The organism is Caballeronia zhejiangensis (genome assembly GCF_022879815.1).
Lineage (GTDB): Bacteria > Pseudomonadota > Gammaproteobacteria > Burkholderiales > Burkholderiaceae > Caballeronia > Caballeronia zhejiangensis.
The window spans coordinates 227,679-339,573 of the sequence record NZ_CP084285.1 but is presented as its reverse complement, the minus strand read 5'-3'; the positions used below and the strand labels follow the sequence as shown (position 1 = coordinate 339,573).

At 63.2% G+C, this 111,895-nt stretch carries 109 protein-coding genes (2 of these 109 only partly in view); 55 read left to right on the top strand and 54 right to left on the bottom strand.

The window, feature by feature from the left end:
• Positions 1–1,744 carry the 3' portion of a putative bifunctional diguanylate cyclase/phosphodiesterase gene (locus LDZ23_RS22640; protein WP_008348378.1) on the top strand. Its footprint begins 356 nt before the window's first position, so the window shows 1,744 of its 2,100 coding nt (coding positions 357–2,100); its start codon lies off the left edge, out of view; its stop codon occupies positions 1,742–1,744.
• Here LDZ23_RS22640 and LDZ23_RS22635 read toward each other — a convergent pair.
• The 7 genes from LDZ23_RS22635 to LDZ23_RS22605 form a co-directional block, all read right to left on the bottom strand.
• The gene (locus tag LDZ23_RS22635; protein WP_008348376.1) at positions 1,734–2,456 is read right to left on the bottom strand and encodes a PP2C family protein-serine/threonine phosphatase; all 723 of its coding nucleotides are present in this window, start codon (positions 2,454–2,456) and stop codon (positions 1,734–1,736) included. The genes LDZ23_RS22640 and LDZ23_RS22635 overlap by 11 nt on opposite strands.
• 108 nt (positions 2,457–2,564) lie before the next feature.
• Positions 2,565–3,167, bottom strand: coding sequence for a phosphatase PAP2 family protein (locus LDZ23_RS22630; protein ID WP_244808224.1), 603 nt, complete (start codon positions 3,165–3,167; stop codon positions 2,565–2,567).
• Positions 3,168–3,248: 81 nt separating this feature from the next.
• Entirely contained in the window at positions 3,249–4,694 is a 1,446-nt protein-coding gene (locus LDZ23_RS22625; RefSeq protein WP_033536283.1) for an efflux transporter outer membrane subunit, read from the bottom strand.
• Positions 4,695–4,708: 14 nt separating this feature from the next.
• A complete protein-coding gene (locus tag LDZ23_RS22620) occupies positions 4,709–5,662 on the bottom strand; it encodes an efflux RND transporter periplasmic adaptor subunit (protein ID WP_008348371.1) in 954 nt (317 codons plus the stop codon).
• Positions 5,659–5,868 carry a DUF1656 domain-containing protein gene (locus LDZ23_RS22615; protein ID WP_008348368.1) on the bottom strand — a complete coding sequence of 70 codons (210 nt, stop codon included), beginning with the start codon at positions 5,866–5,868 and terminating at the stop codon, positions 5,659–5,661. Before LDZ23_RS22615 ends, LDZ23_RS22620 begins: the two co-directional genes overlap by 4 nt.
• Before the next feature lie 34 nt (positions 5,869–5,902).
• Entirely contained in the window at positions 5,903–7,969 is a 2,067-nt protein-coding gene (locus LDZ23_RS22610; protein WP_008348367.1) for an FUSC family protein, read from the bottom strand.
• Between the two features lie 4 nt (positions 7,970–7,973).
• Positions 7,974–8,483: a MarR family winged helix-turn-helix transcriptional regulator gene (locus LDZ23_RS22605; protein ID WP_008348365.1), complete on the bottom strand. Its 510-nt coding sequence runs from the start codon at positions 8,481–8,483 to the stop codon at positions 7,974–7,976.
• Positions 8,484–8,624: 141 nt separating this feature from the next.
• Between LDZ23_RS22605 and LDZ23_RS22600 the strand changes: the two genes are divergently transcribed.
• Positions 8,625–9,386 (top strand): YoaK family protein, encoded by a 762-nt coding sequence (locus LDZ23_RS22600; RefSeq protein WP_008348363.1) that lies wholly within the window; start codon positions 8,625–8,627, stop codon positions 9,384–9,386.
• On the opposite strand, the gene LDZ23_RS22595 is transcribed toward LDZ23_RS22600, so the two are convergent.
• Positions 9,383–10,264, bottom strand: a complete 882-nt coding sequence (locus tag LDZ23_RS22595; RefSeq protein ID WP_008348361.1) for a LysR family transcriptional regulator — start codon at positions 10,262–10,264, stop codon at positions 9,383–9,385. The two genes, LDZ23_RS22600 and LDZ23_RS22595, sit on opposite strands and share 4 nt — an antisense overlap.
• Positions 10,265–10,372: 108 nt before the next feature.
• Between LDZ23_RS22595 and ampC the strand changes: the two genes are divergently transcribed.
• From ampC to LDZ23_RS22575, 4 genes are all read left to right on the top strand, one after another.
• Entirely contained in the window at positions 10,373–11,536 is a 1,164-nt protein-coding gene (gene ampC, locus LDZ23_RS22590; RefSeq protein WP_008348358.1) for a class C beta-lactamase, read from the top strand.
• 11 nt (positions 11,537–11,547) lie between these two features.
• Positions 11,548–12,438, top strand: coding sequence for a LysR family transcriptional regulator (locus LDZ23_RS22585; protein ID WP_244808223.1), 891 nt, complete (start codon positions 11,548–11,550; stop codon positions 12,436–12,438).
• 92 nt (positions 12,439–12,530) lie between these two features.
• Complete coding sequence (locus tag LDZ23_RS22580) at positions 12,531–14,492, top strand: aconitase family protein (protein WP_008348354.1); 1,962 nt, start codon at positions 12,531–12,533, stop codon at positions 14,490–14,492.
• Between the two features lie 60 nt (positions 14,493–14,552).
• Positions 14,553–15,995 (top strand): MFS transporter, encoded by a 1,443-nt coding sequence (locus tag LDZ23_RS22575; protein ID WP_008348352.1) that lies wholly within the window; start codon positions 14,553–14,555, stop codon positions 15,993–15,995.
• 7 nt (positions 15,996–16,002) lie between these two features.
• Here the strand turns inward: LDZ23_RS22575 and LDZ23_RS22570 are convergent, their stop codons facing one another.
• On the bottom strand, positions 16,003–16,908 hold the full coding sequence (locus LDZ23_RS22570) for a LysR family transcriptional regulator (RefSeq protein ID WP_008348350.1): 906 nt from the start codon (positions 16,906–16,908) through the stop codon (positions 16,003–16,005).
• Between the two features lie 106 nt (positions 16,909–17,014).
• Here LDZ23_RS22570 and LDZ23_RS22565 point away from each other — a divergent pair, with 106 nt between their 5' ends.
• From LDZ23_RS22565 to LDZ23_RS22550, 4 genes are all read left to right on the top strand, one after another.
• Positions 17,015–20,551: an indolepyruvate ferredoxin oxidoreductase family protein gene (locus LDZ23_RS22565; protein ID WP_033536224.1), complete on the top strand. Its 3,537-nt coding sequence runs from the start codon at positions 17,015–17,017 to the stop codon at positions 20,549–20,551.
• 129 nt (positions 20,552–20,680) lie between these two features.
• Positions 20,681–20,869, top strand: a complete 189-nt coding sequence (locus tag LDZ23_RS22560; RefSeq protein ID WP_144403681.1) for a hypothetical protein — start codon at positions 20,681–20,683, stop codon at positions 20,867–20,869.
• A gap of 138 nt (positions 20,870–21,007) precedes the next feature.
• Positions 21,008–21,322, top strand: a complete 315-nt coding sequence (locus LDZ23_RS22555; protein ID WP_144403680.1) for a hypothetical protein — start codon at positions 21,008–21,010, stop codon at positions 21,320–21,322.
• Positions 21,323–21,459: 137 nt separating this feature from the next.
• The gene (locus LDZ23_RS22550; RefSeq protein WP_008348343.1) at positions 21,460–22,398 is read left to right on the top strand and encodes a Gfo/Idh/MocA family protein; all 939 of its coding nucleotides are present in this window, start codon (positions 21,460–21,462) and stop codon (positions 22,396–22,398) included.
• A 10-nt stretch (positions 22,399–22,408) separates the two neighbouring features.
• On the opposite strand, the gene LDZ23_RS22545 is transcribed toward LDZ23_RS22550, so the two are convergent.
• The 5 genes from LDZ23_RS22545 to LDZ23_RS22525 form a co-directional block, all read right to left on the bottom strand.
• Positions 22,409–24,874 carry a glycosyl hydrolase 2 galactose-binding domain-containing protein gene (locus tag LDZ23_RS22545; protein WP_008348341.1) on the bottom strand — a complete coding sequence of 822 codons (2,466 nt, stop codon included), beginning with the start codon at positions 24,872–24,874 and terminating at the stop codon, positions 22,409–22,411.
• Between the two features lie 69 nt (positions 24,875–24,943).
• A complete protein-coding gene (locus tag LDZ23_RS22540) occupies positions 24,944–25,948 on the bottom strand; it encodes a DUF1839 family protein (protein ID WP_008348339.1) in 1,005 nt (334 codons plus the stop codon).
• Positions 25,945–27,012, bottom strand: a complete 1,068-nt coding sequence (locus tag LDZ23_RS22535) for an amino acid--[acyl-carrier-protein] ligase (RefSeq protein WP_033536223.1) — start codon at positions 27,010–27,012, stop codon at positions 25,945–25,947. Before LDZ23_RS22535 ends, LDZ23_RS22540 begins: the two co-directional genes overlap by 4 nt.
• 2 nt (positions 27,013–27,014) lie before the next feature.
• Positions 27,015–28,268 (bottom strand): acyl-CoA dehydrogenase family protein, encoded by a 1,254-nt coding sequence (locus tag LDZ23_RS22530; protein ID WP_008348336.1) that lies wholly within the window; start codon positions 28,266–28,268, stop codon positions 27,015–27,017.
• Positions 28,265–28,516 (bottom strand): acyl carrier protein, encoded by a 252-nt coding sequence (locus LDZ23_RS22525; protein ID WP_008348335.1) that lies wholly within the window; start codon positions 28,514–28,516, stop codon positions 28,265–28,267. The genes LDZ23_RS22530 and LDZ23_RS22525 overlap by 4 nt, the downstream gene beginning before the upstream one ends.
• 415 nt (positions 28,517–28,931) lie before the next feature.
• On the opposite strand from LDZ23_RS22525, the gene LDZ23_RS22520 reads away from it, so the two are divergent.
• Entirely contained in the window at positions 28,932–29,648 is a 717-nt protein-coding gene (locus tag LDZ23_RS22520; RefSeq protein ID WP_008348333.1) for a YdcF family protein, read from the top strand.
• A 59-nt stretch (positions 29,649–29,707) separates the two neighbouring features.
• A complete protein-coding gene (locus tag LDZ23_RS22515; RefSeq protein ID WP_008348331.1) occupies positions 29,708–30,247 on the top strand; it encodes an HD domain-containing protein in 540 nt (179 codons plus the stop codon).
• On the opposite strand, the gene LDZ23_RS22510 is transcribed toward LDZ23_RS22515, so the two are convergent.
• A complete protein-coding gene (locus LDZ23_RS22510) occupies positions 30,227–32,911 on the bottom strand; it encodes an excinuclease ABC subunit UvrA (protein ID WP_033536222.1) in 2,685 nt (894 codons plus the stop codon). The two genes, LDZ23_RS22515 and LDZ23_RS22510, sit on opposite strands and share 21 nt — an antisense overlap.
• Positions 32,912–33,057: 146 nt before the next feature.
• Between LDZ23_RS22510 and LDZ23_RS22505 the strand changes: the two genes are divergently transcribed.
• Positions 33,058–33,306 carry a hypothetical protein gene (locus LDZ23_RS22505; RefSeq protein ID WP_425306903.1) on the top strand — a complete coding sequence of 83 codons (249 nt, stop codon included), beginning with the start codon at positions 33,058–33,060 and terminating at the stop codon, positions 33,304–33,306.
• A gap of 30 nt (positions 33,307–33,336) precedes the next feature.
• On the opposite strand, the gene LDZ23_RS22500 is transcribed toward LDZ23_RS22505, so the two are convergent.
• Positions 33,337–33,759: a hypothetical protein gene (locus tag LDZ23_RS22500; protein WP_008348325.1), complete on the bottom strand. Its 423-nt coding sequence runs from the start codon at positions 33,757–33,759 to the stop codon at positions 33,337–33,339.
• A gap of 598 nt (positions 33,760–34,357) precedes the next feature.
• Between LDZ23_RS22500 and LDZ23_RS22495 the strand changes: the two genes are divergently transcribed.
• On the top strand, positions 34,358–35,104 hold the full coding sequence (locus LDZ23_RS22495) for a FadR/GntR family transcriptional regulator (protein ID WP_008348324.1): 747 nt from the start codon (positions 34,358–34,360) through the stop codon (positions 35,102–35,104).
• Between the two features lie 14 nt (positions 35,105–35,118).
• On the opposite strand, the gene LDZ23_RS22490 is transcribed toward LDZ23_RS22495, so the two are convergent.
• Entirely contained in the window at positions 35,119–35,529 is a 411-nt protein-coding gene (locus LDZ23_RS22490) for a hypothetical protein (protein ID WP_008348321.1), read from the bottom strand.
• A 543-nt stretch (positions 35,530–36,072) separates the two neighbouring features.
• On the opposite strand from LDZ23_RS22490, the gene LDZ23_RS22485 reads away from it, so the two are divergent.
• Together LDZ23_RS22485 and LDZ23_RS22480 are read left to right on the top strand one after the other, a co-directional pair.
• Entirely contained in the window at positions 36,073–37,158 is a 1,086-nt protein-coding gene (locus tag LDZ23_RS22485; RefSeq protein ID WP_033536220.1) for a glycosyltransferase, read from the top strand.
• On the top strand, positions 37,155–38,009 hold the full coding sequence (locus tag LDZ23_RS22480; RefSeq protein ID WP_008348319.1) for a polysaccharide deacetylase family protein: 855 nt from the start codon (positions 37,155–37,157) through the stop codon (positions 38,007–38,009). Before LDZ23_RS22485 ends, LDZ23_RS22480 begins: the two co-directional genes overlap by 4 nt.
• Position 38,010: 1 nt before the next feature.
• Here LDZ23_RS22480 and LDZ23_RS22475 read toward each other — a convergent pair whose 3' ends face one another.
• On the bottom strand, positions 38,011–38,838 hold the full coding sequence (locus LDZ23_RS22475; RefSeq protein ID WP_081851882.1) for an alpha/beta fold hydrolase: 828 nt from the start codon (positions 38,836–38,838) through the stop codon (positions 38,011–38,013).
• Positions 38,839–39,097: 259 nt separating this feature from the next.
• Between LDZ23_RS22475 and LDZ23_RS22470 the strand changes: the two genes are divergently transcribed.
• Positions 39,098–39,745 carry a carbonic anhydrase gene (locus LDZ23_RS22470; protein WP_033536219.1) on the top strand — a complete coding sequence of 216 codons (648 nt, stop codon included), beginning with the start codon at positions 39,098–39,100 and terminating at the stop codon, positions 39,743–39,745.
• Between the two features lie 82 nt (positions 39,746–39,827).
• Positions 39,828–41,405, top strand: coding sequence for a SulP family inorganic anion transporter (locus tag LDZ23_RS22465; RefSeq protein WP_033536218.1), 1,578 nt, complete (start codon positions 39,828–39,830; stop codon positions 41,403–41,405).
• Positions 41,406–41,454: 49 nt separating this feature from the next.
• Here LDZ23_RS22465 and LDZ23_RS22460 read toward each other — a convergent pair whose 3' ends face one another.
• The gene (locus tag LDZ23_RS22460; protein ID WP_008348315.1) at positions 41,455–42,120 is read right to left on the bottom strand and encodes an O-methyltransferase; all 666 of its coding nucleotides are present in this window, start codon (positions 42,118–42,120) and stop codon (positions 41,455–41,457) included.
• 118 nt (positions 42,121–42,238) lie between these two features.
• On the bottom strand, positions 42,239–43,522 hold the full coding sequence (locus tag LDZ23_RS22455; RefSeq protein WP_008348314.1) for a LysR family transcriptional regulator: 1,284 nt from the start codon (positions 43,520–43,522) through the stop codon (positions 42,239–42,241).
• A gap of 144 nt (positions 43,523–43,666) precedes the next feature.
• Here LDZ23_RS22455 and LDZ23_RS22450 point away from each other — a divergent pair, with 144 nt between their 5' ends.
• Both LDZ23_RS22450 and LDZ23_RS22445 read left to right on the top strand, forming a co-directional pair.
• The gene (locus tag LDZ23_RS22450) at positions 43,667–44,167 is read left to right on the top strand and encodes a universal stress protein (protein WP_008348313.1); all 501 of its coding nucleotides are present in this window, start codon (positions 43,667–43,669) and stop codon (positions 44,165–44,167) included.
• Positions 44,168–44,349: 182 nt separating this feature from the next.
• Positions 44,350–45,123 carry a L,D-transpeptidase gene (locus tag LDZ23_RS22445; protein WP_244808222.1) on the top strand — a complete coding sequence of 258 codons (774 nt, stop codon included), beginning with the start codon at positions 44,350–44,352 and terminating at the stop codon, positions 45,121–45,123.
• Positions 45,124–45,155: 32 nt separating this feature from the next.
• On the opposite strand, the gene LDZ23_RS22440 is transcribed toward LDZ23_RS22445, so the two are convergent.
• From LDZ23_RS22440 to LDZ23_RS22430, 3 genes are all read right to left on the bottom strand, one after another.
• Positions 45,156–46,913 carry an IlvD/Edd family dehydratase gene (locus LDZ23_RS22440; protein WP_008348311.1) on the bottom strand — a complete coding sequence of 586 codons (1,758 nt, stop codon included), beginning with the start codon at positions 46,911–46,913 and terminating at the stop codon, positions 45,156–45,158.
• A 77-nt stretch (positions 46,914–46,990) separates the two neighbouring features.
• Positions 46,991–47,821 carry a siderophore-interacting protein gene (locus LDZ23_RS22435; RefSeq protein ID WP_008348310.1) on the bottom strand — a complete coding sequence of 277 codons (831 nt, stop codon included), beginning with the start codon at positions 47,819–47,821 and terminating at the stop codon, positions 46,991–46,993.
• 13 nt (positions 47,822–47,834) lie between these two features.
• Positions 47,835–48,608, bottom strand: a complete 774-nt coding sequence (locus LDZ23_RS22430) for a PadR family transcriptional regulator (protein WP_404989957.1) — start codon at positions 48,606–48,608, stop codon at positions 47,835–47,837.
• Positions 48,609–48,729: 121 nt separating this feature from the next.
• Here LDZ23_RS22430 and LDZ23_RS22425 point away from each other — a divergent pair, with 121 nt between their 5' ends.
• The 3 genes from LDZ23_RS22425 (at position 48,730) to LDZ23_RS22415 (ending at position 50,819) form a co-directional block, all read left to right on the top strand.
• Positions 48,730–49,311, top strand: a complete 582-nt coding sequence (locus LDZ23_RS22425; RefSeq protein WP_008348308.1) for a flavin reductase family protein — start codon at positions 48,730–48,732, stop codon at positions 49,309–49,311.
• Positions 49,312–49,417: 106 nt separating this feature from the next.
• Entirely contained in the window at positions 49,418–50,017 is a 600-nt protein-coding gene (locus LDZ23_RS22420) for a LysE family translocator (protein WP_008348307.1), read from the top strand.
• A gap of 34 nt (positions 50,018–50,051) precedes the next feature.
• Positions 50,052–50,819, top strand: coding sequence for a class I SAM-dependent methyltransferase (locus LDZ23_RS22415; protein WP_008348306.1), 768 nt, complete (start codon positions 50,052–50,054; stop codon positions 50,817–50,819).
• On the opposite strand, the gene LDZ23_RS22410 is transcribed toward LDZ23_RS22415, so the two are convergent.
• The 5 genes from LDZ23_RS22410 to LDZ23_RS22390 form a co-directional block, all read right to left on the bottom strand.
• Complete coding sequence (locus tag LDZ23_RS22410) at positions 50,792–51,244, bottom strand: ApeP family dehydratase (RefSeq protein WP_008348304.1); 453 nt, start codon at positions 51,242–51,244, stop codon at positions 50,792–50,794. The two genes, LDZ23_RS22415 and LDZ23_RS22410, sit on opposite strands and share 28 nt — an antisense overlap.
• Positions 51,244–52,041, bottom strand: a complete 798-nt coding sequence (locus tag LDZ23_RS22405) for a beta-ketoacyl synthase chain length factor (RefSeq protein ID WP_008348302.1) — start codon at positions 52,039–52,041, stop codon at positions 51,244–51,246. Before LDZ23_RS22405 ends, LDZ23_RS22410 begins: the two co-directional genes overlap by 1 nt.
• Positions 52,038–53,243 (bottom strand): beta-ketoacyl-[acyl-carrier-protein] synthase family protein, encoded by a 1,206-nt coding sequence (locus LDZ23_RS22400; RefSeq protein ID WP_033536216.1) that lies wholly within the window; start codon positions 53,241–53,243, stop codon positions 52,038–52,040. Before LDZ23_RS22400 ends, LDZ23_RS22405 begins: the two co-directional genes overlap by 4 nt.
• Positions 53,244–53,323: 80 nt before the next feature.
• Entirely contained in the window at positions 53,324–54,046 is a 723-nt protein-coding gene (locus LDZ23_RS22395) for a class I SAM-dependent methyltransferase (RefSeq protein WP_008348298.1), read from the bottom strand.
• Between the two features lie 181 nt (positions 54,047–54,227).
• Positions 54,228–54,596 carry a hypothetical protein gene (locus tag LDZ23_RS22390; RefSeq protein ID WP_144403678.1) on the bottom strand — a complete coding sequence of 123 codons (369 nt, stop codon included), beginning with the start codon at positions 54,594–54,596 and terminating at the stop codon, positions 54,228–54,230.
• 353 nt (positions 54,597–54,949) lie between these two features.
• Between LDZ23_RS22390 and LDZ23_RS22385 the strand changes: the two genes are divergently transcribed.
• Entirely contained in the window at positions 54,950–56,221 is a 1,272-nt protein-coding gene (locus tag LDZ23_RS22385) for an MFS transporter (RefSeq protein WP_244808221.1), read from the top strand.
• 46 nt (positions 56,222–56,267) lie between these two features.
• The gene (locus tag LDZ23_RS22380; RefSeq protein WP_008348293.1) at positions 56,268–57,470 is read left to right on the top strand and encodes a mandelate racemase/muconate lactonizing enzyme family protein; all 1,203 of its coding nucleotides are present in this window, start codon (positions 56,268–56,270) and stop codon (positions 57,468–57,470) included.
• 19 nt (positions 57,471–57,489) lie between these two features.
• Here the strand turns inward: LDZ23_RS22380 and LDZ23_RS22375 are convergent, their stop codons facing one another.
• The 7 genes from LDZ23_RS22375 to LDZ23_RS22345 form a co-directional block, all read right to left on the bottom strand.
• On the bottom strand, positions 57,490–58,176 hold the full coding sequence (locus LDZ23_RS22375) for a GntR family transcriptional regulator (protein WP_160172879.1): 687 nt from the start codon (positions 58,174–58,176) through the stop codon (positions 57,490–57,492).
• A gap of 183 nt (positions 58,177–58,359) precedes the next feature.
• The gene (locus tag LDZ23_RS22370) at positions 58,360–59,172 is read right to left on the bottom strand and encodes a polysaccharide deacetylase family protein (protein ID WP_008348288.1); all 813 of its coding nucleotides are present in this window, start codon (positions 59,170–59,172) and stop codon (positions 58,360–58,362) included.
• Positions 59,169–61,541 carry an MMPL family transporter gene (locus tag LDZ23_RS22365; RefSeq protein WP_008348286.1) on the bottom strand — a complete coding sequence of 791 codons (2,373 nt, stop codon included), beginning with the start codon at positions 61,539–61,541 and terminating at the stop codon, positions 59,169–59,171. The genes LDZ23_RS22370 and LDZ23_RS22365 overlap by 4 nt, the downstream gene beginning before the upstream one ends.
• A gap of 7 nt (positions 61,542–61,548) precedes the next feature.
• Positions 61,549–62,133 carry an outer membrane lipoprotein carrier protein LolA gene (locus LDZ23_RS22360; RefSeq protein WP_008348284.1) on the bottom strand — a complete coding sequence of 195 codons (585 nt, stop codon included), beginning with the start codon at positions 62,131–62,133 and terminating at the stop codon, positions 61,549–61,551.
• Positions 62,134–62,137: 4 nt separating this feature from the next.
• Positions 62,138–63,040: a lysophospholipid acyltransferase family protein gene (locus tag LDZ23_RS22355; RefSeq protein ID WP_051079015.1), complete on the bottom strand. Its 903-nt coding sequence runs from the start codon at positions 63,038–63,040 to the stop codon at positions 62,138–62,140.
• A gap of 68 nt (positions 63,041–63,108) precedes the next feature.
• Positions 63,109–64,803 carry an ApeI family dehydratase gene (locus tag LDZ23_RS22350; RefSeq protein ID WP_244808266.1) on the bottom strand — a complete coding sequence of 565 codons (1,695 nt, stop codon included), beginning with the start codon at positions 64,801–64,803 and terminating at the stop codon, positions 63,109–63,111.
• Between the two features lie 20 nt (positions 64,804–64,823).
• Positions 64,824–65,477 carry a COG4648 family protein gene (locus tag LDZ23_RS22345; RefSeq protein ID WP_008348278.1) on the bottom strand — a complete coding sequence of 218 codons (654 nt, stop codon included), beginning with the start codon at positions 65,475–65,477 and terminating at the stop codon, positions 64,824–64,826.
• Positions 65,478–65,931: 454 nt separating this feature from the next.
• On the opposite strand from LDZ23_RS22345, the gene LDZ23_RS22340 reads away from it, so the two are divergent.
• From LDZ23_RS22340 to LDZ23_RS22320, 5 genes are read left to right on the top strand one after another with little or no spacing between them, the layout of a single operon-like run.
• Complete coding sequence (locus LDZ23_RS22340; protein WP_008348277.1) at positions 65,932–66,192, top strand: ApeE family acyl carrier protein; 261 nt, start codon at positions 65,932–65,934, stop codon at positions 66,190–66,192.
• A 4-nt stretch (positions 66,193–66,196) separates the two neighbouring features.
• On the top strand, positions 66,197–66,913 hold the full coding sequence (gene fabG, locus LDZ23_RS22335; RefSeq protein WP_008348275.1) for a 3-oxoacyl-ACP reductase FabG: 717 nt from the start codon (positions 66,197–66,199) through the stop codon (positions 66,911–66,913).
• 21 nt (positions 66,914–66,934) lie between these two features.
• Positions 66,935–68,263 carry an NAD(P)/FAD-dependent oxidoreductase gene (locus LDZ23_RS22330; RefSeq protein WP_008348274.1) on the top strand — a complete coding sequence of 443 codons (1,329 nt, stop codon included), beginning with the start codon at positions 66,935–66,937 and terminating at the stop codon, positions 68,261–68,263.
• A 22-nt stretch (positions 68,264–68,285) separates the two neighbouring features.
• On the top strand, positions 68,286–69,095 hold the full coding sequence (locus LDZ23_RS22325) for a lysophospholipid acyltransferase family protein (protein ID WP_008348272.1): 810 nt from the start codon (positions 68,286–68,288) through the stop codon (positions 69,093–69,095).
• Positions 69,096–69,153: 58 nt separating this feature from the next.
• Positions 69,154–69,924 (top strand): glycosyltransferase family 2 protein, encoded by a 771-nt coding sequence (locus LDZ23_RS22320; RefSeq protein WP_008348270.1) that lies wholly within the window; start codon positions 69,154–69,156, stop codon positions 69,922–69,924.
• Here the strand turns inward: LDZ23_RS22320 and LDZ23_RS22315 are convergent.
• The 4 genes from LDZ23_RS22315 to LDZ23_RS22300 form a co-directional block, all read right to left on the bottom strand.
• Entirely contained in the window at positions 69,908–71,902 is a 1,995-nt protein-coding gene (locus LDZ23_RS22315) for a glycoside hydrolase family 28 protein (RefSeq protein ID WP_008348269.1), read from the bottom strand. The genes LDZ23_RS22320 and LDZ23_RS22315 overlap by 17 nt on opposite strands.
• 147 nt (positions 71,903–72,049) lie before the next feature.
• Positions 72,050–73,381 (bottom strand): ATP-binding protein, encoded by a 1,332-nt coding sequence (locus tag LDZ23_RS22310; RefSeq protein WP_008348268.1) that lies wholly within the window; start codon positions 73,379–73,381, stop codon positions 72,050–72,052.
• A complete protein-coding gene (locus tag LDZ23_RS22305) occupies positions 73,378–74,121 on the bottom strand; it encodes a response regulator (protein WP_008348266.1) in 744 nt (247 codons plus the stop codon). Before LDZ23_RS22305 ends, LDZ23_RS22310 begins: the two co-directional genes overlap by 4 nt.
• Positions 74,108–74,251, bottom strand: a complete 144-nt coding sequence (locus tag LDZ23_RS22300; protein WP_167561844.1) for a hypothetical protein — start codon at positions 74,249–74,251, stop codon at positions 74,108–74,110. The genes LDZ23_RS22305 and LDZ23_RS22300 overlap by 14 nt, the downstream gene beginning before the upstream one ends.
• A gap of 250 nt (positions 74,252–74,501) precedes the next feature.
• Between LDZ23_RS22300 and LDZ23_RS22295 the strand changes: the two genes are divergently transcribed.
• From LDZ23_RS22295 to LDZ23_RS22280, 4 genes are all read left to right on the top strand, one after another.
• Positions 74,502–75,041, top strand: coding sequence for a thioredoxin family protein (locus tag LDZ23_RS22295; RefSeq protein WP_008348264.1), 540 nt, complete (start codon positions 74,502–74,504; stop codon positions 75,039–75,041).
• 207 nt (positions 75,042–75,248) lie between these two features.
• Positions 75,249–75,467 (top strand): DUF4148 domain-containing protein, encoded by a 219-nt coding sequence (locus LDZ23_RS22290; RefSeq protein ID WP_008348262.1) that lies wholly within the window; start codon positions 75,249–75,251, stop codon positions 75,465–75,467.
• A 35-nt stretch (positions 75,468–75,502) separates the two neighbouring features.
• Positions 75,503–75,775 (top strand): hypothetical protein, encoded by a 273-nt coding sequence (locus tag LDZ23_RS22285; protein WP_008348260.1) that lies wholly within the window; start codon positions 75,503–75,505, stop codon positions 75,773–75,775.
• 36 nt (positions 75,776–75,811) lie between these two features.
• Positions 75,812–76,228 carry an organic hydroperoxide resistance protein gene (locus LDZ23_RS22280; protein WP_008348258.1) on the top strand — a complete coding sequence of 139 codons (417 nt, stop codon included), beginning with the start codon at positions 75,812–75,814 and terminating at the stop codon, positions 76,226–76,228.
• Between the two features lie 89 nt (positions 76,229–76,317).
• Here LDZ23_RS22280 and LDZ23_RS22275 read toward each other — a convergent pair whose 3' ends face one another.
• Positions 76,318–76,536: a hypothetical protein gene (locus LDZ23_RS22275; protein WP_008348256.1), complete on the bottom strand. Its 219-nt coding sequence runs from the start codon at positions 76,534–76,536 to the stop codon at positions 76,318–76,320.
• Between the two features lie 194 nt (positions 76,537–76,730).
• The gene (locus tag LDZ23_RS22270) at positions 76,731–76,934 is read right to left on the bottom strand and encodes a cold-shock protein (protein ID WP_008348254.1); all 204 of its coding nucleotides are present in this window, start codon (positions 76,932–76,934) and stop codon (positions 76,731–76,733) included.
• A 233-nt stretch (positions 76,935–77,167) separates the two neighbouring features.
• Between LDZ23_RS22270 and LDZ23_RS22265 the strand changes: the two genes are divergently transcribed.
• From LDZ23_RS22265 to LDZ23_RS22215, 11 genes are all read left to right on the top strand, one after another.
• Positions 77,168–78,460 (top strand): NRAMP family divalent metal transporter, encoded by a 1,293-nt coding sequence (locus LDZ23_RS22265; protein WP_051079014.1) that lies wholly within the window; start codon positions 77,168–77,170, stop codon positions 78,458–78,460.
• A 354-nt stretch (positions 78,461–78,814) separates the two neighbouring features.
• Positions 78,815–80,101, top strand: a complete 1,287-nt coding sequence (locus LDZ23_RS22260; protein WP_008348251.1) for a quaternary amine ABC transporter ATP-binding protein — start codon at positions 78,815–78,817, stop codon at positions 80,099–80,101.
• Entirely contained in the window at positions 80,098–80,985 is an 888-nt protein-coding gene (locus tag LDZ23_RS22255) for an ABC transporter permease (protein WP_008348250.1), read from the top strand. Before LDZ23_RS22260 ends, LDZ23_RS22255 begins: the two co-directional genes overlap by 4 nt.
• 55 nt (positions 80,986–81,040) lie before the next feature.
• Positions 81,041–81,922, top strand: a complete 882-nt coding sequence (locus LDZ23_RS22250; protein ID WP_008348248.1) for a glycine betaine ABC transporter substrate-binding protein — start codon at positions 81,041–81,043, stop codon at positions 81,920–81,922.
• 85 nt (positions 81,923–82,007) lie between these two features.
• The gene (locus LDZ23_RS22245; RefSeq protein ID WP_008348245.1) at positions 82,008–82,895 is read left to right on the top strand and encodes a dihydrodipicolinate synthase family protein; all 888 of its coding nucleotides are present in this window, start codon (positions 82,008–82,010) and stop codon (positions 82,893–82,895) included.
• Positions 82,896–82,907: 12 nt separating this feature from the next.
• Positions 82,908–84,239: an NAD(P)/FAD-dependent oxidoreductase gene (locus LDZ23_RS22240; RefSeq protein WP_008348243.1), complete on the top strand. Its 1,332-nt coding sequence runs from the start codon at positions 82,908–82,910 to the stop codon at positions 84,237–84,239.
• Between the two features lie 17 nt (positions 84,240–84,256).
• Complete coding sequence (locus tag LDZ23_RS22235) at positions 84,257–85,750, top strand: aldehyde dehydrogenase (protein ID WP_008348241.1); 1,494 nt, start codon at positions 84,257–84,259, stop codon at positions 85,748–85,750.
• Positions 85,751–85,767: 17 nt separating this feature from the next.
• The gene (locus LDZ23_RS22230) at positions 85,768–86,538 is read left to right on the top strand and encodes a pyrroline-5-carboxylate reductase (protein WP_244808220.1); all 771 of its coding nucleotides are present in this window, start codon (positions 85,768–85,770) and stop codon (positions 86,536–86,538) included.
• Positions 86,539–86,583: 45 nt separating this feature from the next.
• Positions 86,584–87,585, top strand: coding sequence for a LysR family transcriptional regulator (locus LDZ23_RS22225; RefSeq protein WP_244808219.1), 1,002 nt, complete (start codon positions 86,584–86,586; stop codon positions 87,583–87,585).
• 7 nt (positions 87,586–87,592) lie between these two features.
• The gene (locus LDZ23_RS22220; protein ID WP_008348236.1) at positions 87,593–88,519 is read left to right on the top strand and encodes a LysR substrate-binding domain-containing protein; all 927 of its coding nucleotides are present in this window, start codon (positions 87,593–87,595) and stop codon (positions 88,517–88,519) included.
• 117 nt (positions 88,520–88,636) lie between these two features.
• Positions 88,637–89,893 (top strand): aromatic ring-hydroxylating oxygenase subunit alpha, encoded by a 1,257-nt coding sequence (locus LDZ23_RS22215; RefSeq protein WP_008348234.1) that lies wholly within the window; start codon positions 88,637–88,639, stop codon positions 89,891–89,893.
• A 3-nt stretch (positions 89,894–89,896) separates the two neighbouring features.
• Here the strand turns inward: LDZ23_RS22215 and LDZ23_RS22210 are convergent, their stop codons facing one another.
• Positions 89,897–90,592, bottom strand: a complete 696-nt coding sequence (locus LDZ23_RS22210) for a GntR family transcriptional regulator (RefSeq protein ID WP_033536277.1) — start codon at positions 90,590–90,592, stop codon at positions 89,897–89,899.
• 155 nt (positions 90,593–90,747) lie between these two features.
• On the opposite strand from LDZ23_RS22210, the gene LDZ23_RS22205 reads away from it, so the two are divergent.
• The 4 genes from LDZ23_RS22205 (at position 90,748) to LDZ23_RS22190 (ending at position 97,094) form a co-directional block, all read left to right on the top strand.
• On the top strand, positions 90,748–92,022 hold the full coding sequence (locus tag LDZ23_RS22205) for a glucarate dehydratase family protein (protein WP_008348230.1): 1,275 nt from the start codon (positions 90,748–90,750) through the stop codon (positions 92,020–92,022).
• Positions 92,023–92,063: 41 nt separating this feature from the next.
• A complete protein-coding gene (locus LDZ23_RS22200; protein WP_008348228.1) occupies positions 92,064–93,380 on the top strand; it encodes an MFS transporter in 1,317 nt (438 codons plus the stop codon).
• Between the two features lie 55 nt (positions 93,381–93,435).
• Positions 93,436–94,668, top strand: coding sequence for a phosphatidylserine decarboxylase family protein (locus LDZ23_RS22195; protein ID WP_008348226.1), 1,233 nt, complete (start codon positions 93,436–93,438; stop codon positions 94,666–94,668).
• Positions 94,669–94,775: 107 nt separating this feature from the next.
• Complete coding sequence (locus tag LDZ23_RS22190; protein ID WP_008348224.1) at positions 94,776–97,094, top strand: FdhF/YdeP family oxidoreductase; 2,319 nt, start codon at positions 94,776–94,778, stop codon at positions 97,092–97,094.
• A 1-nt stretch (position 97,095) separates the two neighbouring features.
• Here LDZ23_RS22190 and LDZ23_RS22185 read toward each other — a convergent pair whose 3' ends face one another.
• Positions 97,096–97,680, bottom strand: a complete 585-nt coding sequence (locus LDZ23_RS22185; protein ID WP_033536212.1) for a hemerythrin domain-containing protein — start codon at positions 97,678–97,680, stop codon at positions 97,096–97,098.
• Between the two features lie 174 nt (positions 97,681–97,854).
• On the opposite strand from LDZ23_RS22185, the gene LDZ23_RS22180 reads away from it, so the two are divergent.
• From LDZ23_RS22180 to LDZ23_RS22165, 4 genes are all read left to right on the top strand, one after another.
• Positions 97,855–98,295 (top strand): DUF3597 domain-containing protein, encoded by a 441-nt coding sequence (locus tag LDZ23_RS22180; protein ID WP_034470889.1) that lies wholly within the window; start codon positions 97,855–97,857, stop codon positions 98,293–98,295.
• A 181-nt stretch (positions 98,296–98,476) separates the two neighbouring features.
• Positions 98,477–99,022 (top strand): low affinity iron permease family protein, encoded by a 546-nt coding sequence (locus LDZ23_RS22175; protein WP_008348216.1) that lies wholly within the window; start codon positions 98,477–98,479, stop codon positions 99,020–99,022.
• Between the two features lie 81 nt (positions 99,023–99,103).
• Entirely contained in the window at positions 99,104–99,478 is a 375-nt protein-coding gene (locus LDZ23_RS22170) for a phage holin family protein (protein WP_008348214.1), read from the top strand.
• Positions 99,475–99,780 carry a hypothetical protein gene (locus LDZ23_RS22165; RefSeq protein ID WP_008348212.1) on the top strand — a complete coding sequence of 102 codons (306 nt, stop codon included), beginning with the start codon at positions 99,475–99,477 and terminating at the stop codon, positions 99,778–99,780. Before LDZ23_RS22170 ends, LDZ23_RS22165 begins: the two co-directional genes overlap by 4 nt.
• Before the next feature lie 21 nt (positions 99,781–99,801).
• Here the strand turns inward: LDZ23_RS22165 and LDZ23_RS22160 are convergent, their stop codons facing one another.
• From LDZ23_RS22160 to LDZ23_RS22110, 11 genes are all read right to left on the bottom strand, one after another.
• Positions 99,802–99,981, bottom strand: a complete 180-nt coding sequence (locus LDZ23_RS22160) for a hypothetical protein (RefSeq protein ID WP_008348209.1) — start codon at positions 99,979–99,981, stop codon at positions 99,802–99,804.
• 29 nt (positions 99,982–100,010) lie between these two features.
• Positions 100,011–100,553 carry a hemerythrin domain-containing protein gene (locus LDZ23_RS22155; RefSeq protein ID WP_008348207.1) on the bottom strand — a complete coding sequence of 181 codons (543 nt, stop codon included), beginning with the start codon at positions 100,551–100,553 and terminating at the stop codon, positions 100,011–100,013.
• Between the two features lie 99 nt (positions 100,554–100,652).
• Entirely contained in the window at positions 100,653–101,669 is a 1,017-nt protein-coding gene (locus LDZ23_RS22150; protein WP_033536211.1) for a LacI family DNA-binding transcriptional regulator, read from the bottom strand.
• Positions 101,666–102,769, bottom strand: a complete 1,104-nt coding sequence (locus LDZ23_RS22145; protein ID WP_008348204.1) for a glycerol dehydrogenase — start codon at positions 102,767–102,769, stop codon at positions 101,666–101,668. The genes LDZ23_RS22150 and LDZ23_RS22145 overlap by 4 nt, the downstream gene beginning before the upstream one ends.
• Positions 102,766–103,527 (bottom strand): SDR family oxidoreductase, encoded by a 762-nt coding sequence (locus LDZ23_RS22140; protein WP_033536210.1) that lies wholly within the window; start codon positions 103,525–103,527, stop codon positions 102,766–102,768. The genes LDZ23_RS22145 and LDZ23_RS22140 overlap by 4 nt, the downstream gene beginning before the upstream one ends.
• A gap of 1 nt (position 103,528) precedes the next feature.
• Positions 103,529–104,548, bottom strand: a complete 1,020-nt coding sequence (locus tag LDZ23_RS22135; protein ID WP_008348200.1) for an NAD(P)H-quinone oxidoreductase — start codon at positions 104,546–104,548, stop codon at positions 103,529–103,531.
• Positions 104,545–105,081, bottom strand: a complete 537-nt coding sequence (locus LDZ23_RS22130; RefSeq protein ID WP_008348198.1) for a 2,4'-dihydroxyacetophenone dioxygenase family protein — start codon at positions 105,079–105,081, stop codon at positions 104,545–104,547. Before LDZ23_RS22130 ends, LDZ23_RS22135 begins: the two co-directional genes overlap by 4 nt.
• 48 nt (positions 105,082–105,129) lie before the next feature.
• Positions 105,130–105,834 (bottom strand): ABC transporter ATP-binding protein, encoded by a 705-nt coding sequence (locus tag LDZ23_RS22125; protein ID WP_008348196.1) that lies wholly within the window; start codon positions 105,832–105,834, stop codon positions 105,130–105,132.
• Positions 105,818–107,602 (bottom strand): branched-chain amino acid ABC transporter ATP-binding protein/permease, encoded by a 1,785-nt coding sequence (locus LDZ23_RS22120; protein WP_008348195.1) that lies wholly within the window; start codon positions 107,600–107,602, stop codon positions 105,818–105,820. The genes LDZ23_RS22125 and LDZ23_RS22120 overlap by 17 nt, the downstream gene beginning before the upstream one ends.
• An 18-nt stretch (positions 107,603–107,620) precedes the next feature.
• Positions 107,621–108,493 (bottom strand): branched-chain amino acid ABC transporter permease, encoded by an 873-nt coding sequence (locus LDZ23_RS22115; protein WP_034470891.1) that lies wholly within the window; start codon positions 108,491–108,493, stop codon positions 107,621–107,623.
• Positions 108,494–108,576: 83 nt separating this feature from the next.
• The gene (locus LDZ23_RS22110; protein WP_051996429.1) at positions 108,577–109,794 is read right to left on the bottom strand and encodes an ABC transporter substrate-binding protein; all 1,218 of its coding nucleotides are present in this window, start codon (positions 109,792–109,794) and stop codon (positions 108,577–108,579) included.
• Between the two features lie 290 nt (positions 109,795–110,084).
• Here LDZ23_RS22110 and deoC point away from each other — a divergent pair, with 290 nt between their 5' ends.
• Together deoC and LDZ23_RS22100 are read left to right on the top strand one after the other, a co-directional pair.
• The gene (gene deoC / locus LDZ23_RS22105) at positions 110,085–111,092 is read left to right on the top strand and encodes a deoxyribose-phosphate aldolase (RefSeq protein WP_008348189.1); all 1,008 of its coding nucleotides are present in this window, start codon (positions 110,085–110,087) and stop codon (positions 111,090–111,092) included.
• A gap of 26 nt (positions 111,093–111,118) precedes the next feature.
• A protein-coding gene (locus LDZ23_RS22100; RefSeq protein WP_008348187.1) for an aldehyde dehydrogenase family protein crosses the window boundary here: on the top strand, positions 111,119–111,895 show its 5' end (the start). Its footprint extends 1,614 nt past the window's final position; only the first 777 of its 2,391 coding nucleotides appear in the window; it begins with the start codon at positions 111,119–111,121; the stop codon falls past the right edge of the window.

Sequence of the window (111,895 nt, the reverse complement as noted above, 5' to 3'; positions counted from 1 at the left end):
GGCGATGCACTTCACCGGCATGCGCGCGATGGAGATGTCGCCGGGAATCGACTACACGGTCTGGAAAGTGGCGCTGTCGGTCGCGGTCGCGATCTTCGCGTCGATGGCCGCGCTCTGGCTCGCGTTCACGCTGCGCGCGTCGAACGTGGAGAACCGCGTCGTCAAGCGGCTCGGCGCGGCGATCATCATGGCGGTCGCCATCACCGGCATGCACTATCTGGGCATGGACGCGGCCAATTTCGCGCCGGGCAGCCTCTGCCTCGCCGATGCCAAACTCGACGCGAACTGGCTCGCGCTCGTCGTCACGGCGATGTCGTTCACCGTGCTCGTCGGCACGCTCGCGCTGTTCGCGCTCCACACGAGCAGCCTGTCGATCTCGCTGAAGCGCGCGAACCGGCAACTGCGCTATCTCGGCACGCACGACGCGCTCACGAGGTTGCCGAACCGCCAGCAACTCACGCTGCGCATCGCGCAGGCGATCGAAGACGGCGCGCGCCGCGCGTCGCCGTTCGCGGTGCTCTTCATCGATCTCGACGGCTTCAAGTCGATCAACGATTCGCTCGGTCATGGCGTCGGCGACGATCTGCTGCAGGTATGCGCCGAGCGTCTGCGCGAGGATTTGCGCCATACCGACATGGTCGCGCGGCTCGGCGGCGACGAATTCGTGATCGTGGTCGGGAACGCGGCGGACACCTCGGCGGCAATGACGGTCGCCAATGGCGTGCTGGGGCGTCTCTCGCAGGAGATCGTCGTCAACGGCTTGCCGCTGCGCGTGAGCGCGAGCATCGGCATTGCGTTTCATCCGCGCGACGGCGCGAACGCCGACGAACTGCTCCACAGCGCCGACGCCGCCATGTACGCCGCGAAGCAGAGCGGGCGCAATACGGTCCGTGTGTTCGAGCCGCAGATGAATCACACGGCGCTCAGGTCGCTGATCCTTCAACGTGACCTGCATCGCGCGTTGAGCGACGACCAGTTGAGCCTGTCGTTTCAGCCGAAGTTCAGCGTCGCGTCGCAATCGGTGACGGGCGTCGAGGCGCTGATTCGCTGGCGTCATCCGGAGCTCGGCGAAATCGCGCCGCTCGAATTCATTCCGATCGCCGAGCGCTCCGGCCTCATCGTCGAAATCGGCGACTGGGTGTTGCGCGAAGTGTGCCGCAACATCGCGCGATGGGACGCGGACGGCCTGCCGGCGATCTCGGTCTCGGTGAATCTGTCGCCGATCCAGTTCAACGTGCCCGATCTCGTCGCGCGCGTCGATGCGCTGATCGCCGCGTCCGGCGTCGATCCGTCGCGCCTCATGTTCGAGATCACCGAATCGACGGCGATGCAGAACATCGAACGGACGAGCCGCACGATCGAGGCGCTGCAAGCGCGCGGCTACGCCGTGGCCATCGACGATTTCGGCACCGGGTATTCGAGCCTCTGTTATCTGCAGCGCTTTCGTTTCGATCAGATCAAGATCGACGGCTCCTTCGTGCGCGATCTCGATTCGTCCGGGCAGCGCGGCAGCGCGTTGCTGTCGGCGGTCGTGACGCTCGCGCGCGCGTTGCAGATCGAGGTCGTCGCGGAAGGCGTCGAAACGCAGTCGCAATTCCGCACGCTCGGCGAACTCGAATGCGATCAGATGCAGGGTTTTCTGCTGAGCCGGCCGATGCCCGCGGCGGAACTTCCGGGCTTCTTGAGCAGCATGGCGGGACGGATCGTCGCGTCCGGCCGCGCCTGCGCCGCGCCTATCGGCTGACGCGCGGCGCGCCCGCCCACAACGCGATTGCGCTCAGATTGTCCGCGCCGGCGGGCGCGTTGCGGCGCGCACGAGCCGCGAGCGCGGCGAGCCAGCTTGCGGCGTCGCCGGCATCGTCGATCGAATCGATCATCGACGCTTCGTCGAGATGTTCCCAGAAGCCGTCGCTGCAGACGAGAAACGCGTCGCCATCCTCGATCGGAAAGGGCACGCGCGCGGCTTCGATCTTCAGTTCGTCGTCGGTGCCGAGCGCCGTGTGCATCACGCTGCGCAGCCGGTATGGCTGCGCGCTGCCCTGATCGAGCGTCTGCAGGACGATGCGTCCGTTCCTGAAACAGTAGATGTGCGTGTCGCCGCAATGCGCCCAGTTCGCGTGTGCGCCTTGCGGGTCGATCGTGAGGATCGCGGCGGTCGAGCGCATGCGTTCGCGCGTGCCGCCGGCCGATTGCGCATCGACGATCGCGCGGTTCGCGGCGAGCATCGCATCGGCGAGTTGTCCCGTTTCGACGCTCTCGCCGCGCGTCGCGCAATCGCGCAGCACGTCGCGCATGGTGTCGACGACGAGTTGCGCCGCGACGTCGCCGCCGCCGAGACCGCCCGCGCCATCGGCGACGATGCCCGCGATCAGCCGGCGATGCGCGACCAGCACGAGCCGGTCTTCGTTGCTGTTGCGACCGCCCGGATCGGTGAAGCTGGCGAGATCGAATCGCATGGGGCTACCTTGAAGGCTTGTCATGGTTGGCGAACGTCGATGAGCGATGCGCGGGCCTTCCGCGCGGGCTACGCGATCAAGACGAACGCGCGTCCGCACTTTTGAAACTCAAGGCGCGAGCCAGCCACGGCGAATCGGCCACGACGCGGCCTTGCGATAGAGCGCAATCAGCAAGCGCATCAGCGCTTCTCCGGCACGCGCCCAGAGCGGCGCGACGAGCGCATACGCGATGCACGCGACACCGATTGCGCCCGCCATATCGAGCGGAAAATGCACGCCGGTGCGGACCCGCGCCCACGCGACCGCGACGCCCGCGAGCGCGGCAAGCAGGCCGTCATGCCAGAGACGCGCAAGCAGCAATGTCAGCGCGACGCTGGCGAAGAGCGTCCCGTGATCGCTCGGAAACGACGAATCGGGCACATGCTCGATGAACGTATGGCCGAGGCCGATCATGAACGGCCGCGGATGCATCCACAGCATGCCGATCAACTGATTGAGCCCGAGCGCGAGAAACGTGACGCAGCACGCGCGCACGGCCGCGCCGCGTTGAAGGCGGCCGCCGAAGAGCCACATGAACGCGAGCAGCGCGGGAATGAGATAAACGAGATCTTCGGCGATGGCGATGGCAACGTCGATTTGCCATAGCGGCGTGGCGGCTCGCGCGTTGATCGCAAGGAACCACGCGTGGTTGAGCGCTTCGAGTGCATTCATGCGGCAGTTTCGCTGGTTACGATGATCCGGCCGATCGTATCCGGCGAAACTTATGCGACCCTTAGCCGTGGCTCGCGCGCGCTATTTGCCCTTTGAATTCTGCGCGATGGCTTCGTCGGTTTCCCAGCCGCCGCCGAGCGCGCGAAAGAGGTTGACCTGATCGATCGCGACCTGACCTTCGGCGGCCGCGACCTGCGCCGCGACGCCGGTGAGCGTGCGCGTCGCATCGAGATCGTTGAGGAAGGACTCGCGTCCCGCGCGATACAGGCGATTCGTCTCATCGGCGGATTCGATCGCCGATTTATACGCGGTGCGCAATGCATCGGCGCGCGTGGTGTCGGATGCGTAGGTCGCGAGGCTGCTTTGCGTTTCCTGCAGCGCCTTCAGCACGACGCCGTCGAAATGCGCGAGCGCGCCGCTCGCCGATGCTTCCGCCTGCGTCACGCGCGCGCGCTGACCGTTGATCGGAAAGCTCCAGCTGATGAGCGGCCCGAACGCCCAGCGGTTCGTGTTCGCGCCGAACAAGTCTTCCGCGATGCCGACGGAACCCACCGATGCGCCGAGACTCACCGACGGATACAGCGCCGCCGTCGCGACGCCGATGCGCGCCGTCGACGACGCGAGCTGCCGTTCGGCCTGACGCACATCGGGACGGCGCTTCAGCAGCGCAGCGCCATCGCCGACCGGAATCGGCGCGCGCAGCTTCGGCAGCTTCTTGCAGGCGAGCGCGGCTTTGGGCAAGTCGGACGGCGCGCGCGCGAGCAGCATCGCGAGCCGATACTGCGCGACGCGGCGGCGCGCGACGAAGCGCGGAATGTCGGCGGCGAGCGTATCGGCCTGAGTCTGTCCGCGCGTGACTTCCGACTGATTGCCGCGGCCCGCGTCGCGCAAACGCTGCGTGAGCTTCACGCGCTCTTTCTGCAGGTTGAACGACTTCTGCGCGATCTCCAGCTCTTCGCCCGCCGAGCACGATTCGACATACGCGCGCACGACATCCGCGACCACCGTGATGCGCGCGAGATCCTGCGCGGCCTCGACGGCTTCGTCGTCCGCGTTCGCTGCTTCGACACCGCGCTTCAGCTTGCCGAAGAGATCGATCTCGTAGGAAATGGACAGATCGAGCGCGCCTTCGTTGACGACCGGAAGCTTCTCCGACAACAGATATTGCTCGGCCGATTCCTGCGCGCGCTGAAACGCGGCCGAGGTCTTGCCGGAGAATCCGCCTTGCTTGTTCGCGAACTCGACTTCGGCGCGCGAACGCGCGAGATTCGCGGCGGCGACGCGCAAATCCGTATTCGATGCGAGCGCCTGCGTGACGAGCTGATCGACGACGGGATCGTCATAGAGACGCCACCATTTCGCGGGCACTTCGCCTTGCGTGACGGGCGCGCGATCCGCGCCGTCGATGGCCGCGTTCGCGTAGGGCGCCTTGATCGCGGCGTTATCGGGCAGCGTGTAGTTCGGTCCGAGGGTCGTGCAGCCGAAGAGCGCGAAGGCCGACGAAGCCGCGATGGCGATCGCTTTCATGATGCGCGTGCCGTTCATCGCGATGTGCCCGACGTGCTCGAAGTCGGCGCGGGCGCCGATGCGGGCGACGTCTCCGACGCCGCGCGCTTGCCGATCTTCGGCCCGATGCCCCGCACCGAAACCGTCGCCGTGCGTCCCGCGATCATGCGGAAGTCGGCGGGGATCTCATCGAGCGTGACGCGTACCGGAATGCGCTGCGCGAGACGTACCCAACTGAACGCGGGGTTCACGTTCGGCAGGAGACTCGGGCTTTGCTGACGGTCGCGGTCTTCGATCGCCGCGACGATGCTCTGCACATGACCGCGCAAAATGTTGGCTTCGCCCATGACCTTGATATCGACGGGCTGGCCGATATCGATGCCGCCGAGCTTCGTTTCTTCGAAGTAACCCTCGACGCGGAACGATTGCATGTCCACCACCGACAGCACCGCGCGTCCCGCCGACACGAATTCGCCGGTGCGCGGCGCGCGATCGTTGAGATAACCGTCGACGGGACTCACGATCTCCGTGCGCTGCAGATTCAGGCGCGCGGTATCGATGGCGACTTCGGCATCGGCGAGGGCGGCTGTCGCCTGCTCGACGCGCGAATGCGTTTCCTCGACGACTTCGCGCGCGACGAGATTGCCGAGCGCGCGATTGCGCGCATCTTCGCGACGCGCCTGATCGAGCGTGGCGCGGCGTTGCTGCGCGGTCGCCTGCGCATTGCGCAGCGCGAGCGTGTAGCGCGCCTGATCGATCACGAAGAGCACGTCGCCTTTCTTCACCTGCTGATTGTCGGCGACCTTCACGTCGGTGATGAGGCCGGACACGTCGGGCGCGACTTGAATGACATCGGCGCGCACGTGGCCGTCGCGCGTCCACGGCGCGAACATGTAGTAATCGACGAGCTTCCACAACACGACGCACGCAATCGCGACGACGATGAGCGTAAGCAGAATCTGTCCGAGAGAGAACCAGGTTTTTTTCACGAGATGAGCCGCTGCGAAACGATGACGACAACGCCCAGCACCAGAACATAGATGCCGAGATCGAAGATGGAACGGTGCCACACGAAACGATAAAAGCCGACGCGCGCGAGCACGTTGCGAATCGCCAGATTCAACAGATAGGCGATGAACATCAGCACGAGCACGGCCGGCACGAAGACGCCGAGAATGTCGATTTCGCCGATCATGTATGGCGTTCCGATGAAGAATGAGTGACGAAGATCATGCCGGCTCTTCCTGCGTCGCGGGCGGATGCAATGAGAGCCGCATGCCGACGAGCGCGTGCAGCGTGTCGCGCAGCCATCTTTCCGCGGCCGCATTCTGCGACTGCTCGAGCGCGCGCGACGTGACCTGAGCGCTCGTCGCATCGATGCTGCGAATCAGCTCGGGCGGCACCGGCTGTCGTGCGCGCCGCGCGATGCAGGATTCGAAGTAACGGCGCAGTGCGTCGAGCGTATCGTCGACGGATGTCTGTATGTCCAGCGGCAGCTTGCGGCGCGTGCGGCGCAGATCGAGTGCATTGAGCGCGACACGAAAATCGCGAAAGCTTTCGATCGACGGATGACGATGCGAGTCCGTCGCGGCATGACGCGGCAAGAGCTGCATCAGACGGTCGAGCATGCGTGCGTAGAGATTGCGCTGATCCGCGATCAGCACCGAAGGCGACGCGCTCAGCACGATATCGGCCCACGCCGAGCGCGTGAGACGCGCGGCCGCGAGTTCGGCGCCGAACGGACGCGTCATGCGCGTCCAGATGAATGCGAAGAGCAGGCCCGCGACGCCCGCGAGATTGCTGTTGGCGAACACGAAGAAGTCCGCTTCGTAGGCGCTCTGGATGCTGATGAAGGTTGCGGTGTTCACGGCCGTGAGCATCGTGACGAGCGTGAAGCGCGGGCGCGGAATCAGCGTGCCGATAATAAGGAACGGCACCGCGAAAATCACGACGAGCATCGGGAAATCGTGTACGTGCGGCAAGACGGCGAACACGTAGAGTCCGGCGAGCACGACGCTCAGACACGTCGCGAGAAAGAACGTGAACACTTGCGGCGCGGGCTCGTCGAGCGCGGCGAAGAAGCAGCACGCGACGGCGGCGAGCGTCACGGCGGCCGCGCCGTCGTTCCATCCCGATTCGATCCACAACCCGCATGCAACGATGATCGCGCTCACCGCGACGCCGGTCGAAAAGAGCATCATGCCGCGATCGAAAAAGCGCGCGGTGCCGCCCAAACGCCAGTGACGGAAGTGCGGACGCCATTCGCTCGTCTCGTTGAGAATGGCCGCACGCAACGCGCGAATGTCCTGCCATACGTCGATGACCTGACCGAGACGCCACAGCGCATTCGAGAGCAGCGCGCCGTCCGCGCTCGCGAGCGCTTCGACGGGCGGACGCATCGCATTGATGCGCTCGCGGAAGGCATCGGGCGCACGGTCGTTTGCGACATCCTCTTTGGCGCGCGGCGTGGGCGAGCCGACCCACGCGGCGACGTCCTTCAACAGCGCTTCGAGCCCTTCAGGATGCTCGCCGTGCTTCCCGATCAGTTCGATGAGCGGATCGGCCATCGATGAAATCAGCGGCAGAAAGATCTGCATGCGTCCCTGCAACGCGCGCGCACGCCGGATGATGTCGGGCCGCGTGTGATCGTAGGTCAATTGGCTCAGCAGGAATTCGAGTCCGTTGACGGTCGCCGCGAGCCGCTGCCGCGCCGCCGATATGGAGGCGCCCGCGATATGCCCCGAGAGCGTTTCGCTCGCGTAGAAGGCGGCGTCGCGGAACCATGCGTCCGTTCGTTCGATGAGCGTCGGCGCGAGGCGGCTCGGAAACACCACGCTGCCGACGACGCTCGCCACCACGATGCCGAGCAGGATCTCTTCGGTGCGCGTGATCGCGAGATCGAAGACGGCCGTCGGATTCGTGACGGCGGGCAGCGCGATCAGCGGCAGCGTGTAGCCCGCGAGCAGAAACACATAGCTGCGCGCGCTGCGGTCGAACATCGAGAGAAAGAGCAGCGTGCCCGTCCACAACGCGACGCTCACGCTGAAGAGATACGGCGATTCGACGAACGGCGGCACGATCAACACCGCGCCCGCCGCGCCGATCATGGTGCCGAGCGCGCGATACAGCGCCTTCGAGCGCGTCGCGCCGACGAACGGATTCGACACGATATAGACGGTCGCCATCGCCCAATAAGGACGCGGCAATTCGAGTCTGAGGCCGATGTAGAGCGCGATCATCGCGGCGGCGAAGGTCTTGGCGGAAAAGAGCCACTCGCGCGCGGATGGAAAGGACATGGCGCTATGCTCCGCGCTTTGCGGCGGACCGCGCCGGCTTTGCGGTTTGATCGCCGGCTTCGAGTGCCGCGAGCAGCTTCGCATCCGGCGACGCGCTGAACACGTTCAGCACGCGCAATGTCGTTTCCAGGTCTTCGCGGCTCACGCCCTTCAATAACCGCGCGCGCAGCGCGACGAGACGCTCTTCCATGCGCGCGGTGACGGCGCGGCCTTCGTCGGTAAGCGTGATGGTCTTGGCGCGCTTGTCTTCGGGATCTTCGTCACGGCGCACGAGTCCGGCCGCGCAAAGCTGATCGAGCAGCCGCACGAGCGATGGCCCTTCGATGCCGACATGCTCCGCGAGCGTCACCTGACGCACCGCCTCGCCGAGCCGGTTGGCCGTGAGCAGCGGCACGGCGCATGCTTCCGACACGCCGTACGAGGCGAGCACGCCGTGGCTCGTGCGGCGCCAGCGTCGCGCGGCAAGCACGAGCGTGCTGCTCACGGAGCGGCGCAGAAAGTCGAGATGAGTCATGCGGCGGGATTATAGCGAGAACTCTATTCGTTAGCATGCTATCGACTTATGTTTTTTCTTTCAGATTGCGTACGGTAGGCATGCCCGGAGAGGCAAATTGGCGTGCTATCTTTTCGGCTCGATCATCCTGCCCGAGCCGCCATGCCGATTGCCTATATCCGTGGCTTGACTTCGCCCAGCCGCACCGATTCCGCCAACCGGCGTCTGGGCTGCGCGCTCGCCTTCGTCGCGGGCGCCGCGAACGCGGGCGGCTTTCTCGCGGTCGGGCAATACACGTCGCATATGTCGGGGCTCGTTTCATCGATCGCCGATAACCTCGTGCTCGGCCAGATCGCCTTGGTCTTTTCCGCGATCGGCGCGGTCGGCGCGTTCCTCGGCGGCGCGGCGACTTCCGCGGTGCTCATCAACTGGGGACGGCAGCGGCGCGCGCATAGCGTGTTCGCAACGCCGCTTTTGCTCGAAGCGGCGCTTCTGCTCGTGTTCGGCATGCTCGGCGCCAATCTGGAGACGCATCGCGTATGGGATGTGCCGTTGACCGTCGCGCTGCTTTGCTTCGTGATGGGCCTGCAAAACGCGATGATCACGAAGATATCGAAGGCGGAGATCCGCACGACGCATGTGACGGGTCTCGTGACGGACATCGGCATCGAGATCGGCAAGAGCCTTTACTGGAACCGCGGCGTCGCGCGCGACGATGCCTCTTATGTGCGCGCGAATCACGCGCGTCTCGCGCTGCTGAGTTCGCTCTTCGCGATGTTCATGCTCGGCGGTTTCGCGGGCGCGATCGGCTTCGCGCATCTCGGCTTCGCGACGACCGTGCCGCTCGCCGCGTTGCTGCTGCTGTTCTCGTCCGTGCCGCTCGCGGACGATCTCGCGGCAGGCAGACGCCGCCTGCGCCGCTAAACGGCCTCGGCCGCCTCCCTGACGATCCAGTCGCGAAAGAGCTTCATGCCGTGCGAAAGACGCCGTGACTTGAGCCACGTGAGCCAGTAGCTGCCGGTTCTCACTTCGACATCGAACGGACGCACGAGCAGCCCGGCCTGCAACTCGCGCACGAACATGCGCGGCGGCGCGAGCGCGACGCCCGCGCCTTGCACGGCGGCTTCCACCATCAGGCGCGACGAATCGAAGACGGGACCGTTCATCGTCCATGCGTCGAGGCCCGCGGCGTCGAACCAGTCGCTCCAGTCGTCCGCGCGATAGGAGCGCAGCAGCACTTCATTGACGAGATCGGATGGCGTGTAAAGACGCCGCGCGATGTCGGGCGCGCACAGCGCGGCGAGCGGCGCATCGAGCAGCAGCGCGTTATGCGTCGCCGGCCAGACGCCCGCGCCGAAGCGGATGGCGAAGTCGAGCCCTTCGGACGCGGGATCGACGAGATTGTTATGCGTGAAGAGCCGCAACTCGACGAACGGATGCGTCTCGCGAAACGCCTTCATGCGCGGCATCAGCCAGCCGACCGCGAACGTGCCGACCACGCCCACCGTCAGCACTTCGTGAAAGTGGCCCCCTTCGAACTGCTTGAGCACGGCTTCGATGCGGCCGAACGCATCGCTCAACACGGGCAGTAACGCGCGCCCTTCGTCGGTGACGCTGAGGCCGCGCGGGAGGCGTCTGAAAAGCGGCGTGCCGAGCCGTTCCTCCAGCGCGCGCACTTGCTGGCTGACGGCCGCCTGCGTGACGTTCAATTCCTGTGCGGCGCGCGTGAAACTCAGATGCCGCGCCGACGCTTCGAACGCGCGCAACGCATTCAGGGGAAGATGAGGTCGCATGGCTCGCATAAGTTTTTCTATTGCCAGCGGCAAATTATCCTCGATTGTCGAAGTGCGAAAAAGAGCGGATATTTCGCTTCGTTCCAATCATGCAAACCAGAACGAAGGATCAAGACAATGAAGTTTCGCGCGCTGAGTCTTTTGGCAGCAGCCATTTTTTCTTTTGGCGCGATGTCCGGCGCCGCCTATGCCGACGATGCAGCGAGCGTCAAGTCGACCGTCGATCAGACCATCAAGCCGTTGATGGCGCTGCACGGCATTCACGGCATGGCCGTGGGCGTCGTCGTCGACGGCAAGCCTTATGTGTTCGAGTACGGCGTGGCGTCTAAGGCGACGAAGCAGCCCGTCACGCGCGATACGCTCTTCGAACTCGGCTCGATCAGCAAGACGTTCACCGCGACGCTCGCATCGTATGCGCAGATCGAAGGCGATCTTTCCTTGAACGATCCGGTGAGCAAGTATCTTCCATCGCTCGATGGGACGGAGTTCGGCAAGGTGACGTTGCTGAATCTCGGCACGCACACGCCGGGCGGCTTGCCGCTGCAAGTGCCCGACGAGATTCACGACAACGAGCAACTGATGCAGTACTTCAAAACATGGCGTCCGGCCCGGCCGCCCGGCACGATCCGCACGTATGCGAATCCCGGCATCGGCACGCTCGGTCTCATCACGGCGAAGAGCATGAAGCAGGACTTCGCAGCGCTGATGGTGACGCGTCTCTTTCCCGCGCTGGGACTGAAGCAGAGTTACATCAACGTGCCCGCTTCGAAGCAGCGCGATTACGCGCAAGGCTATACGAAAGACGACGCGCCGATACGCATGAAAGGTGGCGTGCTTTCGCCGGAGGCTTATGGCGTGAGATCGACGGCTGCGGACATGACGCGCTTCCTGCAGATCAACATGAACCTGGTGCGTATCGATCCGGCGTTTCAGCGCGCCGTCGATGCCACGCACACGGGCTATTTCCAGGCCGGCCCGATGACGCAGGATCTCATCTGGGAACAGTATCCGTATCCGGTCGCGTTACAGCCTTTGCTCGATGGAAACTCGTCGTCGATGATCCTGAACGCGACGCCCGTCACGCGCATCGATCCGCCGCAAGCGCCGCGCGACGACGTGTGGATCAACAAGACCGGCTCGACCAACGGCTTCGGCGCCTATATCGCGTTCGTGCCGAAAGCGCGCGTGGGCATCGTGATGCTCGCGAACAGGAACATCCCGAACGAAGAGCGTGTGAAGGCGGCGTATGCAATCATCACGTCGTTATCCGGCGGACGATAAACACGAGAGCCATGCGAATCGATCCCTACAGTCTCGAACCCTTCATCGCGGTCGTCGAGGAGGGATCGATTGCGCGCGCCGCGAGCCGCAGTCACATCGCGCCGTCGGCGTTGAGCAGGCGCATCGCCGATCTCGAAGCGGCCATCGGCGTCGCGCTGCTCATTCGCTCGCCCTCGGGCGTGCAACTGACCGAAGCGGGGCAGCATGCTTATGCGAGCGCGCGTTCCATTCATGGACAACTCGAGAGCATGGCGCGCGAAGTTCAGTCGATGAGCGGCCAGATCGCGGGCGTCGTGCGTCTCTATGCCAATGCGTCGGCGATCGTCGGCTTTCTGCCTGAACGTCTCACGTCGTTCAAGGCGCGCTATCCGCTCGTCGAGATCGCGTTGACGGAACAGATCAGCGATGAAGTGATTCGCGCGTGTCTCGACGATCGCGCGGATGTCGGGATATCGGCGAGCACGAAGGCGCATGCGGGTCTCGATACATGGCGCTTCGTCGACGATCCGCTGATGGTCGTCCTGCCGCCCGGTCACGAACTCGCGCAAGCAGACGCGCTGAGCTTCGCCGAAGTGACGCGCTTTCCGCTCGTCGCGTTGCAGGCAGGCGGCTCGCTCGATCAGACCTTGAAGGAACACGCCGATGCCGCGCGCGTGCCGCTCAACGTGACCGTCACCGTCAACAGCTTCGATGCGCAATGCCGCATGGTCGAAGCGGGACTCGGCATCGGCATCGTGCCGACGAGCGCGGCGTCGGCGTTCGCGGGTTCGCGCAATTTCGTGCGCGTGCCGTTGCGCGAAACGTGGGGCAGCGGCCGATGCCTGCGCGTTCATGCGCCGCGCAAGTCTTCGCGGCTGAAGGCGGTGCAGGCGCTGATCGATACGCTCATCGGCGAGGGTTAACACGGACATCGCGTCTCGCGATGGCCCCAGTGCCGAACGAACACTTCATGCACGCGCGCGGGTGCGTCTAGATTGGCGTCGAGGAGAATGCGATGGCCAATCTGAATGTAAGCGGACGAATCCTGTTTCTGAGCGCGGACGCCGCGAAGGTCGAGCAGCAACTCGCCGGCGAGGATCTCACGCTCGATGAAGCGGGCGCACTGCGCGACGATGTGTCCACCGACGAAATCACGCCGATCAGCGTGCTCACGCGTTTCGACGAGCGGCTCGGTCAATGCCCGTATGTCGGGTTTCATGCGGACGGGCGCAATCCGATCGGCCACGATGCCGTGCGCGCGGGCCGCTTTCAGGTGACGGTCGCGGGCAATCGCTATGGCAAAGGCTCGTCGCGCGAACATAGCCCGCTCGCCGAATATCACGCGGGCATACGGCTCGTGATCGCGCGGAGCTTCGAACGCATCTATCGGCAGAACGCGGACAATCTCGGGCTTTTCACGTCGACGGATTTCGGCCTGATCGAACGCATCCGGCGCGGCGAGGCTATCGATATCGATGAACTCGTTGCGGATCGCGATCCGTTGGCGGCGGCGATCCTTACGAGCGGCGGACTGTTGCGCTATGGAAAGTTGCATATGCAACGAGTCAGCATCGGCGAAGCATCGCACGATGAAGCGCCGCGCACGCTCGTAGAGAAAATTCTCGCGCGTCACACATTGACGACCGATGTGACCAACGCATCGCTCGAAGCGGGCAACGGCATCTTCGTGCGCGCGGACTGGCGCTTCATCCACGAGTACTACACGGGCATGGCCGCGCATATGCTGCACGCGGCATTCGGCCGCCCGCTGACGCTGCACGAACCGCGCAGCATGCTCGCGTTCGAGGATCATCTGTCGTATTCGCATCGCAGCGAACTGCATATCGGGAACGGGCTGCTGCCGAACGTGCGCGAGTTATCGGACGCGCATCGCACGTTCGCGCATGACTACGATGTGCGCAATCACGGCTATCTGAGCGAAGCGAACAGCGAGCTCGACGAAGGCTCCGAAGGCATCTCGCACGCGATGATGGCCGAGCGCTACGCGTTGCCCGGCCACGTGATCGTCGGAACCGATTCGCATACGCCGCATAGCGGCGCGCTCGGATGTGTCGCGTTCGGCGTCGGCACGACGGACATGGCGAACGCATTCGTCACCGGCGCGGTTCGCATGACGGTGCCGCAATCGTTGCTCATCGAACTATCGGGACCGATTCCCGCGGGCGTCACCGCGAAGGACATCGTGCTTCACTTGCTTGCCGATTCGCGCATACGCGCGGGCGCGGGCGTCGGCAAGGTGTTCGAGTTCGCGGGCACGGCCATCGCGAGCCTCTCGACCGATGAGCGCACGACGCTCACCAACATGACGGCCGAGTTAGGCGGCTTCACCGGCATCGTCGCTCCCGACGATGAAACCGTGCGCTTTCTGAAGGCGCGGCGCGGCATCGACTTCAAGATCGAGCCATGGATGCGGAGCGATGAAGGCGCGCGCTACGCCGATGTCATCGCCATCGATTGCTCGCGTCTCACGCCGATGCTCGCCGCGCCCGGCGATCCGGGCAACGGCATCGCGCTTGAAGCGCTCGATGAAAGGCCGGTCATCGATATCGCGTATGGCGGTTCGTGCACGGCAGGCAAGCGCGAGGACTTCGATCACTATCACGAAGTGCTTTCGTGGGCGGCGAAGCGCGGCTTGCGCGTGCCCGGCAATGTGACGCTCTATTTGCAATTCGGCACGCAGGACGTGCGCGACTATTGCATCGCGCAAGGCTATGTCGATGCGTTCGAGCGCGTCGGCGCGATTCTGCTGCAACCGTCGTGCGGTGCGTGCGCGAACTGCGGACCAGGTTCGTCGACACAGGCCGAACAAGTCACCATCAGCGCGATCAATCGCAATTTTCCGGGCCGCTCGGGTCCGGGGAAAGTATGGCTCGCAAGCCCGCCGACGGTAGTTGCAAGTGCAATTATCGGCCGCATCGCATCGTTCGCGGAGTTGCAAGAACGCTTCACGCAGTAAGCACGCAGCATGACAGAGCCGCCATCGATGCGGCTTCAAAATACATTCAGGAGACAAGCAATGGCCATCATGCAGGGCACTTCGCGTCTGCACGACGCCGCCGGCAGCGCGTTCACGGACGCGCCCGCCATCGCGGACACGGCGGGCATCTCGGCGCGCCTCGACCGGCTTCCCGCCACGCGCGCGGTGTGGAAACTCGTCTTTCTGCTGAGCCTCGGCTTCTTCTTCGAGCTATATGATCTGCTCTTCACCGGCTATATCGCGCCGGGTCTCGTGAAGAGCGGCATTCTCACATCGACGACCGCGGGTCTCTTCGGCACGACGGGCGTCGCGAGCTTCATCGCCGCGCTGTTCTGCGGCTTGTTCATCGGCACGATCGCGTGCGGCTTTCTCGCCGATCGCTACGGACGTCGCGCGATCTTCACGTATTCGCTGCTCTGGTACGTCGCGGCGAATACCGTGATGGCGTTTCAGGACACGGCACTGTGGCTCAACTTCTGGCGCTTCGTGTCGGGGCTCGGCATCGGTGTGGAACTCGTGACCATCGGTACTTATATGTCCGAGCTTGCGCCGAAACATCTGCGTGGAAGGGCGTTCGCCGTGTGTCAGGCGATCGGCTTTTCCGCCGTGCCGGTGGTCGCGTTCCTTTCGTATCTGCTCGTGCCGCGCGCGCCGTTCGGCTTCGATGGCTGGCGCTGGGTCGCATTGGCGGGGGGCGTGAGTGCGCTGTTCGTTTGGTACTTCCGGCGCAATCTGCCGGAAAGCCCGCGCTGGCTCGCGAGCAAAGGCCGCATCGACGAAGCCGACGAAGTGCTGCGCCGTCTCGAAGACACGGTCGCGCTTCAGTACGGCAAGCCGTTGCCCGCGCCGGGTCCTTCCGATCCCATTGCAAGAAAGGCCGGGTTCGCCGATATGTGGAAGCCGCCGTATCGCAAGCGCACGCTCATGCTGATCGTCTTTCATATCTGTCAGACGGTCGGTTTCTACGGCTTCGCGAACTGGGTGCCGACTCTGCTCGTCAAGCAGGGCGTGACAGTCACGTCGAGCCTGCTCTATACGACGGTGATCGGGCTTGCCGCGCCCATCGGTCCCTTGCTCGGCTACTGGATCGCCGATCGTTTCGAACGCAAGCATGTGATCGTGTTCATGGCGGCCGTGAATATCGTCGCGGGCCTGCTGTTCAGCCAGGCGTCGGCGGCGGTGATGATCGTCACGCTCGGCGTGTTGCTGACGCTCGCGGGCAACATCATTTCGTTCACGTATCACACGTATCAGCAAGAGCTTTATCCGACGACGATCCGCGCACGCGCTGTCGGCTTCGTGTATTCGTGGAGCCGGCTATCGGCGGTGTTCAGTTCGTTCGTGATCGCGTTCGTGCTGAAGGAAGCGGGCGTGACCGGCGTGTTCGGCTTCATCGCGGGCGCGATGCTGATCGTGATGATCTGCATCGGATCGATGGGACCGCGCACGCTCGGCCGATCGCTCGAAAGCATTTCGCATTGAGTTCGAACTAGGCACCACAGGCATGAATCAGGAACTGCTGCACGGCGGTCGACGGGGCGCTCAACGTCGCGCCCTTGCGCCAGATCATGCCTGCTTCCATATGAGGAATCGCGTCGTTGACGGGCCGCGCCTCGATGCGCTTGCCTTCGAGCGACCACGGCCGAAACACCATATCCGATAGCACCGTGACGCCGAAGCCATGCGCCACGAGTCCGCGCAGCGCTTCCATCGAACTCGTGCGAAACGCGATGTTCGGTTCGATGCGCTTCTTGTGCCAGTAGCGCATCGTCGATTGCTCGCCTTCATCGACGGTAATCAGAATGTAGGGATGCACGGCGATATCCTTCAGCGATACCGCGTGCTGCTGCGCGAGCGGATGCATCGGCGCGACCCACAGTTGCCGGCGCGAACGCATCAAGACCTGGCTGTCGAAACGATTCGGACGCTGCAGATTCGATAGCAGCACCACGCCGATATCGACATCGCCATTCGCGACTGCTTCTTCGATTTGCGGCCGCTCCATGTCACGCAGATCGAAATCGATGAACGGATACGTCGCACGAAAGCGCGCGAGCAGTTCCGGCAAAAAATACCCGAGCACCGTATAGGACGCCGCGATTCGCGCGACGCCGCGCATGTCGTGCGCGCGAAACGGCGGCATGTGCATCGCATCGCGCGCGGCGTCGAGCACGCGGCGCGCATGGTTATGAAAATCCTGACCGTCGGGCGTCAGCGCGACGCCTTGCGGCAGGCGCTCGAACAGCTTCGTGCCGAGCGCGCTTTCGAGCGCGAGCACCGCATTCGTGATCGCCGACTGCGATACGTGTTCGTTGGCCGCCGCCATCGAGAACTGGCCCGTTTGCGCGGCGGCGACGAAGTAGCGCAACTGCCTGAGCGTGAGATCGAACGCCATCTGATTTTCAGATACCGGAGTTGTGTATTCGTGATTTTACGATCGCAAATCGGCTTCCTATACTCGGCAAAAAAAACTAATTCCCGAATTCCGGAGACATGCCCTCATGAACGCACCCGATCGCGCCGCACTAGCCGCTGCAACCGTAACGCTCGACGATAAATACACGCTGGAGAAAGGCCGCGTCTATATCAGCGGCACGCAGGCGCTCGTGCGTCTGCCGATGTTGCAGAAAGCGCGCGACCGCAAGGCGGGGCTGAACACGGCGGGCTTCGTTTCGGGCTATCGCGGATCGCCGCTCGGTGCGCTCGATCAGTCGCTATGGAAGGCGAAGGCGCATCTGAAGAATAACGACATCGTGTTTCAGCCGGGCGTGAACGAGGATCTCGCGGCGACGTCGATCTGGGGCACGCAGCAGATCAATCTGTGGCCGGGCGCGACACGCGATGGCGTGTTCGGCATGTGGTACGGCAAGGGACCGGGCGTCGACCGCACCGGCGATGTTTTCAAGCACGCGAATTCCGCAGGCACCGACAAGCATGGCGGCGTGCTTGTCCTCGCTGGCGACGATCACGCGGCGAAGTCGTCCTCGGTCGCGCATCAGTCGGATCATGCGTTCATCGCGGCGGGCATTCCGGTGCTGTATCCGTCGAACGTGCAGGAGTATCTCGACTACGGTCTGCACGGATGGGCGATGAGCCGCTATTCGGGCCTGTGGGTCGCGATGAAATGCGTGACCGATGTGGTCGAATCGACGGCATCGATCGATCTCGATCCGGATCGCGTGGAGATCGTCACGCCGGACGACTACGCGATGCCCGAAGGCGGCCTCAACATTCGCTGGCCAGATTCGCCGCTCGCGCAGGAAGCGCGTCTGCTCGACGAGAAGTGGTACGCGGCGCTGGCCTACGTGCGTGCGAACAAGCTCAATCGCGTCGTCATCGATTCGGACAAGCCGCGCTTCGGCATCATCACGGCGGGCAAGGCGTATCTCGATGTGCGTCAGGCGCTCGTCGATCTCGGTCTCGATGATGACACCTGCGCGCAGATCGGCCTGCGCGTGCTGAAAGTGGGCTGCGTGTGGCCACTCGATGCGCAGGACGCACGCGCGTTCGCGACCGGTCTCGAAGAGATTCTCGTCGTGGAAGAGAAGCGGCAGATTCTCGAATACGCGCTGAAAGAAGAGCTTTATAACTGGCGTGAAGACGTGCGCCCGCGCATCTACGGCAAGTTCGACGAGCGCGACAACGAAGGCGGCGAATGGTCTGTGCCGCGCGGCGACTGGTTGCTGCCGGCGCATTACGAGCTATCGCCCGCGTTGATCGCGAAGGCTATCGCGCGTCGTCTCGCGCGCGCGGATCTTCCCGAAGACGTGCGTGCGCGCATGTTGTCGCGCGTCGAAACGATCGAAGCGAAAGAGCGCGAGGCGACCAAGCCGCGCGTCGATGTCGAGCGCAAGCCATGGTTCTGCTCGGGATGTCCGCATAACACATCGACGCGCGTGCCCGAAGGATCGCGCGCGCTCGCGGGCATCGGCTGCCATTACATGTCGATGTGGATGGACCGCAAGACCGAGACGTTCAGCCAGATGGGCGGCGAGGGCGTCGCGTGGATCGGCCAGATGCATTTCTCCGGCGATAAACACGTCTTCGTCAATCTCGGCGACGGCACATACTTCCATTCGGGCCTGCTCGCGGTGCGCGCGGCGATTGCGGCGAACGCGAACATCACGTACAAGATTCTCTATAACGATGCGGTTGCTATGACAGGCGGCCAGCCCGTCGACGGCGTATTGACGGTGCCGCAGATCGCGCATCAGGTCTATGCGGAAGGAGCGAAGCGCATCGTCATCGTGACCGACGAGCCGCAGAAATACGATGCGAACGTTGCGTTGCCCCAGGGCGTGAACGTGCATCATCGCGATGAGCTCGATCACATTCAGCGCGAGTTGCGCGATACGCAAGGTACGACCATTCTCATCTACGACCAGACTTGCGCGACGGAGAAGCGCCGTCGCCGCAAGCGTGGCACGTATCCCGATCCGGCGCGTCGCGCGTTCATCAACGATGCGGTTTGCGAAGGCTGCGGCGATTGCTCGGTGCAATCGAACTGCCTGTCGGTCGAGCCGATGGACACGCCGCTCGGCACGAAGCGCAAGATCAACCAGTCTTCGTGCAACAAGGATTTCTCGTGCGTGAAGGGCTTTTGCCCGAGTTTCGTCACCGCTGAAGGCGCGCAGGTTCGCAAGCCCAAGGCGGCCGCAGGCGTGAAGCCGGACTTCGATAATTTGCCGATCCCTTCGTTGCCTGCCTTGTCGAAGCCTTACGGCATTCTCGTGACGGGCGTCGGCGGCACGGGCGTGGTGACGATCGGCGGATTGATCGGCATGGCCGCGCATATCGAACGCAAGGGCGTGACCGTGCTCGATATGGCGGGTCTCGCGCAGAAGGGCGGCGCGGTGCTGAGTCACGTGCAGATCGCGCCGAAGCCGCAAGCGCTGCATGCGACACGCATCGCAACGGGCGAAGCGCGGCTCGTCATCGGTTGCGATGCGATCGTGTCAGCATCGAACGATGTGCTGTCGCGCACGCGTCACGGCATCACGCACGCGGCGATCAACAGCGGCGCGACGCCGACCGCCGAGTTCGTCACGAATGCGCAATGGACCTTTCCCGCTGCGCAGACGGAGCAGGCGTTGTCGGAGAGCATCGGCGCGGGATGCGAGTTCGTCGATGCCAATGCGCTCGCGTTGAAACTGCTCGGCGACACGATCTATTCGAATCCGCTGCTGCTTGGTTTCGCGTGGCAGAAGGGCTGGTTGCCGCTCGAACTCGCGAGCCTCACGCGCGCGATCGAACTGAACGGCGTGGCCGTCGACAAGAACGTGCTCGCGTTCAACTGGGGCCGCTTCGTTGCGCAGAACGGCGCCGGCGATCTGCTCAAGTCTACGCAGCACGCGGTCATCGTCAAGATGCCGGAGTCGCTGGAGAACGTGATCGCGACGCGCGAAGCGTTGCTCGCGGCGTATCAGAGCGAAGCGTATGCGCGTTCGTATCGCGATGTCGTCGAGCGCATTCGCGAGAAGGAAAAGCTGCTGAACGCGAAGTTACCCCTTACGCGCGCCGTCGCGGTGAATCTCGCGAAGCTGATGGCTTATAAGGACGAGTACGAAGTTGCGCGTCTCTATGCCGATCCCGCGTATCTCGACAAGCTGCGTGAGCAGTTCGAGGGCGAACCGGGCCGCGATTACAAGCTGATGTTCCATCTCGCGCCGCCGCTTTTCGCTAAACGCGACGAGCATGGCCATCTCGTGAAGCAGCGTTTTGGTGCGTGGATGCTGCCGGCGTTTCGCGTGCTCGCGAAGATGAAGGGTTTGCGCGGCACATCGTTCGATGTGTTCGGCAAGACGGAAGAGCGCCGCACCGAACGCCGGATGATCGCGGATTACATTGCGCTCGTCGATGAATTCGTTGCGACGCTCGATGCGCAACGATGCGATGCCGCGTTGAAGCTTGCGAAACTGCCTGATGAAATCCGCGGCTTCGGGCATGTGAAGGAGCGCGACATCGCGGCCGTCGCGAAGAAGCGCGAACGGTTGATCGAAAGTTATCGCGCGCCGGTGGAGGTGGCGGCGACTGCGTGAGCGGGCGATAGGGTATCGCGAGGTGACGAATCGGAAGCTGTATCGCGGATTCGTCACCGTAACTTCAGGTGGCGAATCAATTCGGATGGCAAAGTATTCCGTTGGCTCGCTATGTTCGAGAGTCAGAATATGCAATCGTCGTTGCCGTATAGCAGAGACGAGCCGTCGTTCGATTGGAAGCCTGCAAAGAAGCCGATTGAGGTTGGTCGCTTCGAAATCCGTCCACCGTCCGTGCCGTTCAATGCAAAGCCAATCCATGACGAGGAGCTGGATGCCGTCATTGGCTATCGCGAGGAAAACGCGGGCGTATCACGATAAGCGAGAGGCGTATAGAGTCGCCGCTTACCGTCGTTCGAGAGCGCGACTACACCATTCTTCACTTCGCTTACAGACACATCCTATGAAGCAGCCCACCGTTCATACCACGGCGCATATTGATTCCAGTGCGACAGTGCAATGGGACAGCGATTGCTTCACTGTGCGCTGCGCAATCGAGTATGCGGCTTCGTCCACTTCCGTCGAAAGACGGTCAACCTAAGCGAAGAGATCGACCGGCGCTGCGATATCCATCCGCCGATCTATGTCATTACTGCGGGAACGCTATCGATGGTGTTAGATTTGGATAAGCGTCTCAAGGGGTTCGACCTCTACACAAATCCCGAAAAGTGGGTTGCATGCTCGCTGCCTTTGCGCGGCGCGGTTCAGGAAACGCCGCATATCGAGACGTCGTTCGATGCAAACGGTCACGGGAACGGGCATCGGGGTCGATGAGAATCTGGCGCAGATTTGCGTAGAGGGTTTATTTCTGGAAATAACGAAGCCGAAGCATGAAACGCTTTGGGCCGCGCTGTTCGGCCGCGGTCACGCGGGAACGTGATTCGGTTCCACGGAAAGGAGGAGACATTCGCATGAAAGCCGTACACAAGCTCGCCGTCGTCGGCATCGGCAAGATCGCGCGGGATCAGCACTTGCCCGCGATAGCCGCGCAGCCGGGGTTCGAACTCGTCGCGTGCGCGAGCCGCAATGCAAGCGTCGAAGGCGTGCGCAACTATCCGGATATCGGCGCGCTGCTCGCCGCCGAGCCGTCGGTCGATGCAGTGTCGCTCTGCGCGCCGCCTCAAGTGCGTTATGCGCAAGCGCTCGCCGCACTCGACGCAGGCAAGCACGTCATGCTCGAAAAGCCGCCAGGCGCGAGCGTGAGCGAAGTCGAAGCATTGCGCGACGTTGCACGCGCGAACGGCTGCACGCTCTTCGCCTCGTGGCATTCGCGCGCGGCGAGCGCAGTCGAACCGGCGCGCGCCTGGCTCGCGTCGAAGGAACCGGGCGCGATTCGCTCGGTAGAAGTGCGATGGAAGGAAGACGTGCGGCGCTGGCATCCGGGGCAGCAATGGATCTGGGAGCCGGGCGGTCTCGGCGTATTCGATCCAGGCATCAACGCGCTATCGATCGTCACGCGCATCCTGCCGCATGAAGTCGCGCTGCGCGCCGCCACGCTCACGATGCCGGCCGATACATCCACGCCGATCGCCGCCGAACTCGATTGCGTCGCGATGAACGGCGCGCCGGTGCGCGCGGTGTTCGATTGGCGTCACGGTCCCGTCGAGGAATGGGACATCGACATCGAAACGGACGCGGGCCGCCTCTCGATGCGCGAAGGCGGCAAGCGTCTGTCGATCGCGGGCAAGGAGATCGATGTCGAAGCCGAGCGCGAATATCCCGCGCTGTACGAGCACTTTCACACGCTCATCGAAACGAAAACGAGCGATGTCGATGTGCGACCGCTGCGACTCGTCGCCGATGCATTCCTCACCGGACGGCGCATCGAAACGGAAGCATTCGGCCGCTGACGCGCGCGCATCACGAAGCGCGATACGTCGCGCTTCGAATCGCATTGATCGCGAATACATCGCCCTCGGGCGCGGCGCTCACGTTCCCGTGCCGCGCGACGAGCGGAATGCGACGCGTGCTTCCCGGCGCGAGATGAAACCAGTCGATGCGTGCGAAGTAGTTCGGATCGGCGATATGCACCCAGCGCGCGAGCTGCGCCGTTTCGACAATGAGACTGAAGCCCTCGTCGTCCTTCTCGACGGTGACGCTCAAGCCGATATCGCGCCGCTCGCCGATCGACGGATCGGGGAAGTGGAACGCTTCCGACAGCACTTCGTTCGTGTCCGCGTCGCGCAGAACGACATGCGTCGCATCGTGCGCGCGCGGGCCGAAGCGATACGCATATGCGATATCGAAGAATGCGCCGATCAGCGCATTCGACGACACACGTTGTACGCTGCGCGGTTGCAATACGACATCGCGCGAACCGCTCGCCACCTTGATCGCGCCTTCACGCAGGCACGCCAGTTCGACCCGTGCGCGAATCTCGCGCGCGGTATCGTTGACGAGATGAACGTCGAGTCCGTCGAGACCTTCATCGAGGATCAACGCCTGCACGGGTTGAAGCACGCGCGCGAGTCCATGCAGCGCGCTCTTCGGTGCGCCGAGAACGTCGATGATGCCCCAGCCCGCGCCCGGACGCACATCGAGCAGATTCCATACGATGCCCCCCGCACAACTCGATCCTTCGCGACGCCATTCCGAGAACACCGCGCCGATCACATCCGCGACGACCGCGCGCGACAGTTCCAGATAGCGCTCGGGATTTTCATAGCGCAAACGCGGCACGTCCATGCGATAGAGCGATCGCATGTAATGCTCGCGCACATCGTCGAAATCCCACGCCGAGCCGGGATCGCGCGGCACGCCTGCTTTCCAGCGCGGTTCGTGCGCGCGCGCATTCGGTATCGCGCGCAGGGCGACATCGTCGGGAACGTTGGCGAACGCGAGACATTCGGAGGCGAAGCGCACTTGCGCGCGACGCACATCGTCGAACGGGCGCTGATACGCCGGCACGCCGTAGTAATGCGTAATGCCGCCGCGCGTGCCGAAAGGCATCGACTCCTTGTCGCCGGGCGCCGCGCTCGGCGAGTTCACGACATACGCGACGTCGGGCCGCTGCGCTGCCATCGCATTCGGCAAGAGTTCGGTGAAGAGGCGCTGCTGATACGCGTCGAAGGGCAGGCCGAGCATCGCCGCCTGCTGATGCACTTCGCTTCCGCCACACAGCACCGCGAGCGATGCGAAGCGTCGCGTGCGTGAAAGGAACTGCTCGGCTTCGCGTTGCGCGCTCTCACGAAATGCTTCGTCGTCCGGATAATCGAAGTTCGCGAACGCGAAGTCCTGCCACACGAGCACGCCGTATTCGTCGGCGAGTTGGTAGAACGTGTCGGATTCATAGAGCGTGATGCCGCTCACGCGAATGATGTTCAGGCCCGCATCGCGAATCAGGCGGAAGACGTTCTCGAGTTTCTCGCGCGGCGCATCGAGCGCGACGATGTCGGCCGATGTCCAGCACGCGCCGCGCGCGAATACAGGCACGCCGTTCACGACGAGCTGAAAGCCTCGGCCGTCCACACCACGATCGACTTCTATCGTGCGAAAGCCGACTTCGCCGAGATCGATATCGCCGAGCTTCACGGCATAGCGCGATGGCTCGCCATGCGTGTGCGGATACCACAAGCGCACATCGGGCACGCGCACGCGGCCTTTGAGCGTGCGCGCGTCGTGCCATTCCAGCGTGGCGTGCGCGTCGCCACATTCGATGCGAACCGGCGCCTGTTCCTGTGCATGAAAGTAGCGCACGGTGACATCGAGCATGCCATCGTTGCCGTCGATGCTCGTGCGCAGATCCACGTTGTCGATGCACGCGCGCGTTTCGCCGATCAATTCGATGGGGCGCCACGGACCCGCCGGTTGAATCGTCGGACACCATCCGGACATATGCCCGAGCAGCGTCGTGCGAACGTTGCGCAACGTGGCGGGTTGCGCGAGCTTCGGACGCCAGCGCGCACGTCCGCGTTTGGCGGCAAGCGCGGGCGCGATCGAACGGAAGCACAGATGAAGCGTATGCTCGCCGTTGAGTTCGACGTCGAGATCGTGCGCGACGAACATCGAATCCGATTCGAGCAGCTTGCGATCGTCGAGCCATATTTCGGCGATGGTCGCGAGCCCATTGAAGCGCAAGCGCCGCATGCCGTCGCCCGCGAGCTTCACGCGATACCAATGATCGGAATGCGCGAACGGCTGCGCGAGCGCTTCATCGCTGACGCCTTGCGCGCGCAATGCGGATGCGATCGTGCCCGGCACGGGCGCGTCGATCCACTGCGTGACGGTGTCGAGCGATGCGGGCGTCGCGCATGAACCCGCTGGCGTGCTCACGCATTGCCAGCCTTCTGAAAGACGCCGCGCCGCGTGCGCGCACTGGTCGTGCATGAACCTACCTCGTCGATGGAATGCGAAGAACGACGCCAAAGCCGCGCGGCATGCGCGCGGCTTCGGCGTTCACAGAAAGCGCGCGGCGAGCGGCTCGATAACCTTGTCGTACGAAGCCTGCATCGAATCGAGGCAGTCTTCGCACAGGTCCGAGCGCGAGCGCATGCGGGCGCGCGCGAGTCGAAACTGCATGACCATCGCTTCGCTCGCGATCGCTTGAGCGCTCGTCTGAATATCGCTCGATACTTCCACGCCGTGCCGGTTCAGCCAGCCGAGATACTTCGACAGCAACTCGAAGTTCGAGCCGAGCTGACGCATCACGTTGAACGTGTAGAGGTGATAGTACGCGGGATCGCGTTCGAGCAACGCACGCAGATGCTCGGGAAATTCCGCGCGCCATTGCGCAACGGGATTCACCGCGGGACGTTCCGCGAGACGCAGCTTGAGCAACTCGACCGAGCGTTGCACCATCGCATCGCCTTCGAGCGGCGCACGCGCGCGCTTCACGAACTCGACGTACGGGAAGAGCGCGTGCACATCGCTTGCGAGGCCCGGCATCAGACGGAACACGCCATCGTAGTCCTCGCCCGCCAACGCGAAGTAACCCGCATTATGGAAGTACGTGATGCGCTTCGCTTCCGTGTCGATGGCGTCGATCGCGATGGTCGTCTTCGTATGCGTCTGCCGATACGCGGTCGCGCGTGTGTCGGGCAGATAGTACGAGTCCATCTCGACCACCACGATCTGCCCGCGGCGCGTCTGCTCGCGCACGTGCGCTTCCAGCGTGTCGTAGATCGCGAGCTCTTGCGCCTGCAGGCCATAGAGCCGCGCGATATCGTCGAGCGAAAACTTCGGGAACGTGAACTGATCGCCCTCGAATGCCTGCGTCACCGTGAAACCGAGCGCCGCATGCGGATCGCAGCCGTAGTGATGCAGCAACTCGATCCACAAGTCGACATAGCAGTTCGTCTCCAGCCAGACGCGCTCTTCGCGATGCAGCGCGTGCTGGATGTAGGCGGTGTCCGCAGGCATGGACGTGTCGGTCACGGCTTCTGCCGGCGAGCGTGCGTTCATGCCTTGTTTCCCAGGTTCGCGAGGCCTTCCTCGATGAGCGGCGCCTTGTCGCCCCAAAGCAACTGACGCACTTTCTCCGGCCACGCCTTGACATCGAGACCGTGGTGACGGAAGAGCGCGAGCGTCGTGCGCTCCATGCCGAAGCCGACACACGCGGTATGCGCGACCTGATCGTCGGCCTGACGGATGTGCCACAGCTCGCCGAAGTGGTCCTGGTGATAGTTGAACGACAGGCACGCGGTCGGACGGTCGGGCGTCGCGACGGGCACGAGCAGTTCGAACTTCAGTTGCTGCGCGCGCTGGCTATCGGCGACGATCATGCCGCCGCGACCGAAGAACGGATCGTTGGCGAGATCGATTTCGAAAGGCAGTTGCAGCAGATTGACGAGCAGCGAACCGCGGTCGATCCACTTCTGACGGAACGCCATCACTTGCTCGGGGCTGCCGACGCGGATGTATTCGCGCATCCGGAACATCTGCATGCGGCCCGGATCGATCGACGGCTCGTGGCGGAAGCAGTACGAGAACGCATCGAAGATCGCGCCGTCAGCCGCGAGATTGCCGCGCTTCGCGACGAGCGGATAGATCGGATAGCACGCGGCCGGCGTGAGCACGAGGCGCGTCGGCTTTTGCTGATCCATCCATTCGTCGGAGCGCTCTTCCTCTTCACCGATATGCACGATCTTGTCGAGCGCTTCGAGCAGGCGATGATGCCCGCGATCGTTGCCCTGGAACGAGTGGATCGTGCCCGCCAGATTCGGGAAGCTCTTCAGATACTCGCTGTCCTCGAAATCGCGGCGGCGCATCGCGGGCGGAAAGCGCAGCACTTCCGCGTGTTGATCCGCGCCGAGCATCGTGATGGCCTGATTGAGCCGTTCGACGACATCCTCGAATACTTCGCTGCGGCCATAGAGACCGTCTTCGCCGGTATCGAGCAGAATGCCCGCTTCGATCAGGCGATCGCGCAAGGTCAAGTCCGATTTGTCGTACGGTGCCTGTGTCTCTTGTGATTGTGCTTGTGCTTCGGCCTGCATCATGGCGGCCTGTTCCGTCGGCATGTTCATCGTCAAATGGTCCCCGTTGCGGCGCGCTGCGCAAGCAGCAGGTTCGCCGTGTTCAATTCGATGCGATCGTTGCTGATCATGAGCGGCGCCGAATGCAGATCGCGCAGATGGCGCCCCACGCTGAACGGCGTGTCGTTCTTGTAGCCCGCCATGCCGCAGATCATCAGCGTCTCTTGCACGACATGCAAAGCCGACTGCGAGATCGCCAGCTTGAGCATGTTCAGATCGGCGTTGATGCCGATCGACGCCGCGAGCGGTGCGTCGTCGTCATTGCTCTGGTTCGCCTTGCGCGCCGCGCGTTCGGCCTGCGCCGCTTCGACATTGGCGAGCGATTCGCGCAGCCGCGCCTGCATCATCTTGATGAGCGTGAGCACTTGCGAAAGGCGCGCGGCCGAAGGCGGCAACGCGGGCTTGCCGCGCGCCTGATTGCGGAAGAACTGATGCCCGCGATTCGCCGCGTCGCTCGCGATGCCGCACCATACCGACGACCACAAGGTATGGGATACGGGCAGCATGCTTTCGTCGGCGATCTTCGAGAACGGCGTCGGCAGAATCTGTTCCGCGATGCCGCTCGCGACCAGTCGATGTCCTTCGCTGCATGTCCCGCGCATACCGAGCGTGTCCCACGTCCCACGCTGCTCGAGCGTGAACGTTTCGCGCGGCGCGACGATCAGCACCTGATCGGAGGGCGGCGCGTCCGGATGACGGCGCGCCGTCACGAGAATGGCGTCGGAATACTTGCCGTACGAAATGGTCGGTGCGAGCTTCTCGATGCGAAACGCGTTGTCGACGAGATCGACCGCGCACGCGCTCGTACGCATGTTGCCGCCGATGTTCTCTTCCGACGTCGCCGATGCGAGCAGCAACTGTTCGCTGACCATGCGAGCAAGGAAAGCGCGCTGCCACGGCACGTTCACGCCATGATCGACGATGCAAACGACCTGGCTCTGATGCATCGCATAGATCATCGCGGACGAAGCGCAGCCTTGCGCCAGTGCCTCGCACAAGCGCGCGACGCCGGTGAGCGACAGACCGTCGCCGCCGTATTCCGTCGGGATCATCGCGGAGAAGAGACGCTCCTTGCGCATCGCTGCAACCGCTTCGGCGGGAAAGCGCGCTTCGCGATCGACCGCGTCGGCGTACTGGGCCGCGACGGCCGCGACGCGCTTCGCGGCTTCGATCAGTTCGCTTTCGCTACGCAAGATTGCGCTCTGCGCGAGCTCGGCGACTTCAAGCTCCTGAGCGGGCGCGTTCATGCTGCCGCCTGCGAACGACGCAGTTCGTCGACCGCCGATGCGAGCGAATCGACGCTCGAAAAGAGACGGCGCGTGAGCATGTGATCGGGAATTTCGATGCCGAACTCGTCTTCGATCGCCAGCATCACATGGACCGTGGCAAGCGAAGAGAGACCGGCGGCGTAGAGATCGTCGCCGTCGGCGAGCGTATCGATGGGCACGTCGAGACGAGCGGACTCGGCGAGGATGCGGCGCAATTCAGTTTTCATTGTCTATGTTTTCCCTTGTACCCGGCCATTGGTGCAACTAACCCGGGTCGCGACGATGAGTTCTTATCGAATGTCGCTGACCCCGGTGCGAATCGGCAGTGGTGTTGTTGTTGTCTCGCGAAGACGGTTCCACGAGAGCCCTCGCACGCACTGTTTTCTTATAGCTATTGTTTGATCGTATTTAACGAATTTGCGGGCCTATGCGTCCGTGCGATGGCGCACGGAGGGCTTCGTCGAGAAAGCATCGTTTTGTGCGATATCAAGCACGTCGCGATCGGATGCGATGATTCACACTCACGTCAGCGCTTCATATTCGATAAATAGGTAACTCCTTCGCATGGTCGAATGAGTGATAAGCAAAAACGATGCGTACACTGAAAGCATTTTGAAACGATAACTTTCCGGAGTGAATTGATTGGTTCTGATATCGCTGCTGCTTCTATTCATCGCGCTGTTCCTCGTTTGGAGAAAACGGCGCGGCATGATTCTGGTGATGACGGCTATCGTCTTCTGGGGGCTCGGAAGCTGGTTTCCGGGGCCGCTCGTGCAGCTCGCGAACGATCACTACGCGTCGATGAAGGATCCGACGTTCGGCCCGCGCACGGCGATCATCGTGCTGGGCGGGGGGACCTGGTACGACCATAACCGGCGTCTCGTGCCCAAGGGTGACGCGATGACGCGCATCGATCTGGCGGCGTCGCTCTATAAGCGTTGCGTCGAGATGGAGAAGGCGTGTTTTGTCATCATGAGCGGAGGCAACCCGCAGCATCACGAGCAAAGCGAAGCAGACTTATATGGAAGCCTGCTTCTCGACGCAGGCGTGAAGCGCCAAGATCTCATCCTCGAAAATCAGAGTCTCGACACTTATGAGAACGCGCGCAATACGGAGAAGATACTGCGGTCGCGGCCCTACGATACGTCGGTTTTGATAACGTCGTCGCTTCACATGCGTCGCGCGATGCTCGCGTTCGAAGCCTTCGGTTTGCATCCACAGCCGACCGTCGCTTATGTTCGTCCGCAGTTCATGTGGTGGCGTCCGCATCGAAGAGGATGGTTCGATTCGAACAGCGCGTTGCATGAGCTGGTTGGTATCGTGCGGTTTTATGTATGGAGGTGGGTCGGGTTGTATTGAGACTGGCGCGTCGGCGCAAGACCTATACTTCCGGTAAAGACGACACGGAAGGCCATCCAGTGAATCAACTCATCCACGCCGTCGCGTTCGCGGCCGACAAACATCGCAAGCAGCGCCGCAAGGATGCGGACGCGTCGCCGTACATCAATCATCCGATCGCGCTCGCTCATGTGCTCGCGAACGAAGGCGGGGTCGAAGACGAGCGCGTGCTGATCGCCGCCATATTGCACGACACGATCGAAGACACGGACACATCGCGCGATGAACTCGTGCGGCGGTTCGGCGCGGAGATCGGGCGCATCGTCGACGAAGTGACGGACGACAAGTCCTTGTCGAAGGCCGAAAGGAAGCGTTTGCAGGTCGAACACGCGGCGCATATCAGTCACGGCGCGAAGCTCGTGAAACTCGCCGATAAGATTTGCAATTTGCGCGATATTCTCGCCGCGCCGCCGTCCGGCTGGAGCGATGAGAGAAAGCGCGAATACTTCGATTGGGCGAAGCGTGTCGTCGATGAATTGCGTGGCACGCACCGGGAACTCGAAGCCGTGTTCGATGAGGTCTATCGCAAGGGCATCCCTTCAGGACACGTGGTCGCCTGAGGCCAGCGCGTCGCTCAAATAACGCGCCGTGCGGCTTGCAGCATGTTCGGCGATACGTTGCGGCGTGCCCGTCGCCACGATCCGGCCGCCATCTTCACCGGCGCCCGGGCCGATGTCGATGACCCAATCGGAAAGCGATGCGACGCGCATGTCGTGCTCCACGACGACGACCGTATTGCCCGCATCGACGAGCCCTTGCAGTTGCGCCATCAGGCGATCGACGTCGGCGGGATGAAGCCCCGTCGTCGGCTCGTCGAGAATGTAGAGCGTGTCGCCGCGATGCGCGCGCTGCAGTTCGGTTGCGAGCTTGATGCGCTGCGCTTCTCCGCCTGATAGCTCCGTCGCGGGCTGCCCGAGCCGCAGATAGCCGAGGCCGATGTCGCGCAACACGGCGAGCGCGCGCATGACGCTGGCTTCATCGGCGAAGAAGTCGCATGCGCTATCGACGGTCATGCCGAGCACATCCGCAATGTTCTTGCCATGCCATTCGATTTCCAGCGTCTGCGGGTTATAGCGCGATCCGTGGCATGTCGCGCACGACGTGTAGACGCTTGGCAGGAACAGCAACTCGACGCTGACGAAGCCTTCGCCTTCGCATGTCGGGCAGCGTCCTTGCGCGACGTTGAACGAGAAGCGTCCTGCGCCATAGCGGCGCTTTCGCGCGGCCGGCGTGTCGGCGAAGAGCTTGCGAACGTGATCGAAGAGGCCGGTGTAGGTCGCGAGATTCGAACGCGGCGTGCGGCCGATCGGCTTCTGGTCGACGCGCACGAGACGCCGGATCGTCCCCATGCCTTCGACGATGCGTCCGCCCGCCGAAGCGTCGGCTCGAGCGAAGAGCGGGTCCTGCTCGTCTTCTTCTGCATCGTCGAGCGCGCGTCCGAGCCGCTCCGCGACGAGTTCCGGCAACGCCTGACTCACGAGGCTCGACTTGCCCGAGCCCGAAATGCCGGTGACGGTCGTGAAGGCGCCGAGCGGAAACGCGGCATCGATGCCATGCAGGTTATTGCGCGTGATGCCTTCGAGCCGCAACCATCCGCGCGGTTCGCGTGCGACGCGTTCGATCGTTTGCTTCGGCGCGAACAGATGCCTGCGCGTCTGCGATTCCTCCACCGATGCGAGGCCTTCCGGCGGCCCGCTATACAGCACATGTCCGCCTCGTTCACCGGCGGCCGGACCGACATCGATCAGCCAGTCCGCGCGCCGCATGGTGTTCAGATCGTGCTCGATGACGAACAGCGAATTGCCTGCTGCCTTCAATCGCTGCAACGCGGCGAAGAGCGCTTCGCTGTCGGCCGGATGCAAGCCCGCGGATGGCTCGTCGAGCACATAGACGACGCCGAAGAGCTGCGACGCGAGTTGCGTCGCGAGCCGCAATCGTTGCAGTTCGCCGGATGAGAGCGTCGGCGTCGCGCGATCGAGCGAGAGATAGCCCAGGCCCAGATCGATGAGCGTGCCGAGCCGCTCCAGCAAATCCGCCGCGATGCGCTCGGCGGCGGCGCGTTTCTCGTCGGAAAGATTGGCCGTGCGGCGCACGTCCGGCGCGGCCTTGTGCGCCGAGCCGCCTGCCGCGACGCGCTTGGCCGTCGCCGCGATGCGGTCTTTCCTCGCGAGCGCGGGAGCCGGCGCTTCATCACTGGCGGGCCATTCTCCGCGTGCGATGGGCGCAAGTAGATCGGCGAGTCGGATGAGCGGCAGACGCGCGAATTCGGCGATGTCGAGCCCTGCGAACGTCACCGATAGCGCTTCCTTCTTGAGCCGCTTGCCGTGACATGCGGGACAATCGCTGCCGACCATGAAGCGCGACACGCGCTTTTTCATGAGCGCGCTTTGCGTGTGCGCGAAGGTATGCAGCACGTAGCGGCGCGCGCCGGTGAATGTGCCCTGATAGCTCGGTTCGGCGCCGCGTTTCAGCGCGGCTTGCGTCTCTTTCGGCGTGAGACCGGCGTACACCGGCACCGTCGGCTGCTCTTCGGTGAACAGAATCCAGTCGCGATCCTTCTTCGGCAAGTCGCGCCACGGCGTGTCGACGTCGTAGCCGAGCGTCACGAGTATGTCGCGCAGATTTTGTCCGTGCCACGCGGGCGGCCAGGCCGCGACGGCGCGCTCGCGGATCGTGAGCGAGTCGTCGGGCACCATCGACTTTTCGGTGACTTCGTAGACGCGGCCGAGGCCATGGCACACGGGACACGCGCCCTGAACCGTGTTCGGCGAAAAATCTTCCGCGTACAGCATGGGCTGCTTCGGCGGATAACTGCCGGTGCGCGAATAGAGCATACGCACGAGGCTGGAGAGCGTCGTCACGCTGCCCACCGACGAGCGTGCATTCGGTGCGCCACGCTGCTGCTGAAGCGCGACGGCGGGCGGCAAGCCTTCGATCGAATCGACCTGCGGCACGCCGACTTGTTCGATGAGCCGCCGCGCATACGGCGCGACCGATTCGAAATAGCGGCGCTGCGCCTCGGCGTAGAGCGTGCCGAATGCGAGCGAGGACTTCCCGGAACCGGATACGCCGGTGAAGACGACGAGGGCGTCGCGTGGCACGTCGACATCGACGTTTTTCAGGTTGTGCTCGCGCGCGCCGCGCACGCGCACGAAACCTGCTCTCGATGCAGGCGCGGCATCGTCGCGATAGGCGGATTCGCGTTGGGTTTTGCGGGCATCCATGAGTCGGGCGGGTTGTCTGGCCGGGCGCGGCGGCGGAAGTAATGAATTCGCTTGCAGCATGCCAGATACCAGATGGCATTTTGAATTACGCATCATGCATGCGATCGCATTCAGACCGGTGGTGAACCTGATCGACGAGGGAAAAAATGAGGACAATGCCGGTGCGGGTTCCGGTCGCGCTGACGGCAGGTGTGACGATAGGCGGGTCGGGCGTTGCGATGGCGCAGTCGGGCGGCAACGGCAATGGCGGATCGGGCAGGGGCAACGCTCACGGCGCGGCAAAGGCCGGGCCGACCGTCGGCGGCGACAACACGTCCACGCCCGGCAGTACGCGCCAGGGCAGCTTCCACTCCACGCACAAAAAGAAAGCGAAGCCCGCGACGACGACCCAGTGACGGGCCGATCGTAGCGGCGGGCGTTGCCGATCAGACAGCGACGCTTTCGATGTCGATATCGTCGGTGCCGAGGCGCGAGAAGATGTCGCAAACGGCCCGCATCTCCGCTTCGTCGCGAATGCTCACGATGACGCGTGTAATGCTGCATGCCACGTCAGCGTCGCCGCCGTCCGCGCCGAACGAGGGGAGGATGTCGTCGCTCGACATGTCGAGTCCGTAGGGATAGTCGTGCGTATCTACCACGCCCAGATGTTCCCCGTGCCCCGCGTATTCCGCCGCGATCCATTGTGTCTGCGCATTGTTGCTCTGCGTTTGCGAAGTATGGAAATCCGCGAAGCCGCTCATGCTCGCCACGCGCACGCGGTCGGCCGCGATTCCTTCTGCGCGCAGGTCTTCGAGTGCTTCATCCAGCTTACGGGAGCCGTAGAACGCTCCGCTTACTTCACGCATCATTTGCTCGTCTCCTTGCCTGCCAACCTCGATGCCGCGTCTCAGTATCGCCGTGAAAATTGCGAATGTGAATACGGATGTCCACCGGTTGAGCGCCTGTCCGATGAGTGACTTGCGCGAGAGGCGAAAGACGTGTGGTGCAACGCATAGACATGCGTGGCGATTAACCGGTGAACCGCTGTGATCGGGCTCGCGACTGCGCGAGTTGATGGCGAATCCAACGGATGCGGCATGGACTCGCGAGCCGGACGATGAAGCGAACCGCCAATGCGCGGACAAAAAGGATATTTGTCGACGTGCGGCTGATGCCGTCTGGCGGGCGCGTTTCACTTCATGCGGTACATGAACTTTACGCCGCAACGAACGGTTTATCAACGCTTTGCTTTGTCCCTATTCGGACGTTTTCGATAGGGATTTCCATCATGACCGGCACAGCGTCGAACAGAGCTCGCCGCGTCATGCGGCTCGCTCAATGAAGCGATTATTGGTTCTAGAAATTGCCTCGATGGAACGTCGAATTTCGCGCTGAAAACGATAGTCATCGTACAAGCTGTCCCGCGCCCTATAATTGCTCATCGAGCATACAAAGATCGGCCTTTCAATGTCCCAAGCACTCGCGTCCGGCGCGCTTCGCCGCTCCCGAAATCTCACCGAGGAAGTCGTCGCCGAGTTATCGGAGCGGATTCGCAGCGGCGCGCTTCAGCCCGGCGACAAGCTGCCGACCGAATCGGAAATCATGGCGCAACTCGGCGTGAGCCGGACTGTCGTGCGCGAATCCATTTCGCGATTGCAGGCTGCGCGCCTCGTTCAGACGCGGCACGGCATCGGTACATTCGTGCTCGAAGCGGGCGATCAGGAGCGGTTCCAGATCGAGGCCGCGGGCGATCTCACCGTGCGCGACGTGATGGCGATTCTCGAATTGCGCATCAGCCTCGAAGCCGAGGCGGCCGGTCTCGCGGCCATGCGCCGCACCGATGAAAACCTCGCGCAGATGCGCCGGGCGCTCGACGAATTCGAGCGGCTCATCGAAGCGGGCGAAGGCAGCGCGGTCGCGGCCGATGTGGCCTTTCATCTCGAGCTTGCGAAGGCTACCGGTAATCGTTACTTCCATAGCATCCTGAGCCAGCTCGGCAACACAATCATTCCGCGCACGCGCGTCAATTCGGCGGCGCTTGCGCATAACGATCCTTCTGGCTATCTCGATCGCGTGAATCGCGAGCATGAAGATATTTTCGATGCGATCGAACGCCGCGATCCCGAAGCAGCACGCGCGGCCATGCGGATGCATTTGTCGAACAGCCGGGAGCGGCTGCGGCGCGCGCATGAGGCCGCATCGAAGAATGACTGATCGCAGTGCGTTGTTTAATCTTCTTCAAGCATGATCGAAAGCGTGCCGGCTTCGCTTTGCACGCCGGCATCGAGATCGATCTCGTGCGGCGCCATCCTGGCAATCGCGCGCAGAAGACGCGGCGAGAAGCGCGCGCCGAAACGCGCGATCTCGGCTTCGCGTGTAGCGTCATCGGCATGTGAGAGCGCGCGCAACTCATTCAGCGGCAAGCCAACGAACAGATCGAGCGCGTAAGGCGGCGCATCCGAAGCGGCCGTCGTTCGCGACGAATCCGGCGCGCGTATGCGCAGGCCCGGTTGCAAATGCGATTCGAGCTCCATCGTCACTTCATAGTTCGCTTCCAACTCGAGTGCCGCGTGCGCTTCGTTTCGTAAAAACGGCGCGACGGATTGCAAGCGGGCCAGTTCATCGTCTGAGAGCAGCATGATTTTTTCCTCCGGATATCGGTTGAAGTTATCACGCTCGAATGATGCTTGCCGGCCGAGAAAAATCGACCGAAAGACGGCGTTGCGGTTCGTTCCAAACGCGCCTAATTACTGTTGCGATGGCTTGTCGAGCTATCGTCCAAAAGGCTTGCTTAAGCGCGTGCGCATCAAACGTTTGCGCAATCGGCCCAATTCTTATCGCATGCTTAAGCACCCGCATGTCCGACGGGTTAGTTCGGAATCCCCCAATTCCACGCTAGGATCCGAATAGCTAAGCTGACGAAATTGCCAGCTACGAGTCAACCGAACGCGTAAGTGAGCCGTTAGCCTTTCACGCACTCGGTTCACTTCGTCGAAGAATCGTTATCGACGGATCGCCACTTCGGCGCGCGTTCATCTGCTTGCATTCTTTCTTTCGATAAGCCTCGTTCGAGGCCATATCAAATTCCTTGCGTTTTTTTACGAATCGCCAAGGCCAGTAAGGTAATGTGAATATTACGAAATATTTCCGACAGGAATGTGTCGGACGTGGAGACCAGGCGTTTGAAGATCCTACATAGCGAGTCCTCGAAGGGATGGGGCGGTCAAGAAATACGGACGTTGAAGGAGATGGTCGCGTTGCGCGAAAGCGGCCATACCGTCGAGCTGATTTGCCCGAGCGATGCGCGGCTCGGGCAACGTTGCGCCGAACTTGGGTTCGCCGTTCACCACGCGCGCATGCGCAGTGGCGGCGACATGCGATCGATTCTGGCCATCAAAGCGCTTCTGCGTCGCCGCGCGTTCGACGTGCTCAACACGCATAGTGGCCACGACAGTCTCGTTGCCGGCGCCGCAGGGCGGCTGGCGCGCACGCCGCTCATCGTGCGTACGCGGCATCTGGCATTGCCCATCTCGTCGCTCGCAACTTATACATGGCTTCCGCATCGCGTGATCGCCGTGAGTCATTACGTGCGCCGCTATCTGATTTCGGCGGGTGTTGCGGAGAAGCGCGTGCAGACTATTTACGATGGCATTCCGAAACCTCAGCATGTCTCGCATTCGACGTTGCGCGCGGAACTCGGTCTCGGTGAGGACGCATTCGTTGCGTGCATGGTCGCGATCATGCGCGACAAGAAGGGACATGAAGATCTTATTGCGGCAGTGCGCCCGCTCGTCGACACGCATCCCAACCTGCATGTTGTGATGGCGGGCGATGGTCCTTTGTTCGAACGCATCAAGGGAATCGTCGATAGCTTCGGCCTCGCCGATCGCATTCACCTGCTGGGCTTTCGCACCGATATCCCCAATATCTTTCGCGGTTCCGATCTATTCGTTCTTCCCACGCATCAAGAAGCGCTGGGCCAGGCTTTCATCGAAGCGATGGCGGCGGGATTGCCGGTCATCGGCACGCATGTCGATGGCGTGCCGGAACTGATCGAAGACAACGTGAATGGACTGCTCGTGCCGCCGCACGATCCGGTTGCATTGCGTGCGGCGATTGTCCGCATGATCGACGATCCGGCGTTGCGCCAGCGTCTGCGCGACGAGAGCCTTCGCATCACCGAACGTGGCTTCACCGTAAGCGATATGGCGGACGAAACGGCCAGCTTCTATCAGCGCGCATTGCACGAACGAGGTCATCGCAGATGAGCGCGAAGTATGCACGCGCCGTTCCCGTGCTGATGTACCACCACGTCAGCACATCGCCCGGCATGATCACAGTGACGCCCGATAACTTCGCCGCGCAAATGGACTACCTTGCGCGCGCGGGTTATCGCACCATCGGCGCGGCGCAACTCGCAGGTTTTCTGAGCGGCGAGGACGTGCCCGCGAAATCGCTTGTCATCACTTTCGACGATGGTTATCTGGACAACTGGGTGCACGCGCATCCGGTATTGAAGCGCCATGATTTTACGGCGCTGTGCTTTCTTGTCAGCAGTTGGCCCGGCGAAGGCGGCGTTCGTCCGAATGCATCGGACAACTTGGCAACGATGCCGAGATTGCTCGATCATCGTGCGGGGGAGCGCGCAATCGAAAATGGATACGCCGATGATGTGATCCTGCGCTGGTCCGAAATCGAAGCGATGCGTGAAGCCGGCACGTTCGAATTTCATAGCCATACGCATTCTCATGTGCGCTGGGATCAGGTTGCGGGTTCGCGCGACAAGAAACGCAAGGCGTTGCAGAACGATCTGAGCGCCGCGCGTGGCGCACTGCGCACGCGCCTCGGCGAAGTATCCGATCATCTGTGTTGGCCGCAAGGTTACTACGACGACGACTATCGGGAAGTCGCGTTGAATGCGGGATTCAGGCACTTCTACACATGCCACACCGGAACGAACGTCGGCGCGAATCCGCTGGATCGCGCTGCATCCGACGATACCGAACGCACGATCAAGCGGCTCGAAGTGCGCGACCGGCCGGCTTCGTGGCTGGCATCGCGTTTATGGGTGCATACGCGGCCCGCGATAAGCCGAGCTTATCTGAAGATCAAACGCTGATTCACTGCTGATGCGTTCGCACGAAAGCGGCGATCGCATCGTTCACTGCATCGGTCGCATCGCGATGCGGCGAGTGGCGGCACTGCGGGAGCTTGACGAGCTGCGCGTGCCCGACAGCCGCCGCGATCTTGTCGAGTTGCAGCATCGACGCATATTCGTCGTCCTGGCCTTGAATGGCGAGCAATGGCCGTTTGATCGACGATATTTGTTCCGTGATGTCCCAATGCAAGAACGCGGGATTCAGCCACGCATCGTTCCATCCGTAAAAGGCTGAATCCACATCGTCGTGATAAGCCTCGAGCTTTTCTCGGAACGACGTCGTTTCATACATTTCACGCGCCTTTGTGATGCCTTCCACGGTCATCGGTTCCACGAACAAATGCGGAGCGAGGACGGCGAGACCGGCAAGCGATTCGGGAAATGCGCGGGCGTAGAGCAGGGCGATCGTGCCGCCATCGCTATGCCCGACGAGCCACATGCGCGCACGTTCCCGTGCGTCGATGTGGAGCGCATCGAGCAATGCGGGCAATACTTTTTGCGCTTGCAGATGCAGAAACTCGACCGGCCACTTTTCTTCGGCGCGCCGTGGCGTGGATCGGCCATAACCTGGCCGCGAATAGACGAGTCCCCTGCAGTTCAGGCGATCGCAAAGCATTTGCGGCCAGCCTTTCCATAGCGCGATCGAGCCCAGTCCTTCATGCAGGAACACTGCGATAGGCGCATCGGCGCGCTCCGGATTCAGCCACTGATATTCGATGCGCACCGAGGAAGCGGCGCCATTCAGTTCGACGAAGCGCGTCGTGTCGATGCTTGCTGCAGGGTCGGTCATCTGTTTGCGAATGCTGAGCGTGAAGTACAAAGATTATCAGACGGCGCGCCTGCAGCTTTGAACCCGACTGGCGAATACATCATTGGTCCTGCGCGATCTTTCAAAAATAAATTTATTTGTCTGTTTTTTTCTCTGGACAGCGCTGAACTTTTTCTGCGAAAGTTATTCGTAAGAATCTCGCTGCACTGCAACGCAGATGCGGCCCTTATTCGAATACTTGCGTGTGCAACTATGGCGCGCCCGTTCTGGAGAGATCTGCATGAATCGACCGAAACGAATGCTTCTGGAAAACATTGCCTGGGCACGCGAGACCGCGCACGCCGACGCGCAATTTTTTCCGCGTCTCGCCCAAGGACAGAGCCCTAAAGTGCTGTGGATAGGCTGCGCGGATAGCCGCGTGCCCGCCGAGACTGTGACGAACGCCAATCCTGGCGACCTCTTCGTACATCGCAACATCGCTAACCTTTTTTCTCCATCCGATGACAACACGTTGAGCGTGCTCGAATACGCGGTGCGCGTTTTGAAGGTCGATCACGTAATCGTTTGCGGCCATTACGGATGCGGTGGCGTGCGCGCCTCGCTCCTGCCGAAATCGAGCGACCTGCCGCATGTGAATCGCCGGATCGCGCCGCTGTGCGCGCTGGGCGAACGGCATCGGCACGAACTCGATTCATTCGGCGAGCTCGACGCGCGCGCAAATCGACTCGCCGAACTGAACGTGCTCGAACAAGTGCGGCTTTTGCGAGAACACGCCATCGTGCGAGAGCACGACGTGCCGCCACGCGTTCATGGCTGGATCTTCGGCCTGCACGACGGGCTCATCAAAGTGCTCGCTTCGGGCTACGCCGAAGAGAGCGAAAGTCGCGACATTGCGAGCGCGCAGGTCACATCGCTTCGGGCCGCCTAAGCCCGCTCATTTCTAACGATCGCTTATCGATGCGAGGTCGCTTTCGCGACATTCGCAGGACCCAACTCGTTCGAAAAAAATCATGAACTCGAATAACCGTCTAGCCACTTTTCCGCGAGACATGTTCGCGGGCACTGTCGTGTTTCTCGTCGCGATGCCCTTGTGTCTCGGCATCGCCAATGCATCCGGCGTGGAGCCGTTCGCCGGTCTGCTGTCGGGCATTATCGGCGGCCTCGTCGTCGCGTTGCTGAGTGGCTCGCAATTGAGCGTGAGCGGCCCTGCCGCGGGCTTGATCGTCATCGTCGTCGATGGCATCGCCGGGCTTGGCAGCTTCTCCGCGTTTCTGCTCGCGGTGCTGCTTTCAGGCGCGATTCAATTCGGCTTCGGCATGTTGAAAGCGGGGCGCTTCGCGGCCTATGTGCCTTCGTCGGTTATCAAAGGCATGCTCGCGGCTATTGGCCTATTGCTCGTCATCAAGCAGATTCCGCTTGCTGCGGGATTCGCGAACGCAGGCGCGCCTGCAGCGAACGGTCCGGGCATGCTCGACACGCCCTTCGGTCCGATATCCGCAGCGGCGTGCATTGTCGCCGTAGTCTCGCTTGCGATGCTCGCAGGCTGGGAAACACGCTCGATGCGTCGCTTTGCGCTCGTGCGCGCCGTGCCCGCGCCGCTCGCAGTGGTCGCGTTCGGCATCGGTGCGACTCTGCTGCTCGATCTGTTCGCGCCTGGCTTCGCACCGCCCGCGCAACATCGCGTCGCGCTGCCGTCGCTGGAGTCGTTCACCGCGTTCACGAATGCGCTCGAATTGCCGAACTTCTCGCAGTTCGCGAACCCCGATGTATGGCGGCTCGCATTCACGCTTGCTATCGTCGCAAGCCTCGAAACGCTGCTGAGCCTCGAAGCTGTCGAGCAACTCGATCCCAAGAAGCGCGCGGCGCATCCGGATCGCGAGCTGAAAGCGCAGGGCATCGGCAATATGATGGCAGGTGCGATTGGCGCGCTGCCGATAACTTCCGTCATCGTGCGCAGTTCGGCGAACGTGCATGCGGGCGCGCAGAGCCGATGGTCGTCGTTCATGCATGGCGCATTGCTACTCGTGAGCGTGTTCGCGCTGACGAGCGTCATCAACCTGATTCCGCTGGCCTGTCTCGCGGCGATCCTGATCTTCACGGGTCTCAAGCTCGCCAAGCCTTCGTTGTTCGCAGCGGTCGCGAAACAGGGCATCGAGCGCTTCGTGCCGTTCATCGCAACGATTGCCGGCGTGCTGTTGACCGATCTGCTGATGGGCATTTTGCTCGGCATTGCATGCAGTCTTCTGCTTGCCATGCGCGCGAACCTCAGCCGTCCCATTACGATTGCGCAGCACGACGATCACTATCTGGTGTCGTTCAGAAAAGACGTTTCATTTCTTGGCAAGGTCACGCTGAAACATCATCTGCGCACGATACCCGACGGCGCGACGGTGATCTTCGACGCTTCACGCGCGGACTATATCGACCCCGACGTGCGCGAGGAGATCGACAGGTTCGTGGCCGCGGCGGCTTCGCGCGACATGCATGTCGAATGCAGGAAGCTGCCGCACCTTCGCTCGCAAAGTGGTGCGCCCGCATTGCGAGGCAGATGGCTCGGCTTGCGCAGGCAGGAGATGTCGTCGGAGTAAGAGGAAGTCGAACGAGGCGTCTCGATGCACCAACCGTTTCGGGCGCCGTTCACGAGACGATCGAGATCGAGAATCCGTCCCACCCTTTGCTGCCGACCGTTTGAATCGCCGTGGACGTCACGTGGGTATCGGCTGCGAGCATGTCGAAGAACTTGCGCACGCCGATGACGTCCGGGTCGGCGCTGCCGACGTCCGCCACGCGGCCACTGCGAATCACGTTGTCCGCGACGATCACCGTGCCGGGCCGGCTCAGGCGCAACACGAGGCGCAAATAGGCGGGATAACTTTTCTTGTCGGCGTCGAGAAAGATGAAATCGAAAGGCGGAATGCCGTCCCGCACGAATGATTCGAGCGTATCCACAGCGTCGCCGACAATCACCGACGCAACGCCCGACAATCCGGCGCGTTCAATGTTCTTGCGCGCGACGGAAGCATGGTGCTCGACGGCTTCGAGCGTGATGAGCGTACCGTCCGCAGGCAGGGCACGCGCGAGCCAGATCGTGCTGTAGCCGCCGAGCGTGCCGAGTTCGAGAATGCGTCGCGCGCCGCGCAACTGCGCGAGCATCTGCAGCAGCTTGCCCTGGTTTGGCGCGACGTTGATCGCAGGCAGCCCTTCGTCCGCGCTGGATTTCAATGCGGCTTCGAGTGCGGCGTCCGGCGTTTGCGTTCGATCGCACAAGTATTCGTCCATCGCAAGCCATTGCTGTTCGTTCATGGCATCTCCTTGCCGTTGCGGTTATCGCGTTCTCTCGAACGATACAACACGAATGGAGCCCAGTACAAAACGCGTCTGCGCGATAAACAATTCAGATGACCTTGAAAGCAGTTCGCAATCAAGGTGACACATTTGCGCCGACTGTCTTGACGATACTGCGCGACTCGCGCCGCAACTCATGCCCGAGTTGATCGACGGTCAAGCGGATTGCGTCGATCAATGCACGCGCGGCCGGCGAGGGCGTGCCGCCTGCGCGCATCGTAAGCCCGATCTCGCGGCGCGTGGCTTGCAGCGGAATGTCCATTACGGTTAGCTGACCCGACTCGCATTCGTAGTGCAGTTGTTGTGCGGATACGGCAGCGAGCATGTCGGTATGCATCAGGAGCCCGCGAATGACCGCGAGATCGGCGGTCTCGACGGTCGGCATCGGCGGTTTCAGTTTCCATCGTTTGAACTGCGCTTCGAACATTCCGCGCGCGGGTGCCTGGCTACGCGGCAGAATCCATTGCGCAGCGATCAGCTCCTTGAGCGTCAGGCCACTTCGCGCTGCAAGCGGATGCCCGCGACGCGCGATCACTACGATATCTTCCGACATGAGGCGCTCATTGACGAGTCCGCTCGACGCATCGTTCTGACGCAACGCGCCGAGCACGAAATCGATATCGCCGGCACGCAGTCCCGCGACCAGCGTTTCATACGAGCTCTCATCCGTCACGACGCGCACGCCTGGATATTGCGCGGCAACGCGCGCGATCGCGCCAGGCAGGATCAACGTTCTGCCAAGCGGCAGCGCGCCGACCGTGACATAACCTTGAATCGTGCCGCGCAGCGCCGCGAGATCATCAGGAATGTGGCGCAGTTCGTTCAGCGCGCGCCGCACATGCAGCACGAAAGTTTCGCCTTCGCTGGTGAGCAGCAACCCGCGCGGACTGCGATAAAACAGTTGCATACCAGCGCCGGTCTCCATGATCCGGATCGCGCTGCTGACGGCCGGTTGACTGAGCCCCAACGTCTGCGCTGCGCTCGGCATGTGACGATGGCGCGCGAGTGCCGAGAACAACTGAAGCCGCCGTGTATTGAGCAGAAAGGCCGGGAGCGTGCCGCCTGTCGCGGTCCGACGCCGTGACTGGCGCGTGGCGCACCACTGCGCCAGTTCTTCGAGTTCGGCGAAGATGCGCTGGCAGCGCAACAGCACAGCGCGTCCCGCAGGCGTGGGCAACATGCCCGACGGACGACGCTCCAATAAAGTTTCCCCGACCGCCGCTTCGAGTTCCTGCAGCGAGCGTGTGACCGCCGATTGCGCGCGGAACAGTGCCGCGGCGGCGCGCGTGGCGCTGCCCGTTTGCGCGACGAGCCGAAATGCGCGCAGATACGCGAGATTGAGCAGTTCCCGATTGTCCATATGAAGGTGCCCGATGCCATCAGTTTGATTTATCGCATCGTACAGGCTCGTGCGCTTCGCGCTCACTTTCCCCTAATTGTCGTCGCCGATCATGATGTCATGCATAGAGCGATGGATGTCATCGATTGATCGGAGGGTTGCGCCATGTATCAACATATCCTCGTCGCAGTGAGCCCGAGTTTCAGCGAAGCCGCTCTGTCGACCGCGATTGCGCGGGCGCGCGAAAACAACGCGCGTCTGACCGTGCTGCATGTGATCGAATCGTCGCCGTGGTGGGCGGGATGGCAGATGGAATGTCTATCGGACCTGCCCGCGCTCGTGAATCAGCTCGCGCTCTTGATTCGCGGCAGCAGCGAGAAGATGCTTCGGCGTGCGGGCATCGATGCGGACTGGCAAACGCGCACGTTGCCGCGAGACGGGCGCAGCGTCGGCCGCATCATCGCCGATGAAGCCAATCGCCTCGATGCGGATCTCGTCGTGCTCGGTGCAAGGAAGCGCGGCGTCTTCAGCTTCGGCATGGACCGTGTTCGTAACGTGGTGTGCCGCCATACGAATCGGGAAGTGCTGATCGCAACCGTATGCGTCGCTGATTCGGCGGACGTGATGGAAATTCGCGGCGCGGCGTTGCAAACGCATCACGCCTGATGCGCTTATGCGACGGTAGCGGAAACCGTTTCACCCACGCGTAGAGAAACGCGTGCTGCGATATGTCGCGGTACAACCAGAAGTGGCTGATCGACAACCCCTCGGAGAGCGTTGATAATCGCATCGCTTCAATTTTTGCGACGACTTCGTTTCAAGAGGGATAGGGAGTGCGTAGTTTCTGTTTGGGCCAGCGCCGTTGGAAATGGCTGGCTGTAGGTGTCGTGGCTGTGCTGGCGTTAGGCGCGCTAGCCGCAAGCGTCAATGTCATGCCTTCTGACGCGGCGGCAAATGTATCGATGGAAGCGGTCGCGTCGAGCCCGGTGCTCGCTTCGGATCCCTTGAAAGGGCTGTCCGTAGTCGATGCAATCGAGGTGATTCAGGCTCAGGCCAGTGCATCGTATGCTGCGAATCCAGCCATTGAACCTCACGATGGAAAGACGGCCGGCCCCGTCGTCCCGGATGGTTTCAGCTTCGATAGGGCACCGACACCCGCATCCACGACGGTGCCTTCCATTTGCTCCAAAGCCAAGCACATCATTTGTGTCGATAAGACGACTTTCACCGCAACGGTTTATAAAAATGGCATAGCGCAGTGGTCGTATTATGTGCGTCCCGGCGATGCCCACGGTGCGCGATATGCCACAGGCGAAGGTCGCGGACGCATAGCTTTCAAGAGCCGCCATCACATTTCAAAGGCCTATGGAACGCCCATGCCCTATGCGATGTTCATTGCATGGGACAAGGATCAAGACAAGCACTCCGGTCAGGCCTTCCACCTCTCATACGATTTTCAGAACCAAGGATATGAGGGCGCCAGCCATGGCTGCATGGGAGTAGGATCAGAGGCAGTCATGCAGCGACTGTGGGAGACAAGTCCTGTGGGCACGCAAGTGTATGTCTATCGCAGTTCCAAAGATCCTTCGGAAGCCGTGGCTGACGGATCGAGTCCCGGTTGAAAAAAAGGCCACGCTCAAGTGGCCTTTCGAGCCTATCGGCGCGGTATCACCCCGCGGGTCTGCGTAGCTCGAAGAAAGTCGAAGTCGACGCCTTTGTCCGCCTGGGTGACGGTGTCATAGAACAGCTTGCGATAACCGCGATCCGCAGTGGGAATCGTGACCGGCGATCCTTTAGCGCGCGCTGCGAGTTCTTCATCGCTGATGAGCAGACTGATCTCGCGTTTCGACACGCTCAGGCGAATGCGGTCGCCCGTTCGAACATGCGCGAGCGGACCGCCCACCGCCGCTTCAGGCGTCACGTGCAACACGATGGTGCCGAACGCAGTACCGCTCATGCGTCCATCCGAGATGCGGACGATATCCTTGACGCCCTTTACCGCGAGCTTGCGCGGGATAGGGATATAACCCGCTTCGGGCATGCCCGGCGCACCCTTCGGCCCGATGTTCTTAAGCACGAGGATATCGTCGGGCGTGACATCGAGATCATCCGAATCGATGCGTGCCGCGAGATCGGCGCCGTTCTCGAACACGACCGCGCGCCCTTCGTGTTCCATCAACTTCGCATTCGCCGCCGATTGCTTGATGATCGCGCCGCCCGGCGCGAGATTGCCGTCCAGCACCGCGATACCGCCTTGCGGATAGATCGGCTTGTCGAAGGGGCGCACGACATTCTGCGCGAAAGCGGGGCCCGCAGCATCGATCTCTTCGCCGAGCGTGCGGCCCGTCACCGTCAGCGCGTTCAGGTTCAATAGCGGCTTCATTTCGCGCAACAGCGTAGCCATGCCGCCGGCCTTGTGAAAGTCCTCCATGTAATGCGATCCGGACGGCTTCAGATCGACGAGCACGGGAGTCTCGCGTCCCATGCGATCGAGCGCTTGCAGATCGATGTCATAACCCATGCGTCCCGCGATCGCCGTTAGATGCACGATGCCGTTCGTCGAACCGCCTATCGCGAGCAGCACGCGCATTGCGTTCTCGAATGCTTGAGCCGTGAGGATCCTGTCGATGGTGAGATTCTCGCGCGCCATCTGCACGGCCTGCGTGCCAGTGAGCTCGGCAACGCGCATACGATCCGACGTCACCGCAGGCGGCGAGGCGCCGCCTGGCACGGTCATGCCGAGCGCTTCGGCGATGCACGCCATCGTGCTCGCCGTGCCCATCACGGAACATGTCCCCACGCTCGCGACGAGTTGATTGTTCACCACTGCGATTTCCGCTTCGTCGATCTCCTCCGCGCGAAAGCGGCCCCAATAGCGCCGGCAATCGGTGCATGCGCCGACGCGCTCGCCGCGATGGGCTCCCGTAAGCATCGAGCCGGTGATGAGTTGAATCGCGGGAATGCCCGCCGATGCCGCGCCCATCAACTGCGCGGGCACGGTCTTGTCGCATCCGCCGATCAGCACGACCGCGTCCATCGGTTGCGCGCGGATCATCTCTTCGGTGTCGATCGACATCAGATTGCGCAGATACATGCTCGTCGGTTGCGAGAACGATTCGGCGATCGATATGGTCGGGAAATCCATCGGCAAGCCGCCCGCGAGCATCACGCCGCGTTTGACGGCTTCGATGAGTTGCGGCGCATTGCCATGACACGGGTTATACGCGCTGCCCGTATCGACGATGCCGATGACGGGCCGATCGAGCGCACTATCGGTATAACCCGCGCCCTTGATAAACGCCTTGCGCAGAAAAAGCGAGAAGCCATTGTCGCCATAGCTCGTCAGCGATTTGCGCAGGCCGCTCGGTTGCGCGGGTTCGTCATCGGACTTTTTCTTGAACGTGTCGGTCATGGTCGCCCTGCCGTGTGATAAGCGTTGAACGTCTCCGTGCCTCGATTATCACCGGTTTATCGTCGGGCGATCACGAATCAACCGTCGATCGTTTCGTGCACGCCTTGTTCGCCGCGTTTCCAGTAAGCCGAAGCGCGAATGCGTTTCTTGTCGATGCCGCGTTCGTCGCATAGCAGCTTGCGCACTTCGCGCATGAGCGTGGCTTCGCCCGCCGCCCACACATAGCCTTCGCCATCGGGCACATAGGTTTCGCGAAGGGCGAGCAGCAACGCGCCGCCGGGATGTGAGCTTTCGTTGCGATAACGCCATTGCGCGTACAGATCGGCGCGCGTGTCGAATTCGATGCGCGCGGAAGGATCGGCCACTTCGATGAGCGTCGCGACGCGCGTGCCTTCGGGCAGTTCTTCGAGACGACGCGCGATGGCGGGCAGCGCGGTTTCATCGCCGATCATCAGATGCCAGTCGAAGTTAGTTGGGATGACGAACGAACCGCGCGGTCCACCGATACCGAGATGCTGACCGGGCGCGGCCTGCGCGGCCCAGGCCGTTGCGGGACCGGCTTCGTGGAGTGCAAATTCGATATCGAGCTCGCGCGCATCACGGTCGAAACGACGCGGCGTGAAATCGCGCGCAATCGGACGCGGTTTGGCCGGATCGAACTCGGGACCGTTCGGACCCGCTTGCGGCAGCGCGGGCAGGGTCTCGCCCGGCGCGGGGAAAAACAGCTTGACGTGATCGTCGAACGATGCGCTGACGAAATCGTCGAGCGAGTCACCCGTGAAGGTCACGCGCACGAAGTGCGGATTGAGCGCCTGGACGCGCGTGACTTTCAGCAGCCGAAACTTGAGCGCGTGGCGCACACGCGTGACTTCGAGATCGGGCCGGTCTTGCAGGATGGAATCGGTCATCGTCTTTGGCTCCTTACGCCTGCTTCGGCGCCGGGTTTTGTTCGATTTCGGCCGTCGCGCGCGCGAGGATCGCGGCGATGCGGCGTTGTTCTTCCTGCGATGCGTCGGTGCGCAAGAGCAGCGCCTTCTTCAGCGCGCGGCGAGCGGCGATCAGCTCGGGCGCCCAGCCGTTGTCGGCGGCGGCGTCATCGACTTCTTCGCCCATGTACGCGCGGCGCACGAGATCCATCTTGCGGGCGAAATGCGTGAGCTTCGCGAGCATGATGTCCACGCGTTCGCGATTGGATGCGAGGTATTCGCGGCCCGCGTCGGAAAGGGCATAGCGCTTGCGGTTGCCTTCCAGCTCGACGGTCGCATAACCGAGCTCTTCGAGATAGGTGAGCGCCGGATAGACCATGCCGGGACTCGGCGCGTAGAAGCCGTTAGAGCGGTCTTCGAGCGCCTTGATGAGTTCATAACCATGACGCGGTGCTTCGGCGAGCATTGCGAGCAGCAACAGTTGCAAGTCGTCCGACGAGAACTTGCGGCCGCGCGGCATGCCGTCTTCGCCGCCGAACCCGCCCATGCCACCCATGCCGCCCATGCCACCGGGGCCGCCGCCGAAGCGACCGCCGCCGCCATGGCGATGACGGCCGATCATTCCCCAACGTTCGAAAGCGAATCGTTCGTGCCCCTCTGGGGCGTCGAACGCAGAACCATCAAAGCCGAATGCGCGGAAACCGCCGTCACGCGCACGTTGAAAGCAGCGGGATTTCATAGGGAACACTCCAGATATGTCGTAAAACATATCTAAAGATATATATCGTAAGAGTGTCTGTCAAGAAGATCTTCTTAGGATCGATCGGCGGACGCGCGCATTTTGAACGCCGCATACAATGGCCCGCATTGTCTTTTGCACACATAAATCCATGAGCCATTTCCGTCCCGTCAAGCTGGAGCACGCCAGCCGCCTTATCAACCACGGTCCGACCGTTCTCGTCACCAGCGCGCACGGCGCGCGCCGCAACGTGATGGCCGCCGCCTGGTCGATGCCGGTGGAGTTCACGCCGCCGCGCATCGCCGTCGTGATCGACAAGCGCACCTACACGCGCGAGCTCGCCGCCGCGAGCGGCACGTTCGGCATCGTCGTGCCGGGTGCGGCGATGATCGATCTCACGTACGCCGTCGGCTCGACGAGCGGGCGCGAGATCGACAAGTTCGAGGCCTTCGGAATCGACATCGTGGAAGGGCCGGTGCTCGGTCTGCCGCTCATCGAAACGAATTGCGCGGCTTGGCTCGAATGCAGGCTGATCGACGAGAAGCACACGGAAGACGCCTACGACACCTGTTTTGCCGAAGTCGTCGCAGCCGCTGCCGATTCGCGCGTGTTCGTCGACGGCCACTGGATCATCGACGAATCGAATCAGCCGCTACACACGATTCACCATCTCGGCGCGGGGAAGTTCGTGCGCGCGTCGTCGATGGAGCAGGCGAAGCCGCTTGCGCGCTGACGCCGTCGATGCGCCCCTGGACACGGCTAGCAAACCTTGCCGCGCGGCAGAAACGGCATCGAATTATGGTATTAAGCACGTTGCATCCAATATTCAAAACCGTTCCATGCATTCGAGCTCCCAGGCCGCGCTCCTTTTGCTCGGCATCGTCATCATCCTGATCACGCCCGGACCGACCAACACACTGCTCGCGACCGCGGGCTTGCGTCGCGGCGTCAGGCGCGCCACGCCGCTCATGGCCGCCGAGCTCGCCGGCTACCTCATCGCAATTTCCGTCTGGGGCTATCTCGTCACGCACGCGGCCGGCTTTCTCACCTGGCTCCCGACATTTCTGCGCGTCGCGTGCAGCGTCTACATCGCCTATCTCGCCGTCCTGATGTGGCGCACCGCCGTCTCCCTGCCGACGTCCGCGCAAAAGACGGTCGGCATGCGCACCCTCTTCGTCACCACATTGCTCAATCCAAAGGCGATGCTCTTCGCGAGCGCGATCTTTCCGGCCAGCGCCTTCGGCAATGCCGTCGTTTATCTTCAGACGATGTCGATCTTCGCCGCCGCGCTGATTCCGATCGGCTTTCTGTGGATCACCTTCGGCGCGGCGCTCGGCACCGGGCGTCTCGCGTGGCTGAGTCCCGAGCGCGTTCAGCGCGGGGCATCGATCGTGCTGGCCACGTTCTCCATCGCGCTTGCGTGGACGGCGCTTCACTGAAGCGATAAAACGAACAGCGAAATCTGGAGACTGAATGACCTCTCATCGGCGCGATCCCCTCGACAAGAAAGTTCCGCACGAGCCGCTCACCTCCTACTACGCCGACGAATCGAAAAGGCGCGTCTGGCTGCGCGGCATCTTCGACCGCACCGCATCCGACTACGACGCGATCGAACGCGTGATGGCGCTCGGTTCCGGTTCGTGGTATCGAAATCGCGCGCTGCGATCGGCGGGACTCGCGCGTGGCATGCGCGTGCTCGATGTCGGCATGGGAACGGGGCTCGTCACGAGGGAAGCGGTCGCGATCACCGGCGATCCGGCGCTCGTGACGGGCGTCGATCCGAGTCCGGGCATGGTCGGCGAGGCGCATCTGCCGATCGGCGTGCAAACGCGCATCGGCACGGCGGAAGATCTGCCGTGCGAGAACGCCGCCTACGATTTTCTGAGCATGGGCTTCGCGCTGCGTCATGTAAGCGATCTTTCGAAGGCCTTCGACGAATACTTCCGCGTGCTCGCGCCCGGCGGACGGCTCTGCGTGCTGGAAATCACGCGGCCCGGGCATGGTATCGGCATCGCTGCACTGAAGTTCTATATGCGCGGCGTCGTGCCGACGATCGCGCGCATCGTCGGCAAGAAAGGGGAAAGCGTCGAGTTGATGCGCTATTACTGGGACACGATCGAGGCCTGCGTGCCGCCCGCCGATGTGATCGCCGCGATCGAGCGCGCCGGTTTCATCGACGTGCGCCGCGACGTCGAGCTCGGCATCTTTTCCGCTTATTGCGCGACGAAACCGGCGCGCTGAGCGGCGTCGAGAATCACCGCAGCGCGGCCGCTCAGCAGCAGCCGGCCTGCGCAGTGAACGGTGAAGCGGTAGAGCACGGTGTTGTCGTCGCCGCCCATGCGTTGGGCTTCGATATCGAGCGGGGCGTCGAGCGTGTCGAGCCGGTCGATGTGCGTTTCCACGCCACGCACGCTGGTCAGCATCCCGACGCGCGGTCTCGCTTCGTTCGATGCGACGAGCGCGCCATGCGCCGCCATCGCCTGCGCCGCGTATTCGATGCCGCATACCGACGCGAGACGTCCCTTCGAGCGCAAAGGATTATCCGGCGAAACATGACTCGTCGCGGTGCAGCGGATGCGCTTTGCATCCCACGCGACGACGCCATCCAGCAGACACATGGAGCCGCTATGCGGAATGCGCGCGGCGATCCAGTCGCGGCCGAACATCATGACGGCTCGACGCTCACGGCGAGCTGCGTGCCGTCGAGATAATCCAGCACGACGTTCGCCGCCCGCCGATGCGCCAGCGCGTCGAGCAACGGCAGCGCGCGCGCGGCGGGATTCGACAGGCGCAGCGCTTCGAGATCGGCATCGGCGAAAGCGGAAGCGTCCTCGTCCGACAGATGCGCTTCGATGCGCCCGAGCGTCCGATCGCTCTCATGCGGCGCGAGCACCAGCGCGACGCCGAACGCATCGACGATGGGACGCACTTGGCGCAACGGCTCGGGATAGTCCGTGTCGTAGGCGACGAGCAGCGTCGCGGCGCCATCGACGCTCACTTGCGCGAGGCTTTCCAGCAAGCCGGCCGCGAAGCTGCCGTCGTACGCGCACAGCACGTTCGATGCGGCCATTGCGCGCGTCGCGATGCTCCAGTAGCCCGCGGGCGCGTTGTGGACCGAGTTGTGGAAGCGCGTCGGCGAGAGCTGCGGTTCGGCGCTCGCGAGGGTTTCGCAGATCGCGTGGAAATTCCCGCCATCGCCGCCGGATGCCGCGAACACGGCGGCGAGCGTCGCGGCGTCGCGGCCGCTCTGCGCGACCGCTTCGTGCGCGGCAGCGAGCGCCGCGCGCACGACCGGCCCGGTGCGGCGGCGTTCGGCCGGCGGCAGACCGGCGGGCGCGGGCAGCACGGTTTGAGCGGCGTCGCGAACGGCGCGCTGCGTCAGCACGTCGGCGGCATGGGGCCAGCCGGCCAGGCCCGGACCAATCACGCCGATGCCTTCGATAAATGCACGCAATGGAGTCATGCCGATGCCGCTCCCTTGCGTCCGAACACGAGACTGCAGTTCGTCCCGCCGAAGCCGAACGAGTTCGACAGCACAGCCCGCAACGGCGCGGCGCGCGTCGTCAGCACGTAGTCGAGGCCGAGCGCCGGGTCCGGCTCGGTGGTATTGGCGCCTGCGGGAATCATCTGGTGCTGCAGCGTCAGCGCGGCGATCACCGCTTCGAGCGCGCCGGCCGCGCCGAGCGTATGCCCCGTCGCGCCCTTGGTCGAGCTGCACGGCACGCGCGCGAACAGGCTCGTAAGAGCGCGGCTCTCGGCGGCGTCGTTGCTGGGCGTCGCCGTGCCGTGCAGATTCACGTAGCCGATGTCGCTCGCATCGAGACCGGCGCTGGCGAGCGCCTGTTCCATCGCGATGCGCGCGCCGAGTCCCTCCGGATGCGGCGACGACATGTGATACGCATCGCTCGATTCGCCGATGCCGAGCAGGCGGATCGCGTCGTCATCGGCGGGATCGGCCAAATCGCGTTCGAGCAGCGCGAACGCCGCCGCCTCGCCGATCGAAATGCCGTCGCGCTTCACGTCGAACGGCTTGCACGGACCCGGCGCGAGCAGTTCCAGCGAATTGAAACCGTAGAGCGTCGTGAGACAGAGCGTATCGACGCCGCCGACGATGGCCACATCGATCACGCCGCTTTCGAGCATGCGCCGCGCCGACCCAAACACCTTCGCGCCCGACGAACACGCCGACGACACCGACGCCGCCGGCCCGCGCAGCCCGAAATAGGCGCGCACGAAAGCGGCGAGCGAATAGGGGTTGTGCGTGTTGGCGTAATTGAAATCGGCGGGCAGCGCGCCCGTCCGGGTGTCGCGACGCCGGTAGGCGAGTTCGGTTTCGAGGATGCCCGCCGTGCTCGTGCCCATGAACACGCCGACGCGCTCCAAGCCGTAACGCGCGATCGCTTCGCGGACGCGGTCGTCGAAGCCGTCCTGCGTCATCGCGAGTTGCGCGAGCCGGTTGTTGCGGCAGTCGAACGCGGCGAGATCCGCGGGCACCGGCGCATCCTCGATGCCCGCGACGCGGCCCGTATAAGTGGCGAGCGCGGCGCCCTCGAAGTCGCACGGCGCGAGTCCGCTGCGTGCGTCCGAGAGCGCGGCGAGCGTCGCGTCGAGCCCGCGGCCCGCGCAACTCGTCGCGGTGAAATGCGTAAGCAGAAGAGGATTCACTACGGGCTCGTTTCCCTTGAGTCGGGAGCGTTCGAAAACGATGAATTGTAACAAACGAGGCCTTTGGACGATGCTGCCAATCAGCCGGCGGGACGCGCAATCAACAGACGATTGGCGTCGTGCGCGCCATGGCCCATCTGACGGATGGAGACCGCGAATCGCAGATCGCCGAGCAGCGCGAGCCATTGCGCCTCGCTGCGGACCGTCAGACCGTTCGCGCGCCCCGAACGCGCGATCTGCATGCCGAAATCGATGGCGCGATCGAGGCGCGCGTGCCAGCCCGCGGCGGCATCGCTGACGCGCAGCAGGAGCACGCCGTTCGCCGCGAGGCTGGCGCGCGCGCGGCGGAGGATCGACACCTGCGCGTCGGCATCGACGTAATGGAGCACATCGCAGGCGACGACGACATCGGCATCGGGAAACGGCGCGGCGCGAATGTCGTCGCACACGAATCGGATGCGCACCTCGTGCGCCTGCAACGCGATGCGCGCCCAGGCGACGTCTCGCGGCGTCAGATCGATTCCGTGAATCGAGCGCGGCACGGGCGGCGCGGGCCAGCGCGCGGGCCACGCACGCTGGGCGTGTTCGCGATGCCACGCGTGCGCGCCGACGAGGCACGCGGCGAGCAAGCCCTGGCCGCTGCCGAGATCCAGGATGCGCGCGCCATCCGGAATCAGGCCGTGCGCGAGGATATGGGCGAAGAACGGATCGCGACGCAGCTTGGCCGATGCGAAGTGCCACGCGAACCGGCCCGCCGCGCGGTAGGGGCGGCTGGCGGTTTCGATGAGCGCGGCGGGCAGCATTCGGGCAAGGGTGAGTTCACGTATGCAACGGCCCCTGACGGGTCAGCCCTCGACTATAGATTCAATCTTTCGAGAGCGCCGGAGATCGTTGAACATGTTCGAGTCTGAACACGTTGTTTTTTCCGCATCGCGACGAAGCACATCCGCGCGCGGATCGATCGTTGCGCGAAGATTTCGGCCTTCACAGACCGTCCGCGCTCGCGGGATTCTCGAAGTGATCGACGCAAAAGAACCTGACGTTTATTCCGTTTCGCGACGCGTCAAGTGCAAGTTGCACGCGGTTTTCGACGGTCCTGCTAACGGCGGTCGTTGCTTGCTCGACTGCCGCGTCTATATCCGCTTGCGCGGCCCGTTTTTGCGTGGCCAGCATCCTGAGCGAGCTTCGCAGATGCAAGAGATCCGCCTCGGCTCTTGCGAGATATCCGTGACTTTGATGCAAGCGTTCAATGATGCTGTCGAGCTCAGGCGTCGCTTCAAGTATGGCGACGGCTTTTGCGTCGAGCAAAGACGACAGCCTCGCTTCGGCGACGGCATCCGGATTCTGAACCACGTTGCCTCGAGTGCGAAGGGGCACTGGAAATCGTGATGCTTCTTGCGCTGGCACCTTTCATTCTCCTGTTTCGGTTTTGGCTTCGAAAAATTCGCTGACTGAAGGTCTTCGCTCAAATAGGACGTTGTCTATCGATCGTTCTTGGATGTTTAGAATTGCGAAGATTTGAAAAAGCGAAGCGTGACACGCTACGGCACACAAATTGGTATCTCATACATCAGATACTTCGGGTTGACCGAGAAAACGCTGCTGGATACCGTGTTGTCAATATTAAATAGGTATGTTGACCATTCGATATTCGGGAGGCATTTTTGGAGCGTCAGGAATTTGGGCCGCAGGTCATTCGAACGGTGATGTGGAAGATCGTGCCGTTCGCGTTCATTCTTTACTTCTTCAACTATCTCGACCGGGTGAATGTCGGTTTCGCGGCCCTGCAAATGAATCGGGAGTTGGACATTTCCCCGACCCAGTTCGGCACGATCGCATCGATGTTTTTTGCGTCGTATCTGCTGTGCCAGATTCCGGCCAACTTCGCGCTTCAGCGCTTGGGCGCGCGCCGCTGGATCAGCTTCATCGTCATAGTGTGGGGCGCGGTTACAGCACTGACATTCTTTGCCCAGACTGCGACCCACGTCGCGATCGCGCGCCTGCTGCTCGGCGTGTTCGAAGCGGGTTTCTTCCCCGGCATGATCTTCTATCTCGCCTGCTGGTTCCCTGCTCGCGAGCGAGCCAAGGTCACGTCGTTTTTCATGATGGCGATTGCCTTTTCCTCGGTCGTCGCGGGGCCGATGTCCGGCTGGATCGTCGAGCACGTCCACATGGCCGGGTATGGCGGCTGGCGCTGGCTATTCGCGATCGAAGGCGTGCCGACCATTCTGCTGGGCGGTCTGGCTTTCTTCATTCTGGTCGACGCGCCTGCGGATGCCAAATGGCTGAACAAGGATCAAAGAGCGTGGCTCGTAGCGGAGTTGCAGCGGGAAAGAAGCGCGCAGGGCGCCGACGAACAGCCGACGCTGAAGATGGTGTTGGGCAATTCGACGATCTGGAAACTGGCGCTCTCATACATGCTGATTCAAGCGGCCTCGCAAGCATCGAATTACTGGCTTCCGGGGCAGGTGAAGGGATTCGCGGCGTCCCTGACCGATACGCAAACCGGGCTCATCATGGCGCTGCCGTATGTCTGCGCGATGATATCGATGCCGCTTTGGGGCGCGCACTCCGACCGCACGGGCGAACCCAAATGGCACGCCGCGCTACCGATGCTGCTTGCGGGTGTCGGCTTCTTCGTCATCGCGAGCGTTCCGTCCATGTCGCTTCGCATGGCTGGCATGGCGTTGTTTGGCGTTGGCATTCTGAGCTTCTACGGCCCGTATTGGGCCATTCCCCCTGCAATGCTGTCCCCGGCCGGTCTCGCGTTGAGCATCGCTTTTATCAACTCGTGCTCCAGTCTCGGCGGCTTTCTCGCGAACCAGGCGCTCGGACATGTCTCTCAGGCTTACGGATCATATGGCGTGTTCATGGTCGAGGCGGCTTTGTGCGTCGCCGCGTTCTGTGTGCTGGTCACGATGAGCATTCCTCGCCAGACACCGAAGGTCGGTCCGTCGGCGCAAACCGCGAACGCTTGACATCGTCGCATCGGGCTCCATCGAAGTCTCTCTGGAATATTGATAAATGAAAATAACGAACGTCGAAATATTCGATTGTGAAGTCAGCCGAACCGATCCGCGCATGGCGCGCTTCAATCCGGTCCTTATCCGTATCAATACCGATGAAGGAATCAGCGGCATCGGCGAAGTCGGCCTGGCCTATGGCGCGGGCGCAAAGGCGGGCGTCGGCATCGTGCGCGACCTGGCCCCGCGCATCATCGGCAAAGATCCGATGAAGGTCGAAGCGATCTGGGAAAACCTGTTCCGCGCAACGTTTTGGGGCATGGGCGGCGGAAACGTCTTCTACGCGGGCATGAGCGCGATCGATATCGCTCTGTGGGACATTCGCGGCAAAGCCCTGCGCGCGCCGGTCTATCAGTTGCTCGGCGGCAAGACAAACGAGCGGTTGCGCGCCTATGCCAGTCAACTTCAGTTCGGTTGGAGCGACACGCATCAAATGCTTACACGCCCCGAGCAGTACGCCGACGCAGCACGCAAAGCCGTCTCGCAGGGTTATACGGCGATCAAGGTCGACCCGTTGCAAGTCGACCGCAACGGCGGCCCGCCGCTCGATTGGGAAGTCAACCAGAACTACTTCGGGCTGTTACGAGCGGACCAGTTGCGCATGGGTGAGGAACGGATCGCGGCCATGCGCGAAGCTGTCGGGCCGGACGTCGACATCATCATCGAAGCCCACGCGCTGCTTGGGGTCAACGCAGCAATCCAGTTCGCGCGGGCTGTCGAGCCGTACAACATCCTGTTCTATGAAGAGCCGGTTCATCCGCTCAACATGGACAACATGGCGATGGTCGCGCGCAATACGTCTATCCCGATCGCGACCGGCGAACGCTGCTATACGCGTTGGGGTTATCGCGATCTGTTCGAAAAACAGGCCGTGGCCGTGATACAGCCGGATATTTGCCTTTGCGGCGGACTGACGGAGGCGAAGAAAATCTGTGACTATGCAAACCTGTACGACGCGACGATGCAGGCGCATATCTGCGGCGGGCCGGTCTCGACTGCGGCAGCGCTCCACCTCGAAGCCGCGGTACCGAACTTCATCATTCACGAGCATCACACGCACAGCCTGAAGGATTGCGTGCGCGAGTTGTGCATTCACGACTATCAACCCGAGCGCGGCGACTTCTCAGTCCCGGATTTGCCGGGGCTTGGGCAACAACTGAACGATGACGTCGTGAAGCGGTATCACGCCTTCACGATCGAATAAGCACACCACGCGCCCAGCGTTACTGCATTCGCGCGATGTCTGTCAACAGACGTCGCGTGCGCTCCGTGAAGCCACAGTTGACGTGTTCTGCAAGAATGATGCAGGCTCCGTCGACATCGTTTTCGACCAGCGCGCGGGTGACTGCACGATGCTCGTCAATCGATTTATTGATGTACTCGCGCGAGAACGTCAGGCGATTGCGCATCGCCAATACCTTCGTGCTTATCGTCGAGTAGCAATCGATCAGATAAGGGTTGTCCGAATGCCTGACGAGAATCTGATGAAACTCATGATCGAGCGCGCGATACGTTGCCAACTCGAACGTTGCGTGCAAGGCGCGTGCAGCGTCGAGGTTCCGGTTCAGTTCTTCCATGAGGCGGGCAGCGTTCTCGCGCATGGCGGAGCGAATGGCGGCCTGTTCGAGCGTAATGCGTAGCGTACTGATGTCGCAGATGTTCTTGTCCGTCAGCGAGAACACATAGGTTCCCGATCGCGCTTTTATCTCGACGAGGCCGGCAATGCTCAATCGAAGGAGCGCTTCACGGACGGGCGTTTTGCTCAAGCCAAAAAGGTCGGACAGCCTGGATTCCGTGACTTGTTCCCCAAACTCCAGTTCTCCATTGACGATCAACTGTCGTAGCCGCTCCTCGGTGATCTCCGCCAGTGACTTCGGTGCATCAAAAGCAATTCGTTCAAGCCCTCTCACAGTCACCCCTTATCTTCGTCATCCGACATATTGTTTACGGAAAAAGACACATCGCTTCGGATCCAAGCATACTTTGCGACTGTGGCTTTTCTCTTCCGGAAGATTCTTATTTGCAATCCGAAACAATAGTGTGCGCGGAGTGAATGGGGTGCTCACCAGAATCGAGCGGAGGGGCCGCGCCGTCTATCCGACGATCGCCTCGCGCAATGTGACGGTGACAAGCCCGCGATCCGCCGCCGCGCGCAACACGGTGTCGAGCGCGGCGAGCACGACGGGCGCGCCGTTCGCGTCCCTTGCGGCGTGGCCATCGTGGACGAGCAGAATGTCGCGCGCAGCGAATCCGTTCAGCAAACGTCGCGAAACGAGCGATGCGTCGCCGGTGCGCGTATCGAATCCGCGCCGCGTCCAACTGGCGAGCTGCAGGCCGAGCGCGCACAGCACCGGTTCGAGAAACGGATTGCGCAAGCCCGCTGGCGCGCGAAAGAAGAGGGGCCGCGTGCCTACGATTTCCTCGAACGTGGCTTGCGCAGCGTCGATCTCGCGCCGCAACGCGCCCGGTCCCATCAGCGAAAAATCATGCCGATGCCGCTGGCTGTGATTCTCGACGGCATGTCCGCGCGCGACGATTTCCCGAACGATGTTCGGATAGGCGCGCGCCCGCTCGCCGATGCAGAAGAACGTCGCCCGTGCCCGATGCGCGTCGAGCAGATCGAGCACGCGCGGCGTCACGTCGGGATCGGGGCCATCGTCGATGGTGATGGCGATGCACGCACCCGCCGATTCGGGGAGCGTCGTCCAGTTGTGGCCGAGCAGGGCGCTTCGCGGCCAGAGTCCCGCCGCCGTCAGCGCGAGATGCGACGCGATCACGCCGCCCGCCGCCCACGGCCAGGTCGCGGGCGCGAGGATCAGCGATGCCAGCGCGCCCGCGTGCACGGCCGCCGCGCCGCCGATCAAGGGCGTCGGCGTCCAGCGGCGCGGCTCGCCGGGCGCGTTCATCGCGACAATCCCGAGCGCGGCGCGAGAATCGCCGAGAACAGCAGCGCCAGAATCGCGCCGGGACCGACCGTCAACCCGAAGGTCTTGAGCATCGGCACGTTCGACAGCGCGAGCAGCCCGAAGCCGAGCACGGTCGCGAGATTCGCGATCACGAGCGAGACGAGCGTTTGCGGCGAAACCGCGTCGTTTTCGGCGTGCGCGCGATAGTTGAAGAAGAGCGCGTAATTCGAGCCGACCGCGACAATCAGCAGCATGCCGATCAGATGCAGGATCGTCAGCGACTTGCCCGCGAGCGCGAGGCCCGCGATCACGACGATCACCGCCGCGACGAGCGGCGCCAGCGTGCGCGCCGCGCGCACCGGTGAGCGCAGCGCGAGCACCAGCAGCACGACGATCGCGGCGAATCCGCCGAGTGACAGGCGAATGTCCTCGTGCACGTAGTTCCGGTAGAGGCGATCGGCTTCCGCTTTCATGTCGACGAACAGCGCGTCCGGCACGCGCGCCGCCGCGACCGCCGCGCGAATTTGGTGCACCCGCACGTCCGAGCCTTCGGCCGCGCGCAAAGGCAGCATCGCGGTCCAGCGGCCGTCGCGTTCGGTGAGAAGCGAATCCACGGCGAGCGCCATCGACGTGCCGCGCAGATCGGCGCGTCGCAAGAGCGGCTGCGCGCGCGCGGCTTCGACATCGGCGATGAAAGGCTCGAAAACCTCGGGCTTCACCTGGATCGTCTGATCGCGCAGGGCGGGCGCGAGACGCGCGCGCAAGGTATCGGCATCCGGCAGGCTCGCGATGCGCGCGCGCTGCGCGGCGTCGCTCGGCAGATACGTCGCCGGGCTTTCGAAACCGGCGATCACGCGGGCATCGACGAGCGGCTGCAATTGCCGCGCGACGGCTTCCGCGCGCTCGAGCGCGGCCTGCTCGCTCGCCGCCGACACCACGACGAGATAGCGCACGTCCGGCGCGCCGACATCCGCGCGCAGGCGTTCGTCGAGATCCTGGCTCGCCTTCGGAACCGGGCTGAGCGACGACAACTCCTGGCTCCACAAGCCGTGCCGCTGCATGAGCAGCGTCGCGAGCGCGACGAAAAGCAGCACCGCGAGCGCCACGCGCAAGTGCGACGCGCGCGCGGCGAAACGCGCGAGCACATTGCCGAGGCGCGAGACATCGCGAATCGCGAAGCCTTGCGGCAGCAGATGCGGCAGCACGAAGCGCGTGACGATGCCCGCCGTCGACAAACCGACGATCGAATACAGCCCAAGCTGCACGAGGCCCGGAAAGCCGGAGAAGAGCATCGAGGCGAAGCCGCAGATCGACGTCAGCACGCCGAGACGGATCGTCGGCCAGAAGCCCGCGACCCAGTCCTTCAGCGATTCGCGCCGTTGAACGCCCGCCGATTGCACGAAGAGATAGATCGAATAGTCGACCGCCTCGCCGATGAGCGTCGTGCCGAAACCGAGCGTCAGACCGTGGACCGTGCCGAACGCGAGGCTCACGGCGGCCACGCCCGCCGCGACGCCGGAAAGCACCGGCATCAGGCCGAGCAAGAGCGTCGGCACCGACCGATACACCGCGAGCAGCAGCACGACGATCAGCACGATGCTCGCCGCCGACAGCCAGCGCACGTCGCGCATGATCGTGTCGCGCGATTCGACGGCGATGACGCCCGGCCCCGTCAGCAGCAGGCGAAAAGGCGTCGCGCCCGGCGCGGCCTTGTCGAACGCGGCGCGGATCGCGGCCATCGCGCTCGCTTGCGCGTCGGTGTCGGAACCGGGGCCCGCGGTCTGCGCCAGCAACACGGCGCGCTGGCCGTCGCGCGATGCCCACACGCCGCCGTGCATCGCGGGCTGCGCGCCGCTGTCGAGACGGCTGACGAGCGCGGTGACTTCGCCGGTCGGATCGTGCGGCAGCAAGTCCTTCGTCATCATGCCCGCGGACGAGGCGAGCAGGTCGAGACTGTCGGCGAGCGCGTCTTTCAGGCCGGATTCGCTGAAGCGCTCGGGCGTAACCGATGGACTCAGCCGATAGCGATGCTCGAACACGAAGCGCTCGTCGCGCGCCTGTCCGACCGGCTCGCCGTTGTTGATCGCCGAAAAGCGCTTGTCCTCGCGCAGCGTCGCCGCGATTTTGCGCGACAGGCCGGCGCGCGCGTTGGCATCGCCGCCCTCGATGCCCACGAGAATCAGCCGCGACACGAGCCCGTCGCGCAACTGCTCGACGAGCACGCGCTGCTGCTCGCTCGGCGTGCGCGGAAGGAAAGCGGAGAGATCGGCGGAAAAGCTCGCGCGCGCGATGATCGCCGCGCACGCCGCGAGAAAGCACAGCCAGACGATGACCGCCGGCTGACGCAAGGACCGCGAGACCGCGCGCATGCCGCGGTCAGTGCGCCGACGCGTCTTGCAGGCGCATCAGCGAGCGGTCGCCGTCGGCCTGGCGAATCTCGACGCGCGCGAGCGCCGCGCCCGTGCCTGCGAGCGTGATCGAGCTGACTTTCTGCTGCATGCGCGAATCGATCGGCACGAGCGTCATCGTCCAGTCGTTGCCTTTGCCGTCGATCGAAACCTTGTACGCATTTTCGAGCGCGAAGCGGTTGCCCGCGAGCGTCGCGCGAATGCTTTCGATGAACGCGCCCAGTTCCGGATAGTTGCGCAGCGGGATCGTGATTTTGCGGCCGTTGCGGTCGACGGTCAGCATGTCGCCATCGACGACAAGATTCTCCGGCTTCGGACTCGTCGTGTGCTTTTCCAGATGATCGGGCGCGACGAACACGAGCTCGCCCGACGATTCGAGCGGCGCCTGCGCGATCTTCAGATAACGCGTCTCGGTGAAATGCGCGCGGCCCGATTTCTTCGCGCCGAGCGTGTTCATCAGGCGATCGAGCGTCCAGGGGGCGTCGGCGGCGGCACTGATCGTCGATGCAGCCGACAGCAAGGCGGCCGTCAGAACGGCGGCGAAAATTCGCATGAGTTCAGGAATCCCTCGTCGCTTCCCGCAGCGGCGCCGCGCTCGCGGGCGCGTGGTCCTGCGCGGCGCTCGTCTGCCAGAAATCGAAATAGTTGAACCAGTTGTACGGCGCGGCGCGGCAATACTTGTCGAGCAGCGCGACATAGCGCGTGAGCGCGGCATCGACGGCGGCGGCGCGCTCGCCGCGCTCGATCGTCGAGAAATCGGCGAGCGTTTCGAAATGGATGTCGTAGCGATTGCCGCCGAGATACAGCCCCGTCATGAAGACGACCGGACGGCGCAGCACCGCCGCCATATGCAGCGGCCCGAGCGGAAACGCGGCGGGCGCGCCGAGAAAGTCGCGTTCCCTGAGCGCGTCGCCGGCCTGGGGCAGCGTGCGGTCCGCGAGAATGCCGACGAGGCTGCCCGCATCGAGCCGCTCGCGCACCTTGAGCATCGCATCGACTTTGCCGAGACCGATCACATCGTGATGCGCGGCCGGATTCACGGCGGCGAGGATCGCGTTGATCTTGCGCGCGTTCTCTTCATACATCGTGATCGCGATGCGGATATGCGGCTGCGCCCGCCCGATCGCGCGCACCACTTCGAAGCTGCCGAGATGCGCGCCCATCAAGAACGCGCCGTGTCCGCCGGCGAGCGCCGCTTCGACATCCTCGACGCCGTGCGTGCGGATATCGAACAGATCGAAGCGCTCGTTGAGCAGATAGATGCGGTCGTGAATCGTCGATGCGAACGAAAACACATGCCGATACCCGTCGCGCCAGCCCGCATGCCGCCCGAGCGCGCGATTCAGATAGCCGCGCGACGCACGCCGCGCGCGCGGCGCGAACACGACGAAATACGCGGTGATGATCCGCAGCAGCACGCGCCCGATGCGCCGTCCGAAGCGCAGCGATATCCACGTCATGAAGCGCAGCAACGCGAGGTTGCTGCGTTCCTGGCGGTCGGCCCAGTCGTCGCGGTTGCGCGGCTTGTTCACGATGCTCGAGCGTCCCCGGCGGACGGCGCCGCGAGCGCGCCGCTCGCCACCGCGCGTGCGCCCGCGCGTGCGCCCGCGCGAATCGTGAAGCGGATCGCGCCGCTCGCCGCCGTTTCGTAGGCGATATCGAGCGCCTCGCCCGGTTTCGCCGGACTCAGGAATTTCGCCGATTCGATCCTGCACGCGTCAACGCTCGTGCCGAGCGCGGCGCCGATCGCGTCGAGCGCGTGATCGAGCAGGACGACGCCCGGCACGATCGGATGGCCGGGGAAATGTCCGGCGAGCGCGGGATGATCCGGCGGCACGGTGAAGCTCAACGCCGCGCGCCGCTTGCGTTCCTGCTCGATCAGTTGCGTGAGCACGTCGCGCGGCAGCTTGCCGGTCGCGTTGCGCGGCAGCGTCTCGACGAACAGCAGCGGACGCGGCATGAACGCGGCGTCGATGCGCTCGCGCAACGCGCGCTGCAAGTCCGCCACGGCAAGCCTCGGCGCGACGACGAGCGCCATCAGACGGCGCACGGGTTCGCTGTCGGCTTCCGTTTCGTCAGGCATGTAGAACACGCCGTCGACCACGCCCGGCACCGCGTTCAGCTGATGATTCAAATACGCGAGCGACGTGCGCTTGCCCGCGATGTTGATGAGATCCGCCTTGCGCCCGTGCAGCAGAAAATGCGTCTCGTCGATGAGTTCGAGCGCGTCGCCCATCGGCACCGGCGTTTCGACGTGTCCGCCCGACGCCCACATGGTCGGTTCGCCGGCATCGTCGGCATCGTCGGCGCGTGGCGTCAGCGCGATGTCGGGAAACAATTCCCACGCGGCGGTGCGCGCAGTGCGGCGCGTCGCGATCTGGCCCGTTTCGGTGCTGCCGTAGATTTCCATCAGCGGCGCGTCGAGGCGCGCTTCGGCGTCGAGCGCGAGCTTTTCCGAAAGCGGCGCGGTCGCCGACAGCACGAGCGATGCGCGCGGCAACGCTTCGTCGTTGGCAAAGAGCGCGCGCAGATGGATCGGCGAGCTGACGAGCACGCGCGGTTCCGGCACGGCGTCGAGTTCCGCGCGGATATCGACGGGATAGAACGGCTGACGGTTGCTGAACGCGAGGCCGCCGATGAGCGCGAGCAGCACCGTCGATTCGAAGCCGTACATGTGCTGCGGCGGCACCGTGCCGATGAGCGTCGCGCGGGCTTGCCCGAGCAGGCCGAGCCGGTCGGCGGCGGCGCGCACGTTCTTCACGAGAAAGCCCCACGTCTTGCGATGCGGCACCGGCACACCGGTCGAGCCGGACGTGAACACGTACGCGACGACGCGCGCCCCGTCGATATGCGGAACCTGCGCTTCGCCGGAAACGTCCACGTGCGCAACCTCCGGATAGCGAAAGCGCGGCAGATCGATCGCGCAATCGTCGCTGTCGTGCAGGCAAAACGCGTCGGGCGCGAACGAGGCGAGGGCGCGCACCATTTCCGGCGTGTGTGTCGAAGGCAGCAGGCTCGTCTTGCCCGCGACGAGCGTCGCGCACAGGCTCACCGTGAAGCGATACCGGTCCGTACACACGTTGAACACATGCCCGCCTTCGGGAAGCGCATCGGCGAGCGCGCGGACATCGGCGAGAAAGTCGCGCACGGAGACGCTCGCGCCGTCGCGCCAGGCGATGGTCTGATCCGGCGATGTGTGGAAAACCAGCGGAAAAGTCTGCATGTGCGATGAATTCGACGGCATCACTGCGCTCCGCTGCGACGCATCTGCATCGAATGCGCGTAGGCGCGAACGGCGTCCATGATGCTCGACGGCTCCATGTCCGGCAGCGCGATGCGCCGGCACGCGTATTCGGCGACGAACATGAGCCCGACGAGCGGCAGCGCGAGATAGTTGGCGAACGTGGACCACGTGACGATCGATGCGAACGCGAACAGCATCGTCGATACGAACGCGGTCGCGACGAAGAAGAGCGTCCATGCCAAGGTGACACGCCGCGTGTAGCGCGCGACGCGCGACTCCAGCTTGCCGTGGACCATCGTCGCGAACTGCGTGCAGAGCGGCTCGCGGCCCGGTCCCAGCGTGCGGCCGAACATCCACGCGAGCGCGAGATTGAAGCTCGTGTGTTCGATCCACAGCCCCCAGCCGAAATGCGCGGTGAGCGGCGCACGCGCGAGCCAAAGCGCCATGCAGCCGAGTGCCCAGAGCGGCAAGAGCCACGCGCGCGCGTTCGAGCGCACGGCGGCGTTCAGCGCGATCAACAAAAGGGGTGCGAGCACGAGCGCGAGGCCGAGTCCGTGCGCGCCGGGCGTGGACGCGGCATGGTGCGCGCCAAGCTGATACGCGACGATCGCGGCAACGACGCCCGCCGCGCGCAGAAAGCGGGTGGCGTTCACCGGCGCGCTCCCGCGGGACGCGACGGGCGCTCGAAAACCGCTGGTCGATGAAAAAAGGTACGCAACATGGGATGCGGCTGCGGCGCTCTTTAGTGAACGCTCGGTTGTTGAAGAAAACTCGGCAGTCGCCCGCCTGACGATCATTTTCCCGCGCCGGTGCGCGGGCGGTCTGTAACCGATTGTTCGATGATCTTACATTCGTCAGACGCGCGAATTTTACCCTACCGACGCAGGGGTCCCGTCACGCGGCGAACTCCCTGATTTTTCTCAAAATTACACCGGTGCCGGATGCCATGCGGCCAGTTACCTTTCCTACTAGGCGTCCCAAGGGGCATCGTCTAGAATTTCGCCACTGCAATTATCTCGATAACAGGCAGCCGACGACGTGCGGATAAGCGGGGCGCACGTTTTCCGAGCCGCCCTTGGCGCCTCCCTGCGCTGGCCTGTACACACGATGAATGAACTGGAAAGAGAGCTCGCCGAGCTGATCGTCGCCGAACTGAATCTCGAGGACGTCGATCCCAAGGCCGTCTCGGCCGATACGCGGTTGTATGAAGAAGGTTTCGGGCTCGATTCCATCGATATTCTGGAGATCGCGCTCCTGATCTCGAAGAAGTACGGCTTCGAACTGCGCTCGGACAATCCGGACAATCAGAAGATTTTCGCGAGCCTCGGCGCGCTCGCGGCGCACGTCGCCGCGCATCGCACGCGATAAGGCCATGCGCGCGCTCGTGACAGGCGGCAGCGGCGCGATCGGACAAGCCATCGGCCGGTCGCTCGGCGCGGCCGGACACGAAGTCTGGATTCACGCGAACGGCGGCATCGAGCGTGCTGAAAGCTGCGTGCAAGCCATTCGCGCGGCGGGCGGCACGGCGCATGCCATCGGTTTCGACGTGACCGATCCCGAGGCCACCGACGCCGCGCTCGCGCGCATCCTCGCGGACGGCCCGGTGCAGATTCTCGTGAACAACGCGGGCATCCACGACGACGCGCCGATGGCCGGCATGACGCGTGAGCAATGGAAACGCGTGCTCGACGTTACGCTCGACGGTTTTTTCAACGTCACGCAGCCGCTTCTGATGCCGATGATCCGCACGCGCTGGGGACGCATCGTCAACATGTCGTCGCTGTCGGGTTTAATGGGCAATCGCGGGCAGGTGAACTATGCCGCCGCGAAGGCCGGGCTGATCGGCGCGACGCGTGCGCTGGCGCAGGAACTCGCGTCGCGCGGCATCACCGTGAACGCGGTGGCGCCCGGCGTCATCGATTCGCCGATGCTCGGCAGCGCCTTTCCGCCCGAGCGCATTAAGCAACTGGTGCCGGCGCAGCGCGCGGGCACGGCGGAAGAAATCGCGGGCATGGTCGCGTATCTGGTGTCGGATGCGGCGGCTTATGTCACCGGGCAGGTCCTGTCGATCAACGGCGGGATCGCCTGAACAGCACACCGAGGGACGCAGATGAGTGAAACGACGCAAACCTGGGATGTCGTCGTGATCGGCGGCGGACCGGCCGGATCGACCGCCGCGACCCTGCTCGCGGACCGCGGCTATCGCGTGCGCGTGCTGGAGAAGGCGCGGCATCCGCGTTTTCATATCGGCGAATCGCTGTTGCCGGCGAACTTGCGGCTGTTCGAAAAGCTCGGCATCGCGGATGAAGTGCGCGCCATCGGCATGGTCAAGCTCGCGGCCGAGTTCGTATCGCCGCAGCACGACAATCGCATGCAGCGTTTCCTTTTCGCCGATGCGTGGGACAAGTCGATGCCGAGCGCATATCAGGTGCGCCGCTCCGAGCTCGACGACATCCTCTTGCGCAACGCCGCGAAGCACGGCGCGCAGGTGAGCGAAGGCTGCCGCGCGCGCGATGTCGCGTTCGCGCCGGATGGTTCGAGCGCGACGATCGACGCCGAACACGACGATGGCCGCATCGAGCACGTGCGGGCGCGTTTCGTCGTCGATGCTTCGGGGCGCGACACGCTGCTCGCGAATCACTTCAAGACGAAGCGCCGCAACGAACGGCACAACTCGTCGGCGCTGTACGGCCATTTCCGCAACGCGCGCCGCAACGAAGGCGAAAACGAAGGCAACATCACCGTGTTCTGGTTCGAGCACGGCTGGTTCTGGTTCATTCCGCTCGCGGACGGCGCGACGAGCGTCGGCGCGGTCGTGTGGCCTGCGTATCTGAAGCAGCGTCCGAAGGGCACGTCGGTCGAGACGTTCTTTCGCGAGACCATCGCGATGTGCCCGCCGCTCGCCGCGCGCCTGAAGGATGCCGAACTAATCAGCGAAGTCCACGCGACCGGCAACTACTCGTACACCGGCGACATGACGCACGGACGCAACTTCCTCTTGCTCGGCGATGCGTTCGCGTTCATCGATCCGGTGTTCTCGTCCGGCGTGATGCTTGCGATGCAGAGCGCGTTCGCGGGCGCGGATGCGATCGACGCCGCGCTGACGAATCCCGCGAACGCGCAAGCCGCGCTCGCGAAGTTCGACCGCGACGTGCGTCACGGTCCGCGCGAGTTCTCGTGGTTCATCTATCGCATGACCTCGCCGACGATGCGCAATCTCTTCATGGGCCCGAGAAATCCGCTGCGCATGAAGGAAGCGCTGCTGTCGCTGCTCGCGGGCGATATCTTCGGCTCGACGCCGATCTGGCATTCGCTGCGTGCATTCAAGGGCATCTATTACATCTCGGCCGCGCTCGACTGGCGCAATTCGCTGCGCGCGTATCGTCAGCGCCGCCGCAATCTGCGCGATGCGCAACGCGCGGAGCTATCGGCCAATTGATGATGCTCGATCGGGTGGCGCGATGAGTGACGCTCATCGGAAATTCGGCGCGGCGGACGGCAAGGGTTCGCTTGCCGGCGCGCTCGAATCCGCATGGCAATGCGTGGCGTTCTATTTCGCGCTCGTCGTGCTCGCGCTCGTCTGTCTCGCGTGGTTTCCGTTCGCGTGGATTCTGCGCCGCGTGTTGAGCGTCGATGCGGGCCGGCGCGTCGGACGAGCCGTCGTGCAGCGCGTGTGGCACGGCTATTTCGTGCTGCTGCGCACGCTCGGCGTATGCCGCTTCGATCTCTCCGGACTCGACGCGCTCGCGGGCCAGCCCGCGATGATCCTCGCGCCGAATCATCCGTGCCTGCTCGATGCGCTGCTGATCGCGTCGCGCGTGCCCGACACCTGCTGCGTCATGAAGGGCGATGTCGCCGGCAACGTGTTTCTCGGGCCGGGCGCGCTGCTCGCGGGTTATATCGTCAACGATACGTCCGTCGGGCTGATTCGCGCCGCCGTCGCCGAACTGCAGCGTGGCAGTCCGCTGTTGCTTTTTCCCGAAGGCACGCGCACCGAAAGCGCGGCGGTGAATCCGCTGAAGGGCGGCATCGCGCTGATCGCGGCGCGCGCGCAGGCGCCGGTCCAGACGTTGATTATCGAAACCGATTCCGGTTTTCTCGGCAAGGGCTGGCAGATCTTCAGGAAGCCCGCGCTGCCGATCACCTATCGCGTGACGCTCGGCCGCCGCTTCGCGCCGCCGGGACGCGATCACGCTGCGCTGCAGGCGTTCATCGCCGAATTGCAGCGCTTTTATGCGGGCGAACTCGACGCGCATCGCATCCGCGACTGAAAGCATCGGCGTCGGCAGACTTTAAAATTCGTCGCAACTCATTCCGCTTTTTTTTGCAATGCCTTCCACACGCGCATCGTCCACGCACTTCGTCCTCATTCCGAGCTACAACCCCGGCGAGAAAGTCGATGAAACCGTGCGCGGGGCGCGCGAGCAGTGGAATCCGGTGTGGGTGGTCGTCGACGGCAGTACCGACGGCAGCGCCGAACGCCTCGTCAAAATGGCCGAAGCCGACGACGGGCTGCGCGTGATCGTGCTGCCAGAAAATCGCGGCAAGGGCGCGGCAATTCTCGCGGGCATCGACGAAGCGGCGAAGCTCGGCTTCACGCACGTCCTTACGATGGACTCCGACGGACAACATCCCGCCGCGCTGATCCGCACGTTCATGGAAACGTCGATGAAGGCGCCCGATGCGATGATCCTCGGCCGCCCGAAATTCGATGCGAGCGCGCCGCAACTGCGCGTGCAGGGACGGCGCATCTCGAACGGCTGGGCGAATCTCGAAACGCTGTGGATGGGCATCGGCGATTCGCTCTACGGCTTTCGCGTCTATCCGATCGCGCCGCTCGCCGCGCTCATGCATACGCAGACTTTCATGCGCCGCTTCGACTTCGATCCGGAAGCGGTCGTGCGCCTGTGCTGGCGCGGCGTGCGCCCGATCAACGTCGACGCGCCCGTGCGCTACTTCACGGCCGAGGAAGGCGGCGTCTCGCACTTCCACTACGGCCGCGACAACGCGCTGCTGACATGGATGCACATGCGGCTTTTCCTCGGCTTCCTCGCGCGCCTGCCCCGGCTTGCGTGGCGTCGTTTCAGCGCGCGTCGCTGACCGTCGAGTTCATCGCGACGCCCGCGATCAGCGTGTTCGCAAGCACGATGTCGTGAACGTTGTACGCGTAGATCGGGCCGGGCGTCGTCGCCGTTGCGGGTCCGGCCGCGACCGGTGTGCCGAAATCGCAATCCGTGATCGTGACGCCGGTGATCGCCGGAATCGCGGGCGTCGGCGCGGGGCCGTTGTAATCGAACGCGACCGGGCCTTGCGCGACGATTGCCTGAAAACACGATCCGCTCACGCCGTTCAGCGACACGTTGCTCGCCTTCAGGTTCGAGATGTTCACGTTCTGCACGAGCGCGGGCCGCGTGCGGATCGCGTCTTTCGACGGCTGATAGTCGCAATCGAACGTGATGATGCCGCCCTGCGCCGCCGATGGATTCGCCGCCGTCGCCGTCGCCACGCCGAGCGGCACCGTCGCGTTGATCGGGCTGCCCGCGAGCAGACTGCTGCCGTAACCGGAAGGCGTGAGGCTCACGCCGTTGGGCAGCGTCACGTTGTCGACGTAAAAGTCCTTCACGAAGCCGCCGCGATTCATGTTCGTCTTGATGCGGATCGCGATGTTCAGCGAATTCGTCGCCCAGAACTTGTTGAGCATCTGCAGGTTGCGCGCGTAGATTTTCTGCACGCCGCCGCCCATTTCGCTGCCGAGCGTGATGCCGCCGTGGCCGCTGTTCATCGTGCAGTTCTGGATGACGTGGTTCTGCGCCGGGCCGTACTGCGTGTCGAGATCCTTGCCCGACTTGATCGCGATGCAGTCGTCGCCGGTGTTGAACGTCACGTTCTCGCAGAGGACCGTGTCGCAGGCGTCGGGATCGAAGCCGTCATTGTTCGGGCCGATGCTGTCCACCGTCACGCTGCGCATCACGACGTTGCGGCAATCGGTCGGATGATGCTGCCAGAACGGCGTGTTGTTCGTGCGATAGCTTTCCATCAGCACGTTCGTGCAGCCGATGAATTCCACCATGCACGGCCGCAGATAATGGCCGATGCCGAAGATGCGCTTTTCGATGGCGACGCCCGCTTCCGATAGCGCCGGCAGATAGTTCTGGTCCTGCTGCCACGGCGTGGCCGGATCGGTGAGCTTGGTGTAGAGCGCATCGGCGATGCCGGGCACGGCGGTCTTCAGGTCGACGTTGTTCGCATTGACCGATGCCTGCGATGGCGTCGACGAATTCACGCAGCCGTAGACGCCGCTATTGCCCTTCCACGTCCACCAGCACGTCGCGGTGTTGCCGCTGCCGGCGAATGGCGTCATCGCCTGGCCGTTGAGCACGGAGCTGTCGCCTTCGCCCGTCACCGCGATGTTCGTCTGATTGCGCGCGTAGACCGGCGGGCCGTAGTTGAGGCAGTCGTTCGCCTGCCAGCGGCTGTAGTAGAGCTTGCCGTTCGCGCCGCAATCTTCCGGGCCATCCTTCGCGTAGTCGGCGGGATTCGGGCTGAAGTAGATCGTGCAGTTCGCGGACAGATGAAAGTCGACGTTCGACAGCAGCACGATCGGTCCCGCGCAATACCACGTTCCCGACGGCACGACGACGTGTCCGCCGCCCGCCGCGTTGCAGGCCGCGATGGCCGCGAGAAACGCGGGGCGCGAATCGAAGGAGCCGGGCGCGTGGGTCTGGTCCGCGCCGGTGCTCAATGGCGACTTCGCCGGATCGGTGTATGGATTCGCCGCCGCGACGACCGCGCACGTTTTCGCGCCGTAATCGGTGACGAGGAACTGGCGGCTCGGAAACATCGACGTCGAGACGCTCTGCAGCGCGTTGACGATCTGCGTCGCGGAGCCGGACGGGCCCCAGATCGGGTCTTGCGCGGCGGGCGGCGTCGGCGAGCCGGAGGCGGAATCGGAGTCGTCGTGGCCGCCGCAACCGGCGAGCGCGCCGAATGTGCTCATCGCGCCGAGCAGCGGGGCGCCCGCCGACAGCCCCGCGAACTTCACGAACGCGCGGCGCGCGCGGTTTTGTGGGTGCTTCATCGATCGTCTCCTGATCGTTTATTTATCGGATGTCGTATCAGTTTGCGTACAAGGCAAACGTTATCCAACACGCAGGAGACGCGTCAACTCGGTGCAAACGCGTAAGGAAATATAAGACGTCGTATGTGATGGATCGGAAAAAATGTCTCAAGCGGTCTTCTTGAGCGCGAGCCGCGCTTCGAGCCCGCCGCCTTCCCGATGATGCAGCGTGAGCGACGCATCCATCGCGAGCGTGAGCTGGCGCGCGATCGCGAGCCCCAGTCCGGTGCCGCCCGTTTGCCGGTTGCGCGAATCTTCGAGCCGCACGAATGGCTCGAACACCGCGTCCAGCGATTCTTCCGGAATGCCCGGCCCGCGATCGAGCACGGAGATGACGGCGCGTCCGTCGTCGCGCGTCGAGACTTCGATTTCCGCCTCGCCGGCATACTTGATCGCGTTATCGACGAGATTGCCGATAACGCGCTTCAAGGCCTGCGGCGGCGCCATCAGTGCACCGCCGATGTTGCCCGACAACCTCACCGATTGTCCTGCATCGAGATAATCGTCGACCATGGTTTCGATGAGCGCGTCGGCATCGATGCGGCGCGGCGCTTCGTTCGTGCCGTGCAGCGTGCGCGCGTAGGTCACGCCTTCCTTCACGAGCGATTCCATCTCCTTCAGATCCTGCTGCAGCTTCGCGCCGGTCGATTCGTCGTCCATCACGTCGACGCGCAGCCGCATACGCGTGATCGGCGTCTGCAAATCGTGCGTGATCGCCGCGAGGATCTGCATGCGTTGGGCCATGTACATCGAAACGCGGTCCTGCATCGCGTTGAACGCTTTGGCGGCGCGCGCGACTTCCTCCGGTCCCGATTCCGGCAGACGCTCGGCCTTGAGATCCGGGCCGAGCGTATCGGCGGCTTTGGCGAGGCGCTTGAGCGGGCCGGTTGCGAGGCGCACCGCGAGCCAGCAGCACGCGCCGAGCACGATCAACTGCAACGTCAGCACGAGCGGGAGCCAGCCGGACATCGGCATGCCGGCGACCGGACGCATGTCGATGGTGAGCGGCGAGCCATCCGACAGCTTCAGATGCACCTGAAAACGCTCCCTGGGACCGGGAACGGCATTGACCGTCATCGGATAACGATTGGCGATGCCCGCGCCGATCGAGTTCGCGAAGCGTTCCGACAACTCCGCATCCGGCTTCGCGCCGGTCTGATCGCCCGGTCCGAGGATGAACTCGTAGCTGCGACGCGCGAGACGCGGCAGCCACTGCGCACGCTCCTCTGGCGGCAGATGATCGAGCAGCGCGACCGAGCTCGCGACCTCGCGCTCGACGTAACCGACCATCATGTTGGTCATCGATTCGTCGCGCTCGCGCATGGTCAGAAAAAACGAGAATGTCTGGGCGAGCGCGAGCCCGACGACGAGTATCAGCGCGAGCCGCGCGAACAGCGTGCGCGGCCAGTGCAGCGGTGAACTGGAGGAAACGGTGCTCATTGAGAAGACTCGACCGGTTTGACTTCGGCGGAGAAGACGTAGCCTTCGCTGCGCAAGGTCTTGATGTAACGCGGCTCGCGCGCGGTGTCGCGCAGCCGTTGACGCAAGCGCGACACGAGCAGATCGATGGAGCGATCGAATGCATCGGCCTGGCGGCCTTGCGTCAGGTTCAGCAACTGATCGCGCGTGAGCACGCGCTGGGCGTTGTCGAGAAACACGCGCAGCAGGCGGTATTCCGCGCCCGAGAGCGCGACCATCGTGCCTTCCGCGTCGAGGAGATGGCGCGCGGTCGTGTCGAGACGCCAGTCGCCGAATCCCAGCATCTGCGAGGTTTCGGTGACTTCCATGCCCGGCGGCAGCATGCGCGTGCGGCGCAATACGGATTTGATGCGCGCGAGCAATTCGCGCACGGCGAAGGGCTTGGGAAGGTAATCGTCGGCGCCCATTTCGAGGCCGAGAATGCGGTCGGCTTCCTCGTTGCGCGCGGTGAGCATCAGCACCGGCACATGGCGGAACTTGCCCGCGCGCAGCTCGCGGCACAGCACGAGGCCATCCTCGCCGGGCAGCATCAGATCGAGCACGATCAGATCCGGCGCGCCTTGCTGCTCCAGCACGGCGCGCATCTGCCGGCCGTTCGCGGCGAGCGATACACGCATTCCGTTTTTTTCGAGGTATTCGGCGAGCAGTTCGCGGATGCCGCGATCGTCGTCGACGATCAAAACGTGATCAGTGGTTTCCATCGATGGATCGTTGTCGTTGACGCTTGAGTTGCATCCGGCTCGGGCTGACCAGCAGACACTGAACCGGATGGGCCATTTCCGTCGCGATCCCGCCGATGAGAAAGGCGAAGACCGCCAGCATGCGTTTCATCCGAAGCTCCCGCCGATTGCGATGACTGCGTTATAGCGCGCTTCGGCGGACGTTTTGTATCGCAGTGTATCCCGCATGTCGTGCGATACATAACATTGCGCAGCGCGCCTTTATCCGACACAAGCGGGATACGCGCGCGCAGTCCAATGCGGTCATGCCGATGCGAACGTCGGCCTGCCGGAGCGATGTGGCGATCTCACCAGCCATCTCACGCCGCTCCGATATTCACCGCATTCAAGAGGACTTCGTCATGCTCGACGCCATCAGAAACGCCGCCGTGTGCGCCGGAATCGCCGCGTGTGCGGCCATCGCGCCCGCGCAGGCCGCCGCACCCGCAAGCGCTCACACGAGCGACAACGTCGCGCCGGAGTTCGCCGGCATCGACAAGTGGATCAACAGCGAGCCGCTCTCGCTCGCGCAATTGCGCGGCAAGGTCGTGCTCGTCGATTTCTGGACCTTCGCGTGCGGCAATTGCCTCAACACGCTGCCGGCCGTGAAATCGTGGAATCAGAAGTACAAGGACAAAGGACTCGTGGTCGTCGGCGTGCATACGCCCGAGTTTCCGTTCGAGCGCGATACGAACAACGTCAAGCGCGCGATCGAACGCAACGGGATCACGTATCCCGTCGCGCTGGACAACCGCTACGCGACGTGGGCCGCGTACGGCAATCAGTACTGGCCGGCGTTCTATCTGATCGACAAGCACGGGCGCGTGGCCTACACGCATTTCGGCGAAGGCGATTACGCGCAGACCGAAGCCGCGATCGGCAAGCTGCTGGCCGAGCGCTAGGCGGGGTTCTGTATCGCAATGTATCTGCAACGTGCGCGATACAAAACATTGCACAAGACCCGCATCGCCGACACAAGCCAGATACGTGCGGGCCTTCAAATACACACAACGACGGCTCACGAGTGACACGCAAGACCGACACCCGCGATGCCCGATCGCCGTAACTCACTCAACCGACCGAATCATCAGCATTCAAGGAGAAACACCATGAAATCCACGATCGTTGCTTTCGCTCTCGTCGCCGGCGCCATGACCGGTGTTGCCCACGCCGCCGTGAAGAACGTGCCGCTGAACGTGCAGTCCCAACAGGCCGTCGCGAACCACGCGTATGCCGGCAAGACGCGCGCCGAAGTGAAGGCCGAGCTGGCACAGGCGCAACGCGATGGCGAGATCGCGGCGTTGCGCAGTCTCTATCAAGGCAGCTAATCCATTTCCTGAATCACGCAAACGAGGTTCGAATCATGATCAAGCAATTCGTCACCGCCGCAGTCATCGCCGTCAGCGCCGTCGCCGCCGGTTCCGCCTTCGCCAGCAGCGGCTACGGCCCCGCGCCGCACTACGATCCGCTTGCCGGCGCGCCTTCGTCGCAGCGCGGCGTGAGCGCGCAGACCATCGCCAGCGAAAGCGCCGCCGCGCCGATGCAGGCATACGGCGGCATGAGCGACACGGTTTCGCAATCGGGCGCGCGCGGCGTGGCCACGAACGACGTCGCCCGGCTCTTCGCGCATCACTAAGCCAGTCAACTTTTCGAATCCAAAGAGGAACGCATCATGACCCAGATCGACACCGTCCTGTACACGGGCAAAACGCGCGTCGTCGGAGGCCGCGAAGGCCATGCGAAGAGCACCGACGGCCGTCTCGACGTCAAACTCTCGCCGCCCGGATCGGCCGGCGCGGGCACCAATCCCGAGCAGATGCTCGCGGCGGGCTGGTCGGCGTGTTTCATCGGCGCGATGGGCAAGGCCGCGGCGAAGCTGAAGACGCGCCTGCCGGCCGACACCGCCGTCGATGCGGAAGTGGACCTCGGCATGAACGGCGATGCGTATCTGCTGCGTGCGCGCCTGAACGTGAGCCTGCCGGGAATCGAGCGCGCGGTGGCGCAAGAGATCGCGCAGATGGCGCATCAAACGTGTCCGTACTCGAAGGCGCTGAAGAGCAATATCGATGTGACGATCACGGTGGTCTGACGCGTTCATCCACGCGATGCGGTCCGGTCGACCGGTGCTTGATCGATCAATCGAAAGCACTGGGCCGACACGGGCCGAAGTTGCGGCTGTCAGCCTCGCGTGTCGATCCATTCGCGCGCCCATCGGCGCGAGAATTCGACCGCCTCGCTTTCCTTCGCGAAATAGTCGAGCGAGTAGAAGCGATACTGCGCATCCGTCGGATGTTCGCTCGAACGCTCGAGCATCAGATTGGCTGAAAACGTCTTGTCGCGGAGCCGATGCGCGGACGCGTGCACCGTATAACCACGGTAGTGATTGAGTGATGTCATTTTAGTTTTAGATGTAAATGCTTTGCGGCCAGATGCCGAAAGCGCAGGAGCGATGCGCGCTGATAACGCGATCGTCGAAAGGCTGTCAGAGCCTGGGAGAGAAAAGGCGGGAAACGGAGGCGGACAACAAGAGCGCGGGAACCGGCGTTGCGGTTCCCGGCGTGATGCGGATCTACAGCGCTACAGCGGCAGATTTACAGCGGCTTGATGTTCGAAGCCTGCATGCCCTTCGGGCCGCGCTTCGTTTCGAAGCTGACCTTCTGACCTTCGGCCAGCGTCTTGAAACCGTCCGAACGAATTTCCGAGAAGTGCGCGAAAAGATCGTCGCCGCCATTATCCGGGCTGATGAAGCCAAAACCCTTGGTGTCGTTAAACCATTTAACCGTACCGGTGTCCATAAAAATCCTGAAATGAATAGATAAGTTGCTCGATCGAGCGGGATGAAGCGGCAAGGAGGGGAATGGACAACGAATACCGGGGAAAATCGGACTATTGATGAGCAGCAATCGACTTCTTGTACTTCAACGACCATTATGCCAATTCCAAGAGAAATGGTCAACTATTCGTTTCGAAGCGAAGGCGAGCGGAACGATTCGTGCATCGCGTGTGCATCTCGTCATCGGGTTGGCACATGCGTTTTCGTCAGAAGAAGACAGCGCTCGACGGCCGCATGTCCGGCGCCGCGCGGCCCGCGCATTCATGGGCGGCGGACGTCGGACCGGGCCTCGTCACGATTGCATCGGATAACGATCCGAGCGGCCTCGCCACCTATACGCTCGCCGGCGCGTGGTACGGATTCGACCTATTGTGGGTGTGCGTGCTCACGTACCCGTCGACCGTCGCGCTTCAATTGATCGCCGCTCGCGTCGCCGCCATCACGCGACGAGGCCTGACGACGAACATGCGCGAACACTATTCGCGGCTGTTCTTCTACTTTGCGGTCGCGCGTTTCGTGATCGCCAACACGTTCAATATCGCGGTCGATGTTCTCGCCATGGGCATCGCGCTCAGTTCGCTCGTCGGCGGTTCGCTCCTGTGGCTCACGCTTGCTTCGGGATGCGCTTCGCTCGTGTTGCAATGGAGCGTCGCTTATGCGCGATACGCGCGCGTCCTCAAGTGGCTGACGCTCGCGATGTTCGCGTACGTCGGCGTGATCCTGCTCGTCGACGTGCCGTGGCGACTGGTTGCCATCCGCTCGGTGATTCCACGCGTCGAGTGGACGGAGGGCTACATGTCGATGCTGATCGCGGTGCTCGGCACGACCGTCAGCCCTTACTTGCTGTTTGCGCAAGCGGAGCAGGAGGTCCGCGACGCACGAGAGAGCGGCGATCGTGGAGAAGCGTTGGAGCGGACGATGCGCGGCGTGCGTCGCGACACGCTCTGGCGAACGGCGTGCTCGAACGCGATTGCGATCTGCGTGATGATCGCCGCGGCCGCGACGCTCCATCTGCTCGACCATGCATCCGCCGGCGATACGGTCTCGATGTCGCGTGTACTCGAGCCGCTCGCGCACGGTTACGCGCGGCAGGTTCTCGCACTTGCGCTTCTCGGATCGGCCTTGCTGGCGCTGCCGCCGCTCGCGGGCTCGGCGGCTCAGGCCGTAGCCAGTTCGTTCCGCTGGAAACGCGGCGAACGGCGAGACCGGCGGATCGCGTATGTGCTCGTCGCCACGATCGCGCTCGGCACGATCGCAGCAGTGGTCCTCACGCACTATCACGTCGACCCGGTGCGCGCGCTCTACTGGAGCGCGGTGGTCAACGGCATGACCGTGACGCCGGTCCTCGTGCTGCTCGTGCTGCTCAGTTCGAAGCGCGAAGCCGTGGGCGACCTCGCCGCGCATTGGGCGCTTCGCGCGCTGAGTTGGCTCGCCACGATAGCGACCGCGGCGGCTGTGATCGCCCACTTCATACTTGAAGTGCAGTGACGGCATTCGCGTAAATCTCCGCCCCTACCATCCGAAAAAGTCATGCGAAGGGCGTCGCTTAGGGGCATTCCCTAGCGTCGCTTTCGAGCGGTCTCGCGGCAAACGGCGGCCACGCGCGCGCCCGTCGCCTGCAAAGCCGCGCCCGTGCTGGCTCTACGGCATTCACGCTGCGTTCCGTTTTTTTCAGGCATCGAATGCGACGGACACATGCATTACCAGAAGTATCGAAAAGGGCTCAGAAAATGTCGGTGGATGATCGAAATTGGCCATGTACGCTTCATTCAACGCAAAGAACGCCGGGTTGTTTCCGGCAGCGACAAACTCCTTTTTGAACCTGCTAGGTGGAATGACCCGATGATTCCCAACCTGACGCTCGCACCGAACGAAGTCACGAGCACGGCTTCCGCGCAGTCCGGCACCGTATCGCCGGCGCGTCCTGTCGCGGCATCCACGACCGAGATTCTCACGGTCAAGAACCTTTCGAAGATTTTCGGCGCGAAGCCCGAGCGCGCCCAGGAGCTCTTGAAACAAGGCCTCGGCCGAAACGAAATCTTCGCGCAGACAGGCAATATGGTCGCCGTCGACGATGTCAGCCTCGCCGTCAACGCGGGCGAGATCTTCGTCATCATGGGCCTCTCCGGTTCCGGAAAATCGACGCTCGTGCGTCTGCTCAATCGCCTGATCGAGCCGACTTCGGGGCAAGTGATTCTCGAAGGCCGGGACATCGCGCCGATGAGCACGCCCGAACTGCGCGCCGTGCGCCGCGAAAAAATGGCGATGGTGTTCCAGTCTTTCGCGCTGCTGCCGAACCGCTCGGTCATCGACAACATTGCTTACGGGCTCGAAGTCGCGGGCAAGAAAAAATCGGAACGTTATGACATCGCACGCGCCGCATTGACGCGCGTCGGCCTCGCTTCTTACGAGAAGCTGCTGCCGAGCGAGTTGTCGGGCGGCATGCAGCAGCGCGTGGGTCTCGCGCGCGCGCTGGCGGTGAATCCCTCGGTGCTCTTGATGGACGAAGCGTTTTCCGCGCTCGATCCGCTCATCCGCTTCGAAATGCAGAACGAGTTGTTGCGTTTGCAGAAGGAAGAGCGGCGCACGATCGTCTTCATTTCGCACGACATCGAGGAAGCGGTGAAGATCGGCGGGCGCATCGGCATCATGAAGGACGGCCGTCTGATTCAGGTGGGCACGCCGGCAGAACTCATCCAGTCACCCGCCGACGCCTACGTGCGCGATTTCTTCCGCAACGTCGACGTGTCGCGCTTCCTCGAAGCATCGAGCCTGATGACGAAGGTCGAGCGCGGTCTCATCGCGTGCAATACCAGCGCGCCTTCCGAGCGCTATCTGAACAGCCTCATCGACAGCGGCGCGGAGTGCGGATACGTCTGCGATGAAGCAGGGCGCTATCAGGGTTGCGTGACGCCTGCATCGCTGCACAAGAGCGGCAACCGGCCGATCAGCGATGCATTGCTTCGCGATGTCGCGGCGGTTCCGCTGACAGCCGATCTGCATCAGCTCGCATCCATTGCACTGGGGCAGGAGCACGACGTGCCGGTCACGGATGAACAAGGCAGGCTCGCGGGCGTGGTGTCCTGCCGCACGATTCTCAAGCAGGTCATGGAGCGGAGAGCAGCATGAATTCCTCGATTTTTGGACGATTCGCCGAAGACGCGGTCAACTTCCTTTTCTCGCACTTTCGCGGCGGCTTCGATGCCTTCTCGGCTGCGCTTGGCGCGGTCATCAAGCTCCTCGAAGACGGTCTCGGCGCGGTGCCGTTCATCGCGATGCTCGCGATCCTCATGGCGCTCGCGCTGTGGAGAAAGGGCGTCGTGTTCGCGGTGTTCGTCGGCGCGGCGCTCTATGTCATCAACTACATGGGCCTGTGGACGCAGACGGTATCGACGCTCGCGCTCGTTGTCGCGGCGACGTTCTTCAGTCTCGTGATCGGCGTGCCGCTCGGCATCTGGGGCGCGCGCAACAGGCGTGTCGAAGTCGTGCTGCGTTCGCTGCTCGACTTCATGCAGACGATGCCCGCGTTCGTGTATCTCATTCCCGCGGTCATTCTCTTCGGCCTCGGCCGCGTGCCCGCGGTGATCGCCACGATCGTGTTCGCGATGCCGCCCGTCGTTCGATTGACGACGCTCGGCATCCGCCAGGTGCGCGAGGAATTGCTCGAAGCCGGCCGCTCGTTCGGCAGCACCGATGCGCAACTGCTCTGGAAAATTCAGTTGCCCAACGCGCTGCCTTCGATCATGGCGGGCGTGAACCAGACCATCATGATGGCGCTGTCGATGGTGGTGGTCGCTTCGATGATCGGCGCGGGCGGCCTTGGCGAGTACGTGCTGAGCGGCATTCAGCGGCTCGATATCGGCATCGGTTTCGAGGGCGGTCTCGGCGTGGTGCTGCTCGCGATCATTCTCGATCGCCTGACGGAAAGCTTCGGCGTGAAAGCGAAGAAAAAGAAGAAGGTCATCTCCACGCCGGCGAAGCCCGCCGCGGCGCAAGCGAACGCGCAGACCTGAGCGATACGAGCATCGATTACTCAACCACAATGCTATGAAAGATACGGAGTCCGTAATGAAAAACAACCTGATCAAATCCTTGATCGTCAAGATAGTGACGCCGGCCATTGTGGCGTTCGGGGTCGGCGCGAGCCCGGCGATGTCCGCCGAGCCGATCAAAGTGGCGGTCACGAACTGGGCCGACGTGCTCGCGGTCGCCAATGTCGCGAAGTACGTGCTGGAGACGAAGCTTCAGCAGCCGGTGCAATTCGTTCAGGCGGATATCGGCATCCAGTATCAGGGCGTATCGCGCGGCGATCTCGACATCATGGTCGGCGGCTGGCTGCCGGTGACGCACGGTCAGTATGTCGCGCGCTACAAGGACACGCTCGACGACGTCGGCATCATCTATACGGGCGGCAAGAACGGCTGGGCGGTGCCCGCGTATGTGCCCGAGTCGCAGGTTTCTTCGATCGAGGATCTGAAGAAGCCTGAAGTGCAGAAGCAGCTCAACGGCGTGATCCAGGGCATCGAGCCGGGTGGCGGTCTCATGCAGGCGTCGGAGAAAACCATCAAGGCGTATGACCTGTCGGGCTACAAGCTGCAATCGGCGAGCGAGGCCGGCATGCTCGCGGCAATCCAGCGCGCATACGGATCGAAGCAATGGATCGTCGCGACCGTTTGGAGCCCGCACTGGTTGTTCCAGAAGTGGCAGATGCGCTATCTGAAGGACCCGAAGGGCACGCTCGGCGGCGAAGAGCAGGTCCATGCATTCGCCTCGAAGCAGTTCGCGGGCAAGTTCCCCCGCGCAGACGTGTTCTTCAAGCATTTCAAGCTGACGCTCGCGGACGTGGAATCGATCGAATTCGAAGGCAATTCGACCAACGACTACGCGACGGCCGCGAAGAAATTCGTCGACGCGCATCCGGACAAGGTCAAGGCGTGGCTGACACAGTGAAGGCGTACTGCAGGACGCTTGCAAAGCGCACGTTCGACGTGCGCCGCGCATGACTTCGCACGATCCATCCATCAGAGAGACAAACATGAGCTTCGAAGGCGTACATACACCGCTCGTCACCCCGTTCAAGGCCGACGGCGAAATCGATCACGACATGCTCGGCAAGCATGCTCAGAGTCTCGTTGGCCGCGTTACGGGCATGGGCGTCGGCGGCACGACCGGCGAATACTATGCGCTCAGTTTCGAAGAGCGTGTGAAGACGCTCGAGACGGTAGCGTCGGCGGTCGGCGGCAAGACCTATCTCACCGCCGGCATCAACGCGACGACGACGAAGGAAGTCGTGCGTCTCGGTAACGAAGCGAAGCGCGCGGGCTACGACGCATTGCTGGTCGCGGCGCCTTACTACGTGCAGCCGACGCAAGACGAGCTGCTCGATCACTTGCTGAAGGTCGACGACGCGCTCGACATGCCGATCATGCTCTACAACTTTCCGGCGCGCACCGGCACGGCCATCGGCGATGAAGTGCTCGACAAGCTGCTGCAGCGCCCGAACTTCGCCGCGATGAAAGAGAGCACGGGCGACATCGCGCATCTGCATCATCTGGCCACGCAACTGCCGGAGCGCTTCGTTCTCAGTTGCGGCATGGACGATCAGGCGCTCGAATTCTTCGCATGGGGCGCGCGTAGCTGGGTCGCGGGCGCGTCGAACTTTCTGCCGGAAGCGCATACGGATTTGCTCGAAGCGTGCGTTAAACGCGGGGATTTCAGCACCGGCCGCAAGCTGATGACGCAGTTGCTTCCGGTGCTCGAATTGCTGGAGCGCAGCGGCAAGTTCATCCAGTACGTGCGCTATGGCTGCGAGCTCGCGGGCACGAAAGTCGGCATCGCGCGTGCGCCGCTCGGCACGTTGAACGACAAAGAACGCAGCGCCTTCGCGAGGCTCGTTCAACCCTTGCTGCGCAACGCTCAGTAACGCGATACGTGAATGGCCTCGAAACTGGATTTCATGCGGCTTCCCGCACCTGATGGGGTCAACGGATGGTGGGAAAGCCTGCCGCCCGCCGCGCCCGCGAACCGCGTGACGGGCGAGCTGCGCTTCGACTACGTAGTGGTGGGCGGCGGCATCACCGGTTTGTGCGCGGCGCGGCGGCTCGCCGAGCTTGCGCCGGATGCATCGATCGCGCTCGTCGAGGCCGATCGCATCGGGCGCTCGACGGCGGGCCGCAATTCCGGCTTCTTCGTCGATCTGCCGCACGACATCAGCAGCGAAAGCTATTCGCGCAGTGTCGAGGCAGACAAGGCGGACGTGCGCTTGCAACGGCACGGCATCGGCTATGTGCGCGATACGGTGAAGCGGCACGGCATCGATTGCGACTGGCGCGACGACGGCAAGTATCACGCGTCGGTCAACAAGAAAGGCCACACGGCGCTGACGCATTTCGCGGACGGACTCGCGCGTATCGACGAGCCGTGCGAATGGCTCGACGAAGCCGCGATCGCGAAGGTGACGGGCACGCGCTTCTATCAAAGCGCGCTCTTCACGCCGGGATGCAGCACGGTTCAGCCGGCGGCACTCATGCGCGGTCTCGCGGCCACGCAGCCGTCGAACGTGACGGTCTTCGAACTGAGCGCGGTGAAGAACATGGAAGCGCGCGGCCAGACGAAGCTGCTGACGTTCGCGAACGGCAGCATCGAAGCGAAGCGGGTCGTGCTCTGCACCAACGCGTATGCGGCGACGTTCGGCGGCCATCCGAATGGCTTGCTGCCGGTCTACACGTTCGCGTCGATGTCGCGCGTGATGACCGACGATGAAATCGCGCGGCTCGGCGGAACGGATTCGTGGGCGCTCATTCCCGCGGACCCGATGGGTACGACCGTGCGACGTCTCGCGACCAACCGTATTTGCGTACGCAACCATTTCGCGTTCCGGCCGAATCTGTCGGTCTCGGAACATGATCTGACGAAGGCGAAGCATCTGCATCGACGTTCGTTCGATCGACGTTTTCCGATGCTCGAGGATGTCGAGCTGCAATACACGTGGGGCGGCGCGTTGTGCCTCTCGGCGAACAATGGCGCGCTCTTCGGCCAGCGCGACGACGGCGTGTACGAAGCAGTCGGCTGCAACGGACTTGGTTTGAGCCGCGGATCGGCGGCGGGCAAGCTCATCGCCGAACATGTGCTCGGGCGCTCGAACGAGCTGATCGATCAACTGCTGAAACAACCGCATCCGCGTTCTCTGCCGATGCGGCCGATCGCGGACGTGGCGGTATCGGCGGCAATCTGGATGAAGGAATTCTCGGCGGGCGCCGAGCTTTGAATCTTTGAGGACATGACATGACGACGCATCAGGAATGGAAACGTCAGGCCGAACATCTGTCGCTCGATGGCCGCGCGTTCATCGCGGGCGCACGCTGCAACGCGGCATCGAATGAAACGTTCGATACGTTGAATCCGTCGACGGGCAAGGTGCTCGCGCAGATCGCCAGGTGCGAAGCGAAGGACGTCGATCGCGCGGTCGTCGCGGCGCGCGAGGCGTTCGAATCGGGCGTGTGGTCGAAGGCCGGGCCATCGCAGAGAAAGGCCGTCTTGCAGCGTCTCGCGCAACTCATCGACGACAACGCCGAAGAACTCGCGCTGCTCGAAGCGCTCGAAGCGGGGAAGCCGATCAGCGAATGCATGGGTCTCGACATTCCGGAATCGGCGGCGTGCATTCGCTGGCATGCCGAGGTCACGGACAAGCGTTACGACGCGCTGTCGCCATCGGGGTCGAGCGTCGTGAGCATGATCACGCGCGAGCCGATTGGCGTCGTCGGTGCGGTGCTGCCGTGGAATTTCCCCGCGCTGATGCTCGCGTGGAAGATCGGGCCGGCGCTGTCCGTGGGCAATAGCGTCATCGTGAAGCCCGCGGAGCAGACGTCGCTATCGACGCTGCGTATTGCCGATCTCGCGCTCGAAGCCGGCGTCCCGCCCGGCGTGTTCAGCGTCGTGACGGGCTTCGGCGAAAGCGCAGGGCAGGCGCTCGGCACGCACGCCGATGTCGATCTCATCGCGTTCACGGGTTCCACCGAAACGGGCAAGCGCTTCCTGCGCTATTCCGCCGAAACCAACATGAAGCGCGTCGTGCTCGAATGCGGCGGCAAGAATCCGCAAGTCGTGTTGCCCGATGTCGCCAATCTCGATGCCGTCGCGGAGCAGGCCGTCGCCGCCGCGTTCTGGAACATGGGCGAGAACTGCAGCGCGGGATCGCGCATTCTGGTGCATTCGAGCCACAAGGCCGAACTGCTGCAAAAGATGCAGGCCGTGCTCGAAGGCTGGAAGACGGGCGATCCGCTCGATCCCGATGTCAAGCTCGGCTCGCTCATCGAGGAAGCGCATTACCGCAAGGTGCTCGGCCACATCGAGAAGGCGAAGGCAGAAGGCGCGCGCGTCGCTTGCGGCGGCAACGCGACGCTCGCGGAAACGGGCGGCTGGTTCGTCGAGCCGACCATCTTCGATAACGTCACGCCGGACATGAGCATCGCGCGCGACGAGGTCTTCGGCCCGGTCGTGTGCTTTATCGAATATGCTGACGTCGACGAGGCCGTGCGGATCGCAAACGATACGTGCTACGGACTCGCGGCTTCGCTGTGGACCGACAACGTGAACCAGGCGCACAAAGTGGCGGCGCGCATCCGCGCGGGCACCGTGACCGTCAACTGCTTCGGCGAGGGCGATCTGTCGACGCCGTTCGGCGGCTTCAAGCAGTCCGGTTTCGGCGGACGCGACAAGTCGGTCTACGCGCACGACCAATATTGCGAGCTGAAGACGACCTGGCTGAAGCTCGACTGATTATCGGACGAGGCAACATGCGTATTGGCTTTATCGGCACGGGCACGATCACGGAGGCGGTCGTGACCGGCATGATTCGTTTCGATGTTCCCTTCGAGCGGGTCGCGCTGTCTCCGCGCAACGCGCAGACCGCCGCGCGTCTTGCGAAACTCGACGCGCGCATCGAGGTTTGCGTCAGCAATCAGGGCGTGCTCGATGCATCGGATGTCGTGTGTCTCGCGGTCTTGCCGCAAATCGCGGCAGACGTGCTGGGCGAACTCACGTTCGATGCGCGGCATCACGTCATCAGCTTCATCGCGGCCAAGTCGCTCGATAAGATGCGCGCCCTCGTGCGCCGCGCGGCCAAGGTCGTGCGCGCGATTCCGCTACCCGCTGTTGCGTCGGGCAAGGGCAGCACGGCGCTCTGTCCGCGCGATGACATCGCACGCGCGCTCTTCGCGCCGCTCGGCGAAGCGGTCGAAGTGGACGACGAACACCAGTTCAATGCGTTATCGGCCGCCACCGCGACGATGGCGGCGTTTTTCGCGTTGCTCGAAGAGCAGGCGTCGTGGCTCGCGCGGCAAGGCGTGCCGTATGCGTCCGCGCGTTCGTTTTTGTCGGGCTATCATGTGGGCCTCGCTCATGAAACGACGCTCGATACGCAACCCTTCTCGTCGATGATCGGGCGTGTCAGCACGCCAGGCGGCCTCAACGAGCAGCTCAATCGCGAACTGTCGGAGCGGGGCACCTACGCGCACTACTCGAAGGCGCTCGACGCGATCATGCGCCGCGTGCAAGGGCGCGAGTGAACACGAAGAACAAGCGCTGATCGCGAGCCCTCGAAGGTGAGTCACATGCAGAAGAAACAGCAGTTCGCGGACAGGCTTCTCGCCCAGATGCCGTCGCTGCGCGCGCTTCGGTGCTTCGTCACCGCGGCGCGTTACGAGAGCTTCACGCAAGCCGCCGAAGTGCTGTGCGTCACGCAGGCGGCCGTCAGCCGGCAGATCAAGGAGCTGGAGGACACGCTGGAGGTCGCGCTCTTCGAGCGCACCGGCAGGCACATCGCGCTGACCGACGCCGGCCGCATTCTCTACAACGCGTCGTATCTGTCGATCATGAACATCGCGGAGGCGGCGCAGGCGGTGCGGCGCGTCGACCGGCATGCGCTCACGCTCTGCATCTCTCATACGTTTTCGGCGCTCTGGCTCTCGTTCCGATTACCCGCGTTTCGCCAGCGTTTTCCGAACATCCGCCTGCATGTGATGGTGACCGAGCACTTCATGGAGCTCGACGATCTGATGGAGCCGGATGTCATCATCACGAAGAATCCGCCGCGCGAAGCGGAGTACGAAGTCGAGCCGCTTTTTCACGACATCGTTTATCCGGTATGTAGCGTTCCGTTTTTCGAGCGCTATTTTCATGGCCGTGCGCTAAAGCCGCTCGATCTGCTCGCGCATCCGACGCTGAGCCTGTCGCTGCTCGGGCGCGCGCAGGTGTGCGAGCACGTCGACTGGCGCGTGTGGAAAAACTGGTATCAGCAAGGCGACGGTTCCGAGCGGCTCGATCAGCACGACGATTTCGGAAGCAACGACTATCGCCTGCTTGTGGCTCAGGCCGAAGCGGGCGAGGGCACCTTGCTCGGCTGGCATCACCTCGTGCATCGTCAGGTGGAGCAGAAAAAGCTGGTGCGTCCCGTCGACGATGCGCTCGTGTTCCACGATCGTCATCACTACATCATCACGCATCGCAACGCGAAAGCACGCCCGGAATACATTCAGTTTCGCCAATGGCTCGACGAGGAAATCGGCACGATGATGCAGGGATGGCCCGCCGCCGAATCGAAGGCCGTTCTATGAGCGCCGCATGAAACCGGCAACCGAAAAAACGAAGGGTTATCGGCGGCTCATTCCGTCGGTGACGGCGCTGGTGGAGTTCGAGGCCGTCGCGCGGCTCGGCAGCTTCACGCTCGCGGCGCATGAACTGGGCGTTACGCAGGCCGCCGTGAGCCGGCAGGTGCGCTTTCTCGAAGAGACGCTCGGCACGCGGCTATTTCGCCGTCTGCATCGCGCGATCGAACTGACCGACGAAGGCGAGGCGCTGTATCGCGTCGTCGCGGAATCGATGCAGAAGATCGCGAGCGTGTTCGATCGCCTCGCGCGCGGGCCCGTTCAGCAGGAACTCGTGCTCGCGGCGACATCCGCGTTTTCGCATTTTCGACTGCTGCCGCGGCTTGCGTCGCTCAAGGCGTTGCAGCCCGACCTGCAGTTGCGGCTGTCGACGCAGATGTTCACGGCCGACTTGCGGCACAAGGAAATCGACGTCGCCGTGCGCTTCGGCAACGGGCTGTGGCCGGACGGCACGGCGACTTTGCTGTTCGACGAGGAGGTGTTTCCGGTCTGCGCGCCTTCATGGCTCCAAAAGCAGCCCGCGCCCGCGACGCTCGACGAACTGGCTGGCGCGGTGCTCGTCGAGTCGGATTCGACGACCGAAGGCTGGATGGGCTGGGAAGAGTGGTTCCACGCGCTCGGATGCCGGCCGATGCGCCTGAACTTCGCGCTGCGTTGCAGCCTCTATACCGATGCGATCCAGGCCGCGCGCTACGGCCAGGGCGTCGCGCTCGGATGGGGCCGGCTCGTTCAGGATTTTATCGAGAGCGGGGATCTCGTCAGGCTGGAAGTGGCATCGTTCAGGCCGACCGATTCGTACTTCGCCGTGGTGCCGCATGGCCGCGCTTTCACGCCTGCCATCGGCGGTCTGATCGAATGGCTGCGCGACGGGGCGCTCGCATAAACCAAAGTCATGCGACACCGAAAATAAAGCGCATTGACGCTATTTTTCAGCGATCCAATACTCGGAATATGGCGGGACCATTCGAAGTCCCGATACCCTGAACGTTGGAGAGCGACGATGTCCGAAGTGCAAATGAAGACGCATGGCGAACTGATCCGCAGCCGCGAGCCCGGGCATGGCTTGCCCGGCGAGCTGTTCGGACGGCAGGACGTGTTCGAGACGGACGTCGAGGTCTTCTTCCAGAAGCACTGGATTCTGGTCGGCGTGACGGCGGACGTGCCCGAGCCGGGCGATGTGTCGACCGTCGATATCGGCCGTGCTTCGATCATCATCGTTCGGGATGACGACGAGAACATCCGCACTTATCGGAACGTCTGCCGGCATCGCGGCGCGCGCCTGAAGGAACCGGGGAAATCGACCGTCGGCATGCTGGTCTGCCCGTATCACCAATGGACTTACGATCTCGACGGCAGCCTGCGCCACGCCGCGCACATGGGCAAGGATTTCGACGCGAAGTGCCGCAGTTTGTTGCCGGTGCATACGCGGATCGTCGGGACACATATTTTCGTGTGCCTCGCCGACGAGCCGCCGGCGGACATCGCGAAGCTCGAAGACACGATGGCGCCGCGCTTCGCGCCCTACGACCTCACGAACACGAAGATCGCGTTCGAATCGGAGATCATCGAGAACGGCAACTGGAAGCTCGTGATCGAGAACAATCGCGAGTGCTATCACTGCGCCGCGACGCATCCGGAACTCACTGCCTCGTTTTTGCCGGAAGATTTCGGTTTCTGTCCGGAGAATCTCAGCGAAGAATCGCTGCTCGAAATCGAAGCCTATAAAAAACGGAACGCGGCGTGTCAGGCGAGTTGGGAGAACGACGGCTTCACGAGCGCGACCGTCGAATGGCTGGACGAAGATGCGGTCACGCAATTCCGGACGCAACAACTCGTGATCGCGGGCTACGGCGAGTCGCAGACGATCAGCACGAAGGTCGCGAGCCAGAAGCTGCTCGGCAATCTGCAGCGCCGCGATCTCGGCGACACGCATCTCTGGACGCACAACTCATGGACGCACGTCATGAGCGATCATGCGGTGATTTCGTACATCATCCCGCTCGCGCCGGATAAAACGCTCGTGCGTTCGAAATGGCTCGTGCACGCGGATGCCGTCGAAGGCGTCGATTATCAGCTTCAGGATCTGACGGAAGTGTGGGTCGCGACGAACGCGCAGGACAAGCATCTCGTCGAAATCACGCACGAAGGCACGCAGGATCCGGCGTATCGGCCAGCGGTGTTCTCGCCGTTCACGGAAAGCTACGTGGAGCAGTTTTCGCGCTGGTATTCGGCGCGCCTGAGCGCGCACGGCGTTTGAACATCAGTGATCCGTGACGAAGGTCGGGTGGCGCGTGCGGATCTCGTCCACCTGACTGAGCGTGCCGGAAAGATGCTTGCGCAACGCGGCATCGGCGGCATCGGCATCGCCTTTTTCGATGGCATCGACGATTTCCGTGTGGTCGCGCACCACGGCCATCGTCTTGCCTTCGACCGGCAGATGCAGCCGCCGCAACCGGTCGATATGCCCGCTGAGTCTGCGCACGAGATCCCACAACTGCGGCACGCCCGCGGCTTCATACATCTGCCGATGAAACGCCTGATCGAGCGCTGAGAACTGCTCGACGTCCTGCGGCTCCATCCATTCCATCTGTTCCGCGATCGTCGCGCGCAGCCGCGCGATCAGCGACGCCTTATGCTCCCGCGCGAGCGTGCGCACGATTTCCAGTTCGATCGAGCGACGCAGAAAGTGCGCCTGCATCGCCGATGCCACGCTGATCTGGCTTACGACCGTCGCGTGCTGCGGAAAAATATCGACCAGTCCTTCTTCGCCGAGCTTCATCAGCGCGTCGCGCACCGGCGTCTGGCTCAGGCCGTAGCGCGTCGCGAGTTCGGTGCGCGACAGCACCGTGCCCGGTTCCAGTTCGAGCGACAGGATCATGTCGCGCAGCCGCTCGAACACCTGCGGCGCGGCATGACGAGAACGGTCCAGGCGATGCACGGAAGCGGAATTATTCATTTCGGATTGAAAGGAAGGCGACTGAAACATTAGTACTATAGCCGCGCCCATGCCCGATGAGTAAGCCGTTGGCGGGTCGGCGTTTACCCGACTGACACATTAATATATTAGTGCTTTACCATTCGGCCATTCCATTAATTTTCGGAACGCCCGACATGACCCGCGATATAGCCATCACCCAGATTCGAATCACGCCGATCGCATTCCGCGATGGTCCGTTGCTCAACGCCGCGGGCATCCACGAACCGTGGGCGTTGCGCGCGATCGTCGAACTGGAGACGAGCGACGGACGCGTCGGCATCTCGGAGACTTACGGCGACGAGCCGATGCTGCGGGTGCTCGATCAGGCGAAGGAGCTCGTCATCGGCCTGTCTCCTTTCGATCTGAATGTGATGGAAGAACGCGTGCGCGCGACGATCACCGCGACGCCCGGCGCGGTCGAATTCGAACTCGCGCCCGGCTCGCACGCCGCGAAAAACGCGCCCAAGGTCATCAGCACGCTCGAAGTGGCGATGCTCGATCTGCAAGGCCAAATCGTCGGCGCGCCGGTCGTGGACTTGCTCGGCGGCAAGGTGCGCGACGCCGTGCCCTACAGCGCGTATCTGTTTTTCAAGTACGCCGAGCACATCGACAAGCCGTATGCGCCCGATGCGTGGGGCGAGGGCATCAGCCCGGAGCAGATCGTCGCGCAGGCGCAGCGCATGATCGACCTCTACGGTTTCCAGAGCATCAAGCTGAAGGGCGGCGTGTTCGAGCCGGCGCATGAAATTGCGTGCATGCAGGCGCTCGCGAAGGCGTTCCCGGGCATGCCGCTGCGTCTCGATCCGAACGCGAACTGGACGCTCGAAACCAGCATCGAGGCCGCGCCGCAGCTCGATGAAATTCTCGAATACTACGAGGATCCGTGCCCCGGCCTCGAAGGCATGGCCGAACTGCAGAAGCACACGAAACTGCCGCTCGCGACCAACATGGTCATCACGACGATGGACGACTTCCGCCGCGGCTGCAACATGGGCTCGATCAAGGTGCTGCTTTCGGATCATCACTACTGGGGCGGCCTGCGCGCCACGCAGACACTCGCGCGCATGGCGAAGCTCTGGGGCTTCGGCATGTCGATGCATTCGAACTCGCACCTCGGCATCAGCCTGATGGCGATGACGCATGTCGCCGCGAGTGTGCCGAACCTCACCTACGCATGCGACACGCATTACCCGTGGCAGGAAGAGGAAGTCATCAAGGGCGGTCGCGTGAAGTTCGATAACGGCGCGGTGCGCGTGCCGACGACGCCCGGTCTCGGTGTCGAGCTCGATCGCGAGAAGCTCGCCGAATTGCACGAGCAGTACAAGACGTGCGGCGTGCGCAATCGCGACGACCTTTCGCAGATGCGCAAATATCAGCCGGAATTCTCAGGCAAGAATCCGCGCTTCTGAGCCATAGAACAACAACACAAGGCATTCAAGGAGACACCCTCATGAGCAGTTCCAGCGCGCTGTCGAGCGCCGTTCGCAAGATCAAGTGGCATGTGCTGCCGCTTTTCGTCGTGATGTTCATCGTTAATTACATCGACCGGGTGAACATCGGATTCGTGCGTCAGCATTTGAGCGCGGACCTCGGCATCGGCGCGGCCGCTTATGGCCTCGGCGCGGGCCTGTTCTTCGTGAGCTATGCCGTGTTCGAAGTGCCGTCGAACATGCTGATGCAGCGCTTCGGCGCGAAAGCGTGGCTCACGCGCATCATGGTTACGTGGGGACTCGCGGCCGTGGGCATGGCCTTCGTGCAGGGCGAGACCTCGTTCTATGCGATGCGTCTCTTGCTCGGCGCGGCCGAAGCGGGCTTCTTTCCGGGCGTCGTGTTCTATTTCACGCAATGGCTGCCGCGCGATGAACGCGGCAAGGCGATGGCCGTCTTCCTGAGCGGTTCCGCGCTCGCTTCCGTGTTCTCCGGCCCGATCTCGGGCGGGCTGATGCTGATCGAAGGCGCGGGCCTGCGCGGCTGGCAGTGGATGTTCATCATCGAAGGCATGGCGTCGGTCGTGCTCGCCGGCTTCGTCTGGTTCTGGCTCGATTCGAAGCCGCGCGATGCAAAGTGGCTCACGCGCGCTGAGCAGGACGCGATCGTCACGGAGATCGAAGACGAGCAGCGCCGCCGCGACGCCGCGCATGTGAAGACGCCGTCGTCGTGGAGCCTGATGCGCGATCCGCAGATCCTGATCTTCTGCCTGATCTATTTCTCGGTGTCGCTGACGATCTATGGCGCGACGTTCTGGCTGCCGAGCATCATCCGCAAGATGGGGCACCTGAACGATTTCCAGGTCGGATTGTTCAACTCGATTCCGTGGCTCATTTCCATCGTCGCGATGTATCTGTTCGCGGCGCTCGCGGCGCGCTTTAAGTTTCAGCAGGCATGGGTCGCGTGCGTGTTGCTCATCGCGGCCGCCGGCATGTACGCAGCGGGCCAGGGCAGTCCGGTGTTCTCGTTCGTTGCAATCTGCTTTGCCGCTATCGGGTTCAAGGCTGCATCGTCGCTGTTCTGGCCGATTCCGCAAGGCTATCTCGATGCGCGCATCGCCGCGCCCGTGCTTGCGCTGATCAATTCGATCGGCAATCTGGGCGGCTTCGTCGCGCCGGCCACCTTCGGCTTTCTCGAGCAAAAGACGGGTTCGATTCAGGGCGGCCTGACAGGCCTCGCCGTGATGTCGATTCTCGCTGCGGGCGTCGTGTTCCTCGCTCGCATGACGCCTCGCGAAGGGCGCGACGTCGCGGCGCTGCGGCCGGGCGTGCAGAAGTAAGGGAGGCATACAAACTGCTGACCGTCTTCGATCGGTACATCGATCGGAGACGACAATGGCGACGAACCAGCGCCAGAGACTGGGCGAATGGCTCCCGCGCGAAGAGCAGGCGATCGCGCGCTTTCGCGAGACATTCGCCGAGTACGCCCGGCAGCGCGCGGGCAAGACGAAACGCAACAGCGTCATCGAAGAGATGGCGGCTTTCATCCACGACGATCCGGTCGTGCGCATGGACTTCACGCGCGCGATCCGTCAGGCGCATGAAGCCGGATTCAAGCTCGGTTATGCGAGCATCGACGAATTCATCGTATTGCTCGATGCGATGCTGACGTACGCGCCGCCGTTCAGCGAATCGAGCCTGATCCATTGCCCCATCAACGCATTGCTAGACTGGCCGATGGTCATGCCGTCGGGCTATGCGCTCTTTCGCGATCCCGCATTCAACGCGCATCTGAAGCGCGTGCTGAACGTGTGGTCCGGCTTTCTCAGCGGACCGTATTCGCGCACGCATCTGAACACCGACGCGCCCGATGGCTGGTTCAGCAAAGAGGCCGATAGCAAGATCGGACTGCACCAGTTTCTCTGCGATCCGCATAAGCCGTATTGGGGCTTCGCGTCGTGGAATCATTTCTTCACGCGCGAATTCAAGCCTGGCGCGCGGCCTGTTGCAGAGCCGGATAACGCCAAGATCATCGTCAGTGCGTGCGAGGCTTCGCCCTATAACGTCCAGGACGATGTGCAACTGGAAGACTCGTTCTGGATCCAGTCGCAGCCTTATTCGCTGATGGACATGTTCACGGCGAAAGAAGCGGAACTCGCGAAGCGATTCGTCGGTGGCACGGTGTATCAGGCCTTTCTAAGCGCGTTTTTCTATCATCGCTGGCATGCGCCGGTGAGCGGCACGATCGTGAAGGCATATCTCGTCGACGGCACCTACTTCTCGGATGCCGACTCGGAAGGCGAAGATCCCGGCAGCCTCAACGATTCGCAAGGCTATATCACTGCGGTCGCGGCGCGCGCGGTCATCGTCATCGATTGCGACGATCCGGACATCGGCGAGGTTGCGTGCGTGTTCGTCGGCATGGCGGAAGTGTCGTCATGCATGATTGAGGCGTTGCCGGGCCAGCGCGTGCGCAAGGGCGAAGAGCTCGGCTACTTCCAATACGGAGGTTCCACGTATTGCCTCGTCTTCAGGCCGGGCGTGATCGAAAGCTTCGAGCGCCAGAAGCCATTCGATGACGATGCGCCGCCCGTGCAGGTCAACGCGCATCTTTGCACGGCGCGCTGAATTGCGGCCACGGAACTGCGTTCGCTTAAGCAATTAGAAAGGAACGGCAATTGCTCGCGCATCAGGCAAATACATGCAGATAAACGCACAACGCGCGAGGCAAAGACATGGCCGAATCAGACAATGCCGTTCGCAAGAACGACGCTTATCCCTATTCGTCGGGCGGTTGGGGTTCGCTCAAAGCCGTCACCGGCGCGCTCGTTCACGAGAAGGTGCCGCTCAAGGCGAGCACCGTGCTCATGAAGCAGAACAAGCCCGAAGGCTTCGCGTGCGTGAGCTGTTCGTGGGCCAAGCCCGCCGATCCGCACACCTTCGAGTTCTGTGAAAGCGGCGCGAAAGCAACCGCATGGGATCTGACGGCGAAGCGCATGACGCCGCAGTTCTTCGAGCTTCATACGGTGACGCAGCTATGCGCGTGGCATGACCACGATCTCGAGGACGCGGGACGTCTCACCGCGCCGCTGCGTTACGACGCGGCCACCGACAAGTACGTGAGCGTCTCGTGGCAGGAAGCCTTCGAGGACATCGGCCGCGAACTGCGCGCGCTCGATCCGAAAAGCGTCGTGTTCTATGCATCGGGCAGAGCATCGCTGGAAACGTCGTACATGTATCAGCTTTTCGCGCGCATGTACGGCACCAACAATCTGCCCGACAGTTCGAACATGTGCCATGAAAGCACGAGCGTCGGACTGAAGGAAGCGATCGGCGTGGGCGTCGGCACCGTCAGGCTCGAGGACTTCGAGAAGACCGACCTCATGTTCTTCCTCGGACAGAACGTCGGGACCAACAGCCCGCGCATGCTGCATCAGCTGCAGGAAGCAAGAAAGCGCGGCGTGCCGATCATCACGTTCAATCCGCTGCGCGAGCCGGGACTGCTGAAGTTCGCCAACCCGCAGTCGCCCGTCGAGATGATGACGCCCGCGCATACGCTCATCAGCACGCAATATCATCAGCTGAAAACGGGCGGCGATACCGCTGCGTTGCTCGGCATCTGCAAGGCCGTCATTCACGCCGACGACCGCGCGAAGGAAGCGAACGAACCGCGCGTACTCGATGTCGATTTCATCGAAACGCATACCGTGGGCTTCGAAGCCTTCGCGAATTACGTGCGCGCTGCATCGTGGGACGATATCGAGCGCGTGGCGGGACTGCCGCGCGCTGACATGGAAGCCGCCGCCGACGAATACATGCGCGCGAACGCAGTGATGGCCCACTACGGCATGGGCATCACGCAGCACAGGCAGGGCGTGCAGAACGTACGCATGCTGTGCAATCTGCTCTTTCTGCGCGGCAATGTCGGCAAGCCGGGCGCGGGACCGTCGCCGGTGCGCGGGCATTCGAACGTGCAGGGGCAGCGCACTGTCGGCATCACCGAGAAGCCGGAGCTCGCGCCGCTCGACAAGCTCGCGAGCCAGTTCGGTTTCGAGCCGCCGCGCGAGAAGGGCATGAATATCGTCGAAGCGTTCGAAGCCATGCTCGATGGCAAGGTCGGCGCGGTCATCAATCTTGGCGGCAACCTCGTGCGTTCGGTGCCCGACCGCATGCGCATCGAACCGGCGTGGCGCGGTCTGAAGCTCACCGTCAATGTCGCGACAAAGCTCAATCGCAGTCATCTCGTGCATGGCGAGAAGTCGTACATTCTGCCGTGTCTGAGCCGCATCGAGATCGATACGCAAGCGAGCGGCGCGCAGGCTGTCACGATGGAAGACAGCACCGGCTGCATTCACGGTTCGCGCGGCGTCGCGGAGCCCGCGTCGCCGGATGCGCGCTCGGAGCCGTATATCGTCGCGGAACTGGCGAAGCATACGCTCGGCGAGCGATCGACCATCGACTGGGATCGCTGGCGCAACGACTATGCGCTGGTACGCGATGAAATCGCGAAGACGTATCCCGAGAGCTTTCACGACTTCAACGAAAGAATGTGGACGCCCGGCGGTTTTCCTCGCGCTCTGCCCGCGCGCGAACGCAAGTGGCAGACGAAGAGCGGCAAGGCGGAATTCTTCGTGCCGGAAACGCTCGGCGAAGACCCGGACATGCCCGAACGCGAACCCGATTCGCTGCGCCTCATGACGCTGCGCAGCGACAGTCAGTTCAACACGACGATCTATAGTCACGACGATCGCTTTCGCGGCGTCAAGGGCGATCGCATGGTGATCTTCATGTGCGAAGCCGACATGGCGCGACACGGCCTCAAGAAAGATGACCGCATCACGCTGCGCACCATTGCCGACGATGGTTTCGATCGGCGTGTGGCGGGCCTGCGCATACATCCGTATGACATACCGGAAGGATGCATCGCGGGTTATTACCCCGAGTGCAATCCGTTGCTCCCGCTATGGCATTGCGCGAAGGAAAGCAAGGTGCCGGGCGCGAAGTCGATTCCGGTGTTCATCGTCGAAGTCAACGGCGCGCCGCGCGAACACTGAATCATGCAGATCGACGGATGCGGCGCGCGGAAGCGGGCCGCAAGCAATGCGCGATCGCAAGCGCGCCAAGGGACATCACGGCGAGCGATGCGAGCGGAAACGTTCCGAACGTATTCGCCGCAATCGCAGACGGACGACTCTGTGCGACGAGTTGCATGCGGCGCTTTGTCATGCGCGCACCAAGTTCCGACAACTGCGAAGCGAGCGCGCGTTCGGCAGTGGGCAGCAAGACGGTTTCCTCATCGGCGACGTGATGCATCACTTCACGCATGAGCTGCATGAAACGCGCGTCGTAGGCGGCGTCCTGCGGACCCATCGCGCGCAGCTTCGCGATGTCTTCGCGCATCTGGTCGTGCTCGGGCTTGCTTTTGGCGAGACGCTCGTCGCCTGCCATTGCCTCGCTCAACGCGGGATAAAAGATTTCTTCCTCCAGTTGCGCGTGAATTTCAAGTGCAGTACACGCAAGCTCGACGATCGCGCGCTTTCTCCACCACGATGTCTCCGCGTGATAGCGATGAAACGCCGCCATGACATGCGTGTGATCCATGCGGATCATCGTCGTGATGGAAGGGGAACAGGAAGGCATATCCACGGTGACTCCTTGGCGGCTTTGCAGCTCTGCTGTGGTGGTGGGGAAAGACGCGTTATCGTGCTCGCTCCGGCACGACATGCGATCAGCAAGCGTTATTCCGCATCGCATGCGCGGCGGTAGCGGCACGGGACTTGCATCTTTCGTGAACTCACTTCTGAAGGAGGGGCCATGAGTATTTTTTCCAATATCCTGAACAAGATCTTCCACCACGACAGCGCACCGGCGAGCACCGGCACGGGCACGGCTGCGGGTCAGGCCGCAGCGCCGGCCGGAGGCGCTGCCGCCGCGCCGACGACGTCCACCGCCGCGTCCACGCCCGCACAACCGGCCGCACAAGCCGCCGCGCCGATGCAGGAAGTGGACGTCGAGGCCGTGCTGACGAAGATGCAGGCGAATCACGGCGAGCAGCTCAACTGGCGCACGTCGATCGTCGATCTGATGAAGCTGCTCGGTCTGGACAGCAGCCTGTCCGCGCGCAAGGAACTGGCTGCGGAACTGCACTACTCGGGCAACACGGAAGATTCCGCTGCAATGAATATCTGGCTTCATAAGCAGGTCATGCAGAAGCTCGCGGAAAACGGCGGCAAGGTGCCCGACGAACTCAAGTAAGCGACGCTTTTCATCAGACGGAAGACGCGCGCGATGGCAGGTCGAAGCGTGCGTCGTCCGCCAGACGGTCGAAACAACAAGAAAAAAACGATACGGACGACGCATTTCCGGGAAGGCACGACGCGTCCATCGAAAGGCACGGTAGCTCGAACCTTTCTTTTGCAGTATGCAGGGGAGAAACATGAACGACAGAGACCAGATTTCCGACGCGGCGCCGCTGGACACGGTGCCCAACACGTCCAGCCCGGCCTATGCGAACGCACATCCCGTCACTCGCGCGTTCGATGCTTTCGCAAGCGCAGTCACGAGATGGGCCGGCTCGCCGGTCGCGTTCGGGCTGGCGGTCATTTGCATCGTGGTCTGGCTGATATCCGGACCGCTATTCAAGTTTTCGGACGGGTGGCAACTCGTCATCAACACGGGCACGACCATCATCACGTTTCTGATGGTGTTCCTGATTCAGCAGAGCGCGAACAAGGACAGCGTGGCGATGCATCTGAAGCTCAACGAGTTGCTCGCGTCGCATCGCACGGCGAGCAATCAGCTGATCGGTATCGAAGATGCAACGGAGGAAGAACTGCGCAAGCTGGCCGCCGCTTATTTGCAACTCGCATCGGAAAAGCAGGGCGGCGAAGCTCCAGCGCGGACCGACGACGGCGCGGCCGCCGACATCGCGCGGCGTCTCGCGCGCGCTCACGCCAAGACCGCGGCCAAGCGGACACGATGAAGTTGCGTTGCGCTGGCATGCACACTGCTGTTGGTCATCGGTAACACTCCGTTTCGACAAAAACTCGCCGGAGAAGTAACGATGACAATTCAGAGAAAAATCGCCAACTGGCGCAGGGTCGGCCATTTCTGCACGAGACGCCTCGTCGACTACGGCGAGTTGATTCCGATCGAACTCGCTGAAACCAAGAAGCGCGTGCTGCATGAAGTCGTCGCACTCGTCGCGCTCGCGATCGGCGCGCTGTTCACGCTGTCGTTCGTATCGATCGCGGTGATCGTGACGGCTGTCGGCACGCCGCATCTCGTGCTGACGGCGTGGTGCGTCGCGGCTGCGTGGCTCGCGGTCGCGGTGATCGCGGTCATCGTGATGATGTCGCGCAAGCCGGCCGAGCCGTTCCAGTTGCTGCGCAGCGAGTTGCGCCGCGACGTCGATGCCATCAAGGAGGCGACGCAATGAAGCACGCCGAAGCTCAGAGCGTCGTGCTCGCGCGCATGGCGGAATCGCGCGCGGAGCTGATCGCCGCGCATATGGCCGACGAACCGATGCGAATCGCGCGTGCGCCGCGCCGCGCACTGCCGGCGAGTGCCCGTCCCGCGCCATGGTTTCTGCGCACGCCCAATGCGGAACTCATCGCGCTCGCGCTGGTGGGTGTCGCGATTCTCGGCTTGCGTCGCACGGTGCAGACGGCGGTCGGCGCGGGATTGAGCGCGTCGACTCACCGGGCGTTCGGCGATCTGCTCAACGCGCTGCGCGAATGATCGTTCGCGGATGAATGGTGTTCAACGCCGCGCGCGCCGCTTCTTCGGCTTGCGCGGCGGCGTGAGCGCGGCCGTCAAGAGAGTCGACGCTTGCCGTTTCGCTTGCGCAGTCGCGCGGCCGCGCGTCGCCCCGATGACCGCGTTCGCACCGGAAAACCACATGCTGAGGAAAGGGTTCTTCTTCGCCCAGGGGTTTTTCATGATTCGGCTCCGGTGCGCGCTCAAGAGCGTCAATGCAGGCGCATCGTGTTATCGCCTGCGTCCTTCGGGATTTTCGCTTCGAGCTGTTCCTTGCGCTGCATCAGCTTGCTGCCGAGCGCGTCCAGATCGGCTCCGGACTTGCGCAATTTCGGAAACAGTTCCGATTCTTCTTCCTCGATATGGTGATTCACCATTTCGGACAGCACCTTGAACGTGGCGTCGAAACCCTTGTCGGACGGCTTCAGCTGCGTGAACTTCTCGATCAGCACCTTGACGAGATAGTGCTCGACGTAAGCCTCTTCGACATCGGGCCGGTCGTCTTCGTCCAGCGCTTCCTGCGCGGCCGGGTACAACAACTCTTCTTCGATCATCGCGTGAACCGTCAGTTCTTCGCAGGCGCGGCGCACGAGCGTGGCTTTCGCGTCGAGATCGTCTGTCTCCGCTTTTTCGAACGCGTCGAACAGCTTTTGCACGGCGCGATGATCGTCGGTCAGCACCTGAATCGCGTCCTGGCTGCGGGCGGCGCCGGACGGGGCGGTGGTCGTCGGCTGGGTGGAGGGTTGGCGCGGCATCGTGAACTCCTTTTCGGAATGTGGGGTGTCACGATGACGAGCAAAGAGCGGGCCTACGACGCATCGCGGGCGATGAAACTAAAAATCGGAACGATGCGTTCAGGCCGCGGGTTTGGCCAGCGTGCCGCGTTCCACGACGGGCGCATCGAGCACGAGCTCGTTATCGCCGTCCTTGCCGTCGATCAGCGCCATGAGATGCCGCGCGGCGCGCGTGCCGATCTCCAGCGACGGAACGCGTACCGTCGTGAGCGGCGGCTGGGTGAGCCGCGCCTGTTCGATATCGTCGAAGCCCGTTACCGAAAGATCGTCGGGAACCCGAATGCCCTTCGCGCGGCATTCGTCCAGCAGACCGATTGCCTGTAGATCGGTGCCGCAGATGACCACGCTGGGCCGCGCTTCGCCGTCCCACAGTTCGCGCAGCGCCTGCCTGCCGCCTTCAAAGGTGAACGGCGCTTCGACGATCCATTCGGGTCTCAGATCCAATCCCGCTTCCCTGAGCGCGGCGCGCGTGCCGGCCTGCCGTGCGCGCACGCGTTCGTTGCCGAAGGTCGAGCCGCCGCACATCGCGACATGCCGATGCCCGAATCCGACGATGCGTTTCGCCAGCCGGTAAGCCGCGTCGAAATTGGAAAAGCCCACGCAATGCGGATACTGCGTTTCATCCACCGACCACGTCAGAACATAAGGCAACGCGTACAGGCGCGTGAGTTCGAAAACTTCAGGGGGATGATCGGTGCCGACGAGCACGAGCCCGTCGACGCCGCGTTCCAGAATCGCACGGAGCAATTCGAGTTCGCGCGCCGGTTTGTATTCGTGACTCGCGATCAGCAACTGATACCCATAACCCCAAAGCGTCTGCTGAAGCGCCTGAATCGAATCGGCGTAAATGGGATTGTTGAGCGTGGGATAGATGGCCGCGACCGTGCGCGTCTTGCGCGAGGCAAGCGCCTGCGCCGCGCCGTTGCGCACGTAGCCGAGCTGTTCGACCGCGCGCTGCACATTGGCGAGCGTTTGCGGCTTGACCTGATCCGGCACGGACAAGGCGCGCGACGCGCTGCCGAGCGAGACGCCCGCCAGCCGCGCGACATCCGCGAGCGTAGCGCGCGTGGGTTTCATGATGGGCTGCGCGCGCGTCCATAGGCATCGGCGCGGGCGATGCCTTCGATCAGCCGCGCAGCCGTCAGCGGCGGCGACATGTGCCGGCTATAGCGCGTGGCGAGCGTGGCGTTTGCGATGAGCGTTTGCTGTGCCGATGTAAGCGGGGCGTGCTGCCCCAGTTGTGCGAGCGTGAGCGGCAATCCGGTTGCGGTCATGAGCGTGGCCAACGGTTCGATCTCTTCGGGCGATGTATCTTCGACGAACAATTGTACAAGCGTGCCGAAGGCGACCAGTTCGCCGTGCATCATCGAGGCCATCGCGGGAATCGCCGTGAGTCCGCGGATCAGCGCATGCGCGAGCGACAGGCCGCCGCTCTCGAAGCCGACGCCGCTCAACAGCACGGTCGCTTCGATCACGCGTTCGACGGCATCGGTGAGTTCGCCGCGCCGGATGTCGGCGTAGGCGCGCGCGCCGTCTTCGAGCAGGATCGCGAGCGTCGCGCGCGTGAGCAGCAGCGCGCCCGGCAGCGGCGGCGTGCCGTACGAGTTCAGGCCATCGGCGCGTTGGCATTGCGCGGCTTCGTACTTCTTGCTGAGCGCATCGCCGATGCCGGCCGCGAAGAGACGCGCGGGCGCGGCGGCGATCAACGCGGTATCGACGATCACCGCGTCCGGATTGCGCGGCAACATGTCGATGCCCGCGACGCGATGCGCGTCGTCGTACAGGATGATGAGGCGGCTCGTCGGCGCATCGCTCGAAGCGGCGGACGGCGCGATCACGATCGGCACGTTCAGCGCCCGGGCGACGCCTTTCGCCGAGTCGATCGTCTTGCCGCCGCCGATGGCCACGACGGCATCCGCGTTGAGTTCGCGCGCATCGTCGCTCAGCTTCGCGATGACCGCGGCCGTGCATTCGCCGGGAAACGTGACGATGTGCGCGTCTTCGATCGATCGCGTGACTTGCGCCGACACGCGATCGATGACCGCGCCATCGACGAGCACGAACGCGCGTCGCGCGCCGAGTTCCGCGAGCGTCGATCCGAGCGCGGACAACGCGCCCGGCCCTTGCGTGTATCGCCCCGGAAAGCCGATGGTTCTCAACGGCGCGTGCGTCGTCATGTCATCAGCCATCCGCCGGCCACGTCGATCACCTGGCCGGTGACGAACGCGGCTTCATCGGATGTGAGGAACAGGCACGTCGATGCCACTTCGTCGGGCGCGCCGAGCCGCCGCAACGGCGTTTCTTGCGCGACCTTTTCGTTGGCCTCCCGCGCGACGCCGCGAACGAGCGGCGTATCGATGCGCCCCGGCGCGATCGCGTTCACTGTGATGCCGTGCGGGCCGAGCTCCCCCGCGAGATGCCGCGTCATGCCGATCAGCGCGGCTTTCGTCGTGCTGTAATGCGCGGCGACGATGTCGAGGTACGCCTTGCCCGCCACCGACGACATCGACACGATGCGTCCGAAGCGCCGCTCCACCATGCCCGGCGCAAGAATGCGGCAGAAGTTGAAGACGCTGTTCACGTTCACGTCCATCACGCGGCGCCATTCGTCGGGCGACATCTGCCAGACGGGCATCGGCTTGCCCGCGTGTTTCGGCGAAATGCCCGCGTTGTTGACGAGCGTATCGACCGGACCGAGCGCGGCCTCGATCGCACGGCACGCGGCTTCGCAGGCGGCGAAATCGCCGACGTCGGCATGGGCGAAATGCACGCCCAGGCCCGCATCGGCGAGACGTCTTGCGAGCGCCGCGCCTGTTTCTTCGTTGACATCGACGATGCCGACGGCCGCGCCATCGCGCGCATAGCGCTCGACGAGCGCCTCGCCGATGCCGCCGCTGCCACCCGTCACCAGGACCACACGCTTGTCGTGCCGCACGTTATTGGTCTCCCACTTTTAGCATGATTTTGCCGATATGCCTGCTCGACTCCATCAGCGCGTGCGCGGCCGCGACGTCGGCGAGCGGCAGCACGCGATGAATCACGGGCAGCGCGCGGCCCGCTTCGAGCAGCGGCCAGACGTGCGCGTGCAGCGCTTTCGCGATCGCCGCTTTCTGTTCGATGCCGCGCGCGCGCAGAGTCGATCCGGTAAAGGTGAGACGGCGCAGCATGATCGGCATGGCATCCAGTTCGATGCGGCTGCCTTCGAGAAACGCGATCTGCACGAGCCGGCCTTCGAGCGCGAGCGCGCGGATATTGCGCGCGATGTAGTCGCCGCCGACCATGTCGAGGATGATGTCGACGCCTTTTCCATCGGTGAGAGTCGCGATGGCATCGACGAAATCTTCGTCGCGATAGTTGATCGTATGATCCGCGCCCGCTTCGCGACAGGCCTGCGCTTTTTCCGCATTGCCGACGGTCGTGATGACGCGCGCGCCGAATGCGTGCGCGAGCTGGATCGCCGTCAGTCCGATGCCGCTCGATCCGCCGTGCACGAGAAACGTTTCGCCCGCCTGCAGGCGGCCGCGCTCGAACACGTTGGTCCAGACGGTGAAGTACGTTTCGGGCAAGGCCGCGGCCTGCAGCAGCGTGAAGCCTTTCGGCAGCGGCAGACAATGCGATGCATCCGTGATGCAGTATTGCGCGTAGCCGCCGCCGGGCACGAGCGCGCAGACTTCATCGCCGGCGCGCCATTGCGTGACCTCCGCGCCCGTTGCGACGATGCGCCCCGACACCTCGAGTCCCAGATGCGGCGATGCGCCCGGCGGCGGCGGATACGAACCCGAGCGTTGCAGCACGTCGGGTCGGTTCACGCCTGCGTAGGCGACTTCGATCAACACGTCGTTCGGGCCGGGCGAGGGCAGCGGTCCCTGCGCGAGCCGCATGCAGTCGGGCGCGCCGCCCGCGCCGTGGTCGACGTATTGCATCGATGCGGGAAGAGTGGATGTCATGGCGTTCATCGGATGATGGATTCGATGTAATCGGCGGGCAGACCGATCGACGCATAGTGCCGGCGCGCCGCCTCGATCTTCGTGAAGACGTCTTCGTAACCCTGCGCGACGCCTTGCGGATCGACATAGGTATAGCCGCCCGTGACATGGAACCAGGTAATCATCTCGGGCACGTCTTCGGGCACGAAGAGCGTGTGCGTTTCGCCCGCGGGCTCGAACGCATAGCCGCCTTGCTCCGCGACCCAGTCGTGTTCGAGGTAGTACCAGCGGCCCTTGAGCACCATCGCATGAACGGCGCCGCTATGACGATGCCGCGAGATCACGCCGCTGCGGCGCACGCGCAGCAGATTCACGTAATAGCCCTGGCTCGCGTTGAGAATGAGCGGCTTGAACGACACGGTTTCGGTCGCGGGCACCCACAGGTTGTCGTCTTCGAGCCAGTCGGTCATGACGCCGCCGTGCACGAGATCCTTCGACATGTACGGCACTTGCGGCAACTGATAGGCGATGACTTGTTCGTCGGGTTTCACTTCGGTTTGCATGAGTTTTTATCTCCGTGGTTTCTGGATGCGATGCGCCGGTTCGCTGAATCAATGACCGAGATAGGCGCGCCGCACGTGGGGACTATCGAGCAATTCTGCGCCCGTTCCGGAAAGCGCGATGGCGCCGTTTTCGAGCACGTATCCGCGGTTCGCGAGCTTGAGCGTATGGAACACGTTCTGTTCGACGAGCAGCACCGTCACACCGCGCGCCGCGACCGTGCCGACGACTTCGAACATCTGCTCGACGAGCAAGGGCGAAAGACCGAGCGACGGTTCGTCGAAGATCAGGAGCTTCGGCGCGGACATCATGCCGCGCGCGATGGCGACCATCTGCTGCTCGCCGCCCGACAGCGATCCGGCAAGTTGCGTGAGACGCTCGCGCACGCGCGGAAAGAGTTCGAGCACTTCGTCCATGCGTTCGCGCCGCGCGCTTCGTGCGGCGTGACGAAACGCGCCCATCAGCAGGTTCTCTTCGACGCTCAGGAACGGGAACAGCTGACGGCCTTCGGGAATCATCGTGACGCCCATCGCGACGATGTCGTGCGAGGACTTGCCGACGAGTTCCTGTCCCTGAAACGTGATGCTGCCGCCGCGCGCCGCGACGATTCCGCATAGCGTCTTCAGCGTCGTGGTCTTGCCCGCGCCGTTCGCGCCGACGAGCGTGACGATCTCGCCTTCCTGCACATCGAGCGAGACGCCGCGCAGAACTTCGCTCTTGCCGTAGCCGGCCGAGACGTTATGCAGCTTGAGCATCGAGATACCCCTTGCCGAGATAGGCCTGAATCACCTCAGGATCGTTGACGACATCGGACGGCTTGCCTTCCTTCAGCATGCGCCCGGCATTGATGACGATGATGCGGTCCGACAGCGCCATCGTCGCCTGCATCATGTGCTCGATCATCAGCACGGCGATTCCTGAATCGCGGATGCGCCGCACCATGTTGATCGCGCGCGCGATGTCGGCGGGATTGAGACCGGCCATCACTTCGTCGAGCAGAAGCGCGCGCGGGCGCGTGGCGAGCGCGCGCGCCACTTCGAGACGCTTCATGCCGCCGACCGTGAGGCTGCGCGCTTCGGTATCGAGCAAGGACGTGAGATCGGTGATCTCCGCGACTTCGCGTGCGATCGATTCCGCTTCGACGCGGACCCGCGTATGCATGAACGCGCCGAGCATGATGTTCTCCAGCACCGAGAGACCCGCGAACGGCTGCGCGATCTGGAAAGTACGGCCGACGCCGTCCTTCGCGAACGCATCGGGCGTGCGCGGTTCGGCCCAGGTGCCATCGGCGAGGCGAATCTTCACGATGCCTTCGTTCGGCCGGATGAAGCCCGAAAGCTGATTGAAGACCGTCGTCTTGCCCGCGCCGTTCGGGCCGATCACACCGAGAATCTCGCCGGCGTGCAGCGTGAGGGAAACATCGTCGGTCGCGACGAGTCCGCCGAAGCGCTTCTTCAGATGCTCCGCGACGAGCAGCGGCGTGCCGAGCGGCAACGCATCGGCGGGCGCGATCGACTTCGCCCGTGCGGGCGGCGGCGTGCGCGCGCCGGGCAGACGGTCGATGAAGCGCAGCACGAAGCCGCCCAGATGCCCGACGAGTCCGCGCGGAATGAACAGCACGACGAGCACCAACACGACACCGTAGACGAAGCCGTGCGTGCCGCTGCCGAACGAGCTGAGCCAGCCGCGCGCAAGCTCGGCGATCGGCAGCACGAGGACGGTGCCCGCGAGCGGCCCGGCGACGCTGCCGAGTCCGCCGATCAGCGCGAACATCGCGATCTGCACCGACAGTTCCAGCGAGAACGCCGCGGACGGATCGATGAAGGTGAGATACATCGCGTGGAAAGAGCCGATGAGACTCGTCAGCACCGCCGAGATCACCGCCGCGCCGATCTTCACCTTCACCGCGTTCACGCCGACCGCGCGCGCCGCATCTTCACGTTCGCGCACGGCGATCAGGTAGAAGCCGAAGCGCGAGCGGCGGATGAGCCACGCGGCCCACAACGTCACCAGAAGAAAGCCGAACGCGATCAGCAGATACGCCCACTTTTCGCGGAACACCATCCATTGCAGGCCGATGTTGAGCGGCACGTTCAGGCCCGCCGAGCCGCCCGTCCAGCTTTCCTCGTGCACCGTGAGCAGGCGGCACACTTCGAGGAACGCGATCGTGGCGAGCGCGAAGAACGGTCCGCGCAGACGCAGCGTCGGATACGCGATGACGATCGCCGCCATCGCCGAGATCACCGCGCCCGCGAACATGCCGAGCCACGGCGTGATGCCGAAGTTGATGACGAGCAGCGTCGCCGCGTACGAGCCGATGCCGTAGAACACCGCGTGTCCGAGCGACAACTGCCCGGCGAATCCGCCGACGATATTCCACGCCGTCGCGAGCGCGCCGAAGATGCACACGAGCACGGCCAGGTGAAACGCGAACGGCGATTGCAGCGCGAACGGCACGGCGAGCAGCGCGACGAGCGCCAGCGCGCCCATGTAGCCTCGCGGATGCAGGAGATTGGGAAACATCGAATGCCTCGCTGAACGTTATTCGGAGCCGCGTCCGAGACCGAAGAGACCGGTCGGGCGCACCACGAGAATCACGAGGAAGATCGCGAAGTAGACGACTTCCTTCATGTCGGGCGAGATGTAGTAGCCCGCGAGACTGTCGATGAGCCCGATCACGATCGAGCCGACGAGCGCGCCCGGCAAGCTGCCGAGACCGCCCAGCACGACGATGACGAACGCGGTCAGCACGAAGTACTGGCCGACGGTCGGGAACACCGGATACTGCGCGACCAGCAAGCCCGACGCGAGCCCGACCAGCGCCGCGCCGATGCCGAACGCGAGCACGTACGTCGTCTTCACGTTGACGCCCATCAGCGAGGCCGCGTAGCGATGTTGCGCCACCGCGCGAAACGCGCGACCGGTGTAGGTGCGTTGCAGGAACAGATGCAGCCCGCCCGCGACCGCGAGCGCGGCGGCAAACGTGATCAGTTGCCCGCTCACGATGTTGATGTCGCCGAACTGCAGATGCTCGGTGCCGAAGCTCACATCGACGGGATGCACGTCCGCGCCGAAGATCATCAGCGCGAGATTCACGAGCGCGGTCGACACGCCGACGGTCGCGAAAATCTGAATGTGCGCGTCGGCGGAAAGCAGCGGCTGGATGATGAAGCGCTGAATCAGCACGCCGAATGCGAAGAGCAGCAGCGCGACCGGCACCGCCGACACATACGGATGCCAGCCGAGCTTCGCGGCGAGCAGCCAGACGGCGTACATGCCGACCATCAGCAGCTCGCCGTGCGCGAAGTTGACCACGCGCACGACGCCGAAGATCAGCGTGAGGCCGATGCTGATGATCGCGTACGCGCCGCCCAGCAACAGGCCGTTGACCAGAAGTTGCAGAAGAATGGACATGCTCGTTTCCTGGACACCGCGCAGCGCGTGTCACGCGCCGCACGGTTCGAGTGAAAGAGAAATGCGGGTCGACAGCGGCGGTTTTACTGCGCCGCGACGGGCTTCGCGATCGCGACCGCTTCCGGATAGACGGTGACGAGCTTGCCGCCTTGCCACTGCATCACGTTGGTGGTCGCGAGCTGGTTCTGGCCGTTGTCGGCGAACTGGAAGCCCCAGCCAGCGGCGGTCGTGCCCGTCGGCTTCTTGTAGGCGAGCACGGCGGCGCGGATCTTGTCCTTGTCGGTGGATTTCGCGTTGGCGAGCACATCGAGGAACGCTTTCGCGCCGACATAGTTCACGAGGCTATGGCCCGATCGCGGTGCCATGCCGAAGTGCTTCTGATATTCGGCGGTGAATGTTTCGAGGCCGGGTGCGCCTTTCTCGTTCATCGCGACTTGCGGGAAGTCGATGTCATATACGCCGTTCATTTGCGCGCCGACGGCCTTGGCCGTATCCGAGAGCGAATAGCCGCCGCCCGCGCCGATGACCGCCTTCGGCTTGAAGCCGGCCTGCGCGGCCTGGCGGAAGAACAGGATCGAGTCGTTCTGATACGAGGTCTGCAGCACGATATCGACGTCCGCGCCCTTCAGACGCAGAATCAGCGACGACAGATCGACGCTCTTCGCCGAATACGGCAGCACCTGCACGACGTTCAGACCGAGCTTCTTCGCGCCTTCCTTCTGAAAGCCGGAGACGAGCGTGCCGTACGGCCCGTCTTCCGCGATGATCGCGATCTTCAGCGTCTTCGGATCCACCTTGAGTTGCGGCGCGACGACCTTGGTCAGCGCTTCGAGCGTGCCGTCCGCGAAGGTCTTCGTGGTCGAGTTGCTGCGATACAGATACTTGAAGCCGCGGCTCGTGATGGTGTCCGCCGTCGCGCCGAGTTCGAAGAACGGCACGCCCGCGAGCTCGGTCACTTGCGTCGCCGCCGACGACACCGCCGACGAATAACTTCCGAACACCGCCGACACGTTTTCCACCGACGTCAGACGCCGCGCTTCGCCGACGGCCTGATTGGCATCGACGGCATCGGCCTTGACGAGCACCACTTTCTCGCCGTTGATGCCGCCCGCCGCGTTGCGCTCGTCGACGGCGAGCTGCACGCCGCGATAGCTTTCGTCGCCGAGCAGCGCGAGTCCGCCGCTGAAGGGGAAGAGCGCGCCGATCTTGATGTCGGCGGCGTGCGCGGCAGTGAGACTCGATGCTGCCACGCACGCGGCGGCGAGCGCGCGCAGGACAGTGCGGGGAAAGTGCGAGGACATGCGGTGTCTCCTTGTATCGTTCGAAATTGAAGCGCTTCAAATCGAAAGCAAGAAAGTTCGGTCGCGTTGCCGAATTTGCTCTGTTTGGGTTGATCGATTGGATTTGAAGCGCTTCAAGTTTGCGTCGATGAACGCAAAGACGTCAACCGAGGGTTTGCACGGAAGAGTGAGACTCGGCGCGGTCGTCTCCGAACTTTCCCTATGTCACGATCCTAACAAGAATGCTATAAACTGAGATCAATCTATCAAAAACTGTTGTGCGTCGCACAAGACGCCGGCATACCGATCTCATGCTGGAAACTGCATCGAAGTCCATCGTCGCGTGGCCCGGCAAGGCCCAGGTTCACGCCAGCGCGCGCAATCCCGGCGTGCCGTTCGATCTCGTCTGGCTCGACGGCCTGCGCGTGAATCAGTCGGCGGTGACGCGCCGCGCGTCGACGCTCGGCACGCGCCGCGCGGTCAAGAAAGACGCGCAGGCGGCGTGGCTGCTCAAGGCCATCACCTGCATCGATCTCACGACGCTTTCCGGCGACGACACGCATGGCCGCGTCGAACGTCTCTGTGCGAAGGCGCGCCGTCCATTGCGCGACGATCTGCTCGACGCGCTCGGCATGCCGCCTCTGTCGATCAAAACCGGCGCGGTGTGCGTCTATCACCGTTACGTCAGGACGGCAGTGAACGCGCTCGAGGGCAGCGGCATTCCGGTCGCGGCCGTATCGACGGGCTTCCCCGCTGGCCTCAATCCGCACGAACTGAAGTTGCGCGAGATCGAGGCATCGGTGAGAGATGGCGCGTCCGAGATCGATATCGTCGTCACGCGCGAGCATGTGCTGACGGGTAACTGGAAAGCGCTCTACGACGAGATGCGCGATTTCCGCGCGGCATGCGGCGACGCGCACGTCAAGGCGATTCTCGCGACCGGCGATATCCGCACGCTGTCGAATGTCGCGAAGGCATCGATGATCTGCATGATGGCCGGCGCCGATTTCATCAAGACATCGACGGGCAAGGAAAGCGTCAACGCGACGCTCGACGTGTCGCTCGTGATGGTGCGGATGATCCGCGACTATCTCGCGCGCACGGGCGTCATGATCGGCTTCAAGCCGGCGGGCGGCGTGTCGACTGCCAAGTCGGTGCTCGAGTATCAGATCCTCATGAAGGAAGAGCTCGGGCGCGAATGGCTCGAAGCGGATCTGTTTCGCATCGGCGCATCGAGCCTGCTCGCGGATATCGAACGCCAGCTCGAACACCATGTGAGCGGACGTTATTCGTCGTTCAATCGCCATCCCGTCGCCTGATCCAACAGACTTCACTAAACAGCCTCATGAGCGTTGCCGAATACTTCTCTTCGATGGAATATGGACCCGCACCGGAAGACGATCGCGCCGCGCGCGCATGGCTCGATCAGCATGACGGGCGCTTCGGTCACTTCATCAACGGCGCATGGCGCGACAGCGACGACGCCGCGCGCTTCGACTCACGAGAACCCGCGACCGGCCGCGTGCTCGCATCGATCGCGCAAGGCACGGGAGCGGATGTCGATGCCGCTGTGCAAGCCGCGCACGATGCGCTCGAAGGCTGGCAAGCCATCGGCGGAGCGGGGCGCGCGCGTCATCTCTATGCGCTTTCGCGCATGGTGCAGCGGCACAGCCGTCTCTTCGCCGTGCTCGAATCGCTCGACAACGGCAAGCCGATCCGCGAGTCGCGCGATATCGATATACCCCTTGTAGCAAGGCATTTTCTGCATCACGCGGGATGGGCGCAACTGCAGGACAAGGAGTTCGCGGACTGGGCGCCGCTCGGCGTGATCGGCCAGATCGTGCCGTGGAATTTCCCGCTGCTGATGCTCGCGTGGAAGATCGCGCCGGCGCTCGCGCTCGGCAATACCGTCGTGCTGAAGCCCGCGGAATTCACGTCGTTGACGGCGTTGCTGTTCGCTGAATTGGCGCATCGCGCGGGCTTGCCGAAGGGCGTGCTCAACATCGTCACCGGCGATGGCAGCACGGGCGCGGCGCTCGTCGAACATCAACGCGTCGCGAAGATCGCATTCACGGGATCGACCGAAGTGGGCCGTCAGATTCGCGCGAGCACGGCGGGTTCG

What these genes read in the sequence shown, in the direction of transcription:
- LDZ23_RS22260 (WP_008348251.1), top strand. Translation starts at nt 78,815, where the DNA reads ATGATTCCCAACCTGACGCTCGCACCGAACGAAGTCACGAGCACGGCT.
- LDZ23_RS22290 (WP_008348262.1), top strand. Translation starts at nt 75,249, where the DNA reads ATGAAATCCACGATCGTTGCTTTCGCTCTCGTCGCCGGCGCCATGACC.
- LDZ23_RS22365 (WP_008348286.1), bottom strand. Translation starts at nt 61,541, where the DNA reads ATGCGCGCGGTCTCGCGGTCCTTGCGTCAGCCGGCGGTCATCGTCTGG.
- LDZ23_RS22160 (WP_008348209.1), bottom strand. Translation starts at nt 99,981, where the DNA reads ATGAAAAACCCCTGGGCGAAGAAGAACCCTTTCCTCAGCATGTGGTTT.
- LDZ23_RS22330 (WP_008348274.1), top strand. Translation starts at nt 66,935, where the DNA reads ATGAGTGAAACGACGCAAACCTGGGATGTCGTCGTGATCGGCGGCGGA.
- LDZ23_RS22540 (WP_008348339.1), bottom strand. Translation starts at nt 25,948, where the DNA reads ATGAACGCACGCTCGCCGGCAGAAGCCGTGACCGACACGTCCATGCCT.
- LDZ23_RS22185 (WP_033536212.1), bottom strand. Translation starts at nt 97,680, where the DNA reads ATGCCTTCCTGTTCCCCTTCCATCACGACGATGATCCGCATGGATCAC.
- LDZ23_RS22585 (WP_244808223.1), top strand. Translation starts at nt 11,548, where the DNA reads ATGCGAATCGATCCCTACAGTCTCGAACCCTTCATCGCGGTCGTCGAG.
- LDZ23_RS22615 (WP_008348368.1), bottom strand. Translation starts at nt 5,868, where the DNA reads ATGATCGGCGAAATCGACATTCTCGGCGTCTTCGTGCCGGCCGTGCTC.
- LDZ23_RS22305 (WP_008348266.1), bottom strand. Translation starts at nt 74,121, where the DNA reads ATGGAAACCACTGATCACGTTTTGATCGTCGACGACGATCGCGGCATC.
- LDZ23_RS22275 (WP_008348256.1), bottom strand. Translation starts at nt 76,536, where the DNA reads ATGACATCACTCAATCACTACCGTGGTTATACGGTGCACGCGTCCGCG.
- LDZ23_RS22155 (WP_008348207.1), bottom strand. Translation starts at nt 100,553, where the DNA reads ATGCCGCGCCAACCCTCCACCCAGCCGACGACCACCGCCCCGTCCGGC.
- LDZ23_RS22315 (WP_008348269.1), bottom strand. Translation starts at nt 71,902, where the DNA reads ATGAAGCACCCACAAAACCGCGCGCGCCGCGCGTTCGTGAAGTTCGCG.
- LDZ23_RS22600 (WP_008348363.1), top strand. Translation starts at nt 8,625, where the DNA reads ATGCCGATTGCCTATATCCGTGGCTTGACTTCGCCCAGCCGCACCGAT.
- LDZ23_RS22555 (WP_144403680.1), top strand. Translation starts at nt 21,008, where the DNA reads ATGGGACAGCGATTGCTTCACTGTGCGCTGCGCAATCGAGTATGCGGC.
- LDZ23_RS22530 (WP_008348336.1), bottom strand. Translation starts at nt 28,268, where the DNA reads ATGAACGCGCCCGCTCAGGAGCTTGAAGTCGCCGAGCTCGCGCAGAGC.
- LDZ23_RS22440 (WP_008348311.1), bottom strand. Translation starts at nt 46,913, where the DNA reads ATGACCGACACGTTCAAGAAAAAGTCCGATGACGAACCCGCGCAACCG.
- LDZ23_RS22240 (WP_008348243.1), top strand. Translation starts at nt 82,908, where the DNA reads ATGGCCTCGAAACTGGATTTCATGCGGCTTCCCGCACCTGATGGGGTC.
- LDZ23_RS22610 (WP_008348367.1), bottom strand. Translation starts at nt 7,969, where the DNA reads ATGTCCTTTCCATCCGCGCGCGAGTGGCTCTTTTCCGCCAAGACCTTC.
- LDZ23_RS22270 (WP_008348254.1), bottom strand. Translation starts at nt 76,934, where the DNA reads ATGGACACCGGTACGGTTAAATGGTTTAACGACACCAAGGGTTTTGGC.
- LDZ23_RS22580 (WP_008348354.1), top strand. Translation starts at nt 12,531, where the DNA reads ATGGCCAATCTGAATGTAAGCGGACGAATCCTGTTTCTGAGCGCGGAC.
- LDZ23_RS22380 (WP_008348293.1), top strand. Translation starts at nt 56,268, where the DNA reads ATGAAAATAACGAACGTCGAAATATTCGATTGTGAAGTCAGCCGAACC.
- LDZ23_RS22230 (WP_244808220.1), top strand. Translation starts at nt 85,768, where the DNA reads ATGCGTATTGGCTTTATCGGCACGGGCACGATCACGGAGGCGGTCGTG.
- LDZ23_RS22295 (WP_008348264.1), top strand. Translation starts at nt 74,502, where the DNA reads ATGCTCGACGCCATCAGAAACGCCGCCGTGTGCGCCGGAATCGCCGCG.
- LDZ23_RS22280 (WP_008348258.1), top strand. Translation starts at nt 75,812, where the DNA reads ATGACCCAGATCGACACCGTCCTGTACACGGGCAAAACGCGCGTCGTC.
- LDZ23_RS22175 (WP_008348216.1), top strand. Translation starts at nt 98,477, where the DNA reads ATGAACGACAGAGACCAGATTTCCGACGCGGCGCCGCTGGACACGGTG.
- LDZ23_RS22125 (WP_008348196.1), bottom strand. Translation starts at nt 105,834, where the DNA reads ATGCTCAAGCTGCATAACGTCTCGGCCGGCTACGGCAAGAGCGAAGTT.
- LDZ23_RS22460 (WP_008348315.1), bottom strand. Translation starts at nt 42,120, where the DNA reads ATGAACGAACAGCAATGGCTTGCGATGGACGAATACTTGTGCGATCGA.
- LDZ23_RS22325 (WP_008348272.1), top strand. Translation starts at nt 68,286, where the DNA reads ATGAGTGACGCTCATCGGAAATTCGGCGCGGCGGACGGCAAGGGTTCG.
- LDZ23_RS22250 (WP_008348248.1), top strand. Translation starts at nt 81,041, where the DNA reads ATGAAAAACAACCTGATCAAATCCTTGATCGTCAAGATAGTGACGCCG.
- LDZ23_RS22545 (WP_008348341.1), bottom strand. Translation starts at nt 24,874, where the DNA reads ATGCACGACCAGTGCGCGCACGCGGCGCGGCGTCTTTCAGAAGGCTGG.
- LDZ23_RS22135 (WP_008348200.1), bottom strand. Translation starts at nt 104,548, where the DNA reads ATGAACGCCATGACATCCACTCTTCCCGCATCGATGCAATACGTCGAC.
- LDZ23_RS22340 (WP_008348277.1), top strand. Translation starts at nt 65,932, where the DNA reads ATGAATGAACTGGAAAGAGAGCTCGCCGAGCTGATCGTCGCCGAACTG.
- LDZ23_RS22245 (WP_008348245.1), top strand. Translation starts at nt 82,008, where the DNA reads ATGAGCTTCGAAGGCGTACATACACCGCTCGTCACCCCGTTCAAGGCC.
- ampC (WP_008348358.1), top strand. Translation starts at nt 10,373, where the DNA reads ATGAAGTTTCGCGCGCTGAGTCTTTTGGCAGCAGCCATTTTTTCTTTT.
- LDZ23_RS22370 (WP_008348288.1), bottom strand. Translation starts at nt 59,172, where the DNA reads ATGAACGCGCCCGGCGAGCCGCGCCGCTGGACGCCGACGCCCTTGATC.
- LDZ23_RS22285 (WP_008348260.1), top strand. Translation starts at nt 75,503, where the DNA reads ATGATCAAGCAATTCGTCACCGCCGCAGTCATCGCCGTCAGCGCCGTC.
- LDZ23_RS22595 (WP_008348361.1), bottom strand. Translation starts at nt 10,264, where the DNA reads ATGCGAGCCATGCGACCTCATCTTCCCCTGAATGCGTTGCGCGCGTTC.
- LDZ23_RS22415 (WP_008348306.1), top strand. Translation starts at nt 50,052, where the DNA reads ATGACCTCTCATCGGCGCGATCCCCTCGACAAGAAAGTTCCGCACGAG.
- LDZ23_RS22505 (WP_425306903.1), top strand. Translation starts at nt 33,058, where the DNA reads ATGAGGACAATGCCGGTGCGGGTTCCGGTCGCGCTGACGGCAGGTGTG.
- fabG (WP_008348275.1), top strand. Translation starts at nt 66,197, where the DNA reads ATGCGCGCGCTCGTGACAGGCGGCAGCGGCGCGATCGGACAAGCCATC.
- LDZ23_RS22635 (WP_008348376.1), bottom strand. Translation starts at nt 2,456, where the DNA reads ATGCGATTCGATCTCGCCAGCTTCACCGATCCGGGCGGTCGCAACAGC.
- LDZ23_RS22480 (WP_008348319.1), top strand. Translation starts at nt 37,155, where the DNA reads ATGAGCGCGAAGTATGCACGCGCCGTTCCCGTGCTGATGTACCACCAC.
- LDZ23_RS22110 (WP_051996429.1), bottom strand. Translation starts at nt 109,794, where the DNA reads ATGTCCTCGCACTTTCCCCGCACTGTCCTGCGCGCGCTCGCCGCCGCG.
- LDZ23_RS22170 (WP_008348214.1), top strand. Translation starts at nt 99,104, where the DNA reads ATGACAATTCAGAGAAAAATCGCCAACTGGCGCAGGGTCGGCCATTTC.
- LDZ23_RS22560 (WP_144403681.1), top strand. Translation starts at nt 20,681, where the DNA reads ATGCAATCGTCGTTGCCGTATAGCAGAGACGAGCCGTCGTTCGATTGG.
- LDZ23_RS22465 (WP_033536218.1), top strand. Translation starts at nt 39,828, where the DNA reads ATGAACTCGAATAACCGTCTAGCCACTTTTCCGCGAGACATGTTCGCG.
- LDZ23_RS22425 (WP_008348308.1), top strand. Translation starts at nt 48,730, where the DNA reads ATGAGCCATTTCCGTCCCGTCAAGCTGGAGCACGCCAGCCGCCTTATC.
- LDZ23_RS22625 (WP_033536283.1), bottom strand. Translation starts at nt 4,694, where the DNA reads ATGAAAGCGATCGCCATCGCGGCTTCGTCGGCCTTCGCGCTCTTCGGC.
- LDZ23_RS22300 (WP_167561844.1), bottom strand. Translation starts at nt 74,251, where the DNA reads ATGAAACGCATGCTGGCGGTCTTCGCCTTTCTCATCGGCGGGATCGCG.
- LDZ23_RS22360 (WP_008348284.1), bottom strand. Translation starts at nt 62,133, where the DNA reads ATGCGAATTTTCGCCGCCGTTCTGACGGCCGCCTTGCTGTCGGCTGCA.
- LDZ23_RS22455 (WP_008348314.1), bottom strand. Translation starts at nt 43,522, where the DNA reads ATGGACAATCGGGAACTGCTCAATCTCGCGTATCTGCGCGCATTTCGG.
- LDZ23_RS22320 (WP_008348270.1), top strand. Translation starts at nt 69,154, where the DNA reads ATGCCTTCCACACGCGCATCGTCCACGCACTTCGTCCTCATTCCGAGC.
- LDZ23_RS22630 (WP_244808224.1), bottom strand. Translation starts at nt 3,167, where the DNA reads ATGAATGCACTCGAAGCGCTCAACCACGCGTGGTTCCTTGCGATCAAC.
- LDZ23_RS22605 (WP_008348365.1), bottom strand. Translation starts at nt 8,483, where the DNA reads ATGACTCATCTCGACTTTCTGCGCCGCTCCGTGAGCAGCACGCTCGTG.
- LDZ23_RS22225 (WP_244808219.1), top strand. Translation starts at nt 86,584, where the DNA reads ATGCAGAAGAAACAGCAGTTCGCGGACAGGCTTCTCGCCCAGATGCCG.
- LDZ23_RS22220 (WP_008348236.1), top strand. Translation starts at nt 87,593, where the DNA reads ATGAAACCGGCAACCGAAAAAACGAAGGGTTATCGGCGGCTCATTCCG.
- LDZ23_RS22145 (WP_008348204.1), bottom strand. Translation starts at nt 102,769, where the DNA reads ATGACGACGCACGCGCCGTTGAGAACCATCGGCTTTCCGGGGCGATAC.
- LDZ23_RS22470 (WP_033536219.1), top strand. Translation starts at nt 39,098, where the DNA reads ATGAATCGACCGAAACGAATGCTTCTGGAAAACATTGCCTGGGCACGC.
- LDZ23_RS22500 (WP_008348325.1), bottom strand. Translation starts at nt 33,759, where the DNA reads ATGATGCGTGAAGTAAGCGGAGCGTTCTACGGCTCCCGTAAGCTGGAT.
- LDZ23_RS22180 (WP_034470889.1), top strand. Translation starts at nt 97,855, where the DNA reads ATGAGTATTTTTTCCAATATCCTGAACAAGATCTTCCACCACGACAGC.
- LDZ23_RS22430 (WP_404989957.1), bottom strand. Translation starts at nt 48,608, where the DNA reads ATGTTTTACGACATATCTGGAGTGTTCCCTATGAAATCCCGCTGCTTT.
- LDZ23_RS22565 (WP_033536224.1), top strand. Translation starts at nt 17,015, where the DNA reads ATGAACGCACCCGATCGCGCCGCACTAGCCGCTGCAACCGTAACGCTC.
- LDZ23_RS22550 (WP_008348343.1), top strand. Translation starts at nt 21,460, where the DNA reads ATGAAAGCCGTACACAAGCTCGCCGTCGTCGGCATCGGCAAGATCGCG.
- LDZ23_RS22235 (WP_008348241.1), top strand. Translation starts at nt 84,257, where the DNA reads ATGACGACGCATCAGGAATGGAAACGTCAGGCCGAACATCTGTCGCTC.
- LDZ23_RS22575 (WP_008348352.1), top strand. Translation starts at nt 14,553, where the DNA reads ATGGCCATCATGCAGGGCACTTCGCGTCTGCACGACGCCGCCGGCAGC.
- LDZ23_RS22385 (WP_244808221.1), top strand. Translation starts at nt 54,950, where the DNA reads ATGTGGAAGATCGTGCCGTTCGCGTTCATTCTTTACTTCTTCAACTAT.
- LDZ23_RS22165 (WP_008348212.1), top strand. Translation starts at nt 99,475, where the DNA reads ATGAAGCACGCCGAAGCTCAGAGCGTCGTGCTCGCGCGCATGGCGGAA.
- LDZ23_RS22410 (WP_008348304.1), bottom strand. Translation starts at nt 51,244, where the DNA reads ATGTTCGGCCGCGACTGGATCGCCGCGCGCATTCCGCATAGCGGCTCC.
- LDZ23_RS22115 (WP_034470891.1), bottom strand. Translation starts at nt 108,493, where the DNA reads ATGTCCATTCTTCTGCAACTTCTGGTCAACGGCCTGTTGCTGGGCGGC.
- LDZ23_RS22265 (WP_051079014.1), top strand. Translation starts at nt 77,168, where the DNA reads ATGCGTTTTCGTCAGAAGAAGACAGCGCTCGACGGCCGCATGTCCGGC.
- LDZ23_RS22535 (WP_033536223.1), bottom strand. Translation starts at nt 27,012, where the DNA reads ATGAACATGCCGACGGAACAGGCCGCCATGATGCAGGCCGAAGCACAA.
- LDZ23_RS22150 (WP_033536211.1), bottom strand. Translation starts at nt 101,669, where the DNA reads ATGAAACCCACGCGCGCTACGCTCGCGGATGTCGCGCGGCTGGCGGGC.
- LDZ23_RS22495 (WP_008348324.1), top strand. Translation starts at nt 34,358, where the DNA reads ATGTCCCAAGCACTCGCGTCCGGCGCGCTTCGCCGCTCCCGAAATCTC.
- LDZ23_RS22210 (WP_033536277.1), bottom strand. Translation starts at nt 90,592, where the DNA reads ATGAATAATTCCGCTTCCGTGCATCGCCTGGACCGTTCTCGTCATGCC.
- LDZ23_RS22355 (WP_051079015.1), bottom strand. Translation starts at nt 63,040, where the DNA reads ATGACGTGGATATCGCTGCGCTTCGGACGGCGCATCGGGCGCGTGCTG.
- LDZ23_RS22570 (WP_008348350.1), bottom strand. Translation starts at nt 16,908, where the DNA reads ATGGCGTTCGATCTCACGCTCAGGCAGTTGCGCTACTTCGTCGCCGCC.
- LDZ23_RS22475 (WP_081851882.1), bottom strand. Translation starts at nt 38,838, where the DNA reads ATGACCGACCCTGCAGCAAGCATCGACACGACGCGCTTCGTCGAACTG.
- LDZ23_RS22510 (WP_033536222.1), bottom strand. Translation starts at nt 32,911, where the DNA reads ATGGATGCCCGCAAAACCCAACGCGAATCCGCCTATCGCGACGATGCC.
- LDZ23_RS22130 (WP_008348198.1), bottom strand. Translation starts at nt 105,081, where the DNA reads ATGCAAACCGAAGTGAAACCCGACGAACAAGTCATCGCCTATCAGTTG.
- deoC (WP_008348189.1), top strand. Translation starts at nt 110,085, where the DNA reads ATGCTGGAAACTGCATCGAAGTCCATCGTCGCGTGGCCCGGCAAGGCC.
- LDZ23_RS22450 (WP_008348313.1), top strand. Translation starts at nt 43,667, where the DNA reads ATGTATCAACATATCCTCGTCGCAGTGAGCCCGAGTTTCAGCGAAGCC.
- LDZ23_RS22350 (WP_244808266.1), bottom strand. Translation starts at nt 64,803, where the DNA reads ATGCAGACTTTTCCGCTGGTTTTCCACACATCGCCGGATCAGACCATC.
- LDZ23_RS22435 (WP_008348310.1), bottom strand. Translation starts at nt 47,821, where the DNA reads ATGACCGATTCCATCCTGCAAGACCGGCCCGATCTCGAAGTCACGCGT.
- LDZ23_RS22395 (WP_008348298.1), bottom strand. Translation starts at nt 54,046, where the DNA reads ATGCTGCCCGCCGCGCTCATCGAAACCGCCAGCCGCCCCTACCGCGCG.
- LDZ23_RS22405 (WP_008348302.1), bottom strand. Translation starts at nt 52,041, where the DNA reads ATGACTCCATTGCGTGCATTTATCGAAGGCATCGGCGTGATTGGTCCG.
- LDZ23_RS22215 (WP_008348234.1), top strand. Translation starts at nt 88,637, where the DNA reads ATGTCCGAAGTGCAAATGAAGACGCATGGCGAACTGATCCGCAGCCGC.
- LDZ23_RS22255 (WP_008348250.1), top strand. Translation starts at nt 80,098, where the DNA reads ATGAATTCCTCGATTTTTGGACGATTCGCCGAAGACGCGGTCAACTTC.
- LDZ23_RS22420 (WP_008348307.1), top strand. Translation starts at nt 49,418, where the DNA reads ATGCATTCGAGCTCCCAGGCCGCGCTCCTTTTGCTCGGCATCGTCATC.
- LDZ23_RS22310 (WP_008348268.1), bottom strand. Translation starts at nt 73,381, where the DNA reads ATGAGCACCGTTTCCTCCAGTTCACCGCTGCACTGGCCGCGCACGCTG.
- LDZ23_RS22525 (WP_008348335.1), bottom strand. Translation starts at nt 28,516, where the DNA reads ATGAAAACTGAATTGCGCCGCATCCTCGCCGAGTCCGCTCGTCTCGAC.
- LDZ23_RS22205 (WP_008348230.1), top strand. Translation starts at nt 90,748, where the DNA reads ATGACCCGCGATATAGCCATCACCCAGATTCGAATCACGCCGATCGCA.
- LDZ23_RS22120 (WP_008348195.1), bottom strand. Translation starts at nt 107,602, where the DNA reads ATGTTTCCCAATCTCCTGCATCCGCGAGGCTACATGGGCGCGCTGGCG.
- LDZ23_RS22200 (WP_008348228.1), top strand. Translation starts at nt 92,064, where the DNA reads ATGAGCAGTTCCAGCGCGCTGTCGAGCGCCGTTCGCAAGATCAAGTGG.
- LDZ23_RS22490 (WP_008348321.1), bottom strand. Translation starts at nt 35,529, where the DNA reads ATGCTGCTCTCAGACGATGAACTGGCCCGCTTGCAATCCGTCGCGCCG.
- LDZ23_RS22190 (WP_008348224.1), top strand. Translation starts at nt 94,776, where the DNA reads ATGGCCGAATCAGACAATGCCGTTCGCAAGAACGACGCTTATCCCTAT.
- LDZ23_RS22195 (WP_008348226.1), top strand. Translation starts at nt 93,436, where the DNA reads ATGGCGACGAACCAGCGCCAGAGACTGGGCGAATGGCTCCCGCGCGAA.